Raw genomic sequence first — 115,343 nt, 5'->3', positions numbered from 1 at the left:
GTGTTGAGGCCGATGGTGATCGCCCAGGTCATGCTGACGCCGATCTTGATCAGCGCGACCAGGTAGACGATGTTCTGGAGCGCGCCCGTTGACAGCCCGTCGAAGGCGGCGACCAGCGGGTACGAGACGAAGTACGCCGCGCGGTAGCCGTCGACGTGGTGCAGCGCGCCCTCCAGGCCGCGCAGCAGCAGGATCGCCGCGCCGATGGTGAGGATGACGTACTCGACGAAGTACGCCTGCCAGGAGGTGGAGCCGGTGAACCGGGACTTGCGCCCCGGGCGGCTGGGCAGGCTGAGCAGCCGGATCACGATCAGCGTGCCGATGCCGAGCACCGTCATCAGCGCCATGAACTCGATGTACATCTCGTAGGGCACGAAGGTGCCGAGCACCGGGAGCGTCCAGTCGGCCTGGAAGAGCTGGCCGTACGCCTGGACGATGGTGAGGATCAGGGTGAGGAACCCGATCGCGACGAACCAGTGCGCGACGCCGACGACCGCCCAGCGGTTCATCCTGGTGTGGCCGAGGAACTCCTTGGCCAGGGTGAGGGTGCGGGCCACCGGGTTGTCGGTGCGCAGCCCCTGGGGGACCGGCTGCCCCAGGCGCAGCTGGCGGACGATCTGTGCGATCGCCCGGCTGAACAGCGCGATGGCGACCGCGGTGAGCGTCAACGAGATGACGATCGCGGCGAGTTGCATGGTGGCTCCTCGTACCTGCGGAAGGGCGGGCGGCGAAGGCTAGACGATAGCCCAGGGGCATCCTACTGAGCGGTAACTCAATTGGCTAACGGTCCTGGTGTCGGGCCGGTCCGGCGGGTGATTCGCGGGTTCCCCGGCGCCATGGGTTGACTTCAAGTGTTCTTGAAGTTCCAACCTGGTCTCCGTACCTCACCAGCGGAGCCCAGGAGGCCGACCATGTCCACCGCCCCCACCATCGAAGGCGTCGACGACAGCACGGTTCGCGGCGGTGTCGCGGCCGAAGGGCCCCGGAGCGCGAGCGGGCACGCCGAGGCGTCGGCCGGGGGTGCGGGGCCCGTGCGGGTGGCCGTGATCCTCGGCAGCCTCAGGGAGGGCCGCTTCGGTTCCACCGTCGCCGGCTGGGTGGCCGAGCGGCTGCTGAGCCGGGGCGCCGAACGGGGCGACGTCGCGGTCGACGTGCTGGACGTCGCCGAGGTGCCGCTCGGGCTCGACATGGCCGCGCCGTCCGCCGAGTCCGCTCCCGGGGCCGCCGGGGCCGCCGGGGCGCTGGCGGACGTGGCCGGACGGCTGGCCGCGGCCGACGCGTTCGTGGTGATCACCCCGGAGTACAACCACAGTTTCCCGGCCGCGCTGAAGAACCTCATCGACTGGCACTTCACGGAGTGGCAGGCCAAGCCGGTCTCGTTCGTCTCCTACGGGGGGCTCGGCGGTGGGCTGCGCGCCGTGGAGCAGTTGCGCGGGGTCTTCGCCGAGCTGCACGCGGTGACCATCCGGCGTGGTGTCAGCTTCCACCACCCCTGGAACTGGTTCGACGACGCCGGGCGTCCGGCCGAGGCGGAGAGCAACGAGCGCGCGATGGCGGGGGTCATCGACCAGCTGGTCTGGTGGGCCACCGCGTTGCGCTCGGCGCGCGGCGCGACGCCCTACGAGCCCTGACGCGTGGCGCCGCCACGGCGGCGACGCCCGGCCCCACGCCCACCCCGCAGCGAGCGCCCACCCCACCGAGAGCGCCGAGAGCGCCCACCCCGCCGAGAGAGTCGAGAAGAGTGCGCCATGTCCGTGCCGTCCCGTCCGCCCGCCCCGTCCGCCGAGCCCGGAGGGGCCCCTCGTGCCGCGCCGCGTTCGCCCGTGGCCATAGCCCTGGTGGCCGCGCTCGCCTCGTTCACCATCGTGCTGGACACCACCATCGTCAACGTCGCGCTGACCGCGCTGTCCCGTGAGTTCGACGCGACGCTCGCCACCATCCAGTGGGTGACCTCGGCCTATGTGCTGGCGCTCGCCTCGGTGATCCCGGCCGCGCCGTGGGCGATGGCGCGGTTCGGCGCCAAGCGGGTGTACCTCGGCGCCCTGGGGCTCTTCGCGTTCGGCTCCGGGCTCGCCGGCGCGGCCTGGAGCGCGGAGTCGCTGATCGCGTTCCGCGCCCTCCAGGGTCTTGGCGGCGGCCTGATCACGCCGGTGGGGATGTCGCTCGTCCTGCGGGCCGCCGCCGCGAGCGGGGGTGGACAGGGGAAGCTGATGAGCATCTCGGGGCTGTCCATCCTGGTGGCGCCCGCGCTGGGCCCGGTGCTGGGCGGCTGGCTGGTGGACGATGTGTCGTGGCGGTGGATGTTCCTGGTCAACGTGCCGGTCGTCGCGCTGGCGATGACCCTGGTGCTGTGGATCTTCCCCACCGATCCGCCGAGCAGGGGGAGCCGTCTCGACGTTCCCGGTCTGTTGCTGCTCTCGCCCGGGTTCGCCGTGTTGATCTACGGCCTGACCAGGGCGAGCGAGGGCGAGGGGGGCTTCGCCGCGCCCGGCACCCTGCTGCCGATCGGCGTTGGCGCGGTGCTGGTGCTGGTGTTCGTGCGGCGGGGGCTGACGTCGAGGAGGCCGCTGATCAACCTGCGGCTGCTGACGCACCGGCCGTTGGCGGTGGGGATGTTGACGCTCGTTCCGTTTGTGATGGGTTACTTCGGGGCGATGTTGCTGACGCCGATGTACTTCCAGCTGGTGCGGGGCGCGAGCGTGCTGGAGTCCGGGCTGATGACGATCCAGCTGGGGCTGGCGGCCGGGATCACCATGCAGCTGACCGGGCGGCTGTCCGACCGGGTGGCGCCGCGCTGGATCGTGCTGCCGGGGGTGCTGATCGTGGCCGCGGCGCTGGGCTGGTTCACCGTCCTGGTGGGCGGTCGGCCGTCGGACGGGGAGCTGCGGCTGGCGCTCGGGGTCCTGGGGGTCGGCGTGGGCATGACGATGATGCCGACCATCACGGCGGCCACCCGTTCCGCCAGGGGCCCCGACGTGCCGGCGGCCTCCACGCTGCTGAACATCGGCAACCAGCTGGCGGTGGCCGTGGGCGCGGCGGTGTTCGCCGTGCTGCTGACCAGCAACCTCGCGAGCCGGGAGGGCACGGCTGCGGCCTTCCAGCACACCTATCTCTGGGCGACGGTGATGGTGCTGGCCGCCTCGGTGCCGGCGGCGCTGCTCTCCGGGCGGCCCCCGACCCGACCGGGCGAAGGGCGGCCGGCGGCCGGCCCCGACGACGCCCTCGCCTCGGCTGGGCCGAATGACGTCCTGCCCGCCGCCCGATCGGAGGAAGCCGGCGGGGTCGGGTCCCAAATCCGATAAGTCGCCCGGGGGGACGGACACCATGGGCGGGCGGCCGGCGCTGGACCCCGGCCGCCCGTTCGCCGGAAGGGTGCACCGAGGTGGCTGTCCAGATGACCCCGCAACAGCGTTTCTGGTGGTGGCTCCTGCTGGCCCTCGGCGTGCTGCTGGCGGTCGGCGCCGGCGCCGTCCTCATGACCTCGCCCGGGGTGGGCGGGGCCGCCGGCCAACACGGGGCCGGGTCCTTCGACACGGAGTGGAGGCCGATGTGATTCGACTGCGGCGGGTGTACGAGGAGCCCGAGCGGGACGACGGGGTCCGGGTGCTGGTGGACCGGATCTGGCCGCGGGGGGTGAAGAAGGACGAGCTGCCGCTGGACGAGTGGCCCAAGGAGCTGACGCCATCGCCCGAGCTGCGCCGCTGGTACCACGGCCCGGACGGCGACTTCGACGAGTTCCGCCGCAGATATCTGGCGGAGCTGACGGCCGACGAGCCGAACGCGGCGCTCACCAGGCTGCACGAGCTGGACCGGGCGGGGCGCACCGTCACCCTGCTGACGTCGGCCAAGGACCCGGAGCACGGCCACCCGGCGGTGCTGGCCGAACGGCTCGACGAGATGCGGGACGGCAAGGGGAGTTGACGGCGGGCGGCCCGGGCCCCCGCGGGTCCCGGCCGAGATGCGGGGGTGGGGGTCACGTGCTGGCATGAAGGGGTGATTGTCACCATTGTGGGTGCGGGCGCCATGGCCCGCGGGATAGGGACCAGGGCGCTCGCCGGCGGGCACACCGTTCGGATCGTCGACCACTCGCCGCCGAAGGCCGCCGACCTCGCCGACCAGTTGCGGCGCGGCGTGCCCGAAGGGGATGTGGCGGCGTCCGACGCGATCGCCGTCGAGGACGCCGACCTGGTGGTGCTGGCGGTGCCGTATCCGGCGGGGCTGGCGGTCGCGGCCGAGTACGGCACCGCGCTCACCGGGGCGGTGCTGGTGGACATCAGCAACCCGGTGGACTTCGCCACCTTCGACGGGCTCGTGGTGCCGGCCGGCACCTCGGCCGCCGAGCGGATCGCCGCCGAGGCCGCACCGGGGGTGCCGGTGGTGAAGGCGTTCAACACCACCTTCGCCACCACGCTGCTCAGCGGACAGGTCGCCGGGCTCCCGTTGGACGTGCTGATCGCGGGGGACGACGAGGACGCCAAGGCCCGGGTGGCCGAACTCGCCACGTCCGGCGGGCTGATCCCCAGGGACGTGGGCCCGCTGCGGCGGGCCAGGGAGTTGGAGGCCTTCCAGTTCCTCCATATGGCCGCCCAGGAGCGGCTGGGGCTGAACTGGTCGAGCGCCGTCAAGATCCTCTCCTGAGGCGGGGCGCCATGTCCGCACAGTCCACCCAGCGGTTCGCCCTCCTCGCCGCGGTGCTGCCCATCGCCCTCGTGGTGACCTGGGACGCGCCGCCGCCGCTGCCCCAGGGAGACGCCACCGGGCCCAGACGTCCGCTGCCCGCCGTGGAGCGGCCCGCGCCCGCGCCCGAGGTGGTGACCCGGGCGGAGTGGGGCGCCGACGAGGAGCTGAACACTGAGCCCGTCACCTACACGGGGCCCTCGCGTGCGGTGTTCATCCATCACACCAACCATCCGGACGACTATGACTGCGCCGATGCGCCGGAGATGCTGCGTTCGATGCACACCGACCATGTGAGCGCCCAGGGCTGGGACGACATCGGCTACAACTTCGTGGTGGACAAGTGCGGCACCGTCTACGAGGGGCGGGGCGGGGGCAAGGACCGCTATGTGCTGGGGGCGCACACCACCGGCTTCAACATGGACAGCGTGGGCATCGCCGCGCTCGGCGCCTTCACCGACCCGGCGGCCGTGCCGGGGGAGCTGATCACGGCGATCGCCGAGGTCGCGGCGTGGAAGCTGCGGCCGGGCACCGATCCGCGCGAGCGGGTCCGGATGGTGTCGACCAACGACGACAGCAGGGTGCCGGAGGGCGATCCGGCGGAGTTGGAGGTGGTGTCGGGCCACCGGGACATCGTCCAGACGGACTGTCCAGGCGACGCGCTCTACGCCCAACTGCCCGATATCCGGGAGGAGGCGGCCCGGCTGCGGGTCGCCGGTGGGCGGTGAGCTGGCCGGGGTTCCCGGGCGGGGAGCACCCGACGGTGCCCCGCCAGCTGTGGCTGGTGCCCTGGGGGGTGCTGGTCGTGCTCGCCGTGGTCCAGATGATCGCGCCCGGGTGGGTGCAGCTCGCGTTCGTGTTCGCGGCGCTGCCGCCGTTGACCGGACTGCTCTTCGGCCCCTGGCGGACGGCGGCGCTCTCGGTCGCCGTGCTGGTGCTGCTGATGCTGCCGCCCACCCAGCCCGCGCATATCAACGAGCCGGACGTGGCGGCGATGACGGCCATCGCCGGGTTCAGTGTGCTGGTCTCCTGGGTGCGCAGTCGCTATACCCGTGAGCTGGTTCGGGTGGGCTCGGTGGCCGAGGCGGCACAGCGCGCCGTGCTGCCGCCGGTGGCGCCCCGGGTGGGGGCGGTCAGCTGCGCCGGGCTCTACCGCGCGGCGCAGGTGGCGGCGCAGGTCGGCGGGGACCTCTACGACGTGCGCGAGGGGCCCTACGGGGTGCGGGCGCTGGTCGCGGACGTGCAGGGACACGGCCTGGCGGCGGTGGGCACGGTGGCCGCGTTGCTGGGCACGTTCCGCGAGGCGTTGCTGGACGAGCGCGAGCTGGCCGGGGTGGCGCTGCGCCTCGACCGGCGGTTGCGGATCGAGGCGGGCACGGCCGGGCCCGAGCCGTCGGAACTGTTCGTGACCGCCGTGCTGTTGGAGTTCCCGCCCGACGAGGACGCCGTCCGGCTGACGTCCTGCGGGCATCCGCCGATGCTGCTGCTGCGCGACGGCGGGGTGCGGGAGCTGGCGGCCGTTCCGGCGCCGCCACTGGGGCTCGGCCTGGAGGGGCTGACGCCGCACCCGCTGACCGTCCCGCTCTGCCCCGGCGATGTGCTGCTGGGCTACACGGACGGGGTGACGGAGGCCAGGAACGCGTCGGGGGCGTTCTATCCCCTGGTGGAGCGGGTGTCCGGCTGGTGCGGCGCGAAGGGCGGTCCCTCGCCCGACCCGCAGGCGCTGGTCGACTTCGTGTGGCGGGACATGACCGGGTTCGCCAGCGAGGTGCGGGACGATGTGGCGCTGCTGGCGCTGCGCCCGGCGGCGGAACGGGCCTCGGAACGGGCCTGAACCCCGGTTGGCTCCGCTGGCTCGGCTCGGAACACCGGCCGGGCCCGCCGTTGAGCAGGCCGACTGAACAAGGTTGAGCGCCCTGGGCTCAGGTCATTTGACTGGAGGCGCGCGCTCGGGCAGTCTTGAGCCTGTCACACTCAAGTAAAGCGGCGAGCAGCTGGAGGATCCGAAATGGCACGTGCGGTCGGCATCGACCTGGGCACGACGAACTCCGTCGTCAGTGTTCTCGAAGGCGGTGAGCCCACCGTCATCACCAACGCCGAGGGCGCCAGGACCACGCCGTCCGTTGTGGCCTTCGCGAAGAACGGCGAGGTGCTCGTCGGCGAGGTGGCCAAGCGGCAGGCCGTCACCAACGTGGACCGGACGATCCGCTCGGTCAAGCGCCACATGGGCACCGACTGGAAGATCGGCCTGGACGGCAAGGACTTCAACCCGCAGCAGATGAGCGCGTTCATCCTTCAGAAGCTGAAGCGGGACGCCGAGGCCTACCTGGGCGAGAAGGTCGCCGACGCGGTGATCACCGTCCCGGCGTACTTCAACGACCACGAGCGGCAGGCCACCAAGGAGGCGGGCGAGATCGCCGGCCTCAACGTGCTGCGGATCGTCAACGAGCCGACCGCCGCCGCGCTCGCCTACGGCCTGGAGAAGGACGACCAGACCATCCTGGTCTTCGACCTCGGTGGCGGCACCTTCGACGTCTCGCTGCTGGAGATCGGCGACGGCGTCGTCGAGGTCAAGGCCACCAACGGCGACAACCACCTCGGTGGTGACGACTGGGACCAGCGGATCGTCGACCACCTGGTCAAGCAGTTCGCCGGCGGCCACGGCGTGGACCTCTCCAAGGACAAGATGGCGCTCCAGCGCCTGCGGGAGTCCGCCGAGAAGGCGAAGATCGAGCTGTCCTCGTCCACCGAGACGACGATCAACCTGCCCTATGTCACGGCCTCGGCCGAGGGCCCGCTGCACATGGACGAGAAGCTCACCAGGGCCCAGTTCCAGCAGCTCACCGCCGATCTGCTGGAGCGCTGCAAGGTCCCGTTCCACAACGTGATCAAGGACGCCGGCATCCAGCTGTCCGAGATCGACCACGTCGTGCTGGTCGGTGGCTCCACCCGGATGCCCGCCGTCGCCGACCTGGTGCGCGAGCTGACCGGCGGCAAGGACGCCAACAAGGGCGTCAACCCGGACGAGGTCGTCGCCATCGGCGCCAGCCTCCAGGCCGGTGTGCTCAAGGGCGAGGTCAAGGACGTCCTGCTGCTCGATGTCACCCCGCTGTCGCTGGGCATCGAGACCAAGGGCGGCATCATGACCAAGCTGATCGAGCGCAACACCACGATCCCCACCAAGCGCTCCGAGATCTTCACCACGGCCGAGGACAACCAGCCGTCCGTGCAGATCCAGGTGTACCAGGGCGAGCGCGAGATCGCCGCGTACAACAAGAAGCTGGGCATGTTCGAGCTGACCGGCCTGCCGCCGGCGCCGCGTGGCGTGCCGCAGGTCGAGGTCACCTTCGACATCGACGCCAACGGCATCATGCACGTCTCCGCCAAGGACCTCGGCACCGGCAAGGAGCAGCGGATGACGGTCACCGGCGGCTCCGCGCTGCCGAAGGACGACATCGAGCGCATGATGCGCGACGCCGAGCAGTACGCCGACGAGGACTCCCAGCGCCGCGAGGCCGCCGAGACGCGCAACCAGGCCGAGCAGCTGGTGTACACCACGGAGAACTTCCTCAAGGAGAACGCCGAGAAGGTCCCGGACGACGTCAAGACCGAGGTCGAGACGGCCGTGGCCGATCTCAAGGAGAAGCTGAAGGGCGAGGACACCGCCGCCATTCGCGAGTCCTCCGAGACGGTCGCCGCCACCAGCCAGAAGCTGGGCCAGGCCCTCTACGCGGACGCCCAGTCGGCGCAGGGCGCCCCCGGCACGGAGTCGGCGGCCCCCGGCGGCGCCTCCGGCCAGGGTGCCCAGGGCACTGAGGACGACGTGGTCGACGCCGAGATCGTGGACGACGAGAAGCCGAAGGGCGGTGCGGCGTGACCCAGGAGCCGAAGGGCTTCGACCCGGAGCCTGAGGTCCCCGACGCCGAAGCGGCGCCCCCCGAGCCCGCCGAGCCGACGAAGCCCGAGGGGAGCGGCGAGCCCGCCGCCCCCGAGGGCCAGGCGGACGCCCCGGACGACGCGGAGGCCGCGTCCGCCCAGGCCGCCGAGGTGGCGCTCACCGCTCAGCTGGATCAGGCGCGCACCGCGCTGCACGAGCGCACGCAGGACCTCCAGCGGCTCCAGGCCGAGTTCCAGAACTACCGCCGCAGGGTGGAGCGGGACCGGATCGCGGTCAAGGAGGTGGCGATCGCCAACCTGCTGACGGAGCTGCTGCCGGTGCTCGACGACATCGGGCGGGCGCGGGACCACGGCGAGCTGCTCGGTGGTTTCAAGCAGGTGGCCGAGTCCCTGGAGACGGTCGCGGCCAAGATGGGCCTCGCGCAGTTCGGCAAGGAGGGCGAGCCCTTCGACCCGACGGTGCACGAGGCGCTGATGCACAGCTACTCGCCCGACGTCACCGAGACGACGTGCGTGCAGATCCTCCAGCCCGGGTACCGCATCGGCGAGCGCACCATTCGCCCGGCCCGGGTCGGCGTGGCCGAGCCCCAGCCGGGGAAGCCCGCCGACCAGGAGGAGAGCGCGTCCGAGAAGGACGACGACGGCGGCTCGGACGAGGGCTGACGTGGCCGACGACCGCACGGGATCCGTCGCGCGAAGGGAGGGACGTCGGGGATGAGCACCAAGGACTTCATCGAGAAGGACTACTACAAGGTCCTCGGCGTCCCCCGGGACGCCACCGAGGCGGAGATCAAGAAGGCGTACCGCAAGCTGGCCCGGGAGAACCACCCGGACGCCAACGAGGGGGACGCCAAGGCGGAGGACCGTTTCAAGGACGTCTCCGAGGCCTATGACGTGCTCGGTGACGCCAAGCGGCGCAAGGAGTACGACGAGGCGCGGGCCCTGTTCGGCAACGGCGGGTTCCGCGCCGGCGGGCCCGGCGGGGCCGGCCAGTTCAACTTCGACCTGGGGGACCTCTTCGGCGGTGCCCCGGGCCAGCAGGGGCCTGGCGGTCCCGGCGGTGCTGGCGCTCCCGGTGGGCCTGGCGGCGCGGCCGGCGGCTTCGGCGGCGGGCTCGGGGACGTGTTCGGCGGCCTCTTCAACCGGGGCGGCGCCCCGGGCGCGCGCACCCAGCCGAGGCGTGGCCAGGACATCGAGTCCGAGGTCACGCTCAGCTTCACCGAGGCCGTCTCGGGCGCCACGGTCCCGCTGCGGATGTCGTCGAGTGCCGCCTGCAAGACGTGTTCCGGCACCGGCGACAAGAACGGCACACCTCGGGTGTGCCCGACGTGTGTCGGCACCGGGCAGGTCAGCCGGGGTGGCGGCGGCGGGTTCTCGCTCACCGACCCCTGCGTCGACTGCCGGGGGCGGGGCCTGATCGCTCAGGACCCGTGCCAGGTCTGCCGGGGCAGCGGCCGGGCCACCAGCTCCCGCACCATGCAGGTGCGGATCCCTCCGGGCGTCGACGACGGGCAGCGCATTCGGCTGCGCGGCAAGGGCGCCCCGGGCGAGCGCGGCGGTCCGCACGGTGACCTCTATGTGGTGGTGCACGTGGGCGGCCACTCGGTCTTCGGCCGGCGTGGCGACAATCTGACCATCACGGTGCCGGTGACCTTCCCAGAAGCGGCGCTCGGTGGTGAGATCAAGGTGCCCACGCTCGGTGGCCCACCGGTCACGCTCAAGCTGCCACCCGGCACTCCGGGCGGGCGCACCATGCGCGCCCGGGGCAAGGGCGCGGTCCGCAAGGACGGCACCCGAGGCGACCTCCTGGTCACCATCGAGATCGCCGTGCCGAGCGACATGGGGGAGAAGGCCCGAAAGGCCCTCGGCGAGTATCGCGCGGCGGCCGACGGGGAAGACCCTCGGGCGGGCCTGTTCGAGGCCGCGAAGGGAGAGTAACGAGATGGACGGCCGGTACGGACAGAGCAGTAACCCCTACGAACTCACCGACGACTCGCCGGTCTACGTCATCTCGGTCGCGGCGCAGCTCTCCGGGCTGCATCCGCAGACGCTGCGTCAGTACGACCGGCTCGGCCTGGTCTGCCCCGACCGGGCGGCCGGTCGGGGCCGCCGGTACTCGGCGCGCGATATCCAGCTGTTGCGCCAGGTCCAGCGGCTCTCCCAGGACGAGGGGATCAACCTCGCGGGGATCAAGCGGATCATCGAGCTGGAGACGCAGGTCGCCGCGCTTCAGGCGCGGGTGGTCGAGTTGCAGCAGGCGGTTGAGGGCGCGGCGGTCGCCATGCGGCAGCGGGAGGCGCAGGTGCATGCCTCCTACCGCCGCGATCTGGTGCCGTACCAGGACGTCAGCCAGTCCTCGGCGTTGGTCGTCTGGCGCCCGGACCGCCGTCGCTGAGCCCGAGGCCGGGCTGGCCCGAACGGGCTCTTCCCACCCGCCCGCCCCTCCAACGGACGGGCGGGTGCCGTGCTGCCGGGGGCGGTCCTGTCGGCCTTCCGGCCCCGGCGTTGCCGCTGTGCCGGGCTCCCCGCCGGAGGCCAGGGCGCGCCTCGACTGGTCCGGGGGCCGTGATGCCTCACACCACCGGCGCCGACCCGGGGCCGTTGGAGGCGACCAGCCCAGGACTCCTCCACGGCCCGCCGCGCCGGGTCTGGTCGGGACGGGCCGGGTCGGGAGGCCCTGGCGTCCGGGCATCCGGCCTGCCTCCGTTTCGGCCTGTCGGCCTGCGGGCTGCGGGGCCTGCCACCCACCCTCCCGGCCGCCCGGCCTGCCAGCGTTTCGGCCTGCCGGCCTGCCGGCTGCGGGGCCTGCCACCCACCCTCCCCGCCGCCCGGCCTGCCAGCGTTCTGGCCTCGCCTGCCTCGCCGGTCTCCCGCCCTGCTGCCTTGCCGGCCTCCCGGCGTTCCGGCTTCCCGGCCGTCCGCCCTGCCGGCTTGCCGGGCGTCCGCCCTGCTGGCCTTCCCGGCTTCCCGGTCTCCTTGCTTCCCGGCTTCCCGGCTTCCCGGCTTTCCGGCCGTCCGCCCTGCCGGCCTCCTGGCCCTGCTGACCTTGCCGGTCTCCCGGTTTCCCCGGCCCCTGGCCTGCCAGCGTTCTGGCCTCGCCGGTCTCCCGGCGTTCCGGCTTCCCGGCGTCTCGGCCGGCCGCCCTCCCGCCCTGCCGGGCGTTCCGGCGTCCCGGTCTCCCGGCGTTCCGGCTTCCCGCCCTCCCCGCCCTCCCAGCCGTCCGCCCTCCTGGCCTTGCTGGCCTTGCCGGCTTCCCGGCCTTGCCGGCTTCCCGGCCTTGCCGGCTTCCCCGCCTTGCCGCCTCCCCGCCCTCCCAGCCGTCCGCCCTCCCGGCCTTGCCGCCCTCCCAGCCGTCCGCCCTCCTGGCCTTGCCGGCCTCCCGGCCTTCCCGCCCTGCCGGCCTCGCCCCCCCCGGGGCCCCTCGTCCTGGCGTCCCGTCTGCCCGTTCGTCGTTCGGCCGTTGGGGCGGGAAGGCCGCAGTGTCAGGTGGGGGTGGGGGGTGGGCTGTGGAGGCGGGGGGTGAGGGGGAGGAGGGCGGTGGTCAGGGTGATCGCGAGGAGCCAGCCGGCGAGGACGTCGGTGGGCCAGTGGACGCCGAGGTAGACGCGGCTCAGGCCGATGGCCGTCGCCCAGAGGGCGGGGAGGCCGACCGCCAGGGCGCGCGTCAGGCGGCGTCGGCATCTCGGCCACAGGGCCGCCGCCAGCCCGATGGCGACCAGCGCCGAGGTGGTGGCGTGGCCGGATGGCAGCGCCGGGTTGTTCACCTGCGTCACCCAGTCGGCCTCCGGCGGCCTGGGCCGATCGATCGTCACGACCAGCCCGTAGCGCAGCAGTTGGGCCAGCAGCAGCGCGGCGCCGCCGGCCACGGCGCCGAGCCACCAGTGGCGTCCGGCGGCCAGCGCCCCGGCGATCATCGCGCCGACGGTGGCGGGCAGCCGGGTGCCGGTCTCCGAGACCAGGGTGAACGCGTCGTCCCAGCCCGGGGTCCGGTGCGCCAGGGCCCATTCGTGGAGGGCCGAGTCGATGGCGAGTGGCTCGTTCCCGCCGGCGATCACCACGGCGAGCAGCGCGGCGCAGAGCGCTGCCGCCAGCAGGGAGAGGCCGGGCCAGACGCCGGCCGGCGGACGTGGGGGCATCATCGTTCTCCCTTTCGCTGAGACACTCGATCGGCGGACAGTGGCTGGACTTCACCCCTGAGTGATCACAGGGTGTCGGTATGAACCTACGCCTCCCCATATCCATCGCCGCAATGGCGGCGGCGATGCTCGTCACGGCGCCCCCCTCGGTGGCGGCCGACCCCTGGGCACAGGGCACGGTGAGCACGGTGGGAAAGATCATCTGGGACGCGGGCGACGGCCGTCTCGGGCTCTGCTCGGGCTCCGTGGTCGACGCGCCCAACGGCAGCGTGGTCGCCACGGCCGCGCACTGCGTCAGCGGTGCGGAGAGCCCCGCCGCCCCCGGCGACGTGTACTTCGTCCCGGCCTACGACCACGGCCGGGACCGCTACCGCGAGGACGGCTGGCGGGTGGCCTCGCTGCACACGCCGGAGAAGTGGGACATCAGCCGCGAGACCAACGACATCCTCCCGCACGACTACGCGTTCCTCACCCTGGAGCCCAAGGACGGCAGGACCGTTCAGGAGGCCCAGGGCGCCAACGCGTTGGCGTTCGAGCCGATCAGGGAGAGCGGCGAGGTGGCCGTCCTCGGCTATCCCGCGGCGGATCCCTATGACGGCGAGTCGCTGCGCTACTGCGCGGGCGAGACCGATGTGCTGGCGGAGGGCGAGGCCGAGGCGGTCAACGTCGGCGGGCTGTTGCTCAGCGACTGCGATCTGACGGCCGGATCGAGCGGCGGTCCCTGGTTGCAGGATCTGGACCACGCCACGGGGACCGGCACGGTGGTCGCCGTGATGTCCGTCGGCAGTGGCGACGGGCAGGTCGTCGGCCGGCCCTTCCCCGCCGACGCCAGAAGCCTGTTCGCGGCGGCCGGCGAGGGCTGACCGTCAGGGGCGTGGGGCCTTGTGGCCGTGCCGGTCGGCGTACTCGGCGGCGAGCCAGGGCGCGAGGTCCTCGGTGAGGACCCGGAGGACGGCGGGGTCCGCCGTGGGGTGGCGGGCGGTTTCGGCGGCCAGGCGCATCTGGTCGAGACGCTCCGGGTAGTAGTGGCCGAACAGCCTGGCGGAGCGCTGGAGATCGCTGGTCCAGCCGCCCCAGCGGGGCATCACCAGGGTGAACCCGGTGCGGACCAGCTTGCGGGCGACGGATCGGGCCAGGGCGCGGCGTTCCGCGTCGGTGGCCGTGCCGGCGGCCCGTTCCCGCCAGCGGAGCAGCGCCGGGCCGAGGTCCCCGTTGGTCTCCCTGGCGAGCAGGGAGCCGGGCCGGTGACGGGGAAGCCGTTCGGCGAGGTCGGGGCCGAGCAGCGGGGTGCACAGGCAGGCGACGAAGAAGCCGAGGTCGTGCCGTTCGCGTTCGCTGAGCACCTCGTCGACCGAGTCGATCAGCAGCCCGACCCCGTTCACCTGCGCGAAGGCCGCGTTGATCGCGGCCTCGACGGCATCGGCGGCGGCCCGGTCCGCCTCGGTCGGCCGGTGGCCAAGGACGAGCAGCAGGTCGAGGTCGGAGACGCCGGGGGTGGCCGTGCCCCGGGGGACGCTGCCGTAGAGGTACGCGCTGTGGGCCCGGCCGTCGTCGAGGAACGGCAGCAGCCGGGCCCTGGCCGCCGCCACCACCGGCGCGAAGGCCGCCGGCACGCGCTCCAGCGCGCCCTCGCGCGCGATGGTGCCGTCGGCGGCGAGCCCTCTGCCCAGCATGGGGTTCTCCATGGCGGCCACTCTGCTCCGCCGGCGCGCCCGAGGTCGCGCGGTTTTCCCGGTGGGCGCTTGGCGTTCTTGGCCTTGAGTGGCTTAGACTCAACTTATCGCACGTTGGCTGTGGCAGGGGCGGGGCGCCATGAGGCCCTGCCCCCGCTGTCGGGAGTGGAGGAGTGCCGCGAAGTGAACGCCGAGTTGACCAACCGAAGCCGGGACGCCATCAGCGTGGCCAGCCAGCGCGCGCTCACCGACGGGCACCCGGACATCACCCCGGCCCATCTGCTGCTGGCCCTGCTCACCGGGCAGGACAACGAGAACATCCAGGACCTGCTGGCCTCGGTCGAGGCGGACCAGGCCGCGTTGCGGTCGGGGGCCGAGCGGTTGCTGGCGGCGCTGCCCAGCGTCAAGGGCGCCTCGGTGGCCAGGCCGCAGCCCAACCGCGAGCTGCTCGCCGTGCTGGCGGACGCGGGCGGGCGCGCGGCCCGGCTGGGGGACACCTTCGTCTCCACGGAGCATCTGCTGATCGGTCTCGCCGCGCACGGTGGCCAGGTCGGTGAGCTGCTCTCGGGGCAGGGCGCGGGGGACGGGCGGCTGGCGGACGCGTTCCAGGCGGCGCGCGGCGGCCGTCGGGTCACCTCGGCCGATCCCGAGGGCACCTACAAGGCGCTGGAGAAGTTCGGCACGGACCTGACGGCGGCGGCCAGGGAGGGCCGGCTGGATCCGGTCATCGGCAGGGACCACGAGATCCGCCGGGTGGTGCAGGTGCTCTCCCGCCGCACCAAGAACAACCCGGTGCTGATCGGCGAGCCAGGGGTCGGCAAGACGGCCGTGGTGGAGGGGCTGGCGCAGCGGATCATCAAGGGCGATGTGCCCGAGTCGCTGCGGAACAAGCGGCTGGTCTCGCTCGATCTGGGCGCCATGGTGGCCGGCGCGAAGTACCGGGGCGAGTTCGAGGAACGGCTGAAGACCGTGCTGGGCGAGATCAGGTCGAGCGACGGTCAGATCATCACCTTCATCGACGAGCTGCACACGGTGGTGGGCGCGGGTGCGGGCGCCGACTCGGCGATGGACGCCGGCAACATGCTCAAGCCGATGCTGGCCAGGGGCGAGCTGCGGATGGTCGGCGCCACCACGCTGGACGAGTACCGCGAGCGGATCGAGAAGGACGCGGCGCTGGAGCGCAGGTTCCAGCAGGTGCTGGTGGCCGAGCCGGACGTGGCGGACTCGATCGCCATCCTGCGCGGGCTCAAGGGCCGGTACGAGGCGCATCACAAGGTGCAGATCGCGGACGGCGCGCTGGTCGCCGCCGCCACCCTCTCCGACCGTTACATCACCTCGCGGTTCCTGCCGGACAAGGCGATCGACCTGGTGGACGAGGCGGCGTCCCGGCTGCGGATGGAGATCGACTCGTCGCCCGTGGAGATCGACGAGTTGCAGCGCGCCGTCGACCGGCTGCGCATGGAGGAGCTGGCGCTGGCCAACGAGTCCGATGTCTCGTCCAGGGCGCGGCTGGCCCGGCTGCGCGCCGAGCTGGCGGACCGCGAGGAGGAGTTGCGCGGCCTGACCGCCCGCTGGGAGAAGGAGAAGGAGGGCCTCAACCGCGTCGGTGAGCTGAAGGAACGCCTGGACGAGACGCGGGGCGTGGCCGAACGCGCCCAGCGCGAGGGGGACTTCGAGGCCGCCTCCAAGCTGCTCTACGGGGAGATCCCGGCGCTGGAGCGGGAGTTGGCCGCCGCGTCCGAGGCGGAGCAGGAGGCCAAGCGGGACACCATGGTCAAGGAGGAGGTCGGCCCGGACGAGATCGCCGATGTGGTCTCCTCCTGGACGGGCATCCCCGCCGGCCGGCTGCTTGAGGGCGAGACGGAGAAGCTGCTGCGGATGGAGGAGGAGTTGGGGCGGCGGCTGATCGGCCAGGCCGAGGCGGTGCGCGCGGTGTCGGACGCGGTGCGCCGCAGCCGCGCCGGGGTGGCCGATCCGGACCGGCCTACCGGCTCGTTCCTCTTCCTGGGCCCGACGGGCGTCGGCAAGACGGAGTTGGCCAAGGCCCTGGCGGACTTCCTCTTCGACGACCAGCGCGCCATGGTCCGGGTGGACATGAGCGAGTACAGCGAGAAGCATTCGGTGGCCCGGCTGGTCGGCGCCCCGCCCGGCTATGTCGGGTACGAGGAGGGCGGCCAGCTGACGGAGGCCGTGCGCCGCCGCCCGTACACGGTGGTGCTGCTGGACGAGGTGGAGAAGGCGCATCCCGAGGTCTTCGACATCCTGTTGCAGGTGTTGGACGACGGCCGGTTGACCGACGGCCAGGGCCGCACGGTCGACTTCCGCAACACCATCCTGATCCTCACCTCCAACCTGGGCGGTCAGCATCTGCTCGACGCTCCCTCCTCGCCCGCCCTCGGGCAGGAGGGGCCCGGCAAGCCGGAGCAGCGGCGCGAGCAGGTGCTGGCGGCGGTGCGGGCGACGTTCCGGCCCGAGTTCCTCAACCGGCTGGACGATCTGGTCGTCTTCGACACGCTGAGCGGCGTGGAGTTGAGCCGGATCGCGCGCCTCCAGGTGGACGCGTTGCAGCGGCGGCTGGCCGATCGGCGGCTCACGCTGGACGTCACGGAGCTGGCGCTCGACTGGCTGGCGCTCCAGGGCTACGACCCGGCGTATGGCGCCCGCCCGCTGCGGCGGCTGGTGCAGACGGCGATCGGGGATCCGCTGGCCCGCAGGATCCTCGCCGGCGAGGTGCGGGACGGGGCGACGGTGCGGGTGGACGCGGCGCTGGAAGGCGAGCTGACGGTCGAGGCGGTCGACGGGGGCGACGGCTGATCCGAGTCGCCCGGACATGCCCCGTTCCCGCTGGTTGCCCCCTGGGGGCGGTGGTGGGAGAGGATGGGGTGCCCGCTAATCCGTACGAAGGGACCCCCCGTGTCCGTTGACCCGTCCGCCATCCCGAACTTCGGGGGGCGGCCCGACAAGCCGGAACAGCAGCGAGGCCAGGGCCAGCAGCAGGGCCAGCAGCCGACCAAGCCGACCGGCCCGATCATGCCGAACCAGGATCTGGTCAAGCAGCTGTTGGACCGGATGCAGCTGAAGTACGTGGTGGACAAGCAGGGCGATCTCGTCGCCCCCTGGAAGCAGTTCCGCACCTACTTCATGTTCCGGGGCGAGAAGCAGCAGCGCGTGCTGTCGGTGCGGACGTTCTACGCGCGCCCCTACACGCTGGACGACAAGCCCCGGCTGCTGGAGAGCGTGGACGAGTGGAACCACACCACGCTGTGGCCCAAGGTCTACACGCACACCAATGACGACGGCACGGTCCGGCTGGTCGGCGATGTGCATATGTTGCTGGGCGCCGGCGTCGCGTTCGACCACTTTGTGGCAAGCACGGTCAGTTGGGTGCGTGCCGCGATGGAGTTCGACAAGTGGCTGGTCGAGCGGCTCGGCCTGGCCGAGGACGTCGCGGGCTCGACCGATGCCGACGCCGACGCCGACGCGGACGCCAACGAGGGCGAGCCGAAGGAGCCGTCGGACGGGGACGACACCCCCGGCGGCCCGGGGACCCCGGCGTGATCGTCGCCTTCTCGGTGACCTCGATCGGCGCCGGTGAGGACGTCGGCGAGGAGGTCGCCGAGGCGGTGCGGGTGGTGCGGGCCAGCGGCCTGCCGCACCGCACGGACGCCATGTTCACCTCGATCGAGGGCTCCTGGGACGAGGTGATGGCGGTGGTCAGGGACGCGGTCGCGGCCGTCGAGGCCCGCGCCGGCCGGGTGAGCCTGGTGCTCAAGGCCGATATCAGGCCGGGCGTCACCGACGGCCTGGAGCGCAAGGTCCGCCGCGTCGACGAGTTGCTCGCCGAGGAGCCGGAGCACGGCTGACGCGGGGCCGCCCCCGTGGGGTGACACAGGCGAGGCCGGCCGCCCGACGGGACGTCCCGTCCGGCGGCCGGCCTCGTCGGCCTCGGCCAGCGCTACTCCGCCTCGCTCGCCGTCGGCCCCTTGGCCAGGGCGTCGGCCGCCGCCTCAAGGGGCGCCACCCCCGAATCGGGGACCTCGGCGAAGTGGCAGGCCACCGGGTGCCCGGTGCCCCGGTCGCGCAGCTCGGGCTCCTCGGTGGCGCAGATGTCCTGGGCCTTCCAGCAGCGGGTGCGGAAGCGGCAGCCGCTCGGCGGGTCGAGCGGGCTGGGCACATCGCCCGTCAACACCGTGCGCCGGCGCTGGCGCTCCCGCCTCGGGTCGGCCAGCGGGGCCGCCGACAGCAGCGCCTGGGTGTAGGGGTGCGAGGGGCGCTCGTACACCTGCTCCCGCTCGCCCGTCTCCACCACCTTGCCCAGGTACATCACAGCCACCCGGTCGGAGATGTGCCGCACCACGGACAGGTCGTGGGCGATGAACACATAGGCCACGCCCAGGCGTTCCTGGAGGTCCTCCAGGAGGTTGACCACGCCGGCCTGGACGGAGACGTCGAGCGCCGACACCGGCTCGTCGAGGACCAGCAGCTTCGGTTCGAGCGCCAGCGCCCTGGCGATGCCGATGCGTTGCCGCTGACCGCCGGAGAACTCGTGCGGATAGCGGTTGCCGTGCTCCGGGCTGAGGCCGACCAGCTCCAGCAGTTCGGCCACCCGCGCCTTGCCGGTCCGCCGCCACACGCCCTGCACCTTCAGCGGCTCGGCGATGATGTCGTTCACCGGCAGCTTCGGGTTGAGCGAGGCGTACGGGTCCTGGAAGACCATGCCGGCCTTGCGCTGGACCGGGCGCAGATCGCGCGTGCCGAGCCCGGTGATCTCCTGCCCGTCGAAGACGACGGAGCCCGACGTCGGCTTGATCAGCTGCAACAGCGCCCGCCCGGTGGTGGACTTGCCGCAGCCCGACTCGCCGACCACGCCGAGCGTCTCGCCCTCGCTGACCGAGAACGAGACGCCGCTGACCGCCTGCACCTGGCCGATCGTGCGCCGCACGAGTCCGCCGCCGCGCACGGGGAAGTTGACCACCAGGTCCTTGACCTGGAGCAGTTCACTGGGATCGGTCGCCGTGGCGGTCATCGGCCCTCCTCGGTGGTGCGGAAGAACGTGGTCGCGTCCTCGGCCTCGGCCAGCTGGTCGCTGTGGTGGCAGGCGGCCTCGTGGCCCTCGCCCTGGTCGACCAACCCGGGCTCGTCCTCCCGGCACTCCGCGGTGGCCAGCGGGCAACGCGGCGAGAACGGGCAGCCGATCGGCAGCCGGATCAGCGAGGGCGGGGTGCCGCCGATCGGCCGCAGCCGGTCGGAACGGGCCCCGTCCAGCGCCGGGATGGAGCCCAGCAGGCCCGCGGTGTACGGCATCCGCGGGTCGTAGAAGACCTGGTCGGTGCCGCCGACCTCGACCGGCTTGCCGGCGTACATCACCAGCGTGCGGTGCGCCATGCCGGCGATCACCCCGAGGTCGTGGGTGATCATCAGGATCGCCGCGTTGACCTCGTCCTTGACCTCCAGCAGCTTCTCCAGGATCTGCGCCTGCACGGTGACGTCCAGCGCCGTGGTGGGCTCGTCGGCGATGATCACGTCCGGGTCGTTGATGATCGCCATCGCGATCATCACCCGCTGCCGCATCCCGCCGGAGAACTCGTGCGGATACGCCTTGAGCCGGCGCTCCGGCTGGGGGATGCCGACCAGGCCGAGCATCTCCTTGGCCCTGGCCATCGCCTTCTTGCGCGGCACCAGATGGTGGGCGAGCACCGCCTCGGCGAGCTGGTCGCCGATGGAGCGCACCGGGTTCAGCGAGGTCATCGGGTCCTGGAAGATCATCGCGATCTTCCGGCCGCGCAGCCCCCGTTGCTCCTTGGGCCGCATGGTCAGCAGCTCCTGGCCGCGGTAGCGGATGCTGCCGTGCACCCGGGCGGACTTGGGCAGCAGGCCCAGCACCGCCATCGAGGAGACCGACTTGCCGGAACCCGACTCGCCGACGATGCCCAGCACCTCGCGGGCCCGCAGCGTGTAGTTGAGGCCGCGCACCGCCTTGACGAGCCCGTCGTCGGTGGGGAACTCCACCGTCAGGTTCTCGACGGCGAGGATCTCCTCGTCCGACGGCGGCTTGGCGTCGGCCAACGTGTGGGCGGCGTGCACCTCTTCGGCGGCCTCGGTCACCGCCGCGTCGCCGCCGGGGGTCGAGGCGGTGGGTGTGTTGATGGGAGGAGTCAGGGACATCAGTCACGCACCCGGGTCTGTCGGGGGTCGAAGGCGTCGCGCAGTCCGTCGCCGATGAAGTTCACCGAAAGGGCGATGGCGATGATGAAGCTTCCCGGCCAGTAGAAGAGCCAGGGGCGCACGCTCAACGCCGTGCGGTACTCGGTGATCAGCCGGCCGAGCGAGGTGTCCGGCGGGCGCACACCGAGGCCGAGGAAGGACAGCGCGGACTCCAGCAGCACCGCGCTGGCGATCGTCAGCGTCGCCGACACGATGATGATGCCGATCGTGTTGGGCAGGATGTGCTTGAAGATGATCCGCTTGGCCGAGGTTCCGACCGAACGGGCCGCCTCCACATACTCCTTCTCGCGCAGCGAGAGCACCTCGCCGCGCACCAGCCGGGCGATCTGGGTCCACAGGCAGAGCCCGAGGAAGAGGGCGAAGAGGACCACGCCCCGGCCCGCCACGATCACGCCGATCAGGCCGGCCAGCAGCAGCGTCGGCACGGCGATCACCACATCGGTGACCCGCATCAGCACGGCCTCGGTCCAGCCCCGGAAATAGCCGGCGACGGCGCCGACCACGGTGCCGACCAGGGTGGCGACCAGGCCCACGATCACCGCGATCAGCAGCGAGACCTGGGCGCCGCGCATGGTGAGCGCGAAGTAGTCACGCCCCACGTTGTCCTGGCCGAACGGGTGCTCGCCCAGGTGGACTCCGCCGCCGCCGAGGAAGCCCGGCACCACCGAGAGGGTGGGGCGACCGCCCTCCACGACCGATCCGGTGGTGGAGGGGTCCTTGTCCCACCAGCCGGGTATGAAGCCGGCGCCGATGCTGGTCACGGCGAGCGCCACGACCAGGAAGAACAGCACCATCCCGACGAGCGCGCCCTTGTGCCGCAGGAAGCGGCGGAGCACCAACTGCCCCTGGGAACGGGCGACCACGTTCATGCCCTGGGCGTCGGCGACCTGCGCCGCGCTCGTGCCAGGGTCCTCCGGGTTCTTCTCGGCCCCGGCGCCTTCCGCGTTTCGCGTCATGGCCAGTCTCCTTTACGACAACCGGATGCGAGGGTCGAGGAACGCGTAGACGATGTCGGCGATCATGTTGAAGACCACGATCGCGCCACCGGCCACCAGGAAGAACGCCATGATGGGCATGGGGTCTCCCTCGTCGATCCCGGTGAAGAGCAGCTTCCCCATCGCCGACCAGCCGAAGACCTCCTCGGTCACCACCGCGCCGCCGACGATCGTGCCGATGTCGTAGGCGACCAGCGTGGTGATCGGGATCAGGCCGTTGCGCAGCACGTGCCGGGTGACGACCGCGCGCTCGCTGAGCCCCTTGGCCCGTCCGGTGCGCACATAGTCCTGGTTCATCACCTCCAGCATGCTCGCGCGGGTGTAACGCGTGTAGCTCGCCAGCGAGATCAGCACCAGGGCGAGCGTCGGCAGCGCCAGGTGGCCGGCCGAGTCCAGGCCCGACTCCCAGAAGGTGCCCGAGTAGTTGGGGGTCTCCGCGCCGATGGTGGAGATCGGCCGGCCGCCGACCGAGTCGCTGTAGTCGGCGAACGACTGGAGCATCCGGTCGGTGAAGATGACCGCGCCGGTGAAGACGCCGGTGAGCACCGCGGCGGGGATCGCCGATCTGCGGTACAGATCGCCGCCGAGGAACCAGCCGATCGCGGCGGCGATCACGACGGTGAGCAGCGCCAGCAGCACGATGGTGAGCAGCTCGGGGTCCTTCAACACCGGTCCGAGCGAGAGCGAGGCGACCACGCCGATCCCGGCGGTGGCCATCGCCGCCTGGAGCGGCGGCTTCCATTCGAGCCCGCTGACGAGGGTGGTGAAGCCGAGCGCCGCGCCCACCGCCGTGAGCGCGATGACGATCGGGCCGAGCCCGGGGTCGGTGAACCACTCGGTGGCGGAGAGCAGCGTCAGCAGCACGGCCATGCCGGCGGTCGTCGAGCCGAAGGCGATCAGCCGGGACCTTCGGTCACCCACCACGACCGAGCCGCAGACCAGGCCGAAGATCAGCGAGATGCCACCGACGAAGGTGGGCGAGATGGTGGGCTCGGCCAGCCAGTCGTTGAAGTCCAGGGCGAGGAACTGCTTGAGCAGGGTGCCGACCCAGAAGAGCGGCAGCGAGAAGCAGATGAAGGTGACGAAGGTGACGGCGTGGTCGAGCGCGGTGTACTGGCGCAGCGCGGAGAGCACACCGACGGCGATCCCGATCACGATGGCCAACACCGTGGCGCCGGTGATCAGTTGAATGGTGGCGGTGAACGCGTTCTCCAGCATGGCGTTGACGTCCTGGCCCTGGCGGTTCACGCCCAGGTCACCGGTGAGGACATCGCCCAGCCAGCGGAAGTAACGAACGATGGCGGGATCGCCGAGGTGCATGCGCTCGGTTATCTCGGCCATGGCGGCCTCGCGGGCGCCGTCCGGCAGTTGCCTGGCCTCGGACAGTGGGTCGCGGATGCGGGTGGCCAGCAGGAAGACCACGACCGTGGAGGCGAGGAAGACCCAGATCGAGACGAAGAGCCGCCGCGCGATGAAGACAAGCATGGCGCTGACTCCTGTGGTTGCGGAGGTGGGGAGCTAGGGAGGGGAAGGGGCGCGTGACCGACCGTTCCCCGGCCGTGGCTCGGCGGGTGGCCGAAACCTCGCCCCGGGTACGGGACGCGGGGCCGGGAAGTGATAGTTCCCGGCCCCGCTCAACTCGCTTGACGCGGCCCCGTGGTGGTGCCGTTGACCAAGGCCCGGGGCTCACCGCTCGGCGCGGTGGGCCTCAGGGTCGGTCAGCTCTTGCTCCACGTCTGGGCGTTCCAGATGATGCCGTTCTGGGAGGGGTTGGGGACCACGTTCTCCACCGCGCCGTTCCAGGCGGTGATGCCCGGGTGCTGGTAGAGCGGGATGGTCACCAGGTTCTCCCACAGGTGGGCCTCGATGTCGGCGGTGATGGCGACCGCCTCCTCAAGGACACCGGTGCGCAGTACGTCGTCGAGCAGCTGGTCCAGCTCCTCGTTGCTGTAGCAGCCGTTGTTGTTGCCCTTGCCGTCGACCGAGCACTCACCGACGGTGCGGTAGGTGGAGTTCCAGCCGGAGCGGTCGGGCGAGCCCGACCAGGCGTACATGGCGACGTCGAACCGGCCCTCGGAGAGCGCGCCCGTGGTGTCGAAGAAGTCGGCCGCGGCGGTGAACTCCACGTCGAAGCCGGCCTCCTCACAGGAGGTCTCGATCAGCAGACCGGCGTCGTTGCGGCGCTGGTTGTCCAGGGTGCCGAGGCGCACGGTGAGGCCGACGGCGTCCTGCTCCTCAAGGATCTGGCGGGACCGCTCGATGTCGGTGGTGCCGTAGGACTCGATGTACTCGGCGGAGGCGTCGATGGCCTCCTGGTAACCCGCGTCCCACGGGGCGACGTTGCGGACCTGCTTGACGGTGGCCTCCGGGACGACCGGCTTGATCAGGTTGTCCACGAGGGTCTCGTAGGGCACGCAGAGGGCGAACGCCTCACGCAGCTCGATCGAGTCGGCGAACGGGCCGTTGTCGAAGTTGAAGTCGAGGTGCTCGTAGGTGTACTCCTCGGACACCTCGGACTCCAGGCCCTCGGCGGCGGCGATCTGCTCCGCCATGTCCACCGTGGGCTGCGGCTCGATGATGTCGACTTCGAGGTTCTGAAGGGCCTGGACCTGCTCCGGCTCGGCGACCATCCGGATCACGACGGAGTCGGCCGCGGCTGGCTCGCCCCAGTACGCCTCGTTCCGGACGAGGGTCACCGACTGGTCGGCGACGTAGTCACTGAGCTTGAAGGGCCCCGAGGAGGGGATCAGCTCCTCGGCGGGCAGCTCACCGCTGATCTGCCAGCCCGAGTTGTAGAACTCGGCGGCGGCCTCCAGCGGGGCCGGGTCGTCGCCCTGGAGCGCGGCGAGGAACTCCTCCTCGGTCAGGTCGGACTGCCCGGCGAGGACATGCGCCGGCATCATCGTGGTGTTGCCGTGCCCGGGTCCCGCGGTCAGCCAGTCGGCGTAGGGCTGGTCGTATATGAGGGAGAAGTCCTTGTCGCCGGCGGCGCACTCGGGCCGCGCGGTGTCCTCGATGCCCTGGGTGCCGGGGACGGAGAAGATGCCGTCGAAGGCGCCGCTCTGCGCGGTCCACCACACCAGCACATCGTCACAGTCGATGGGCGTGCCGTCCGACCAGACGGCGTCCGGGTTGATCGAGTAGTCGATCTGGAGCGGGTCCTCCGACACCTGCTCGAAGGTGCCGAACTCCTCGTTCGCGATCGGCTGGCCGTCGCTGTCGCCGAACTTCCAGAAGCCGGACAGGACCTGGCCCATCACCTGTCCGTTGGCCACCGTGTTGGCGCCCGCCGTGGTCTGGTTGTAGTTCTGCCACGGTTGAGCCATCGCGTAGGTCACCGTGCCGCCGGTGCCACCGCTGCCGTTCGCGTCATCGTTGCCGTCGTCGTCGTTGTCGTCGCTGCTACATGCGGAGAGAACGAGCGTCCCTGCCAACATGGCCGTGACGAGTTTCGACGTTCTGCCGAATCGGGTCATCTTGGGCCTTCCACGGTGTCTGGCTTCGGGTGAAGTTGTCGAGAGCCTCCTCACAGTTGGAGGTCCTAACAAGTGCGTCAGAGTGACCGTTGTGCAGCCGAGATGTGAAGAACGCTGAGCTGTGACTATTGATTGGGTGGATTCATGGGCAGAGAAGGGCGATTCGCCCCGGTCTCCGCGCGTTGATCGTGCGCGGCTGTTCGTTATCCGGTCGGGGCATTGGTGAACACCTGACCTAGCCTGCCCCCCTGTAGGGGGAAATCTGGTGGAGTTGGGTAAAACGGCTGTGGGGGCTGGGAGTTCCGTGGTTCGGTGGATTCGTTGCTCTTGGGAGGGTCGGGCGCACCACCCTCAACTGCATGTCATGCGGGGGGCCGATCCATGCTCAAATCCATTAACACCATGTTCACCGACACGCGCGCCGGCGACCTCGCCTGGGCGCTCGATCGAGGTCCGGAGCCGGCCCTGGCCACGCTCGACCTCGAACTGGGGGACGTCTCCGTTCAGTTGCGCGTTCTGGGCGCCTCACACCAGGTCCTGCTCAACAGTAGCCGGGGCTCCTGCTCGGAGACAGTCGCCTGCATCCCCGGCGGCAACACCCCGCTGCCCATGGGGGTCTCCCGCCGCCTGGGGAACTTCGAGTACGAGTTCGCCGCCCGGGTGGAGACGCTGAGCCCGGGGTCGTTCGCCGGCCGGGCCCAGGAGTTGCTGGCGCTGGTCGCCGAACACCCCCAGGGACTGGCCGCGTTGTTCCCCGGCGACCCCAACGCCTTCACCGCGCTGCTGGCGCAACGCCAACAGGGCCAGGTGCACTGGCGCACCTGGCACGCGTACCCGCAGGAGCGGCATCTTGTGGCCACCAGGACAACGGTGTTGGGCGCGCCGCACGCGGTGGAGGCGACACCGAAGTCCACTCCTGTGGGTGACAGGGCGAGTTCGAGGTGTGACGTAACGTTCGGTTCATGATCGAGACGTCCGAGGCCGAGTGCGCGAACGGGCCCGGTGCCCGGGCGGCCCTCCCGGTTTCGCCCGGGGTGGGGCGGAGGCTGGTGCTGCTGGCGGTCTTCGTCTGTGCCGCCTGCGGGCTGGTCTACGAGTTGGAGCTGATCGCGCTCGCCGACTACCTGGTGGGGGACACCGTCACGCTCACGTCCATCGTGCTCTCCTCGATGGTCTTCGCCATGGGCATCGGCTCCCTGGGAGCCAAGCGGCTGCGCGCCCAACCCTCCGTCAACTTCGGCCTGATCGAGGCGATGCTGGCGCTGGTCGGCGGCTGCTCGGCCACCCTGCTGCACCTCTCCTTCCTGTGGTTCGACGAGGTCAGGCCCACGCTGGTGCTGCTGTCGCTGGCCATCGGCCTGTTGATCGGCGCCGAGATGCCGCTGCTGATGACGCTGATCCAGCGCATCAGGCAGCAGGACGCCGGCCGCGCGGTGGCCGATCTCTCCGCCGCCGACTACGTGGGCGCGCTGCTGGGCGGTCTCGCCTTCCCCTTTCTCCTGCTCCCGCTGCTCGGCCATCTCAACGCCGCGCTCTTCACCGGCGTGGTCAACGCGCTGGCCGGCGGCGCCGTGGTGCTCTGGCTCTTCCGCGGCGATCTCAGCCGGGCCAGCCGCGCCCGGCTCACGCTGGTCGTCTCCGGGGTCACGGCGACGCTGGTGGTCTGCGCCCTGACGGTGGATTCGCTGGGGGAGCGGGCCGAGCGGGTCCTGCACCAGCGGGAGGAGGCCCAGCGGGTCGCTTCCGCCTCACCGACGCCGCACGTTGCTTTTGGCCCACCCAGTAACATATGTGCCGCTCAGTGGGTAGGCTCCGCGCCATGGAGCACGAGGTCGACCTCCCGTATTCCGCCGATGTCGTTCTGAGCGCCTTCGCCGAGCCGAGGCGGGTGGCCCGTTGTGTGCCGGGGCTCCAACCGGCCCAGCCGGGGAGTCCGGCCGTGCGGGACACCGCCCCCGGCGAGGTGCGCGGCCGGCTGCGGCTGCGCGCCGGCACCTCCACCATCACCTACCGGGGCTCCCTCACCTTCGCCCTCGCCGACGGCGGCTACACCGTCGCGGCCACCGGCGAGGAGGCCAGGGGGTCGGGGAAGGTCAGCGTGGTGCTGACGGTGCTGGCGCGGGAGCGCCCCGGGGGCGCCGGCTGCACGCTGTCCTTCCAGGGCCGGCTCACCGGCACCGGACGCCTCCTCGAACTCACGGAGGAGCAGCGGCACTCGGTGGGACGGCGGCTGCTGGATCGTTTCGCCGACGCGCTGGGCGATCTGCTCGCCGAGGCGGCGGCCGAGACCGTGGTGGAGGCGGTCGCCGAGGCCGTCGCCGAGCGGGTCGCCGAGGAGGCGGCGACGGAGGGGGCCGTCGACGAGCCCCTGCCGGAGGCCGACGAGGCGCTGACGGAGGCCGTCCCCGAGCTGACGGAGTCCGTCGATGAGCTGGCCGGGGAGGCCGAGCCGCCGCCGACGCCGGGCGGCATCGGCGCGCCGGACGACAACGAACGGGTGATTCCCGGGATTCCCTCGGCGCAGAGCCCCGAGCCCGATGCCGTGCCGGACGCGGGCCCCGACGCGGCGCATGAGCCCAGGGCGAGCGGGGGCGGCGAGTCGAGTCAGGAGCATGTGGCGGAGCCGGGGGCCTCGCAGCCCGCCGTGGAGGCCTCCCAGCCGGCCGCCGGCACGCCGGGCGACGAGCGGGACGCCGAGACGCCGCCGCCCACGGAGGCCGAGCGGGTCCTCGGCCGCGTCGAGGCGGGCCGGGGCGACTTCTCGCTGCCCGCGCCCGAGGCGGATCACGCCCGGCGCAGCATGATCGGGCGGAGCGCGGAGGAAGTGGATCACGCGCCCCCTCGGGGGCGTTACGCACCGGAGGTCGCGCCGGGCGGTGGAGCCGGTCCTTCCCCCGTGCTGCGGTGGGCCGCGCCGGCCGCCGCGCTGGTGGTGGCCTCGGCTGTGGTCATCGGCCGGGCGCTGCGCCGCAGGCGTTAGCGGCCCCGCGACGCGCTGTCCAGCATGAGGTCACCATTAGTCATTTCATAGAGCTGATCGTTATCGTCGTGGGGTGACCATCGATGACACCGAACGTGGGATTCGACTGCGTGCCGGCGACGCCGAGTTGACCGTGCGCCCCGACCAGGGGGCCCGGATCTCCTCGCTGACCGTCGCCGGCCTTGAGCTGCTGCGCCAGGGCGAGCGCTATGGCTCCTTTGTGATGGCCCCCTGGTGCGGTCGGACCCGACAGGGCCGGTTCCGCGACGGCGGCACGGACCACCAGCTGCCGGTCAACGCCGGCGCGCACGCCATCCATGGCACCGTCAGGGGCCGCCCCTGGCGGACCGTGCGGGCGGACGAGCGTTCCGTCGCCCTGGTCTGCGAGCTGACCGATCCCTGGCCCTATGCCGGGATGGTCAGCCAGCTGGTGGAGCTGGCCGAGGACGGCAGCGGGGTCACCCTCACGCTGGGCGTCGAGACGGCCGACAACTCCTTCCCGGCGCAGGTCGGTTGGCATCCCTGGTTCCTGCGCCAGCTCACCCCGGGGGGCCGCGAGGTGGAGATCGACTTCACCCCGGCCTGGCAGGAGGAGCGGGGTGACGACCATCTGCCCACCGGCCATCGCGTCGCGCCCAAGCCGGGGCCCTGGGACGACTGCTTCGGGATGCCGGACGGGGTCGACGTCACCCTGAGCTGGCCCGACCAGCTGGAGTTGACGGTGGGCAGCCGGGCCGAGTGGGTGGTCGTCTACGACGAACTGCCGGAGGCCGTCTGTGTGGAACCGCAGTCGGGCCCGCCCAACGGGCTGAACAGCCACCCCCGTCTTGTCACCCGGCTGGAGCCGCTGGAGGTCTCCACCCGGTGGGACTGGCGGCTGGCATAGGCTCTGGGGTCATGAGCGCGCGTGCACAACTGCTCCAGCAGATCAAGAACAAGGCCGTGGTCCACGGCAAGGTGATCCTCTCCTCGGGGCAGGAGACCGACCGCTACCTGGACCTGCGTCGGGTCGCCCTGGACGGCGAGGCCGCCCCGCTGGTCGGCGAGGCGATGCTGGATCTCACCGGCGACCTCGACTACGAGGCGGTGGGCGGGCTCACCATGGGTGCCGACCCGGTGGCCGCGGCCATGCTGCACGCGGCGGCGGCCAGGGGCGAGCGGCTGGACGCCTTCGTGGTGCGCAAGGTGGGCAAGGCGCATGGCCTCCAGCGGCGGATCGAGGGCCCCGATGTGGCCGGCCGGCGGGTGCTCGCCCTGGAGGACACCTCGACCACCGGCAACTCGGTGCTGACCGCCGTGGAGGCGTTGCGCGAGGCGGGCGCCGAGGTGGTGGCCGTGGCGGTGATCGTGGAGCGCGGCGCGGCTCCCGCCGTCGAGGCGGCCGGACTGCCCTACTACTCCGTCTTCACTCTCGGAGACCTGGACCTGGGCTGACCAGCCTGACCGTCCGAGCCGTCCGAGCCGTCCGACTGGCCTGAGCTGCGTCGATTACGGACCGTCATGGTTTCACGTGAAACTGCGGCAGGCTGTCATGGGCGCCCGCCGTCGTCTGGGAAGATGGGCGCGACGATGATGCCCAGGACGCCAATGAAGACGTCTCCCTGATTTCGAGTAGCAGCCCGACGCACACTCTCCAAGGAGCGGACAGATGCCCATCGCGACCCCTGAGGTCTACAACGAGATGCTCGACCGGGCGAAGGCGGGCAAGTTCGCCTACCCGGCCATCAACGTCACCTCGACGCAGACCCTGCACGCCGCCCTGCGCGGCTTCGCCGAGGCGGAGAGCGACGGCATCGTCCAGATCTCCACCGGTGGCGCCGAGTTCCTCGGCGGCCAGTACAACAAGGACATGGTCACCGGCGCCCGCGCGCTCGCCGAGTTCGCGCATGTGGTGGCCGAGAAGTACCCGGTCAACGTGGCGCTGCACACCGACCACTGTCCCAAGGGCAAGCTGGACGGCTATGTCCGTCCGCTGCTGGCGATCTCCCAGGAGCGGGTGGACCGGGGCCTGAACCCGCTCTTCCAGTCGCATATGTGGGACGGCTCCGCCGAGACCCTCAAGGACAACCTGGACATCGCCGCCGAGCTGCTGGCCCTGGCCGCCGCCGCCAAGATCATCCTGGAGGTGGAGATCACCCCCACCGGCGGTGAGGAGGACGGCGTCTCGCACGAGATCAACGACGAGCTGTACACCACCGTCGACGACGCGCTGCGGACCGCCGAGGCGCTGGGCCTGGGGGAGCGGGGCCGCTATCTGCTGGCCGCGTCCTTCGGCAATGTGCACGGCGTCTACAAGCCGGGCAATGTGGTGCTCCGCCCCGAGCTGCTCAAGGACCTCCAGCAGGGCGTGGCCGAGGTCAGCGGCAAGCAGGACCCGTTCGACTTCGTGTTCCACGGCGGCTCGGGTTCGACGGAGGAGGAGATCGCCACCGCGCTGGAGAACGGCGTGGTGAAGATGAACCTCGACACCGACACCCAGTACGCCTTCACCCGGCCGATCGTCGACCACGCGTTCCGCAACTACGACGGTGTGCTCAAGGTGGACGGCGAGGTCGGCGACAAGAAGGTCTACGACCCGCGCAGCTGGGGCAAGTTGGCCGAGGCCGGCATGGCGGAGCGGGTCACCCTGGCCTGCACCCACCTCCGTTCCGCCGGCACCAGGCTGAAGTAGCCGAGCGGGGCCGGGCCCCGGCCCGTCCCGTCCGGCCCGCCCCTTCCGGCCCGCCTCGAAGGGCCCGCCGGAGGCCGCTTCCGGCCACCGGCGGGGGGACGGCTTGGGCGTGGCCCGGCCGGAGAGGCAGACTGGGCAGCATGGTCACGCACGAGAACCTCCTCGGGGGTCCGCCCCCCACCCACCTTCCCGACGACCCGGAGCCGCGCGAACTGCTGGCCTCGGGCACCTCGCCGGCCGAGGTGGCGGCCAAGTACCCCGCCTCCTCGCTCGCCTGGGCGCAACTGGCGGACGACGCGTTCGGCGACGGCCGCGTCGTCGAGTCCTACGCCTACGCGCGCACCGGCTACCACCGTGGCCTGGACGCGCTGCGCCGTAGCGGCTGGAAGGGGCACGGCCCGATCCCGTTCGAGCACGAGCCCAACCGGGGCTTCCTGCGGGCGCTGCACGCGCTCGCCCGGGCCGCCGGCGCCATCGGCGAGCAGGAGGAGTACGAGCGCTGCTCGCAGTTCCTCAGGGACAGCTCGCCGACCGCCGCCGACACGCTCTCCTGACCGGGGCGCCGGCCGGGCCACCGCCGGGCCGTGCCCTCGTCGCCGGAACCTGGGCGCCCCGAACACCACGGGGCGCCTTCGCCGTTGCTCCGCGACCGACACCACCCACGTCAAGCATGGCAAGGGAGCCCACCGGCGTGACCCCCCAGGACCCCTCGGGACCCCACGCGCTCGCCGCGCTCGTCGCGCGCGCCCGCGCGCTGGACGCGGCCGATCCGCTCCGCGCGGTGCGGGACCGGTTCGTGCTCGACGACGATGTGGTCTATCTGGACGGGAACTCGCTGGGCGCGCTGCCCCGCGCGGTGCCGGGGCGGGTGGCCGAGGTCATCGCCGAGGAGTGGGGCCGGCTGCGGATCAGGGGCTGGACGGAGGCCGGTTGGGACACCGCGCCCGAGCGGATCGGGGACCGTCTGGGGCCGCTGCTCGGCGCCGCCCCCGGACAGCTGGTGGTGGGCGACTCCACCAGCGTCAACCTGTTCAAGGTGCTGGTGGGCGCGGTCCGGCTGGCGGCGCCGGAGCGCGACGAGATCCTTCTCGACGGCTCGACGTTCCCCACCGACCGCTATGTCGCGGCCTCCGCCGCCCGGATGACCGGGCGCGTCCTCCGGGTGCTGCCGCCCGCCGAGATCGCCGGCGCGGCCGGGCCCAGGACCGCCGCCGCGCTGGTCAACCATGTGGACTACCGCACGGGGGCACTGGCCGACCTGCCGGGGATCACCGCCGCCGTGCGGGAGGTGGGCGGCCTCAGCGTCTGGGATCTCTGCCACAGCGCCGGGGCGCTGCCCGTGGAACTCGACCGGAACGGCGTGGACTTCGCGGTCGGCTGCGGCTACAAGTACCTCAACGGCGGCCCGGGGGCGCCCGCGTTCTGCTATCTGCGGGCCGAGCGTCTCGACCGGTTCGACTCGCCGCTGCCCGGCTGGTGGTCGCACCGCGACCCGTTCGCGATGGCGGACGAGCACCTGCCGCATCCGACGGTGCGGCGGGCCCGCGTCGGCACGCCCGACGTGCTGTCGATGCTGGCGTTCGAGGCGGCGCTCGACGTCTGGGACGGCGTGGAGATCGCGGCGGTGCGCGCCAAGAGCCTGGCGCTGACGGACTTCTTCCTCACCTGTGTCGGCGCCCTGGTGCCCGAGGGGGCCCTGTCCTCGCTGACCCCGGTGGAACACGCCAGGCGCGGCAGCCAGATCGCCCTCCGCCACGTGGAGGCGCGGCGGTTGACGGCCGCGCTGGCGGACCGTGGGGTGGTCGGCGACTTCCGGCCGCCCGATGTGCTGCGTCTCGGCTTCACCCCGCTCTACACCGGCTTCGCCGAGGTGGCGCGCGCCGCCGCCGCGCTGGCCGAAGAGGTCGCGCGGTGACGGCCGACGGGTCCCTGACCACGGCTCCCTAGGCCCCGTTCTCGTCGAACTCCGGCAGCGGCTCGCCGAGGTAGTCGGCCGAGACCGTCTCGGTGAGTCGGGCGTAGGCGACGATGTTGGAGTCGTAGCCGCCGTCCTCCGCCCAGCGTCCGCCGCAGGTGATCAGGCGCAGTTGGGGGGAGGTGACGGAGCCGTAGACCCGTTGGTCGGGGAAGTCGGCCTTGGGGTACTGCTCCACCGAGTCCACCGTGAAGACGGCGATGGAGCCGTCCGCCCGGTCGATCTCGATGGTCTCGCCCGGCTGGAGCATGCCGAGCCCCGCGAAGGCCGCCGGGCCTTCGTAGGTGTCCAGATGGCCGACGAGGATGGCCGCGCCGCGCTCGCCAGGGGAGACGCCGCCCGCGTACCAGGCGGCCCGCATGGCGTCCTCCTCCGACGGCGACGGCGGGCCGCCGTCCGGCGCCAGATCGGCGCCGAACACCTCGACATCGGTGGCCAGATACGGAATCCGGACCCGGATCGGCGCCGCGCGCTCCAGCGGCGCCGCCAGCTCCTCGTAGCCGTACTCGCCCAGGACGGCGGCGTCCGGGCCGGTGCCGGGGGCGTCCACCGCCTCGGGGCGGGACACGCCCTCGGCGATATCGCTGGAGGAGCGTGCCTCCCGCACGGCCGTGGCGCCGTCGCCCTGGCCGCCGCCACGCGGCGCGAACACCCCGATCAGCAGCCCGAGCACGACCAACGTGGTGGCGATGGTCGTCTCCAGCCGCCGGCTGCGCAGCGCCAGCCGCTGCTGTCGGGTGCGCGCGCCAGGGGGCGCGGGCGGCGGCCCGGCGGCGCCGCGCACCGCCGTGGCCACCGCGACCCTGGCCTGACGGAGCGTCGCCGGCCGCGCCCGGCCCTTGACCAGCCCCGTCGCCGCCCCACCCACCCGGCCGGCCCGGCCCGCCAGCCGCCGGCCGGCCGCCGCCGACCACGCGGCGGCGAGCCGGTACCAGTGGTGGGCGCGCCGGGTCACGGCGGTCAGGAGCGCCGGGCGTTGCCGGCGCTTCGCCGGCTCGCCGCCCGGGGGCCGCCCGGCGCGGCGTGCCGCGCCGGGCCGGCGGAGGGACCGGAGCGAGGGGAGACGCGGGATGCGCGGCCTGGGCAGCGCACGCGGGATTCTGGGCACGCCGCGCTCGTCAGTAGTAGTAGTGCGAGCCGGAGCGGCGCCGCTTGGCGAGGAACACGTAGCCGACGCCGCCGGCCACCGCGACACCGCCGCCGATCGCCAGCGCGGTGGCCTGCGAACCGCTCTCGCCGCCGCTGCCCGAGCCGCCGAAGCCGGCCTCGGCGCCACCGCTCGGGGTGCCGGCCGTGGCGGTGAAGTTGGCGGAGAGCTGGACGCCGTCCGCGCACTCCACCGTCACCGGGTACTTGCGGCCGATCTTCAGATCGTGCTTGATCTTGCCGGTGCCCACCCACTGGCCCGAGTCGCCCTGCCGCAGGGTGATCGGCTCCTTGAACGCCTCGGACCTGGCGGGCCCGCTGGGGCGGCACTGCGCCCGGACGGTGACCGAGGTGCCGGGAGCGCCCGAGCTGGGCGAGACGGTCAGCGGTGCGACGTTGTCCCAGGCGGGCTTGGCGTCGTCCAGCGCCGCCGGGCCCTCGGGGTTGACCGCCTCGGCCGCCTCGATGACATCGGCGATCTCCTGCGCCGGCGCCTCGTCCTCCTGGGCGAAGGCCGGACCCGCGAGAGCCAGGGTGAGCGCCGCCGTGGTGGCGGCCACGGCCAACGAGCGCGTCGGGGAGACGAACTGGGGGAGCCTGGGGGACTTGGGGGATCTGGTGGATCGCGTGGACTTCATGAACGGGTGACCTCCGTGGCGTCCGCCGCACGCGGAGTGCGTGACGAGCTGTCACCCATGCGAACAGTCCGTGACCGGGTCCGCATCCGGAGCTGGTCCTCGCGGGTGCCCCGCTGCTCCGTTGGGGAACGTCGCGCGAGGGCCGCCGCTGACCGGCTGTCAGCGGCGGCCCGGTGGCGTCCGGCCTCAGGTGAGGTCGAGGTCCCGGCGGCGCAGGCCCAGCATGCCGAGCCAACTCAGCCCGGCCGCAAGGCCGGTGAGCACCAGCAGCGGCACCCAGTCCAGCGCGGCGACCGGCACGCTCGGCACATGGCCGAGCGGCGAGAGGTCGCGGAGCACGTCGGGCAGATCGATCATCTCGCCCAGGAACGTGACCGCCATGGCGTAGCCGGGCAGCGCCCAGGCGGCTGCGACCGCCCGGGGGAACCAGCCGAAGAGCGCCAGCGCGCAGCTCCCGGTGAACCACACCGCGGGGGCGTAGGCCAGCGAGGCGGCCGTCAGCTCGGGCAACAGCGACGCGTCGCCCGTCGAGGCGGCGCCGGCCGCGCCGATGCCGAGCCCTGAGGCCAGCAGCACCAGCGTGGCGCCGCCCAGCGCGACGGCCAACTGGCCACCGGCCCACGCCGTTCGGGAGAGCCCGCTGGCCAGCAGCGGCTCGGCCCGCCCCTCGGTCTCCTCGGCGCGGGGCCGCACCAGGGTGGCCACCGCGGCGGCGGCGGCGACGATCGCCAGGATGCCGAGCGCCACGGAGGCGAACACCTCGGTGGCCGAGGCCCCGTCCAGCAGGAACTCCTTGGCCAGCGTGTCGATCTCGTCCAGCATCTGCTCGGCGTCGGAGAGGATCGACCCCAGCATCACGCCGAACAGCAGCCCGCCGGCGCCGAAGGCGATCAGGGTGCCCCTGGCCAGCCGGGTCGCCAGGCCCACCGGATGGGCCAACGACGGGTGCGCGTCGGGGGGCCCGGGAGGCGGTGGGCGCAGCCCCGCGTTGAGGTCCCGCATGGTGCTCAGCCAGAACGCGAGCGCGCAGAGCACGGCGGTCAGCGCGAGATGGAGCAGCAGCGGCCACCAGCGGTTGTCCAGATACGGGTAGGCGCGCTGCGCCCAGCCGATCGGCGACATCCAGGAGAGCGCGGCCGGTCCCACGTCGCCCACCGAGCGCAGCGCGAAGGCGGCGGCGATCACCGCGAAGCCGAGGCCGCTCGCCCCTCGGGAGAACGCGGTGATCTGCGCGGTCACCCCGGCCACCGCGGTGAACACCAGGCCGATGGCGGCCGTCACCGCGCCGTAGAGCAGCGCGCCCTCCGTGGTGAGCCCGTCCGAGCCGCCCATGGCGGCGAACAGGCCGGCGAGCAGTGCGCCGAGCAGCAGCGAGGCCGCGCCAGCCACCAGCAGCGCGGAGGCCAGTTGGGCGTGCCGGCCCAACACCCCGGAGCGCACCAGCTCGGCGCGTCCGCTCTCCTCCTCGACCCGGGTGTGACGGACCACCGTGAGGACGGTCATCAGCCCGACGGCGAGGGCGAAGATGCCGATCAGCTGGTGCGAGGTCATGGCGCCCAGGTCGTAGCCCTGGTCCAGATAGCGCTCGGGCCCGGTCATGGCGAGCCCGGCCGGGGACCGCATGGTCTCGGCCGCGGCCTCCCGGTCGGCGGGCTCCGGGTAGGTGCTCTGGAAGCTGGCGACGCTGAGCGCCGGGGTCAGCGTCAGCAGGGCCAGCCAGACGGGCAGCCGCACCCGGTCGCGGCGCAGCGCGAAGCGGACCAGGGTGCCGGTGCCGACCAGCGGCCCGCCGGCCGGGGGGCTTTCGGGGGCGGCGGTCGCGGTCATCGGTCGGCCGCCGTACGCGCGTTCTCGTTCTCGTTCTCGTCCCGGCCACGGTCGCCGTAGTGCCGGAGCATCAGCTCCTCCAGCGTCGGCGGATGGCTGACCAGCGCGCGGACGCCGAACTCGGCCAGTCGGCTGAAGACCTGGTCCAGCTGTGGCCCGTCGACGGAGAAACGGATCCGGTTGCCGTCCGTCGCCCCGTCGCCCGGACCGTCCTCGGTGCGCAGATCGTGCACCCCCGGCAGCTCGGCCAGGCCGGTGACCGGCCGGCTGGTGACCGCCTCCACGCTGGTGCGGGTGAGATGCCGCAGGTCATCCAGGCTGCCGGACTGCACCACCCGGCCCTGTCTGACGATGGAGACCCGATCGCAGAGCTTCTCCACCTGGGCCATGATGTGGCTGGAGAGCAGCACCGTCTGCCCGTTCTCCTTGGCCTCGCCGATCAACTCCTGGAAGACGACCTCCATCAGCGGGTCGAGGCCGGCCGTCGGCTCGTCCAGCAGCAGGAGTTCGGCGCGCGAGGCGAGGGCGGCGACCAGCGCGACCTTCTGCCGGTTGCCCTTGGAGTAGGTGCGGCCCTTCTTGGTCGGATCCAGCTCGAAGCGGTCCAGCAGCAGGGCGCGGCGTTCCGGGTCAAGGCCCCCGCGCAGCCGGGCGAGCAGGTCGATCGCCTCGCCGCCCGTGAGGTTCGGCCAGAGTTCGACGTCGCCCGGAACGTAGGCCAACCGCCGATGAAGCGGCACCGCCTGGGCCCAGGGGTCGCCACCCAGGAGCCGCACGGCGCCGGAGTCGGCACGTAGCAGGCCGAGCAGTACACGGATGGTCGTGGACTTCCCGGCCCCGTTCGGCCCAAGGAAGCCGTGAACCTCGCCCGTGCGCACGGTGAGGCCGAGACCGTCCAGAGCCCTGGTGCGGCCGAAGGTCTTGACCAGATCGACGATCTCGATCGCGTTGGATGAGGACTTCATGCCGAGGAACTTACGCTAACTTCAGAAATATGTGAAGCTAGCGAATAGTCAGGATGGGCAGTACGGCTGGCAGGATGTCGGGATGACCATGGAACGGAGTGCGGGGCACGAGAAGCCCGCGGGCGGGGGACCCGCTGGCGAGGAAACCGAGGGGGCCGATCCGGAGTACACGAAGGGCGTGGCCTCCTTCGTCGAGCGCTTCGCCGCCGACCTCAACGCGGCGGGGCTCCAACGGATGCCGTCCCGGGTCTTCGCCTGCCTGCTGGCCTCCGAGGACGGAGCGCTCAGCTCGGCGCAGCTGGCCCAGCGGCTGCGGATCTCGCCGGCCGCCGTCTCCGGCGCGGTGCGCTACCTCAGCCAGGTCCACCTGATCAGCAGGGAACGCCTCCCCGGCTCCCGCCGCGAGCAGTACCGGGTGGATCAGGACGTCTGGTATCGCAGCCTCACCAACCGCGACCAGATGTACCGCCGCTGGGAGCAGACCCTGCAATGCGGGATCGATGCCGTCGGCCCCAGCACCATGGCCGCCGAACGGCTCGCCGAGACCTCCGCGTTCATGGCGTTCCTCGAAGAGCAGATGGCCCGGCTGCTCGACGGCTGGCACGCCCACCGCGCCGTCTCCGGACGCCCGCTCGAAACCGACCTGCCGCGCCGGCGAGGCGACGCCACGACGTAGCCACCGGCGGTGGCGCGGGGCACGACGGCGGGCCTCCGGCGGTGGTGCGGGGGTTGGCGGCGGGCCTCCGGCGGTGGTGCGGGAGTTGGCGTTCCGCCTGCGTTCCACCTGCGTCTGCCCGCATGCCGGGCCGGCGAGGGCCGCCCGGCGCTGCGCGCTCGTGCCTCTCCGCTTCGGTCCCCCACCGCCGCTCAGCGGGCGGCGCCCGGCGCCCCGCGTTCGCTCCGCGCACGGCGCGCTGAGCCCGGCGGCCCGCGCCCTGCCTCCGTCGTTTCTGCCGCCGCTCGCCGCTCGCCGCTCGCCGCTCGCCGCTCGCCGCGCGTTCGTCGTTTCCGCCGCTGGTCAGCGGGCGGCGCCCGGCGTTCGTCGTTTCCGCCGTCGGTCGGCGGGTGGTGTCCGGCGCTCCGCGTTCGCTGTTCCCGCCGCCGGTCGCCGCGCGGTGTTCCGCGCCCCGCGTTCGCTGTTGCCGGTGTCGGTCGGCGGGTGGTGTCCGGCGCTCCGCGTTCGCTGTTCCCGCCGCCGGTCGCCGCGCGGTGTTCCGCGCCCCGCGTTCGCTGTTGCCGGTGTCGGTCGGCGGGTGGTGTCCGGCGCTCCGCGTTCGCTGTTCCCGCCGCCGGTCGCCGCGCGGTGTTCCGCGCCCCGCGTTCGCTGTTGCCGGTGTCGGTCGGCGGGTGGTGTCCGGCGCTCCGCGTTCGCTGTTCCCGCCGCCGGTCGCCGCGCGGTGTTCCGCGCCCCGCGTTCGCTGTTGCCGGTGTCGGTCGGCGGGTGGTGTCCGGCGCTCCGCGTTCGCTGTTCCCGCCGCCGGTCGCCGCGCGGTGTTCCGCGCCCCGCGTTCGCTGTTCCCGCCGCCGGTCGGCGGGTGGTGTCCGGCGCTCCGCGTTCGCCGTTTCCGCCGTCGCTCGGCGCGCGGCGCCCGGCGGCGCGCCTCCGCCGCCCCGCCGCCGCTCAGCGGGCGGCGCCCCGCGCCCCGCCGCCCCCCGCCGCTCAGCGCTCAGCGCGCTGAGCCCCGCGATCCGCCTCCGTCGTTTTCGGTGGCGGGGGGTGGGTTCAGGGGCAGCGTCAGGTGTGGGGGACGGTGAGGCGGAGGGCGTTCGGGCGGACGGTCCAGGTGCGGGTGTGGGTGGGGCCGAGGTCCACCGCGTTGGCGCGGTAGCTGAAGCCGGCCCCCGAGACGGTGATCGACGTGGCTCGGGCGCGGACCAGGCTGTCCTTGCGGCCGGCCCGGACGACCACATCGGCCAGCCCGTTCGCCGGCAGCACGGAGACCTCGGCGACCGGCCGGTCCAGATCGGCCAGCAGCCGGCCGTCGGCCTCCACGCGGAGCCGCTGGCTGGGGCGGGCGCGCTGGCGGGGGAACGGCACCGCGCGCCACCAGGCGCTGGCCGGGCCCTGGCCGCCGGGGGCCGGGATGCCGAGGCCGCCGAGGACCACGCCGCCGGCGTCGTCGGTCAGCACGTCGAGGCGGCGGGTGTGGCCGGCCAGCACCGCGCGGGAGGCCGCGACCGCGTCCGTCGGCACGCCGAGGGCGTGCGCCAGGGAGACCGAGCCGCCGACCGGGACCACCCCCAACGGATGGGCGCCCAGGGCGCCTTCGCCGTGCAGCAGGCGCACCGCGCGCAACAGGGTGCGGTCGTCGCCGACGACCACGACCTGGCGTCCGTTCCTGCGGGCCAGCGCGCGCGGCATGGATCCCGGCTGGTCGAGGACGCAGACCTTGGCCGCGTCGCCGGCCCCCGCGCACAGCACATCCTTGGCGATGCGCACCGATTCCCCGTCCACGCGCCTGGCCGTCGGGTCGATGACGATGAGCACCTGACTGTTCGCCTCCCGGCTGCGTCTCCCGTAAGCTCTCTGTGCAAGAGCCCCTGTCGCGATTGCGCAGGGGTTTCGTCGATCCGGGGCAGCTGAAGCGTAGATGCCCCGCTCGAAAGGGGTGTACGCCTGTGCCCGCACTTGTGCTGCTCGGCGCTCAGTGGGGTGACGAAGGCAAAGGCAAGGCCACCGATCTGCTCGGCGGCTCCGTGGACTATGTTGCGCGCTACCAGGGCGGCAACAACGCTGGTCACACCGTTGTGGTGGGCGACCAGAAGTACGCGCTGCATCTGCTGCCGTCCGGCGTTCTCACGCCCGAGTGCACCCCGGTCATCGGCAATGGCGTGGTCGTCGATCCGCAGCAGCTGCTCGCCGAAGTGCGAGGGCTGAACGAACGGGGCATCGACACCTCCAAGTTGCTGGTCAGTGGCAACGCCCATCTGATCACGTCCTACCACCAGACTCTGGACAAGGTCTCCGAACGCTTCCTCGGCAAGCGCAAGATCGGCACCACCGGGCGCGGTATCGGCCCGGCCTACGCCGACAAGATCAACCGGCAGGGCGTCCGGGTCCAGGACCTGTTCGACGAATCGATTCTTCGGCAGAAGGTCGAGGCCGCTCTCGACCAGAAGAACCAGCTGCTGGCCAAGATCTACAACCGGCGCGGCATCCTCGTCGAGCAGGTGGTCGAGGAGCTGTTGGGGTACGCCGAGCCGCTTCGGCCGTATGTCTGTGACACCACGCTGGTGCTCAACCAGGCGCTGGACGAGGGCAAGGTGGTGCTGTTCGAGGGTGGCCAGGGAACCCTGCTGGACGTCGACCACGGCACCTATCCCTTTGTCACCTCGTCGAACCCGACGGCCGGCGGAGCGTGCACCGGAACGGGTGTCGGGCCGACCAGGATCGACCGGGTGATCGGGATTCTCAAGGCCTACACCACACGTGTGGGTGCCGGGCCCTTCCCCACGGAGCTGATGGACGCGGACGGCGACCGACTCCGTTCGGAGGGTCACGAGTACGGCGTGACCACCGGCAGGGACCGCCGCTGTGGCTGGTTCGACGCGGTGATCGCCCGGTACGCGGTCCGGGTCAACGGGGTCACCGACTTCTTCCTCACCAAGCTGGACGTGCTCAGCGGCTGGGAGCGGATCCCGGTCTGTGTCGGCTATCGGATCGAGGGCCGCGAGGTGAGTGAACTCCCGTACAACCAGAGCGACTTCCACCACGCCGAGCCGATCTACGAGTACCTGCCGGGATGGCAGGAGGAGATCTCGGCGGCGCGGTCGTTCGAGGAGCTGCCGAAGAACGCGCAGGCGTATGTCGCGGCGCTTGAGGAGCTGTCCGGGGCCCGGATCTCCGCGATCGGGGTCGGCCCGGGACGGGACGAGACCATCCAGATCCACCCGCTCCTCTGACCCCACTCGGGCTGACCCCACTCGGGTCGGTTCCGGGGTCGACCCGGGTCAGCGTGCGGAACGGCCCGTGGGCCGGGCGAGGGCCTCGGCCCCGCCCGGCCCACGGGCCGTGTGCTGTGCTCGACGTCAGTCGGTGAGCGTGGCGTCGAAGCTGTCGTCCGGGTCGCCCATCGGGGAGAACGTGATGACCTCGGGGTCGTCCTCCTCCTCGGGCCAGTGCACCCGGTAGCTCGGCAGCGGGTCGCAGCCGTTGGACTGGTCCTCGCCGGGGCCGATGATGATGTGGTCCGTGTAGAGGGCGCCCGAGACCATGACGGACTCCCAGGTGCAGCTGCCGTCCGTGAACGTCAGCGCCAGCTCGCCCGGGTAGCTGGTGGTCTCCATGTCGATGGTGAGGCCGCCGGCGGTCCAGGTCTTGCTGTGGATCGGGTAGGGCATGGAGTCCCGGTCGGGCTCCCGCTGGGCGGGCGCCAGCTCGCTCTCCGCCGAGTAGCCAGCGGCTGTCCAGGTCAGCGAGCCGCCGTTGTAGGCGAGGGTCTGCTCGCCCCACGGGCCGCAGTCCGCGTCGGACGGCCACTGCTGGTCGATGTAGTCACTGGTCAGGACGACATCGGTGCCGGCCGCCTCGACCAGCGACGACTGCTCCACGCAGAGCGAGTTGGCCAGCACCGTGTACTGGGTGGTGACCAGGTCGCCGGCCATGCCCTCGGTGATCTCGACGCGCTGGAACCAGACGGCCCCGTCGTTCCTGACGATCTCGCCCTCCCAGGCGCCGACCATCTCCAGGGGTATCTCGCCCGTGCCGAACTCCGGCGGGTCCTCGGTTGGCGGGTCCTCCGTGGGCGGGTCCTCGGTGGTGGGCGGGTCGGTGGGGGTGGTCTCGCCCGTCGGTGTCGGGGCGGGCGGGTCGGCCTTGTTGTTGTCGTCGTCGCCGCCGGCCAGCGCGAACACCGCGATGCCGGCGATCAGCGCGAGGCCGGCCACCGCGGCGACCACGATCCACAGCGTCCTGTTGTTCCGCCCGCCACCCGGGCCGCCGGGACCACCGGGGCCCATCGGGCCGCCGGGCGGCCCGTAGCCACCGGCGCCGTAGCCGCCGCCGTAGGGGTTGTTGGGGTCGCTCGGATGGCCGTAGCCGGGGACGCCGTGCGCCTGCTGCGGGTAGCCGTAGGCCCCGCCCTGCTGCGGGGGAACGCCCTGCTGGGGCGGCATGCCCTGGCCCTGCGGGCCATAGCCGGCCGGCGGCATCGCCGAGGTCATCGTCGCCATCGCGTCGACCGGCCCGTTCGGATGCGGGCTCGGCGGCGGGGTCGCCGGGACGCTCAGCTGGGTGGGCGTGGGCGGCGCGGCGGGCGGCGGGCCCGGCATCGCGGACGGCGGTGCCGGGGTGGGCGGCGCGCTCGGCATCGCCGGCGGCGGGGAGCCGGCCGGCAGCGGCGGCGCCTGGAGCGGGTCCTCGGAGTCCAGCAGCTCGACGGCGTGCCGGCCGAGCTTGGCGATCAGCGCGCCGGGCAGCCAGGGCTCGTCGTCCGCCTCGTCCGTGGCGGTGGCGTCCAGGAGCTGGTCGAGCGAGGGCCGTTCCGCCGGGTGGCCCGCCAGGCAGGCCTCGATCAGCGGGCGGATGGCCTCGGGGACCTCGGTCAGGTCCTGCTGGTTCTGGACGATCCGCAGCATCAGCGCGGTCATCGCGCTGTTGGCGTCGCCGAACGGGGTGCGTCCCGTGGCGGCGAAGGTGAGCACCGAACCGAGGCAGAAGATGTCGCTCGCGGCCGAGAGGGTCTCGCCGCGGCACTGCTCGGGCGACATGAAGCCGGGGGAGCCCACGGCGGCGCCGGTCCTGGTGAGACCCTCGCTGGTCGCCTCAAGGGCACGGGCGATGCCGAAGTCGATCACCCGGGGACCGTCGATGGTGATCATGACGTTGGACGGCTTGAGGTCGCGGTGGACCAGGCCGGCCGCGTGGATGTCGCGCAGGGCGCGCACCAGACCGTTGGCCAGGATGCGAAGGGTGCGTTCCGGCAGGCGGCCGTAGGTGCTCGCGACCACCTCGTGGAGGGAGGGGCCGGCCACATAGCCGGTCGCCACCCAGGGGGTCGCGGCCTCCGTGTCACCGTCGAGTACCGGAGCCGTCCACTCGCCCCCGACCCGGCGGGCGGCGTCCACCTCGTGCTGGAAGCGCTGCCGGAACTCCGGCTGGCGGGCCAGCTCCGGCTGCACCACCTTCACGGCCACCGTGCGCCCGCGGTCGGAGCGGGCGAGATAGACGCTGCCCATCCCGCCGGCGCCCAATTTCCCCAGCAGCCGGTAGTGGCCGACGCGTTGGGGATCTGTCGGCCCGAGCGGTTTCATGCTGTCTTACTCCTCTTCGGTCCGGTAAGCCTCTTGAGAATACGGTCGCCCCTGCACAGAAAGGAGGACAGAAGCCGAACCGTGATCGGTTCCCCGCAAACCGGTTCGACTCTCGACTGTGCCAATTCGTGACCTGAGGCCGCCCCGTCGCCTGCCCAGCTGCCTACCTGGTTGCCTGCCTAGTCGTCGCGCTCGTGCTCGACCGGGGTCTTGTCCAGGGAGTTCAGCCAGATGATCTGAATCGTGTCATCCTCGTCCTCCTTGAGGTTGACCCTGATCGCGGCGTATATCCCGCAGTCGACATCCGTACCGGACTCCACCAACTCGTCAGGGCCGAAGGTCAGTTGATCTTCCTCCACCCGGACGAGACGGTTCTCCCAGACACAGTGCAGACTGTCGTTGTCCTGCTCGCGCCGTTCGAAGCGCAGCAGCCGGTCACCGACGGCGCCCTGCTGGACGGTGATCACGTCCGACCAGCTGTCTCCGCTGTCGCTCTCGGTGAACTCGTTGGCCCAGTCGTCCACGAGCGCCTCGGGCACATCCTCACCCGAGCTGGCCGGACCGGAGTGCAGGGTGGTCTCCTGCTCCCCGTATGTCCACACCATCTCACCAGGTTCACCTTCGCTCCCCTCGACCAACCGCAGACTCTGCACGGTGCTGTTGTCCCGGCACGCCTCCGTCGTCTGGTCCTCGGGAACGCTCCAGTTCGACTCCTCCGTGAAGTTCAGCTGATCGTCGAAGGAGTCGAGCCGCACATCATAGGCGCAGAGGGTGTCGGGCGTGAGCGTCAGGGCGCTACCGACGAGTTCGCCCTCCTTGCCCTGGTCGATCTCGAAGCGCAGCTCCCGCGCGTCGCCGCTGGCGCTGCTGTACTCGCCCTGCCAGACGCCCAGATACGCCTCGTCGATGGTGGCGCCACCGCCGCCGCCTCCCAGCCTCGTCACCAGCACCACGACCAGCACCACCAGCACGAGTCCGGTGGCGATCAGCGCCGCGATCGGCCCGCGCCGGGAGCGCCAACCGGAGCCTCCCGCGCCCCTGTTCGCGCCGGGGTAGGGCGTGCCGGGGCCGTAGGAGCCGGAGCCCGGCATCGACGGGTGCGGCCGGCCGGCGCCGGTCGACGGATAGCCGAGGCCCGGCTGGGAGTAGGGCGAGGGGATCGGCTGCGGGCGCGAGCCCGGCCAGGACCCGGAAGATGCCTGAGCCGCCTGGGCCGCCTGGGATGGCGCGCCGGGCGGCCCGGGCGGCGGGGGCACGCTGCCGGCGGGGCGCGGGGCACCCGGGGAACCCGGTGAGCTCTGCGGAGACGGGTGGGGCGTGGGGTCGGCGGCGGGGGCTGACTCCGGCAGCGGCGTGGTCGGCCCGGTCCTGGGCTGGCCAGGCAGCACCGGGTTGTCCACCCGGCTGAGCGGGTTCTCCGAGTCCAGCAACCGCACCGCGTGCCGGCCCAGTTGGGCGACGAGCGCGCCGGGGAGCCATGGCTCCCTCGACGAGGTGTCGGGCTGCGTGGCCGCGAGCAGCTGGTCGACGCCGATCCGCCGCTCCGGCTCCTTGGTCAGGCAGCCGCTGATCAGCGGGTGCAGCGACTCGGGCACGCCGGTGAGGTCGGGGCCCTCCTCGGCGATCCGGAACATCAGGATGTGCACGCCCGAGTCCAGCGCGCCGAACGGGGTCCTGCCGGTCGCCGCGTAGGCCAGCAGCGAGCCCAGGCAGAAGATGTCGCTGGCCGGGGTGACCCGCTGGCCGCGCACCTGCTCGGGCGACATGAACCCGGGCGAGCCGACCGTGGCGCCGGTGCGGGTGACGCCGGGGCCCGGGCCCGGCTCCAGGGCGCGGGCGATGCCGAAGTCGATCACCCGGGGGCCGTCGATGGTCATCAGCACGTTGGACGGCTTGAGATCGCGGTGGACCAGGCCGGCGCCGTGGATCGCGCGCAGCGCGTGCCCGAGGCCGTTGGCCAACAGCAGCACGCTGCGGTCGGGGAGCGGCCCGTGGTCCCGGCCGACCACCTCGTGGAGCGACGGGCCGGCTATGTAGCCGGTGGCCACCCATGGCGTGGCCGCGTCCGTGTCGGCGTCGAGCACCGGGGCCGTCCAACGGTCGCCGACGCGGCGCGCGGCGGCGATCTCGTCGGCGAACCGGCGCCGGAAATCGGGCTCCTGGGCCAGTTCACTCTTGATCGTCTTGACCGCGACCGTACGCCCGCGTTCGGAACGGGCCAGATAGACCTGGCCCATGCCACCCTCGCCGAGCCTGCCGAGCAGCCGGTACTCGCCGATGCGGTGCGGGTCCTGCGGCCTCAGGCGATCCATATGGAAACTGACTCCCCCGGTTATGACATTGGTTCCCTTCCCGAGGATAGAGGTGAATGTCGTCCCGGCTCACGTGGGATCAGGCCCCGTTCGACCGCCGTGCGAAGGGGCACGCGGCGTGGGCTCGCTACTGCTCAGGGACGGTGGGGAGTTCGGTCAGCGCCCGCGACAACTCGGTGAGCGCGGCGAGGACGCGCTCGCCCGGTGCGACGCCGCCCAGGGCCTCGACGAGGGCGTGGGCGGCGTCCGCGTGGGCCGGGTTGATCCGGTCGATCGCCGCGCGCCCCGCCGCCGTCGGCGCGAGCAGCTTCGCCCTGCGGTGCGCCGGGTTGGGGCGGTACTCGGCGAGGCCGCGTTCGACCAGCAGATCGGCGACGCGCTGCACGCTCTGCCGGGTGACGCCCATGGCGCGGGCGATGCCGGCGGCCGGCAGCGGCTCGCGCAGCACCGCGCCGAGCACCTGCCACCAGGCGGCGGTCAGCCCGGCCGGGCGGGAGAGCCGCTCGGCCAGCTCCAGGAACTGCCCGTTGAGCCGGAAGACCGTGAGCGCGGTGTCGGAGAGCAGCGTCTGGGCCGCGGCGTCCCCCGAGGTCACCTGGCGGCCTCGGCGGCGGCCAGCACGGGGTAGGCGCTGGCGTCCGAGTGCGCGTAGAGCCGGAACCAGGCGTCCAGCACCTCGGGTTCGAGGACGTCGAGCCGGGCGAGGATCTCCCGGGCGAAGGGCTCGGGGTCGGTCGGCCCGGCCGTGATCACATCGCGGTCGGTCACGGCATCCGCCTCCCGGTAGTGGGCGGCGCCGCCGTATCCGCTGGCGGCCAGCATCCCGGCGGCGCCGCTGGTGTGGGCGCGGTCGTCCAGCAGGCCGGCGCGGGCCAGGCCGAGGGTGGCCCCGCAGATCGCCGCGACCGGCACGCCAGCGGCCACGAACTCTCGCGCGGCCTCGGCGAACGGCGCCAGCGTCTCGCCCGCCGTCCAGGTCTCGGCGCCGGGGAGGATCAGCAGCGCGCTGTCGGCCGGGTCGAGCCGCTCAAGCGGGAGATCCGGCAGGACGCGCAGCCCGCCCAGGGTGGTGACCGGCTCGGGCCCCGGCCCGACGGAGAGCACCCGATAGCCGTGGCCGGCCAGGGTCGCGGTGGCGTGCCCCGTCTCCCAGTCGGCCATCGTGTCGTAGACGGCCAGGTGGACCGTGCCGTTCTGGAGTGTGTCATCGGGGTGTGCGCGCATCAGCGCCTCCTTTGTTGACAGCAGGCTGTCGTATCGACAGCCTGCTGTCAAGTGTGAGTCTGTAGTCTGGGCTGCCGTGATTCAACGCAGCACCCTGCGGGAGCAATTGGCGGACGCCCTGAGGGAAGAAATCCTGGCCGGACGGCTCGCCCCCGACGCCGAGTTCACCGTGCGGGAGATCGCCGAGCAGTACGGAGTCTCGGCGACCCCGGTGCGCGAGGCGCTGGTCGACCTGTCGGCGCAGGGGCTGCTTGAGGTCGAGCAACACCGGGGCTACCGGATCAAGCAGCTCTCCCTCGTCGACTTCGAACAGATGGTCGAAGCCCAGGCGCTGGTCAGCGACGGCTTCCTCTGCCGCAACCCGGCATTATCCCAACACTGGGCCGAGCCCGAGACGTTCACCTCCGTCCGCCGCCGCGCCGTCGCCGCACGTCAGGCCGCCCTCGCCGGCGATCTGGACATACTCATCGGCTACGACCTGCGGTACTGGCGCGAGTTGGACGCGCTCATGGGCAACCCCCACATCGGCGACTTCCTCGACCGCCTCCGGGTGCGCTGCTGGGCGTATCTGGTGCCCGCGCTGCGCCAGCGCGGGCGGCTCGCCGGCCGCCTCTGGGCCGGCCACCTCCCCCTCACCGACGCCGTGGAACACGGGGACACCGCCGAGACCCGACTGTTGCTCGGCGAGTACCGATCCCACATCCTGGCTCTCGCGGCCGAACTCGACACGCCCTGAGCCGCCAGGCCCTACCCTTGGCCTGAAGCAGCCGGACCAGAACGACGCGCCCCGACCCCGAGAACCCCCCGCACCGTCGACCCGCACCGTCTGGACTGAGAGTGAGCTTCCTACGTGGCCTGTGACCTCTGGTTGGTCCCCCTCGTCGATGTGCTGTGCCACAGCCCCGACAACCCGTTCGCCGAGGAGATAGCCGGCTATGACCGGGCCCTCTCCGACGCCGGGCTCCCCCCGGTGCCCGTCTTCGGGTACGTGCCCGGCACGGTCGGCGATGTCGCGCCGGTCGCCGGCTTCGACTACACCGCGCTGCACCTGCTGCGCCGTGCCTATCTGCTCCAGCTCAGCGGGCTGCCGGTGACCCCGGCCGCCGAGCTGGACGGCGACTACCAGCAGCTGCTCGAAATGTTCGAGAGCGGAGCCCAACAGGCCCATCTGGTCTGGCACTCGGACCACGCCGGCGCCTATCTGCCGGTGGACTTCCCGCATCCGCTGGTCAACGACGACCTGCTGGCCGGCGGCGGGCCGCTCGGCTCCAGCCACGGACTCCTTCGCGAACTGGAGCTGGTCGCGCCGGCGCTCGACATCGACCCGGCCAGGCCGCCGGCGCCGCCGAGCCCGCCGAGACGCCCGACCCGACTCGACGAGCCGGCCGAAGGGGCCCCCGTCGACGCCGGTCCGTTCGCCCAGGAACGTCACGTCTGGCTGGGACTGCACGCCGCGGCCACCCGCAGCCTGGCCCAGGGCTCCATGATCGTCTTCAGCTGACCCCTCGCGCCGGGCGGTGCCCTCACGCCGGGCGGGCGCTGGCGGGTTTGCCGCTGCGCGGCGCCCTCGCGCCGGGCGGGCGTTGGCGCCGGGGCGGGTGGTGGTGGGTTTGCCGCTGTGTGGCGCGCCCTCGCGCCGGGGGCGAGCGCCCTTGTGCTGGGGGGACGGTTCGCGTCCGCTGCGCGGCGCCCTGCGCCGGGGCGGGCGTTGGCGGGTCTGCCGTTGGGCGGTGCCCTCACGCCGGGCGGGCGTTGGCGGGTTTGCCGCTGCGCGGTGCCCTGGCGCCGGGCGGGCGTTGGCGCCGGACGGTGCCCTCGCGCCGGGCGGGCGTTGGCGCCGGGCGGTGCCCTCGCGCTGGGCGGGTGGTGGTGGGTTTCCGTTGCGCGGTGCCCTGGCGCCGGGCGGGGGGTGGCCGCGGTGCCCTCGCGCCGGGCCGGCGTCTTTGGGTTTGCCGCTGCGCGGCGGTGCGTTTGCGCCGGGCGGGAGCGCCCCTGCGCGGAGCCGCCGTTGGCGGGTTCTCGGCTGTGCGGTGCCCTTGTGCGGGGTGGGTTGTTGCGTCGGGTTGGTGTTGGGGGGTTCGCGGCCGTGCGGTGGTGTTCTCGTGGCGGGTGTGGGCTGGCGGGTTGGCCGCGTTCGCCGTGCGGTGCCCTCGCGTCGGGTCGCCGTTGGCGGGTTGGCCGGTGCGCGGTGCGCTTGTGCGAGGTGGTTTCTGTCCGGTGTCGGTGCCCGTGTGGGGTCCCCGCGTCGGGGCTGTTCGTCCGTCGGTCTCGTCGGCCCGAGGGGCGGTCCGTTCGGCCTCGGGCATGTGGTGCCCGTCCGCCGTTTGTCTCCGGGGGCCCGGGTGGCCGGGCGGGGTGGCTGTTCGACCGGGTGGTGGACGCCACGGCGGGGCGGGCGGCACGCCGTTAGGCTGCCCGCGTGAGAATCCTCGTCATCGGCGGTGGCGCCCGCGAACACGCGCTGTGCCATGCCCTCTCCCACGACATGGCCGTCTCCGCGCTGCACTGCGCGCCCGGCAACGCCGGCATCGCCGAGCTGGCCGACTGCCACCCGGTCGACCAGCTCGACGGGCAGGCCGTGGCCGCCCTGGCGCTCCGCCTCGGCGCCGACCTGGTCGTCGTCGGCCCCGAGGCGCCGCTGGTCGCCGGCGTCGCCGACGCGGTCCGCGCCGCCGGCATCGCGGCCTTCGGGCCAGGCGCCGAAGCCGCCAGGCTGGAGGGCAGCAAGGCGTTCGCCAAGGAGGTGATGGCAGCCGCCGGGGTGCCGACCGCCCGTGCCCACGCCTGCGCCACCCCGGCGGAGGCGGACGCGGCGCTGGCCGAGTTCGGCCCGCCCTACGTGGTCAAGGACGACGGCCTCGCCGCCGGCAAGGGCGTCGTCGTCACCGAGGACCTGGCCGTCGCCACCGCGCACGCCCGTTCCTGCGAGCGGGTGGTGATCGAGGAGTTCCTGGACGGGCCCGAGGTCTCCCTCTTCGCCGTCACCGACGGCGAGACGGTCGTCCCGCTCACCCCGGCGCAGGACTTCAAGCGCGCGCTCGACGCCGACCGGGGCCCCAACACCGGTGGCATGGGCGCCTATTCGCCGCTGCCCTGGGCCGACCCCGAACTCACCGAAGAGGTGCTCCAGACGGTCCTGCGGCCCACCGTCGACGAGCTCCGCCGCCGGGGCACCCCGTTCTCCGGGCTGCTCTACGCGGGCCTGGCCCTCACCCGGCGCGGGGTGCGCGTGGTGGAGTTCAACGCGCGCTTCGGCGATCCGGAGACCCAGGTGGTGCTCGCCCGCCTCAAGACCCCGCTGGCCGGGCTGCTCAACGCGGCGGCCGTCGGCGAGTTGGCCGGCCATCCGCCGCTGCGCTGGTCGGACGGGGCCGCCGTCACGGTGGTGATCGCCGCCGACGGCTACCCGGCGGCGCCGCGCTCGGGCGATCCGATCGAGGGGCTCGACGCGGTCGCGGCCGAGGACGGGCCGGGCGCCTACGTGCTGCACGCCGGCACCCGCAGGGACGAGGCGGGCCGGGTGGTCAGCGCGGGCGGCCGGGTGCTCTCCGTCACGGCGCTCGGCGCCGACCTGACGGAGGCGCGGGAGCTGGCCTACCGGGCGGTGGGAAGGGTCGAGTTGGCCGGATCACACCATCGAACGGATATCGCCGCGCGGGCAGCCTCTGACCAAAGCCCCACCATCGAGTGACCGAATCCCCGTCCGGCTGACGTGCCCGCCACACCCAACTAGGGTGCGGCGCACACCCAACTAGGGCGCGTCGCAACGTCTTCGGCGCCACTCACCGTGCCCTCAGGCGTTCGGCGCAGCGCGCCTTGCGATGTCTGAGCCCGGTGTCACAGTGGAGACAGATGCGGCGGTAACCGGACAGCGGAGGGCACGGGCATGGTGCAGCGCGAAGCGCGTAACGCCACATACTCCGCGCGGGATCACGCGCTGGCGGTGCTGCGGGTGCGCAACACCGCCCTGGCGCTGGCCCTGACGCCGGCGGCGCTCGCCGTCGTGCTGCTGGTCGCCGGCGCGCCCGCCGCGCTCGGCTGGTCCGTGGCCGCGGTGGCCGCCGGCGTGCTGGTGGTGGCCGCCGTGCTGGGCCTCTCCATCGCCGGGGCGCGCCCGGGGGCGACGCCCACGGTCCCGGTCGCCGATGAGGCGGCGCCGGCGCTGCACCGGCTGATACGGGGGTTGGCGGCCGATCTCGACGTGCCGGTGCCGAGCGGGATCGCGCTCACCCCTGACTGCGACAGCTGGCTCGACGAGCAGGCGGCGCCGCCCGGCGGCGCCCCCGTGCTGGTGATCGGCTCGCCGTTCCTCTGGTGGCTGCGGGTCGACGAGCTGCGGGCGCTGCTCGCGCCCGTGGTCGCCGGCACCGGGCCCGCCGCCCATCCGGACATCGCCTCCGCCCGCAGATGCCTGCGCGCCTGGGACGCCGCGGTCGGCCGCGCCAGGGGCCGAAGCGCGGCGCGGCATCCGCTGTCCGCCGTCGCCGGCCGGCTCGCCCGCGGCCTGCTGCGCGCGGGCGCCGGGCACTCCCTGGAGATGGAGCGCGGGGTGGCCGCAGCCGCCGCGTCCCGCGCCCGGGGCGTCGACCAGGGGCTGCGCACGCTCGCCCAGGAGCAGGTCGGCCTCGCCTACGCCGGCTGGGACCGGCTGCTGACCAGGGTCGCGCTGCCCGCCTGGCGCGCCGGGCGCTGGCCCAGCGGCCTGGACGCCGGGGTGGCGGCGGCGCTCGCCGAGCTGTCCAGCCGGGACCGGCTGGCCGACGGCTTCGCCGCCCGGCTCGACCGGCGGCCCGCCTGCGATCTGCTGGAGCGCCCCGGCGAGTTGGACCAGCAGGTGTCGCTGCTGGCGGCCAGGCTCTTCCACGGCGTCCCCGAGGACCGCTCGGCCGGCTGGACGCCGGTGGAGTGGCCGGCGTATCCGGAGGAGGTCGTCGACCGCATCTGGCGGGACCGCGCCGCCCGCCTCTTCACCGCCCTGGACGCGACGGAGACGCCGACGCTCGCCCGCGCGCTGCACGGCCTCGCCGAGGCGGCGGCCGAGGGCGGCACCGACGAGCTGGCGGCGCGCCTCACCGCCGACGCGGCGCGCGCCGAGGCGGCGCACGCCCCCACGCCCTGGTCCCCACCGGACGGCGGCCCGGGTCCGATGCCGCTGCCGCCCCAACAGCCGCGCGGGCGGCGGGAGTCCCTGGTCGACCATGTGGCCGCCGCGGTCTGCTGCGCGGCGGCGGACACCGCGGGCGCCTCCCCCGGCCTCGACTGGCTGGACGGCCCCGTGCTGCGCACCGTGGCCGGCCGCCCCCAGGACCTCGCCGGCACGGTGCACACCCTCGTCGAGGAGGGCGACGCCGGGCCGCTGCGGGAGTGGCTGGCGATCGCCGGCGTCCGCGCCGACAAACCCGTACGGCTCGTGTGACAACGGGGGTTGGGGGCTCGACAGGGTCGGCCCCCGGCGCCAGTATCTCGCCAACACCTCGCGGTCAATCCCACGACAAACGGTGATCGGACGCTCGCCATATGTGATGTGCTGGTGACGGCACGGCCACCGGAGGTGCAGGGAGGGGAGCTTGAGAGAGACCACCGAGCGTATTCGCCGTTGGGAGGCGGGCACGCTGACACACGCGGTATCCGATCCGTACGGGCAGGGTCCGTTGCCCTGGCTGCGCTCCAGCGAGGGGCACTTCTACGACGCCGGGTACGCGCTGCCGGCCCAGCGCCGCTACCCACCGCCGTCAGGGCCGCGCACCGCGGACGATGTGGCCTGTCAGATCAAGGGGTTCGTCACCGAGGGGGCGGTGGAGCCGGGCCAGGCGCTGGACTTCAGGGTCACGGTCGACCCGCCCCAGGAGTTCACCATCGACATCTACCGCATCGGCCACTTCGCCGGTGACGGCGCCCAGTTACTGTTGCGCAGCCCCAAGCTGATGGGCATCAGACAGCCGACCCCGCTGGTCGCCGGGCGCACCGTCTCCTGCCACAACTGGTGGCTGTCCTGGCGGCTCCAGGTCCCCGAGGACTGGCGGCCCGGCGCCCATGTCGCCGTGCTCACCACGGCCGACGGCGCGTTCCGCTCGCATGTGCCGTTCGCCGTCCGCGACGACAGGGCCGCCGATCTGCTGCTGGTGCTGCCCGACGTGACGTGGCAGGCGTACAACCTCTTCCCCGAGGACGGGCAGGCGGGCGCCAGCCTCTACCACGGCTGGGACGCCGGCGGTCGGCTCCTCGGCGAACAGGACGCCTCGGTCACCGTCTCCTTCGACCGCCCCTACGCCGGCGCCGGGCTGCCGCTGCACGCGGGGCACGCCTACGACTTCATCCGCTGGGCCGAGGGGTACGGCTACGACCTCTCCTACGCCACCGCCCGCGATCTGCACGCGGGGCGGGTGGACGCGGCGCGCTACCGGGGCCTGGTCTTCTCCGGGCACGACGAGTACTGGTCGGTGCCGATGCGCCGCGCCGTCGAGGAGGCCAGGGAGATCGGCACCTCGCTGGTGTTCCTGGCGGCCAACTCCATGTACTGGCAGGTGTCGCTGGGCCCGCTGCCGTCGGGCGACGCGGACCGGCTGCTGCACTGCCGCAAACGGCAGGGCCCCGGGCGGGCCGTGCTCTGGCGCGAGCAGGGCGCCCCCGAACAGCTGCTGCTCGGCATCCAGTACGCGGGCCGGGTGCCGCGCCCGCACCCGCTGGTGGTGCGGAACGCCCACCACTGGCTCTGGGAGGCCACGGGCGCGGCCGAGGGGGAGGAGCTGGCCGGCCTGGTGGCGGGCGAGGCCGACCGCTACTTCCCGAGAACCCCGCTGCCCGCCACGGAGAGCCGGGTGCTGCTGGCGCACTCCCCGTTCCGCGACGAGACGGGCGCCTCCCGGCATCAGCAGACCTCGCTCTACCAGGCGCCGAGCGGCGCCTGGGTCTTCGCCTCCGGCACCTTCGCCTGGTCCCCCGCGCTGGCCAGACCAGGACACACCGACCCGAGGATCCAGCGGGCCACGGCCAATCTGCTCGATCGCATCTGCAAACGAGAGTAGCGGGCGCAGCCGTCAGGGCGGCACACCCGGCCGCCGGCCGCTCACGAACCTGCGGGACAATGGGGCGGCGCGGCCCCACCAACCCCCGAGTCGCCAGGAGACACAGTGCCAGGATTCATCGAGCGACCCGAGCCCGTCCAGGTCCCGGGGCTTACGCATCTGCACACGGGGAAGGTGCGGGACCTCTACCGCGACGAGGCGGGGCAGCTGGTCATGGTCGCCAGCGACCGGGTGTCCGCGTTCGACTGGGTGCTGCGCAGCGAGATCCCCGACAAGGGCCGCATCCTCACCAGGCTCTCGCTCTGGTGGTTCGACCAACTGGCCGATCTGGCCCCGAACCATGTCGTCGGCACCGAGCCGCCCAAGGGCGCGCCCGACGACTGGGCCGGCCGCACCCTGATCTGCCGGCCGCTGGACATGGTCCCCGTCGAGGCGGTCGCCCGCGGCTACCTCACCGGCTCGGGCCTCGTCGAGTACCAGGAACACCGCACGGTCTGCGGCCTCGCCCTCCCCGAGGGCCTGGTGGACGGCTCCGAGCTGCCGGCGCCGATCTTCACCCCGGCCACCAAGGCCGAGATCGGCGACCACGACGAGAACGTCGCCTACGAGGAGGTCGCCCGCCGGGTCGGCGCCGAGACGGCCACCCAACTCCGCCAGACCACCCTGGCGTTGTACCACCGGGCGCGGGACATCGCGCGGGACCGGGGCATCATCCTGGCCGACACCAAGTTCGAACTCGGCCGCCCGATCGGCGCCGGCGCCGACCAGCCGCTGGTCCTCGCCGACGAGGTGCTCACCCCGGACTCCTCCCGCTTCTGGCGCAAGTCCGAATGGCAGCCGGGCCAGCCCCAACGCCCCTACGACAAGCAGCTCATCCGCGACTGGCTGACCTCCCCCGCCGCCCGCTGGGACAACCGGGGCGACATCCCGCCGCCCCCCCTGCCGCCCCATGTGATCGAGCAGAGCCACAGCCGCTACACCGAGGTCTACCGGCTCCTCACCGGCAACGCCTGGGACTGACCCCCTGGCCGCCTCACTCGTACGGGTGACTTCGGCGGCGCCGTGCCCCGCGGGCGCCGCTCAGAGCCAGCCGCGCTCGCGGGCCCGGTGCGCGGCGGTGTGGCGGTTCTCCGCGCCCAGCTTGGCGACGGCCGACGAGAGGTAGTTGCGGACCGTGCCGGGCGCCAGGGCGGCCCGTTCCGCGATCTCGGCGATCGGCGCGCCGTCGGCCGCCAGCTCCAGCAGCTCCGCCTCCCGCGCGGTCAGCGGCGAGTCGCCCGCGCTGATCGCGTCGGCCGCCAACTCGGGATCGACATAGCGGTTGCCGGCACGCACCGTCCTGATGATCTCGGCCAGCCGCTGCGCCGACACCGTCTTCGGCAGAAACCCCCTGGCCCCCGCCGCCAACGCCCGCTTGAGATGGCCGGGACGACCGTGCCCCGTCACGATCATCGTGGCGCAGTCGGGCAGCTCGACGCGGAGCGCGTTCGCCACCGCGACCCCGTCGGACCCCGGCATCTGGAGGTCGAGCACGGCCACATCGGGCCGGTGCGCCCTGGCCATGGCCAGGGCCTCGGGGCCCGAAGCCGCCTCCGCCACCACCCGCAGATCGTCCTCAAGCGCCAGCAGCGCCGCCAGGGCGCCCCTGATCAGATGCTCGTCATCGGCAAGAAGCACCCGGATCACCGACTCGTCCGGTTCCGACGCCCGTTCCCCGCTCACCGTCTCGCCCTCTCCGCCGTCTCGACCGTCCCCGACCCCGCGGCCATCTCGTCCCACTCCACCGGAATCCGCGCGGTCAGCCGGAACATCCCGCCGGTCTGCTCGACCGAGAGCGAGCCGCCCTGCCCGGCCAGCCGCTCCCGCAGCCCGGCGAGCCCGCTCCCCGCCGGCCCGCCGGGCGCGGCCGGCACCCCGTCGTTCTCCATCGTCAACTCCACGACCGCCTCGTCGTCGGGAAGGCGCAGCCGCACCGAGCAGCGCGAGGCCGACGAGTGCCGCAGCACGTTGGTGGCGCCCTCGCGCACCACCCAGCCGAGCGCCGAACGCACCCCGGCCGGCAGCCGCGCGGCGACCGTCTCCTCGCCCACCACCCGGCAACGGATCCCGGCGGCGCTCAACACCCCGCGCGCGCCGGCCAGCTCGGCCGCCAGATCGGCCTCGCGATAGCCGCGCACCATCTCCCGGATCTCCCGCTGCGAGTCCCGGGCGATCCGCTGCACCTCGGCCAGCTGGTCCAGCGCCTGCGGCGAACCCCGCCTGGTCAGCTGGGCCGCCAGCTCGCTCTTCAGCGCGATCACCGACAGGTTGCGGCCCAGCACATCGTGCAGATCCCGTCCGAACCGCAGCCGCTCCTCGGCCACGGCGAGCCGCGCCTCGATCTCCCGCGCCGCGTTCACCTGGTCGAGCACCCGCAGCGTCCACCCCGAGACCCGGAAGATCCCGCCCATGATCGCCCCGGCCGCCGCGGTGGCCGCCGTCACGGCCAGGACCCCGGTCCACGAGGGGCGCTGCGCGCCCAGCGCCACCACCGACGCCACGGCCGGCACCGCGTACAGCTCGGCCGCCCTGGGCAGCGACAGCGCCAGCGAGACGGGACCCGCGTAGAACATGGTGGCGTACATCGCCAGCACCACGGACGTGTCGCCCAGCGCCTCCACCGCCACGGCCCAGCCGACCAGCGCGTTCAGCGCCAGGGTCAGCCCCAGGCCCCAGGCCAGCGGCCGGACCGGCAGCGGCCCGGCGCCGAGATACCGCGCCAGGCTGTGCCGGATGCACACCACCAGCGAACCGGTGTGCAGGCACCCCAGGAGGGCGACGGAGACCACCGCCCAGGCGTCCGCCCCCTCGTGCTCCCGCACCAGCATCGCCACGATCAGCAGCAGCTCCTGAAGGCCGATGAAGTAGAGCGAGAACCGGGTGTAGTGATGGACCCGCTCGCGATGGCTGGAGCGCCGCAGCTCCGCCCACCAGTTCCAGCGTGGCATTCCGCCCGTCCTCTCCTACGCCCCTGGCTCCGCACTCGCCCGCGCTAGCGCCGCCGGGCCCGCCGGCCTCACTGCCGGGGATCCCAACGGAACCGCCGCTTCACAGCAAACACCCCGACCGCCACCCAGACCAGCGCGAGCGCCCAGGCGCGCAGCGCCTCGGAGTCCGAGAGCCCGCCGATCCAACCGTGCCGCACCAGCTCGAACCCGGGGGTCAGCGGCAGCACCCGGCAGATGTTGGCCAGCGTGTCGGGCAGCACGTCGAGCGGCACGAAGATCCCACAGGCCAGCATCGAGATCAGCAACACCGGCGTGGTGGTGATCTGCGCGCTGTCCACCGTCTTGGTCAGCGCCGCCGTCAGCGCGGCCAGCAGCACCAGCGACACCACGGCGAGCGCCACCCCGGCCACCAGGACCAGCGGCGCGCCGGGCGCGGCCACGTCGAACGCCACGCTGCCGGCCACCACCAGCACCACGCACTGCGCCAGCGCCACCGTCACGGTGGGCAGCGCGGCGGCCGTCAGGATCTCCCCGTCCATCAACTCGCCGGTGCGCAGCCGCTTCAGCACCCGCTCCTCCCGCCGGGTCACCAGCGCGGGCACCAGGTTCAGATAGACCACGACCAGCAGCACCATCCCCACGCCACCGGTCAGCACCGCCTCGCCCTGGGTGAGCCCGGCCTCGGCGAGGTTCATCTCCTCGGTCGCCGAATAGGCGCCGCCCACCATGAGCACCGGCATCAGCAGCGCCACCCACAGCGCCGAACGGCTGCGCAGCAGCAGCGTCAACTCGGCCCGCGCCAGCGCCCGCATCCGCCGCATCGCCGCCGCGTCGGGCAGCCCCCACAGCAGCAGCCGCGCCGCCGAACTCTCCCGCGTCGCCCCGGTCGTCCCACTCATGCCGGCTCCTCCGTCCGCTCGCCCCTGGCCGCGATATCGAGAAAGACCTCTTCCAACGACGCCGATCTGGCGTCGAGCCGCTCCAGCTGGTGCCCGCCGTCCTCGGCCCAGCGCAGCAGCTCAAGGAGCGCCTCCTGGAGCTGGGGCGTCCTGATCTCCACCTCGCGCCCTTCCACCGCCGCCGGCAGCGTCAGGGGCAGCTGGGCGGGGACGAGCCCCCGGGGCAGCTGGAACCTGATCCGGGACGGCTGCGCCGCCATCACCTCGGCCGGCGTGCCGGCGACGGTGATCCGCCCCTCCGTCATGATCGCCAGCCGGTCGGCCAGCGCCTCGGCCTCCTCCAGATAGTGCGTGGTCAGCACGATGGTGTTGCCCTCCTCGCGCAGCGAACGCACCAACTCCCAGGTGGTGCGCCTGGCCTGCGGGTCGAGGCCGGTGGTCGGCTCGTCGAGGAACAGCACCTGCGGCCGGCCCATCAGCGCCAACGCCAGGTCGAGACGGCGCCGTTCACCGCCGGAGAGTTGCTTGACCCGCACATCGCCCCGACCGCCGAGGCCGACCAGCTCCAGCGCCTCCTCCTCGGGACGCGCCCCCGTCACCACGCCGGCCCACATCCGCGCGGTCTCCCTGGCGGTCAACTCGCTTGGCAGGCCGCCCTCCTGCAACATGATCCCGATCCGGGGCCGCACCGTGGCCCGTTCCCGGAACGGGTCGTGGCCCAGCAGCCGCACCGAGCCGCCGGTCGGCGGCGCCAGGCCCTCCAACACCTCGACCGTCGAGGTCTTTCCGGCGCCGTTGGTGCCCAACAGCGCGAACACCTCGCCCTGCCGCACGGTGAAATCCAACCCCCGGACGGCCTCGAAACCGCCGTTCGCACCCGGCCCCTCGTACCGTCGGCGCAGTCCGTTCACTTCGATCGCGTCGCTCATGACTCCAGGCTCACCCGCCGAGCGGAGCGAAGGCAGTGCGCGTTGTCATCAACGCGTATGACAGATGTCAACTCTCCGACCCGGCCGGAGACTCCGAGCGCGCATGAAGAAGGCCCCGACACCGGGAAACCGATGTCGGGGCCTTTCCACCGAGCGGACGACGAGATTCGAACTCGCGACCCTCACCTTGGCAAGGTGATGCTCTACCAACTGAGCCACGTCCGCGTGGACCACCCGCGAACGGGTGTTGCAGCGCCTACTGTACCCGATCCGAAGACCGGTCCAGCGGCTGGAGCGGGTGACAGGAATTGCACACTGCGCCTCCCTCTTGGAAAGAGGGTGTTCTACTACTGAACTACACCCGCACGATCCTCGGGGCTTCCGACCTTCCGGCCTTGCCCCTCGGCGTGCTCCAGACTTTAGCGGATCACCCCGGGGGCATGGCAAGTCGGCTCAACGAGAGGTCGCGTGCGCCTGGTTGAACGCGTCGTAGACCTTCCTCGGGATGCGGCCCCTGGCCGGTACGCCGAAGCCGTTGGACTCGGCCCAGGCCCGCACCGCCTTGGGGTCGGGGGCCACGGCCGTGCGGTGGAACGTCCGGCCCGAGCGGGACCGCTTGCGGCCCGCCTCCACATACGGCGCGAGCGCGCTGCGCAGCTGCTCCGCGTTGTTGGAGCTGAGGTCGATCTCGTAGGTCTTGCCATCGAGTCCGAAGGCGACCGTCTCCGCCGCCTCCCCGCCGTCGATGTCGTCGGAGAGAGTGACCACCACACGCTGTGCCACGGATATCGGTCCTTTCGGGAGTCGCCGCCGTTCCCCGGCATCCCGGGGCGGGCTTCGCCGGTTTCCCGGCCGCCACGATCTCGGCGCTCCCCTCGTTTGTGGGCTTCTTCTTTATTTGTACTGTGCTCGACGCACTAATGCGAAGCGGCGAAATTGCCGTCGCGTGTCATCTCGACGCCATCTCATGGGTCTCGCAGGTCTCAGGGGTCTGACCATGAGCCTGTAGGAGTCCTGTAGAGGTCCTGTCATGACTCTCGCGTACCGGGACCCTACTTATTTCCGCGCGTTTCTTGCAGGGGTTTGTGCGCCCGATACCTTAACGTGACCAGCTCCCCCTGATCTACTCGCGTAGATTTCTTCGCCGGGTACGCTGATCCGTGCGGCGTGAAGCATCAGAGCCCCGCATCACCAGCACTCGCAACACCACCGGGAGTAAGCCAGTGGCCCGCGTCGTAGTTGACGTCATGCTCAAGCCCGAGATCCTCGACCCCCAGGGGCAGGCCGTGCAGCGCGCACTGCCCCGTCTCGGGTTTGACGGGATCACCGATGTCCGCCAGGGGAAGCGCTTCGAACTCGACCTGGCAGGGCCGGTTGACGAGGCCGCGCTGGCCCGGATCAGGGAGATCGCCGACACATTTCTCGCCAACACCGTGATCGAGGACTTCACGGTCCGCGTCGAGGAGGTCGACGCGGCCGGGAGCGCCACGGGCAATGGGGCGGAAGAAGAGGTGGCCCGGTGACCACTCGTGTAGGAGTCGTCACATTTCCCGGCTCCCTCGACGATCGGGACGCCGCCCGTGCGGTAAAGCTGGCCGGTGGCGAGCCCGTCGCCCTCTGGCACGGTGACAAAGATCTCCACCAGACGGATGCCGTGATCCTGCCCGGCGGATTCTCCTATGGCGACTATCTTCGTTCCGGCGCCATCGCGCGTTTCTCTCCCGTGATGGAAACGATCATTGCGGGGGCCAAGGACGGGCTCCCCGTTCTGGGGATCTGCAATGGGTTCCAGATGCTCTGCGAATCCCATCTGCTGCCCGGCGCGCTGACCCGCAACGACCATCTGCACTTCGTCTGCCGGGACCAGCGGCTCCGCGTGGAGAACGCCGACACCGCCTGGACGGGGGACTTCGAGGCCGGCGCCGAGATCACCGTTCCGCTGAAGAACGGCGAGGGCGGCTATGTCGCCGACGAGCGCACCCTGGACGAGCTGGAGGCCGAGGGCCGGATCGCCTTCCGCTACCTGGAGCGCAACCCGAACGGCTCCCGCCGGGACATCGCCGGGCTGACCAACGCGGCCGGCAACGTCGTCGGCCTGATGCCCCACCCGGAGCACGCCGTCGAGGCCCTCACCGGGCCCACCACGGACGGCATCCCGTTCTTCACCTCGGTACTCAAGAAGCTGGTCGCCTGATGTCCGCACAGTCCAAGAACGTCCTGGACACCGTCAAGCACGCCACCGACACCCCCGACGTCGCCCAGCCCTGGGCCGAGCTGGGCCTCAAGGAGGACGAGTACCTCCGCGTCCGCGAGATCCTCGGCCGCCGCCCGACCGGCGCCGAGCTGGCGATGTACTCGGTGATGTGGTCGGAGCACTGCAGCTACAAGTCCAGCAAGGTGCACCTGCGCCAGTTCGGCGAGAAGGCGCCGCGCAGCGACGCCCTGCTGGTCGGCATCGGTGAGAACGCCGGCGTGGTCGACATCGGTCAGGGCTATGCCGCCACCTTCAAGGTCGAGTCGCACAACCACCCGTCCTATATCGAGCCCTACCAGGGCGCGGCCACCGGCGTCGGCGGCATCGTCAGGGACATCCTGGCCATGGGCGCCCGGCCCATCGGCGTGATGGACCCGCTGCGCTTCGGCGCCGCCGACCACCCCGACACCCGCCGGGTGCTCCCCGGCGTGGTCGCCGGCATCGGCGGCTACGGCAACTGCCTCGGCCTGCCCAACATCGGCGGCGAGGTCGTCTTCGACCCCTGTTACCAGGGCAACCCGCTGGTCAACGCGCTGTGCGTGGGCGTGATGCGGCACGAGGACATCCACCTCGCCAAGGCCGACGGCGCCGGCAACAAGGTCATCCTCTACGGCGCCCGCACCGGCGGCGACGGCATCGGTGGCGTCTCCGTGCTGGCCTCCGAGACCTTTGAGTCGACGGGTCCGGCCAAGCGGCCCGCCGTCCAGGTCGGGGACCCGTTCCAGGAGAAGCTCCTGATCGAGTGCACGCTGGAGATCTTCGCCGAGCGGCTGGTCACCGGCATCCAGGACCTCGGCGGCGCCGGCCTCTCCTGCGCCACGTCCGAGCTCGCCTCGGCCGGCTCGGGCGGCATGCGCGTCGAGTTGGACACCGTGCCGCTGCGGGACTCCTCGCTCTCGCCCGAGGAGATCCTGATGAGCGAGTCCCAGGAGCGCATGTGCGCGGTGGTCGAGCCGGAGAAGGTCGACCGCTTCCTGGAGATCTGCGCCAAATGGGATGTCATCGCCACCGTGATCGGCGAGGTCACCGAGGGCGAACGCCTTGAGATCTACTGGCACGGCGAGCAGGTGGTGGATGTTCCACCGCGCACCGTCGCGCATGAGGGCCCCGTCTACCAGCGCCCGTTCGCCCGTCCCGACTGGCAGGACGCCCTCCAGGCCGACGACCCGGCCCGGCTGCCCCGCCCGGCCGACGGCGCCGCCCTGCGCGAGCAGGTGCTGCGCGTCGCCGGCTCGCCCAACCAGGCCGCCGTCTCCTGGATCACCGACCAGTACGACCGCTATGTCCTCGGCAACACGGTGCTCGCCCAGCCCGAGGACAGCGGGATGCTGCGGATCGACGAGGAGACCAACCTCGGCGTCGCCCTCGCCACCGACGGCAACGGCCGCTACGCCAAGCTCGACCCGTACACCGGCGCCCAGCTGGCGCTGGCCGAGTCCTACCGCAACGTGGCCGCCGGCGGCGCCAAGCCGCTGGCCGTCACCAACTGCATGAACTTCGGCTCGCCCGAGGACCCGGCGGTGATGTGGCAGTTCGCCGAGGCCACCCGGGGTCTCGCCGACGCCTGCCTCGCCCTGGGCGTCCCGGTGACCGGCGGCAACGTCTCGCTCTACAACCAGACGGGCGACACCGCGATCCACCCGACGCCCGTGGTCGGCGTCCTGGGCGTCATCGACGATGTCACCCGGCGCACCCCGATGGCGTTCCGCACCGAGGGCCAACTCCTCTACCTGCTGGGCGAGACGGCCGACGAGCTCGGCGGCTCGGCGTGGTCCCAGGTCGTCCACGACCACCTCGGCGGGCTGCCCCCCAGGGTCGACCTGGAGCGGGAGCGGCTGCTGGCCGAGATCCTGGTCTCCGCCAGCAGGGACGGCATGATCGACGCCGCGCACGACCTCTCGGACGGCGGCCTGATCCAGGCGGTCATCGAGTCCTGCCTGCGCGGCGGCGTCGGCGCGCGGCTGGTCGTGCCCGAGGAGCTGACCCCGTTCACCTTCCTGTTCTCGGAGTCCACCGCCCGCGCGGTGGTGGCGCTGCCGCGTGGCGAGGAGGTCCGCTTCACCGACATGTGCACGGCGCGGGGCTTGCCGGCGGCGCGCGTCGGCGTCCTCGACGGCGAGTCGGTGGACGTCCAGGGCCAGTTCAGCCTCCCCCTGGCCGAGTTGCGCGAGGCCCACGAACGGCCGCTGCGCGAGCTGTTCGCCTGAGGCACGAGCGATTCGCCCGAGGCACGAGCGATTCACCTGAGGCACGAGCAAGGAGAGCCGATGCCGTCCGCGATACGTCACATCACCTTCGACTGCGCCCCGCCGCACGAGCCCTACGCGCTGGCCGAGTTCTGGAGCGGGGTGCTCGGCCACCCCGTCGACCAGATCGACGAGCCGGGCGACGACGAGGTCGCGCTGGCCGTCCCGGCCGGCCAGCCGACGCTGCTCTTCGTCCGGGTGCCCGAGGGGAAGTCGCTCAAGAACCGCGTCCACCTGGACCTGGAGCCCGAGGTGTCCAGGGACGCGGAGGTCGAGCGCGTCCTCGCGCTGGGCGCGACGCTGGTGGACGACCGCCGCAAGCCGAACGGCCGCGGCTGGGCCGTCCTCGCCGACCCGGCCGGCAACGAGTTCTGCGTCGAAGCGGGCCCCCAGGACCGCGCCACGGCCCCCTGACCTCCGCCCGCCAGCCGGTGCCTTGGTCCCCGGCGCGTGGTGCGCGGTGCGCTTGGGAACTGCCCGAGCCCCTGGCCTTCCCGGCCGGGGGCCGGGCCCACCGCCCACTCCGGCCTTGATGGCGCCGGCGCGGGCCCCCGGCGGCGGGGACGCGGGGCGCCCGGCCGACCCCCCGAGCCGGCGGTCGGACCGCCCCCTGCCGGTCGGTGCCTTCCGGCCGGGGCGGGCCGGAGGCGGAGCCCGGCTGGGCCCGCCGGCCTGCCCCGGTCGGGCATTCGGTCATCCGTTGCCTCGGTTGCCGGCCTTCGGCCGGGCATTCGGGCACCGTGCCTCGGTCTCTCGTCTTCGGCTGGAACCTGCCGGCCCGCGGCCGGCCGCCGGCCCCGGCCCGCGCCCCCAGGGGGCGCGGTGGCCGAAGCCCGGGCGGCGAGCGGTCAGCGGGTCTCGTAGCGGGGGCCCATGTCCGGGGTGTCGGTGTTCTCCAGCTTGGTGACGAGGCGTTGGTCGGTCACCAGATCGTGGAGGAGGACCTTGGTGCGGTCGTGGGGGAGGCCCGCCGTGCGGGCCACCTCGTGGGCGTGGACCGCGTTGCCGCCGTGGCGGCGTTCGGCCGTGGCGACGGCCTGGAAGACTGCCTGGTGCTCCTGGTCGTAGCCGGGGTGGGCCCGGCCGGTGAAGTCGCGGCCCGGGGGCGGGGCGGGCGGGGGCTCCGCCCGTCGGGCCTCCTCCTCGGCCGCCTCCACCCGCTGCTTGCCCCGCTCCAGGGGCTCAGTCCGCTCCTCGTGGCTCCACGAGTTGCGGTCCGGCACATGGGTGCGCTGCTTGGAGCCCCCGGTGGTGACGTTGCGCGCGCTGGGGCTCTCGCCCGCCTCGCGGGCGGATCGGGCCGCCGCGCGCCGCTGTTCCTCGTTGCCCTCTACCTTCTTGCGGACCATCTCGCCCTCACTTCCTCTCCGTGGTGCCGGCGGTCACCGCTGGTGGAGGCCGGTCAGCAGGCCGCTGGCCAGCCCGTGCTGGCTCATGGTGCGGTGCACCTGGGTGGCGCTGGCGCTGTCCGGCAGGGGTACCGGCTCGGGGACCGCGTACAGCCGGAAGCGGTAACGGTGGGCCCGGTCGCCGATCGGCGGTTGGGGGCCGCCCCAGCCGGGTTCGCCGAAGCTGTTGAGGTGTGCGGTGCCACCGTCGGGCAGCTCACCGGCCGCGACGCCGCCGCTGTCCGGATCGATGCCGGTGACCAGCCAGTGCACGAAGGTTCCGGACGGCGCGTCCGGGTCCTCGCAGAGCAGGACCAGCTCCTCCGTGCCGTTGGGGGGCCGCGACCAGGTCAGCGGTGGGGAGATGTTCTCGCCGTCCTTGGCATGGCGGCCGGGGATGGGTGTCCGGTCGTTGAATGCCGTGCTGCGCAGTTCGATACCAGCCATGCCGCCGGGGTACCCGCCATCCGGCGGGACATTCAGGCGATTGGCCCTCTTTGTCGGTTTAGTTCGGCGAGACCGGCCGGAGCGCGGCGGGCCGTCACGCTCCGTAGGGCGGCTGGGCCGGCGGCTCGTCGCGGAGTCCGTCGATCGCCTGGTACACCTGGTTCTTCAGGGCCTCGGGGTTGGGCACATGCCGGAGCGTCATCATGCCCTGCTCGGACGCCGACTGGACGCGGACCGTCCCGTAGCGCATGATCCGCTCCCACAGCGAGGCGGAGAAGGCGACGTCGTTCACCCGCGCCAGCGGAATGCTGCGGCCGGACTTGGAGAGGAAGCCCGACCGCTTGTGGAGGCGCTTGGTGGTGAGGAAGTAGAGGGTGGCGCGCCACTGGAGCAGCGGCACCAGCCAGAGCCAGATCGCCGCCACACCGGCGACGCCCAGCACCACCCAGACGCCGGTCCGGCCCCAGTCCTCGTCGGTCGGCAGCGCCCAGACGAGGCCGCCGGCCACCGCGATGATCACGCACAGCAGCAGGAACTCGCTCACCAGGGTGGTCCAGTGCTGCCGGGTCTCGTAGAGGAGTTCCTCGTCCTCGGCCAGGTACCGGTCCGCATATGCCATGACGCGCATCCTAGGCGGGCGGGCCCCGCACCCGTCCGGCGCCCGGCGACTTGGTATGACCTTGTCACCTTCGCTCCCGTGGGGCCGTCGGTAAGCTCCGTGTCATGTCTGCCATCCGACGCAAGCCCCGCGCCTATCACCCGGATCGGGTCCGCGACGCGCTGCTCGCCCAGGTGGAGTTCGTACGGCTGGCCGCCCATGAGCTGCCCGAGGCGAACCTGACGCGGCCGACGGGGCTCGCCGGCTGGGACGTCGGCCTGCTGCTCGCGCATATCGCGCAGCAGATCGACGCGCTGCCCCGGCTGCTGGCCAGGCCGGCGCCGGAGGCGAGCGGGCCGGCCACGGATCTGGACCGCTGGACGGTCACGGTCGGCGATCTCGCCGAGGCGTCGGACGCGGACACCAGGGAGGCCGCCGCGCGGCAGCCCGACCACCGCGCGGCCATCGACTCGGCCGCCGAGGAGCTGGACGCGGTGGTGGAGACGGGGGTCAGGGACGATCTGCTGATCCCGCACTCCTTCGGCGCGATGCGGGCGCTGGACTTCAGCGTCACCCGGGTGGTCGAGCTGGTGGTGCACAGCGACGACCTGGCCAGGGCGGGGGTGGCCGTGCGGCTGGACCGGCAGGCGCTGGCGATCACGGTGCGGGTGCTGGCCGACGCCCTGGCGGCCAAGGCCCCCGGGGCGTCGACGGAGCTGCGGGTGCCCCCGTTCGTGGCGGTGCAGTGCGTGGCCGGGCCCCGGCACACCAGGGGGACGCCGCCCAATGTGGTGGAGGGCGACCCGATCACCTGGCTGCGGCTGGCGACCGGCCGGATCGGCTGGTCGGAGGCGATGGCGGGCGGCCGGCTGCGGGCCAGCGGCGGCCGGGCCGAGGCGCTCGCGGCGGAACTGCCCGTGCTCGGCTGACCGCCCAGCGTCCCAAAGCGCCCAAAGCCGGCGTCACATGGGGCATGTCTCACAATCCAGGGGTTCTCCCGGTCGGCCACTTCTGGCCTAAACTCAAGGTGTGCCACGTGGTGACGGACGACTCAACCACGACCTCGACCCCGGCGAGAAAGGCCCGAGGGACGCTTGCGGCGTCTTCGGCGTCTGGGCCCCGGGCGAGGAGGTCGCCAAGCTCACCTTCTTTGGGCTCTATGCGCTACAGCACCGCGGACAGGAGTCCGCGGGGATCGCGGTCAGCGATGGAGCCAAGATTCTGGTCTTCAAGGACATGGGGCTGGTGTCCCAGGTCTTCGACGAGACCGCCCTCGGCTCGCTGACGGGACACATAGCGGTCGGGCATACGCGCTACTCGACCACGGGCGCTCCCACCTGGGAGAACGCCCAGCCGACCTTCCGAGCCACCGGACACGGCTCGATCGCGCTCGGCCACAACGGGAACCTGGTCAACACGGCGGAGCTGGCCGAGCTGGTCGCCGAGCTGCCCGTCGGCCGGGGCTCGCGGCAGCGGGTGGCGACCACCAACGACACCGATCTGGTGACGGTGCTGCTGGCCGGGCAGCGCGACGAGCGCGGCGAGCCGCTGACCGTCGAGGAGGCGGCGCCCCTGGTGCTGCCCCGGGTCAAGGGCGCGTTCTCGTTTGTCTTCATGGACGAGAACACCCTCTACGCGGCCCGGGACCCCGAGGGTTTCCGGCCGCTGGTGCTGGGTCGTCTTGAGCGCGGCTGGGTGGTCGCCTCGGAGACGGCGGCGCTGGACATCGTGGGTGCTTCGGTGGTGCGTGAGGTCGAGCCCGGCGAGATGATCGCCGTGGACGAGAAGGGCCTCCGCTCCAGCAGATTCGCAGAAGCGAAGCCTCGGGGCTGTGTGTTCGAGTATGTCTACCTGGCCCGCCCCGACACCGATATCGCGGGCCGCAACGTCTACCTCTCCCGGGTGGAGATGGGGCGGAGGCTGGCGGCGGAGGCCCCGGTGGACGCCGATCTGGTGATATCGACACCCGAGTCGGGCACGCCGGCCGCCGTCGGCTACGCGGAGGCCAGCGGCATCCCCTACGGCTCGGGCCTGGTGAAGAACTCCTATGTGGGGCGCACCTTCATCCAACCGAGTCAGACCATCAGACAGTTGGGTATCCGACTCAAGCTGAACCCGCTCAAAGAGGTCATCCGCGGCAAGCGGCTGGTCGTGGTCGACGACTCCATCGTCCGGGGCAACACCCAACGGGCGCTGGTGCGGATGCTGCGGGAGGCCGGCGCCGCCGAGGTCCATGTCCGGATCAGCTCGCCGCCCATCAAGTGGCCGTGCTTCTTCGGTATCGACTTCGCCACCCGGGCCGAGCTGATCGCCAACGGCCTGTCCGTGGCGGAGATCGGCGCCTCGCTCGGCGCCGACTCGCTCTCCTATATCTCCCTGGACGGCATGGTCGAGGCCACCACCATCGCCAAGCCCAACCTGTGCCGGGCCTGCTTCGACGGCGAGTACCCGATGGAGCTGCCGGACCCCGAGCTGCTGGGCAAGGACGTGCTGGAGCAGCCGGCCGCCCGCGCCGCCGGAGCGTCGGAGGGCACGTCGTTGCCCCTGCTCACCGGCCCCGGTGCGGCCGACGCGCTGCGCCGTCCGTAACGCGCTCCCGGCCGGCGGCCGGGAGTTCACACGAGAGAGACCCTGATGACGACTAACGTGCCCGAAGCCAGCTACGCGGCGGCCGGCGTCGATATCGAGGCCGGAGAGACCGCCGTCGAGCTGATGAAGGAGTGGGTGGCCAAGGCCCAGCGCCCGGAGAGCGTGGGCGCGCTCGGCGGTTTCGCCGGTCTGTTCGACGCCTCGGCGCTCACCAGGTACCGGCGTCCGCTGCTGGCCTCGGCCACCGACGGCGTGGGTACCAAGGTCGCCATCGCCCAGCGCCTGGACATCCACGACACCATCGGCCGGGACCTGGTCGCCATGGTGGTGGACGACCTGGTGGTGTGCGGCGCCGAGCCGCTCTTCATGACCGACTACATCTGCGTCGGCAAGGTCTACCCCGAACGGGTGGCGGCGCTGGTCAAGGGCATCGCCGAGGGATGTGTGCTGGCCGGCTGCGCGCTGGTCGGCGGCGAGACCGCCGAGCACCCCGGGCTCCTCGGCCCGGAGGAGTACGACGTGGCCGGCGCCGGCACCGGCGTGGTGGAGGCGGACGCCCTGCTGGGCGCCGACCGGGTCAGGGCCGGCGACGTGGTGCTGGCGATGGGCGCGAGCGGACTGCACTCCAACGGGTACTCACTGGTTCGCCATGTGCTGCTCAACCGGGCCGGCTGGGGGCTGGAGCGCGAGGTGCCCGAGTTCGGCCGCACCCTCGGCGAGGAGCTGCTGGAGCCGACCAGGATCTACTCGCTCGACTGCCTGGCGCTGATCGAGGCCACCGAGATCCACGCCTTCGCCCATGTCACCGGGGGCGGGTTGGCCAACAACCTGGCCCGGGTGCTGCCCGAGGGGCTCGGTGCCACGGTCGACCGGAGCAGCTGGTCACCCGCCCCCGTCTTCGGGGTGGTCGGCGAGGTGGGCCGGGTCGCCAGGGCGGAGTTGGAACGGACGTTGAACATGGGCGTCGGCATGGTCGCCGTGCTGCCGCCCGAGGCGGTGGACCAGGCGCTGGCCACGCTGGCGGAGCGTGGCGTGCCCGCGTGGGTCGCCGGCGAGATCGGCGCGGCGGACCCCGACGGCGAGTCGGTGAACCTCAGTGGCGACTACGCCCGCTGATCTCCGGCGGAACACGACCGGTCCGCGGCGGAATGCGACGCGGACAACACTGAGACCGGTCCGGGATCGTCCCGGACCGGGCCAGTCTTGTCGCCATGCGAAAACGTGTGACGGGAATGCCTGTCAGACGCCACGGCGTTTCGAGGAGTCGGGGGACGGCTCCTGGTCGTCCTCCTCGTCCTCTGCGTTGTAGACCTCCGCGTACCGTGCGTACAGGTCGTCGTCCAGCTCATCGTCGCTCTCGACCCGTTCGCCGTTGGACGGCTGTTGGTCCGGCGTCGGAGAAGCACCCAGCTCTTCGGCCAGACGCGAAAGGTCCGTCCTGCCGCTGTTGTACTTCAGCTGGCGGGCGACCTTCGTCTGCTTGGCCTTGGCCCGGCCGCGCCCCATTGGCTCGACCCCCTCAACGACGGGGCACGACGGCCCCGGAGTGTTGACATCCGTTCATGATTGAGAGCGGGCCCTTCAGAAGCGCCCAGTCCATCGGTCTTCAACCGTACCTGGTCCGGGGACCCCGCGGTACGCCGTCCGCAGGACCCGAGCCGCCACGTCCGACGCCCGATGAACCCTCTCTGCTGGTCAACGGCGATTTTACCTTCTTTCCCAGTACGACTCGTCCGCGGGGGGTGACATGTCTTACGCAAACGGGCGATCCGTGCCCCTGGCCTGCGCGATTCGGGCCTCGGCGATCCGGTCGGCCGCCACGACCGGAGGAACGCCGTCCGCTTCGGCGCGTTGGAAGATCTCGCGCGCGGTCGAGCGGATGCCAGCGGCCTTTGCCTTCGCACGTGCGAACTCAAATCCGTTGAGCTCGTCGGCGACCTGGATCACCCCGCCCGAGTTCACCACGTAGTCGGGCGCGTAGAGGACGCCGCGCTCCGCCAGGTCCTTCTCGACGCCCGGGTGGGCCAGCTGGTTGTTGGCCGCGCCGCAGACGATGCCGGCCCGCAGCAGCGGGACCGTCCGGTCGTTGAGCACCCCGCCCAGCGCGCAGGGTGCGTAGATGTCGAGAGTGGGGTCGGTGAGCAGCTCGTCCACGGTGTCGACCGCGGTGACCGAGGGGTGCGCGGCCAGCACCCGGCGGACCGCCTCCGGGTTGACGTCGGTGACGACCACCCGGGCGCCCGCCTCGACCAACTGGTCGACCAGCAGATGGCCCACCTTGCCGACGCCGGCGACCCCGACCGCGCGGCCGACCAGCTCGGGGGAGCCGAAGCGGTGCTCGGCCGAGGCCAGCATGGCCTGGAAGACGCCGTAGGAGGTGAGCACCGATGAGTCGCCGGCACCGCCGCTCGAAGGGGAGCGCCCCGTCGTCCAGCGGTTGACGCGGGCGATCACGTCCATGTCCTGGACATAGGTCCCCACATCACAGGCGGTGACGTAGCGCCCGCCGAGGGATGCCACGAAACGACCGTAGGCGAGCAGGAGTTCATCGGTCTTGAGCTTCTCGGGATCGCCGATGATCACGGCTTTTCCGCCGCCGTGTTCCAGACCCGCCAGCGCGTTCTTGTAGGTCATGCCGCGCGCCAGCTTGAGCGCGTCGGCCAGCGCGGCCCGTTCGGGGTCGGCCGCGTCCGGGTAGGCGAAGAACCGGGTGCCGCCGAGGGCCGGGCCCAGTGCCGTGGAGTGGATGGCGATGACGGCGCGGAGTCCGGTGGGGCGGTCCTGGCAGAGCACGACCTGCTCATGGCCCCCGTGCTCCGAGTGGAAGAGGGTGGTGAGCACATCGGCCTCGGTGCCGCTGGCGCCTTCGACAGCGGGACGTACGTCGGTCACGGTGGTGACTCCTGTATGTCGGGAGGGATGCCCTCGGCTTTGGTGAGGGCATGGGTGAGACGAGGGTACGGCGGCTTCGCCCTCGGGGATGCCGCGGGTGCGTCGGAGTGACACGATCGTGGGGTGCGCCCGCCAAACGGGGCGCAGGGGGCGGCTCCGGGCCGTGGACAGAGAGCGGGAGGGTGGCGTGCCGAAGGTTCCCTACGCGGCGTATCTGAGGGTCTACGAGCCGTTGGCGGCCTTTCCCGAGCCGGAGCGGGCGCACTGGGCCGAGTACGCGCGACGGGCCGAGCTGCCGGGGGTCCAGGACGAGTTGCGGCACGCGCTGACCGGGCTGCTCTCCTCGCCGCCCCGGGTGGCGCCGGCGGGGGAGAGTGCGGACGCGTTCGTGTCCTGGTTGGACGGGGTGCTCTGCGTCTGTCCCTGGCGCACCAGGCTGCGGTCCTGGGAGGCGCTGGGGGAGGTGGGGCACTGGCTGATGCCGGACTCGGTGCTGGACGCCGCGCTGCCGCCGGGCGTGCGCCGGCGGGCGGCCGACGAGTACGCGGGGTGGCGGGAGCGCAACCCGGACGCGCGGCCGTGGATCCGCTCGGCGCTCTGGCATGTGCCGGTCCGCTGGTTCACGCTCTTCGCCGACGACGAGCGGGAGTTCCGCGGCGCCGGGGAGCGGACGGTGGGCGAGTCCGCCCGGATGCGCTACCGGACGCCCATGGCCCAGGCGCGACGGAGGGTGGCCAGGGGGCTGCGCGCGGTCCGCGAGGCGCTGCCCGAGGGGCCGCTGGTGGCGGCGCTCACGGATGTGGGCCGTTGGCTGGAGGAGTTCCACCCGCGATCCCTGGTCGAACTGGACTACGGCGGGTTGGTCTATACGATCTCCGATGAGCAGTTGGCGGCCGACCGCTCGGCCGCGCAGGTGGCCGAGGCGCTCGGCGCGCTGGCGGCGGGGGATCTGGAACGCGCGAACCGGCTCTACGAGGAGCTGACCGACCGCTGGATGATCATCCGGGAACGCCAGTTCGCCAACTGACGGAGGGACGTGAGGGGACTAAAGCCCCAAGCGTGATGGAAGGCACTGTACGGACTCTTGCCTTCAAGTACTCCCCTCGTGTCAAAATAGGACAAGGAGTTCGGAGGGGCTTCTTCTGTCCGTCGTGGGACGGATGGCTCGGTATTGCGCTCCTTGGTGGGTCTCATGGTGACTCATCACGATGTGACTGATTGTTACGGGCGGGTGACTGTCCGCTATGGCATGGTCCATCGGCTTCCGCCGAGGTTGAACACCTGAGAGGGCAATTCCATCGGTTTGGCCGACCCGGCTGGACGGATGGTGTAGTTGTAGTGCCGAGGACAAGCCGTTCGTCCTATAACCGACTCGACTCGCGTCTGTCATTTCGGGCAACGTGGGTCAAGGTGCAGAATTTAGAGGAAAGAACCGTGATGGTTCGGTTCTCCCGAGGAGGCCGCTCATGACCGCTCGCACCCCTGATGCCGAGCCGCTGCTGACCCCGGCTGAGGTTGCCACGATGTTCCGCGTTGATCCGAAAACGGTCACACGCTGGGCAAAGGCGGGCAAGCTCACGTCTATCCGCACGCTCGGTGGGCACCGCCGCTATCGCGAAGCGGAGGTGCGCGCCCTCCTGGCGGGCATCCCGCAGCAGCGTGGCGAGGCCTGAGCAACACCGCACGTCCCAGGCCCCGGGGCCCCCACTCCGGACCGCTTGGCTTCGATCGCGCCGGACTCCGCCGGGTCCGGCGCGATCTTTTTGCGTTCTGGGGGCGGTATCTGAGGGTCCGTGAGATCCCTCCGCCACCCGGTGCAATTGCACATATTAAATTGGCGGGTGTCTCTACGGGGTCGAACGAGTCCAGCGCGCAATCAACTTAGGTGACACCCGTCACATGCCTCCTTGCTTGATCGACACGCCCGTCGCGAGGTAGTGCACCCCTCCGCTCGACGCTCACCCGCCCTCCGCAACCCCTACCCACGGCGAAAGCCCGGACCCCTGTGGGGTCCGGGCTTATCGTCAAGAGTTGAACTAATCTGAACTCCAGCGGTCCTGACGGGATTTGAACCCGCGGCCTCCACCTTGACAGGGTGGCGAGCACTCCAAACTGCTCCACAGGACCTCGCTGCGTCGGAGACTTTACCCCAGCCGACCGCCCCTCGGCCAATCGGCTTTCGACCGGCGCCCGCGCTGGTCAGGACGGGTGCGCCGGCGCCAGCGCGTCCACCGCCTTGATGATCCGTTTGTCCGAGATCGGATACGCGGTGCCCAACGCGTGCGCGAAGTAGCTCACCCGCAGCTCCTCGATCATCCAACGGATCTCCCGGGCCCGTTCGGGCACGGGCTGCCCGGGTGGGAACTGCTCAAGCAGCCAGGCGTGTTCGTCCCGCATCTCGCCGACCTTGGCCAACCGCGCCCGATCGCGCTCCGCCTGGTGCGGCAGCTGCTGCAACCTGCGGTCCACCGCCTGGAGATAGCGCAGCAGATCGGGCAGCCGGCGCGCGCCGTGCGCCGTGACGAAGCCGGGGCGGACCAGCCCGTCCAGCTGCTCCCTGACGTCGGCGAGGGAGGGCCCCAACGTGGCGCCGCGCAGCGAGGCCAGCCGCCGTTCGCAGACCTGCCAGGCGGTGAGCACCTCCCGCACCTGCCGGGTGAGCCGCACGGTGAGATCCACGATGTCGGCGCGGACCGCGTCGAAGAGCCGGGTGAAGCCCTGTTCGTCCCAGGCCGGCCCGCCGTGGGCCGCGATCAGCTGGTCGGCCGCGGCCGTCACCAGATCGTCGAAGAGGGCCGGCACGCCGCCGTGCGGATTGCTCGACAGGGCCAGCTTCGCGGTGTTGTCCAGCTGCCGCTGGGCGAACTTCCCAGGATCGGACGGGAGGTTGAGCACCAGCAGCCGGCGGGTGCCGCGGGGCATGGCCTCGGCCTGCGCCGGCTCGTTGTCGAAGAGCCGCACCGCGACCGAGGTGCCCTCGTCCACCAACGCCGGGTATGCCTTCACCGGTTGACCGCCGCGCCTGGTCTCCAGCACGCGCGGCAGGGTGCCGATCGTCCACCGGGTGAGGCCCGTGCGCTGCTCGGGCACCGCGCCGGCGCTGTCGGCGGCCTGCGCGCCCCCCCGCGCGCCCCTGGCGCTCTTGGGAGCCCGGTCGAAGGCGCGGTCCAGGGCGGCCTGGGCGCGTGGCTTGAAGCGCAGCTTGAGTGCCTCCAGATCCTTGTCCTCCGGGTTCGGGCCGCCCGTCACCTTGCGGTGCCGCTCGTCCACCACTCGGAAGGTGATCCGCAGGTGGGCGGGGACCCGATCGGGATCGAAGTCCTCGGGGCTGATCCGGACGCCGGTCAGCCGGGTGAGCCCGGTGGCCAGCGCCACCCGCAGCGGCGCCTCGGTCGGCTCCGGGGTGTGTGACAGGAAGCGCCGCGCGAAGTCGGGCGCCGGGACGCAGTTCCGGCGCAGCGGCTTGGGCAGCGATCTGATCAGCTCCGTCACCAACTGCTCCCGCAGCCCCGGGATCTGCCAGTCGAAGCCGGTCGCGGTGATCTGGTTCAACACCTGAAGGGGCAGATGGACGGTGACCCCGTCCGCGTCGGAGCCGGGCTCGAACTGGTACGTGGTCCGGAGGGAGAGCCGCCCCTGCTGCCAGACGTCCGGATAGTCACTCTGGGTGATCTGCCCGGCCCGCTCGTTGATGAGCATGGACTTCTCGAAGTTGAGCAGATCCGCGTCTTCGTGGCGCTTCTTCTTCCACCAGGAGTCGAAGTGCGCCCCGGAGACGACATCGTCCGGGATTCGCTGGTCGTAGAAGTCGTAGAGGGTGTCGTCGTCCACCAGGATGTCCCGGCGGCGGGCCCGGTGCTCCAGCTCCTCGACCTCGTCCAGCAGCGCCCGGTTGTCGTGGAAGAACTGGTGCTTGGTGCGCCAGTCGCCCTCCACCAGCGCGTGCCGGATGAAGAGGTCCCTGGACATCTCCGGGTCGATCCGGCCGTAGTTGACCTTGCGGCGCGCCACGATCGGCACGCCGTAGAGCGTCACCCGCTCATAGGCCAGCACCGCGGCCTGCTTCTGCTCCCAGTGCGGCTCGCTGTGGGTGCGCTTCACCAGATGGCCGGCGAGCGGCTCGATCCACTCCGGCTCGATCTTCGCGTTGATCCGCGCCCAGAGCCTGGACGTCTCCACCAGCTCGGCCGACATCACCCAGCGCGGCGGCTTCCTGAAGAGCGCCGAACCGGGGAAGATCGCGAACTTGGCGCCCCGCGCGCCCAGGTACTCGTGCTTCTCGGTGTCCTTCAGCCCCAGTTGGGAGAGCAGGCCGGCCAGCAGCGACTGGTGCACCACCTGCGGCGCCGCGGCCGGCGCCTCTTCGCCGGCCGGCTCGACGCCCATCGTCCTGCCGACGGAGCGCAGCTGGCTGAAGATGTCCTGCCATTCGCGTATCCGCAGGTAGTTGAGGAACTCGTTGCGGCACATCCGGCGGAACGCCGAGGAGGAGAGCGTCCGTTGCCGCTCGCGTACGTACTCCCAGAGCGCCAGCAGCGCCAGGAAGTCCGACTCCTCGCCCGGGCCCTCGCGGAACCTGGCGTGCTGGGTGTCCGCCTGCTGCTGCTTGTCGGCCGGCCGTTCGCGCGGGTCCTGGATGGAGAGCGCGGCGACGATCACCATCACCTCCCGCACACAGCCGTTGCGCTCCGCCTCCAGCACCATCCGGGCCAGCCTCGGGTCCACCGGCAGCCGGGAGAGCTTGCGGCCCGTCTCGGTGAGCCGGGAGCCGGCCAACGCGCCCAGCTCCTCAAGGAGTTGAACGCCGGCCTTGATGCTGCGGTGGTCCGGCGGATCGATGAACGGGAAGCGCTCGACCTCGCCGAGCCCCGCGGCGTTCATCTGGAGGATCACCGAGGCCAGGTTGGTGCGGAGAATCTCGGCGTCGGTGAACTCGGGCCGGGAGAGAAAGTCGTCCTCCGAGTACAGCCGGATGCAGATGCCGTCGCTGGTCCGCCCGCAGCGGCCCTTGCGCTGGTTGGCGCTGGCCTGCGACACCGGCTCGATCGGCAGCCGCTGCACCTTGGTGCGATGGCTGTAGCGGGAGATCCGCGCGGTGCCGGGGTCGATCACATAGCGGATGCCGGGCACCGTCAGGGATGTCTCCGCGACGTTGGTGGCCAGCACGATCCGCCGGCCCGGATGGCGTTGGAAGACCCGCTGCTGCTCGCCGTGCGAGAGGCGGGCGTAGAGCGGCAGCACCTCGGTGCCCGGCAGCCGGCGCTTCTCCAGGGCGTCGGCGGTGTCCCGGATCTCGCGCTCCCCGGAGAGGAAGACCAGGATGTCGCCGGGGCCCTCGGCCTGTAGCTCGTCCACCGCGTCGCCGATGGCGGCGATCTGGTCCCGCTCGGCGCCCTCGTCCTCCCCCTCCTCCGCTTCGTCGACCAGCGGGCGGTAGCGCACCTCCACCGGATACGTCCGCCCGGAGACGGAGACGATCGGCGCCGGCCGGCCCTCGGCGTCGCCGAAGTGCCGGGCGAACCGCTCGGGGTCGATGGTCGCCGATGTGATGATCAGCTTGAGGTCGGGGCGGCGGGGCAGGAGCTGCGCGAGATAGCCGAGCAGGAAGTCGATGTTGAGACTGCGCTCGTGCGCCTCGTCGATGATGATCGTGTCGTACTGCCGCAGCTCCCGGTCCTGTTGGATCTCGGCGAGCAGGATGCCGTCGGTCATCAGCTTGACCAGGGTGCGCTCGCTGCCCTGGTCGGTGAACCTGATCTTGAAGCCGACCGTCTCGCCGATCGAGGTGCCCAGCTCGTCGGCCACCCGCTGGGCGACGGTGCGCGCGGCGATCCGGCGCGGCTGGGTGTGGCCGATCAGGCCCCGCACGCCACGCCCCAGCTCCAGGCAGATCTTGGGGATCTGGGTGGTCTTGCCCGAGCCGGTCTCGCCGGCGACGATCACCACCTGGTGGTCGCGGATGGCCGCCAGGATGTCGTCCTTCTTCTGGCTGACCGGCAGCTGCTCGGGATAGCTGATCGTCGGAACGGCGGCGCGGCGCTGCTCGACGCGCTGCTCGGCGGCCTCGATCGACTGGCCGATCTCGGCGAGCACCGCCTGCTGGGCGCTCGGCTTCCGGATGCGCCGCGCACCGTCAAGGCGGCGGCCGAGGCGCCGTTGGTCGCTCAGCGTGAGCGAGGTCAGTCGCTCGGCGAGGGCCGGGACGGAGACGGGGGAGGGGTCGGTAGACATACGGAATCCAGAATCTCACCTTCGCGCGGTGACCGGCGAGCTGTTATCGGAGCGGGCGCGTTCCGGGGGGCGGGCGCACGGGACGTTGTCAACAGGCTGTGGACGGGATCCGTTCCCGACCGGACGCCCGGGGCCCCGGGCGCGGAACGCGGAAAGCCCCAGCGCGAGAACCGGCGCTGGGGCTGTTGCGACAGGGAGACGGGATGTGGCTGGGGCCGGGATCGAACCGGCGACCTTCCGCTTTTCAGGCGGACGCTCGTACCAACTGAGCTACCCAGCCGAAGCGGTCCTGACGGGATTTGAACCCGCGGCCTCCACCTTGACAGGGTGGCGAGCACTCCAAACTGCTCCACAGGACCCGGCTGCCACCAGCGGGGAAAACGGAGAGAAACGTTCGTTGAAACGCTCACTGAGACTCTCAGAGACTCTCACCGTGTGCCACCGGCTGGCATCGCTGGATCAGCGTATCACGGTGCGGGGGTGCCCCCGACCGGTGGCGCCCTGGCCCGCTTCGGGCAGTCAAAAGCCCAGCTCAGCACGGTTGTTGGAGTTCCGGGCAGAGCCGCCTGGCTGAGGTGGGGGCCGGTGCGATCGCGGCTGAGGGCGGTGATCATCGGTGGGATCGCGACGGGCGCTCGGACGGGTGTTCCCCGCGTTGGGTGTCACGCCGAGACGACGGTCGGCGAGGGTGTCCGCGCGGCGGCGGCGGTGCTGGAGCCGTGGCGTCCGGAGACGCCGGACGGTCAGCTGGTGTGAGGTACCCCCGACGGGATTCGAACCCGCGCTACCGCCTTGAAAGGGCGGCGTCCTGGGCCACTAGACGACGGGGGCCTGCGACGGCCCAGCGAACAGCGCCGTGGGCCCGAGCAGCATAGGCGATGGCATGGGTGATCGGCAAAACGCATGTGCTGCTTCCGGCGTTCCCGCCCGGCCGGGCGGGTGGGCCCGATCGGTGCGGTGCCATCCGTTCCCCCGGTTGGCGGGGTGCTGGACAATGGTGGGGTGTTGGAGATGACGCGCGAGGAGTTCGAGGGGCTGGTCAGCGAGGCGCTGGACCGGATTCCGGTGGAGCTGACCCGGCTGATGGACAACGTGGCCGTCTTCGTCGAGGACGAGCCGCCGCCCGAGGACCCCGAGCTGCTGGGCCTCTACGAGGGCACCCCGCTGACCGAGCGCGGCGAGTGGTACGCCGGGGTGCTGCCGGACCGGATCTCCGTCTACATGGGCCCCACCCTCCGGATGTGTGAGCGAGAGGGCGGGGACCGGGAGCTGGTGGTGGCCGAGGTCGAGGTCACCGTGGTGCATGAGATCGCCCACCACTTCGGCATCGACGACGAGCGGCTCCACTCGCTCGGCTACGGCTGAGCGCCGTCGGCCGGGGCCGTCGGCGGCCCGGGCGATGCGTCAACTCCCTTGTGGTCAGGGCCGATACGGACCGCGTTTGCGCGTGGGGCGGCGCCCTGCGTATGCTTGTAGATCGTTTGATCCCACTTGCCCGGCGCCCACCACAGAAGCGCGCCGTGTGGCGCGTTCCTCGTCTAGCCGTGGCTGATCGCATACAGGCGGTCAAGAGCACTTACGGAGCTAAGGCGCGTGCCGACGATTCAGAACTCCGGAAGGTTCTCACCCCGTATGTCTGTCACCACGCCCGAGGCTGTTCTGCCTCTGGACGAGCCCACCATGACCTTCGCCGACCTGGGGCTCCCCCAGGACATCGTCCGCAAGCTCGCGGAGAACGGCGTTACCACTCCCTTCCCCATCCAGGCCGCGACCATTCCTGACGCGCTGGCCGGCCACGACATCCTCGGCAGGGGCCGCACCGGCTCCGGCAAGACGCTCAGCTTCGGCCTCCCGCTGCTGGCCCGGCTGGCCGGCGGGCGCACCCAGCCCAAGCGTCCGCGCGCCGTGATCCTCACCCCGACCCGTGAGCTGGCCATGCAGGTCAGCGACGCGCTGGAGCCCTACGGCCATGTGCTGGGCCTCAAGCTCAAGGTGGTCTGCGGCGGCACCTCGATGGGCAACCAGATCTACGCCCTGGAGCGCGGCGTCGACATCCTGGTGGCCACCCCGGGCCGGCTGCGCGACGTGATCGGCCGGCGGGCCTGCTCGCTGGACGATGTGCAGGTCGCCGTCCTGGACGAGGCCGACCAGATGGCCGACCTGGGCTTCCTGCCCGAGGTCACCGAGCTCCTCGACCTGGTGCCCCCCGGTGGCCAGCGGATGCTGTTCTCCGCCACGCTGGAGAACGAGATCGACACCCTGGTGAAGCGCTACCTGGTGGACCCGGTCAACCACGAGGTGGACGCCGCCCAGGGCGCGGTGACCACCATGAGCCACCATGTGCTGATCGTGAAGCCGCGCGACAAGGCGCCGCTGACGGCCGCCATCGCCGGCGGCGAAGGACGCACCATCGTCTTCGTCCGCACCCAGCTCGGCGCCGACCGGGTCGCCGGTCAGCTGCGGGAGGCCGGCGTGCGCGCCGACGCGCTGCACGGCGGGATGACGCAGGGCGCCAGGACGCGCACCCTGGCCGACTTCAAGGACGGCCGGGCCAGCGTGCTGGTGGCCACCGACGTGGCCGCCCGTGGCATCCATGTGGACGGCATCGACGTCGTCCTCAACGTGGACCCGGCCGCCGACCACAAGGACTACCTGCACCGCTCGGGCCGCACCGCGCGGGCCGGCCGTTCGGGCACCGTGGTCTCGCTGGCGCTGCCGCACCAGCGGCGCACCATCTTCCGGCTGATGGAGGACGCCGGCGTCGACGCCGCGCGGCACACCATCGGCCGGGGCGACCTCTTCGCGCCCGATGTCGCCGACATCGTCGGCGCCCGGTCGCTGACCGAGGTCCAGGCCGAGTCGGCCATGGGCGCCGCCACCCACGCGGAGCGCGAGGTGGCCCGGCTCACCCGGGAGTTGACGCGGGCCAAGGAGCGGTCGACCGAGCTGGTCGAGGAGGCCGAGCGGCTGACGTCGCGGGCCGCCAGGGAGCGCGGCGACGATCCGGCCGAGGCCGTCACCAAGGCCACCGAGGCCAGGGCCGAGGCCCTGGAGCGGGCGGAGCGCGAGGCCGAGCGGGAGGCGATCCGCGAGGCGCGGCGCGCCGAGAAGGCCGCCCGTGCCGAGGGCGCCCGCAACGAGCGCGGTGGCGAGCGCGGCGGCTTCCGTCGCGACGGTCACCGTGGCGGCGGTGGCGGTTTCCGCCGCGACGACCGGCCGCGCGGCGGCGGGGACCGTGGCGGCGAGCGCGGCGGCGGCTTCCGGGACGACCGGCGCCCCTACGGGCGCCGGGAGGAAGGCGGCGGCTTCCGTCGCGAGGAGCGGGGCGACGGCTTCCGCAGGGACGGTCACCGTGGCGGCGGGGGCGGTTTCCGCCGGGACGACCGGCCGCGTGGCGGCGGTGGTGAGCGCAGCGGCGGCTTCCGCTCCGAGCGCCCGGCGTCCTCGTCCTCCTTCGACCGCCGTGCCGAGAAGCCGCGCTGGAAGCGCGACGACTGAACGACGCGCTGACCACTCCGGTCAGTCAGTATGGTGATCAGGTTGATCAAATCCTTCGGCCCCGGTTCGCCCAGCGCGAGCCGGGGCCGAAGGCGTCGCCGGCGCGCTCAGCCGGCCGAGCCGGGCGGCGGACGGGCCGCCGGGGCGGGCCGTGTAGACGATGAGCCGCTGATCGTGCTCGGGGCTGAGCAGCACCTCGCAGTCCAGTTCCAGCAGCCCGACGACCGGGTGCAGCAGCCGCTTCACGCTGCCGCGCCGGACGGCGACCTCGTGCGCCTCCCACAGCGCCCGGAACTCCCCGCTGCCCGCCCGCAGCCGGCGCACCAGCTCGGCCAGCCTGGCGTCGTCGGGGCGCTGGGCGAGCGTGGCGCGCAGATCGGCGACGCCGGCCCTGGCGTGCGCGGCCCGGTCCTCGGCGGGGAACAGCTCACGGGCGCCCGGATCGGTGAACCAGCGCCACAGGATGTTCCGCTCCCAGCCCGGGGCGCCGGCGAAATCGCCGGTGAGCGCCCTGGACAGGGCGTTCTGGGCGAGCACGTCGCCCCGGTCGCTGACCACCTGCGCCGGCACATCGGTCAGCCGGTCGAGCATCAGCAGCAGCGCCGGCCGCACCCGTTCGGTCGGCGTCCGGGGCCGAGGCGGCTCCTTCCCCGTGAGGTGGAACAGATGGTCGCGCTCGTCGTCCGACAGGCGCAGGGCGCCGACCAGGGCGGTGAGCAGTTGGCGCGACGGCCGTGAACCGCGGGCCTGCTCAAGGCGGGTGTAGGAGTCGGCCGACATGCCGGCGAGCAGCGCCACCTCCTCGCGGCGCAGCCCAGGCGTCCGGCGGCGGGCGCCGCCGGGCAGCCCCACGTCGCCCGGCGCGATCGTGGCGCGGCGGCGGCGCAGGAAGTCGGCCAGCTCTCTTCGGTCCACGTCCACCAGCCTGCCGCTCCCGGGACCGGTTATCCAGGGAGAGCCGCTCCCCGGACAAGGTCGTCTCTCCCGCCCGGCGCGCGCCGGGCGCACGCTGGGGGCGGGCGGGACATCTGCTCCCCCGCGGAGACAGGGAGAGAACATGCGTGTGTTGGTGACCGGGGCGACCGGCCAGGTGGGCCGGCGGTTCCTGCCGAGGCTGCTGCGGTGGTCGGGACCTGACCAGGTGCGGGTGCTGGTGCGGGACGCGGGGCGCGCCGGGCCCTTTCCCGGGGGCTTTCCCGGGGGCGGTGTGGAGCCGCATGTCGGGGATCTGCGCGACACGGCGGGGCTGCCGGCGGCGCTCGCCGGGGTCGACGCGGTCGTCCATATCGCCGCCGCCTTCCGGGGGGTGCCGGACGAGGAGGCGCGCGCGGTCAACCTGGACGCCACGCTCGCGCTGGCCGAGGCCGCCCTGGCCGCCGGCGCGCGCCGGTTCGTCTTCGCCAGCACCAACCTCGTCTATGGCGCGGGGCGCGGCCGACCCGCCGTCGAGACGGACGAGGCGACGGCCGACGGCATCCTGCGGGGCGCCTACCCGGACTCCAAGGCCGAGGCGGAACGCGGCCTGCTGCGGCTGCACGCCGAACGCGGGCTCGACGTGCGGATCGCGCGGCTCTCCTTCGTCTACGGCGACGGCGACCCGCATATCGAACAGTCGCTGCACTGGACCCTCGGCTGGGCCGCGCACCAGCGGCTCCAGCTGGTGCACCACGCCGATGTGGCGCAGGCGCTGCGGCTGCTGCTGCGCGCGCCCGGGATCGGCGGCCGGATCTTCAACGTGGCCGACGACGCGCCGGTCAGCGCGGTCGAGGTGCTGGAGCTGACGGGCACCCCGATCCCGGACGGCATGGCGGACCGGCCGCTGGCCGACGCGTGGGACGGCATCGTCTCCAACCGGCGCATCCGCGACGAGCTGGGCTTCCGACCGCTGTACCCGTCGCTGTGGACGGCCCGCGACGCGGGTTCTCTTTGAACGGCGGCCCCGGCCCAGGGGCCGGGGCCAGGGTGGGGCGGGGCGGGCGCTGGACGCGACCGCTTTGCGGGGGCGGGGCCCTTTTGATGGGGCTGGTGGTGGGGTGTCCGGCTGTCCTGGCCTGCGGCGGGTGTTCGGGTGCTGTCAGGGACCGGGCTCTGGGGCGGGGCTGGGGCGCGCGGGGCTGTTTGGTGGGGCTCCGGGGCGGGGCGGGGAAGTGCCGGCGGCCTGGTGGTGGGGGACGGGGGCGTCTCGGGGGATGGGGCTCGGGCGGGGTGTTCGGCCGTCGGCGTCCGGGGTTCGGCGCGCCGGGGTGGGGCGTGCGATGGGGGCCCGGGGGCTGAGGGAGGTGCCGGTGGCCTGGTGGTGGGGGACGGGGGCGTCTCGGGGGATGGGGCTCGCGCGGGGTGTTCGGCCGTCGGCGTCCGGGGTTCGGCGCGCCGGGGTGGGGCGTGCGATGGGGGCCCGGGGGCTGAGGGAGGTGCCGGTGGCCTGGTGGTGGGGGGCCGGCCCGGGGCGTCTCGGGGGATGGGGCTCGGGCGGGGTGTTCGGCCGTCGGCGTCCGGGGTGGGGCGTGCGATGGGGGCCCGGGGGCTGAGGGGGTGTCTGGCTGTCCTGCCGGGCGGTGGTTGTCGGGTGGGGGCCTCAGGGGTGGTGATCGGGGTGGGGTGCTTCGGCCTGGTGTGCTGCCGGGGTGGCTCGGTCGGAGCGGTGGGGGCGCAGGGCGGCCTTGACGCGGGCGCGGTCGTCGCGTTCCGCGGGGGAGGGTGGGGCGTTGGCCGCCGTGCGTGCGGTGGTGGCCTCGCTGAGCAGCGCTTCGGCCCCGGCCGTGTCGCCGGCCAGGGCGCGCGCCCCGGCCAGTCCCTCCAGCGCGGAGCCGATCGCCCGGCCGTCCCGCGCTTCGCGCGCCACCGTCAGGCTGCGTCGGTGCCAGGCGTAGGACTCGTCCGCCTGGCCTCGAAGCTCGGCGAGGAAGCCCAGCTCGGCCAGAATCAACGCTTCCACCGTGCCCGGTATGTCGCCCGCCGGCCAGGCCAACGCGGCGTGGAGATGGGATTCGGCCTGGTCGAGGCGGCCGGTGCGGCGGGCGACCAGGCCGAGCCCCAGATCGGCGAGGAGCCGGCCGCGCGCGGTGCGGTCGTCGTCGAGGAGGGCCAGCCGCCCCACCCCCGACTGCCAGGTGCGGGCACGTTCGCGGTTGGCGGCGGGGGCCGCGCCCGGCAGGGCGACCGCGCTGCCCAGGGCCTCGCGCGCCTCGTCCAGCCGGCCCCGGCGTACCCAGTACCAGGCCAGGGCGCAGACCAGGCGCAGCGCGATGTCCGCCGAGCGGCGTCCCAGCGCGCTGTGCAGCGTGGCCCTGAAGTTGCTCGACTCGTCGTCAAGCGTGCCCGGCCAGCCGGCCTCGTCGTCGAGCCGGCGGTAGGTCTCGGCGCATTCGGCGAGCAGCAGATAGTAGGTGTCGCGCCGCTCAAGGGCCGACTCCCACTCGCCTTCCGCCCGCAGCTGTTCGACGCCGTAGGCGGCCACCGAGCGCAGCAGCCGGTAGCGCGGGCCCTGACCGGTCTCGACCATGGAGACCAGCGAACGGTCCACCAGTTCGGCGAGCAGGTCGAGCACTCGTTCGGGCGCGGGGCCGTCCTGGGCGGCGCCGGTGGCGACGATGGTGCCGTCCGTCTCCTTCTCAAGGCCAGCGGTGCCCGAGCAGGTCGCCTCGGCCGCCTGGAGCGTGCAGCCGCCGGGGTGGACGGCGAGCCGGCGCAGCACGGCGCGTTCGTCCGGGGTCAGCGGCTCCCAGCTCCACTCCAGCGCCGCCCGGAGCGTGCGTTGCCGCGCCGGCGCGTCACGGGCGCCGGTGGTCAGCAACCGGAACCGGTCGTCCAGCAGGCCGGCCAGCCGGCGCACGCCCAGGGACCGCACCCGGGCGGCGGCCAGCTCGATGGCCAGCGGGATGCCGTCAAGCCGCCGGCAGATGGTGCCGACGTCGGCGACGTTGTCGGCGGTGAGCGTGAACCCGGGGGCGCGCGCGGCGGCGCGCAGCGCGAAGAGGCGCACCGCGTCGGGGGGCGCGCCGAGGTCCGTCTCGCCGGCGGCCGGCACCGTCAGCGGCGGCACCTCGCGGAGCACCTCGCCGTGCAGCCTGAGCGGGACCTGGCTGGTGACCAGGACGCGCAACCGGGGATCGGCCACGAGCAGACGTTCCGTCAACTCCGCAGCCTGGTCGACCAGTTGCTCGCAGCCGTCCAGGACGAGCAGCCGGCGGCCGGCGTCCGGGGGGTCTTCGGCGCGGCGGCCGGTCGCCGCGGTCACGGCCTCGGCGACCGCGCCGGGGCGCGCGCCCACGCCGGAGAGGTCGACCAGCCACCGCTCGCCCTCGCCTGGCCCCTCCCACACCGCGTGGGCCAGCCGGGACTTGCCCACCCCGCCCGGCCCGGTCAGCGTGACCAGGCGCGTCGAGCGCAGCAGCTCGCGCACCTCGGCGACGGCCTCGGCCCGGCCGACCAGCTCCGTCAGCGGCGCCCCCGGCGCCCGGGGCGGGGCGACGCGCGCGAACTGCGCCGGCGGGGCTTCGAGGGACGGGTCCCGGCGGAGCATCGCCTGGTGCAGGGCCAGCAGTTCGGGGCCGGGCTCGGTGCCGAGCTCGTCGCGGAGCCGGCGGCGCAGCGCCTCGAAGGCGGCCAGCGCCTCGCTGCCCCGGCCCGCGAGGCAGAGGGCCCTCAGCTGGATGGCCCGCAGCCGCTCACGCAGCGGATAGCGGGCCACCAGATCGGCCAACTCCGGTGCGAGAGCGTGGTGTTCACCCAGGTCGAGGCGGACCTGGGCGCGTTCCTCCAGGACTTGCGCCCGCTCCTCGGCCAGCCGGACGGCCGCCTGCGCGGCGAACCCGGCGACGGCCGGACCGGCGTCGGCGAGGTCGGCGAACGCGGGGCCGCGCCACAGCGCCAGCGCCTCGTCGAGCAGCCCGAGCCGCACCTTGGGGTCCAACCCCCGGCAGGACGTGGCCTGTTCGTACAGCTCGCGGAACCACCGCACATCCGTGTCGGCGCGGGTGACGTCCAGCGCGTAGCCGGCGGGGCCGAAGACCACCAGCTCGCGGGCGCCGGGTTCGGCCTCGTTCAGCGCCCGGCGCAGTTGGGACACCTTCACCTGGAGCGCGGCGGTCGGCCGGCGGGGCGGCCGGTCGTCCCAGACGGCGTCGATCAGCCGGGTGGTGGAGACCGGACGCCCGTCGTGCGCCAGCAACTGCCCCAGCACGGTGCGCACCTTGGTCTCCGGCACGTGGACGGGTCGCCCGTCGGCCGTGGTCACCCGCAGGGGGCCGAGCACCGCGAAACGCATGGAGCCAAGGTAACCGGGCTCCGACCTGGTGCGCCGTGATCGGGGTCGATCGGAAGCGGCCATAAGCGGATCAGAACCAGATCGAAAGCGGTACGGCGCAGGGTGGGCCCCTAGCGCACGCTCGTCGAACACAAGAACAAGGGGAATGTGACGTCATGACCGACAGCTCACCCGCCGAGGCCACCGAGACCACCGAGGCCGCCAGCGCCACCGAGGCCGCCAGGGCCGGCGAGCCCGTGGCCGTGCTCGGCGCCGGCGCCATGGGCAGCGCGCTGGCCGAGGCGCTGCTGGCCGCCGGGCACCCCGTCACGGTCTGGAACCGGACGCCGGCCCGGACCGAACCGCTGGTCGCCAGGGGCGCGCGGGCCGCGCCCGGCGTCGCGGCGGCGAGCGTGGGGGCCGGGATCGTGGTGGTCTGCGTGACGGACCCGGCGGCGGCCCGTTCGGTGCTCGACGAGGTGCCGGTCGACGAGGGGCAGGTGGTGGTCAACCTGACCACCGGCAGCCCCGAGGACGCGCGGGAGGCCGCCGCCCTGGCCGAGCGGCGCGGGATGACCTACCTCGACGGCGCCATCCAGGCCGGCGCCCACCTCATCGGCACCCCCGACGCCCTGCTGATGTACGCGGGGCGGGAACAGGTCTTCCGCGCGCACCGGGAGACGCTGCTCGCCTTCGGCGAGGACACCCGCTATCTCGGCGAGGACCACGGGCTGCCGGCCCTCTTCGACCTGGCGCTGCTCGCCTTCGCCTACGAGCTGTGGATCAGCTATCTGCACACGCTCGCCCTGATCGACACCGAGGGGCTGACCGCCGGATCGTTCGCCGGCGCCGCGCGCAAGATCGCCGACGACATCGTCGGGCACCTGGACTCCATCGCGGCCGAGGTCGACGACGGCGTCTACTCGCCCGACAGCTTCGGCCGGCTCCAGGACCACGAGGCGGTGGCCGACCACCTCGTCGCGATGCGCGCCGCGCGCGGGGTGGACGCGGGTCAACTGCGCCTGGTGCGCGACCTGATCAGGGGCCGGATCGCCGAGGGGCGCGGTGAACAGGGCTTCAGCGGCATCTTCGAGGGCATTCGGGTGCCCCGCACCGGGCGCTGACCGCCGGGCGGCAGCCGGGGCGCGCACGCCCCGGCGCCCGCCCGGCGGCCCGGCCGTCCAGGGGCGGTCCGGTAACGCCTTCGAGACGCGTGGGGACACCGGGCTATGCTGCTCAGTGCGGGCCGTTAGCTCAATTGGCAGAGCAGTGGACTTTTAATCCATTGGTTGTGGGTTCGAGTCCCACACGGCCTACCGAACGGGAGGGCGCCCCCTCGGCCCGGATACGGGCCGTTGGGCGGCGTGCGGTGGAACGTCATGACCGCCGCCCCCGGAACCGGCGTCGAACCGGCCCTGCCGCGCTGCTCCCCGACTCGGAGGCGGCGCGGCGACGGAAACGGCCCGTTCCTCCCCCGTGAACGGTTCGGGCGCCGGTGAGAGGATGCCCGGCATGGAGCAACGCGCGTTTGACAGGTTGGGACGACGGGTCTCCGTCGTGGGGCTCGGTACATGGCAACTCGGCGGCGACTGGGGCGAGGTCGGCGAGGACGCCGCGCGGGAGGTGCTGGACGCCTCGGTCGAGTCGGGGGTCACCTTCTTCGACACCGCCGACGTCTATGGCGACGGCCGCAGCGAGCGGCTGATCGGCGACTACCTGCGGAAGCGGCCGGATCTCGACGTGCTGGTCGCGACCAAGATGGGCCGCCGGGCCGAGCAGCTGCCGGAGCACTACACCCTGGACAACTTCCGTGCCTGGACGGACCGTTCGCGGACCAACTTGGGCGTGGACCGGCTCGACCTGGTGCAACTGCACTGCCCGCCGCCCGCCGTGATCGCCTCCGACCAGGTCTTCGACGCGCTGGACACCCTGGTCGCCGAGGAGCGGGTCGCCGGGTACGGGGTCAGCGTCGAGACCTGCGACGAGGCGCTGGCGGCCATCGCCAGGCCCGGCACGGCGAGCCTACAGATCATCCTCAACCCGTTCCGGCTCAAGCCGCTTGAGCGGGTGCTGCCCGCTGCCGACGAGGCGGGGGTCGGGGTGATCGTCCGGGTACCGCTGGCCTCGGGGCTGCTCTCCGGCCGCTACACCGTGGAGACCGTCTTCGCGGAGAGCGACCACCGCACCTACAACCGGCACGGCGAGGCGTTCGACCAGGGGGAGACGTTCTCCGGCGTGGACTTCGCGACCGGCGTCGCCGCCGCCACCGAGTTCGCCGGGCTCGCGCCCGAGGGGGCGACCCCGGCGGCGACGGCGCTGCGCTGGGCGATCCAGCAGCCCGGGGTGACCTCGGTGATTCCGGGCGCCAGGTCGGCCGAGCAGGCCAGGGCCAACGCGGCGGCGGCCGGGCTCCCCGCGCTGTCCGAGGAAACCCTGGCGGCGGTGCGTGACCTCTATGACCGGCGCGTGCGGGCGCAGGTTCACCACCGCTGGTAACCCGCGCGCCGGTGCCTCGCATCGGGCGCTCGGTTTTCGCGCCCCGGACGGCAGGAAAGGCTGCGATGGGGCAGCGTGGCGCTGCCGTCGCGTGGGAACGCAGGGGGTCCGATGAGGCGGTGCGGGAAGAAGCCGGCGGTGGGTTCTGGGGTGCCCGCTTGGCTCCCTTCGGACGGGCCGTGGCCGATATGCGGCAATCGGCCCGGCCACGTCTGAACAGCGCGTCGGTGCCTCACGGTGCGCCGGCCGCGCCGGCAGAACGCGGGCCCCCCGCCCCAGCCGCCGGCCGGCGCGCCTCCCCCTTCCCGGGGACCAGCGCGCCCCCGCGCCACGCCTCGCCTCGCTGCGCGGCGGGTGTGCGGGCCTGCGTGCGCTTCGCGCGGCGAGCGCGCTGGCCTGCCGGCGTCCCTGTCGTTTCGAGCCCCGTCCCGCGCGGTCGGTGCGGTGCCGCAGCTCACCGCCGTGCCGGCGTGGCGAGCGCTCCGCGCCCGGCCCGTGCGGTCGGCGCTCCTGGCCTTGTTGGCGCGTCGGTGAATCGCCTTGCCGGCGTGGCCGCAGCTCCGCGCCTTGCCCGCGTGGTCGGGGCGGTGCCGCAGCTCACCGCCGTGCCGGCGTGGCGTGCGCGCCGGCTTTGGCGGCTCGGGGTCAGTAGTGGCGCCGCTGCTCCGCGCCTCGCTGCGCGGCGGGTGCGCCGTCTTTGCCCCCGCTCCGCGCGGCGAGCGCGCTGGCCTGCCGGCGTCCCTGTCGGTTCGAGCCTCGGCCCGCGCGGTCGGCGTTTGGTATCGCTGCTCACCGCCGTGCCGGCGTGGCGCGCGCGCCGGGCCCATCCCTCCCCGGTCAGTGCGATGGTGCTGTTCACCGCTTGGCCGGCGAGCCGGCCTTGGCGGCCCCGCTCCGCGCTGCGCCGCGCTGCGCGGTGAGTGCACGGCCTTTCGTGTGCTTTGCGCGTCGGTGGATCCGCCGTGCCGGCGTGGCCGCAGCTCCGCGCCTTGCCCTCGTGGTCGGGGCGGTGCCGTTGTTCGCCGCTTGGCCAGCGTGGCGTGCGCGCCGGCTTTGGCGGCTCGGGGTCAGTAGTGGCGCCGCTGCTCCGCGCCTCGCTGCGCGGCGGGTGCGCCGTCTTTGCCCCCGCTCCGCGCCGCGAGCGCGCTGGCCTGCCGGCGTGCCTGTCGTTTCGAGCCCCGTCCCGCGCGGTCGGTGCGGTGCCGCTGCTCACCGCCGTGCCGGCGTGGCCGCCGCTCCGCGCCCGGCCCGTGCGGTCGGCGCTCCTGGCCTTGTTGGCGCGTCGGTGAATCGCCGTGCCGGCGTGCCTGTCGTTTCGAGCCCCGTCCCGCGCGGTCGGTGCGGTGCCGTTGTTCGCCGCCGTGCCGGCGTGGCGAACGCGCCGGGCCCATCCCTCCCCGGTCGGTGCGATGGTGCTGTTCACCGCCTTGCCCGCGCGGCGAGCGCTGGCCTTGCGGCCCAGGGCCAGCGCGCCCCCGACCCCGCTCCGCCACCGCCCCGCCCCCGCTTCGCGGGGCGCGCGCGCTGGCCTGCCGGCGGGGCCGCCGCTTCGTGCCCGGGTTCGCGTGGTCAGTGCGGCGTCGCCGCGCAGCGTTGCCGCGTCGCCGCCGGTGCGGGGAGAGGGCTCCCTGCCCGCGTGGCGAGCGCTTCGGTCGCGGGGGGTGGGGAATGGTCGCACAGTGGAAGGGTGCGGACGCGAGAGCCGGGTGTCGGCTGGTGGCGGCTGTATCCCTGGCTGCCGGGGATACTGCTGGCTGTCGGCGGTGCTCTCGACTTCCTCACCCCGCCGCATGTGACATTGACGCCGTTCCTTGTCGCGGCGCCCATCGCCGCGGCGCCGTTGCTCTCGTTCTGGCTCACCGCGTTCTATGGCGCGGTGGCCGTCTCCCTCGTGGGAGCCGAGATGCTGCGGATAACCCCCACGGCCCCCGAGGCCGTGATCAAGGTCGGCACGGTCGCGTCCATGGCCGTGTTCGCCCTGCTGCTGAACCGCATGCTCAGTCGGCGCGACGAGCGCATCGCCTCCGCGCGGCGGATCGCCGAGACGGTGCAGCGCGCCGTGGTGCCAGAGCCGCCGGAGCGGGTGGGGCGGTTGCGGGTGGCGGCCCGCTATCAGGCGGCGCAGCGGAACGCGCTGATCGGCGGCGACCTCTACTCGGTGCGGGAGACGCCGTACGGCGTGCGGATGTTGGTGGGGGATGTGCGCGGCAAGGGGCTTGGCGCCACGGAGGTGGTCGCCGTGCTGCTCGGCGCCTTCCGGGAGGCGGCCGAGGACGAGCCCGAGCTGGGCGAGGTGGCCGCCCGGATGGAGGCCACGCTGCTGCGGGAGCGGGGCGACAGCCCGACCCTGGACGCGATGGAGGGCTTCACCACCGCCGTGCTGGTGGAGCTGCCGGACGATCCGCCGACGCGGCTGCGCATGATCAACCGTGGCCATCCGCCCCCGGTCCTGCTGCACGCGAGCGGTGAGGCGCACTATCTGTACGGGGACGCGGCGCTCCCGCTGGGCCTGAGCGAGCTGCACGCGCATCGTGACCAGCCCACCACCGCGACGTTTCCGACCGGCGCCCATCTGCTGCTGTACACGGACGGGCTGAGCGAGGCCAGGGACGCCGACGGTGTCTTCTACGATCCGGCCGCGCGTCTCACCGATCGCCGGGTCGGCGCTCCCCAGGAGCTGTTGGATCTGGTGGTGGACGATGTGGTCGCGCACAGCGGTGGGGGGCTCAAGGACGATCTCGCGCTACTCGCTGTGCGGCATTCGGCTTCCGGTGACTGATTCCTGGTGTTAGGTTGACCCTCTGTGTTCGGGTGAGGACACGGGAGCGGCGCGCTGGAGCCGGGCGCGCGGAGAACGGCGCGTCGGACGCGCCACGGGGAGATGACGCTCGTGTCGGAAACCGCCGACGGGCCGCACGGTACGCCCGTCACCACGTTACGGATCAGCGTTCGGGAGGCCGTGCCGCCCGAGAACGAGGCGGAGTTGCTCAGGCTCTGGCTCGCCGAGGACGACCAGCTGCGGGCCCACGGGTGGGGGCGGCCGGACGACAACATGGGGTCCGGCGAGGACATCCTGATGTTCCTCCTCGACGCCGCGGCCAAGGGCGTCGGCGCGGCGCTGACCCGCAGCCTCTTCAACTTCATCAAGAACCGCCGGAAACGCGTCACCGTCACGGTCGCGCTCCCGGACGGCACCGTGGTTCTCACCATCTCCTCCAACGTCGAGACCGCCGCCGAGTTGGAGGAGCTGAGTCGGCGGATCGCCGAACACATAGAGCAGAGCTCGGACTAGGCGGACCGGCGTCTTCATGGGCGAGTTGCCGTCCGCGCCGGGTTCGCGGATTCTGCTGATCGGCGGGGCGGTCTACCCGCGGCTGGGCGATATCCCGGGGGTCCGCCACAACCTGCTCGGCATGCGCGACGCGCTGTTCGCGCTGGATCAGGACGGCGAGGCGGTCTTCCCCGACGGGCGGGTGGTGGCGGCCGACGACGCGCGGACGGTGCGCGAGGCGGTGCGCGAAGCCGCGTTCAGCGCACGGGAGTTGCTGCTGGTCTATGTCACGGGGCACGGGCAGTCGGAGCCGGGTCCTAAGGGCAGGGGGCGCCGGCTCTATCTGCTGCCCGGGGACGCCTCGCTGCCGTTGGAGCCGTCCGAGGTCGTCAGCTACGCCTGGCTGCGGGACACGCTGCGCACCTCGCCGGCCCGACGCGTCGTGGTGATCCTGGACTGCTGCTACTCGGGTCAGGCCCATCGCGAGGAGGAGCCGTTCGGCCGGCTGTTCGCGCTGCTCACCTCGTGCGGGCCGATGGTCAACCAGTGGAAGGGCGACGGCACGGGGCCGACCCCGTTCACCGCCGCGCTGATCGCCGCGTTACGGGCGGCGCGGGACGCGAACCGGCCGGTCACCGTCGCCGAGTTGGCCCAGCGGCTGCACGACGCGGCCGACGACCACCGGACCACCGCCGGGGGCGGCGCCTACGCCAACTTCTGGGAGCCGCACCTCACCGAGGAGGCGGGCGGCGACCAGACGGTGCTCTCCCACGCCTTCCACGCGCCCGGCCGGCTGCGCGCCTCGCTGACCAGGACGCTCCGCAAGGGGCGCGCCCTGGGCCAACGCCTGCGGGCGACGTTGGCCGGCGTCAGGGGGCGTTCGTCCGCGTATCCGCTGGTGCTCGGCACGCTGCTGGCCCTCGCGCTGACCACGCTCGGGGTGTTGGGGCAGGTCGTCGACGAGGACGGCTATCCGGCGTCGAGCTGCCCGATCCCGTTGCAGCTGCGGGTGTTGACCACGCCGGAGTACGAGCAGCCGCTGCGCCGCGCGCTCGCCGGGTTCCAGCCGGACGCGGCCGAGGCGGATCGGATCGTGCCGGCGGACGACGACTGCCGCCGCGTGGTGGTCGAGGTGTACGGGGCGCCGGGCGCGGCCGTCGTGGACGCGTTCAGCCACTCCGAGCACTGGGCGGATCCCGGGTTGTCCTGCGTCGAGGGGCCCAGCTGGCGCTGTCCCCAACTGCTGCGCGACGTCGGTCCGCTGCCCGACGTCTGGCTGCCGGCCAGCTCGCTCTCGGTGGACCGGGTGCGGCCGGCGACGCTGTCGTCCGCCAGCCGTGTCCATCTCGGCGATCCGGTCGAACTCGCCAGGAGCCCGGCCGTGTTGGCGACCCATGGCGAGCTGCCGGGGGTGCCCCGCGAGGAGGTGGAGCTGGCCGAGCTGCTGGCCGCGCTCGACCGGGATCCGCACCGCGCCGCGCCCGACTCGTCCGACGCCGCGCTGCTGCACGGCATGGCCGCCGGCGCCGCGGGCTACAACGACGGCGATATCGCGGTCGAGGACGACGCCTCGCTGCTGTGCTCCCTGAGGCCGCGGCCGGACGAGGACGAACAGCCGGCCCCGCCGCCGCTGTTGGTCGCCGAGCTGACCATGCTCACGCTGGTGAGCGAGCAGCCGCTGGCCTGTCTCCCCGAGGAGAGCGACTGGCAGGCCGACTACCAGGCGTACTACCCGTCGGACGTGCCGGCGTTGGATCTCAGCTTCGTCCCGGTGCACTGGCGCGCCGCCGACGCGGACGAACGGGGCCGGCGGGCGGCGGTGGTGCTGCTGCGCGACTGGCTGACGTCGGACGCCGGCCGGGCCGCGCTCTCCGCGCAGGGCTTCCGGCACGCGGCGGAGCCCGACCGGGACACCGTCACCTGGCCGGGCGAGGCCGACTCGCGGACGGAGCGGCTCGACAGCGCCTCGCTCCCCGTCCGGCTGCGCACCTCCGCCCAGTTCGAGCGACTGCCCCTGGTGGAGCTGGAGTTGCCGGGGCCTGCGGAGGTCGAGGGCTATCTGGACGAGGCGGCGGAGCCGTCCGTTCCGCTGGATGTGGTCTTCGTCCTCGATGTCTCCGAATCGGTGCTGGGCCCGGAGAGCGGGCGTTCGACCACCGAGGGGAACCACGCGACCGTGCGGGCCACCCTGGAGGCGGCCGTCGACGTCCTGGACGAGGACGACCGGTACGCGGTGCTCGGCACGCCGGGCGCCGGCGACGGGGGCGTGGGCTCCTACGACACGCTGTTGGAGTTCGACCGCCACCCGGCCGGCGATCTGCGCGAGGCGCTGGACGAGTTGGCCGCCGTGCGCGGCGCCGTCTCGCTGGTGGAGCCCGGGCTGGCGGGCATCGACCTGCTGACGGCCTCCAGGGGCAGCGACACCGAGACGGTGCTGGTGCTGGTCACGGACAGCGGCGACCGCACCGATCCGACGGCGGGACGGGATCTGGCGCTCGGGGGGTTGGACCACACCCTGGTGGTGGTCTCGGTCTCGGCCGACGTCTGCCAGGGCTCCGGCGCGCTGGCCTCGCTCACCGCCGCGCACACCTGTGTCGACCTCGGCGGCGACCAACCGGCCGAGCTGGCAGGGCTGTTGCGCACCATCGGGGGGAGAGGCCGCGGATGAGGAGGACCCGGAGGGCGCTGACCGTGCCGGCCCTGCTGCTGGTCCTCGCCGCCGCCTGCACGGCCGGTGGCGAGGCGCCCGACGAGCCGGTGCTGCCGGTCCCACCGGACGACGTTCCGCTGGTGGTGGTCAGCGGCTCCGATCTGACCGGCCCCGAGGGAGGGGTGCGGCGGGCGCTGATCGACCGGTGGAACGAGGTCGCGAGCGTCAAGGCGGAGCTGGTGGAGCTGCCGGCCACCGCCAACGAGCAGCGCGCCGAGCTGATCGGCGGACTCCAGTCGGGGGTGGCGCGGTACGACGTCCTCAACCTGGACGTCACCTGGATCCCCGAGTTCGCCGAGGCCGGCCTGATCGGCGAGTTGGACGAGGAGCTGGCCGCCCCCGCGTTCGTGGCCGACACGGCGGTCGGCGGGTGGTGGCGCGACAGGCTCTACGCCGTCCCCTTCAACACCGATGTGGGCCTGCTCTACTACCGCGACGACCTGATCAGCGGGGCCGATCTGCGGAACGGGCCGCTCTCGGCCGTGTACGGGCGGATGGTCACCCGGGGCGAGGGCGTCTATGTCACCCAACTGCGGCCCTATGAGGGGCTCACCGTCAACACCCTTGAGGCGCTGTGGAGCGTCGTCCCGGAGGCGGAGCTGGTCGACGGGCGGGGGGCCTATGCCGGGAGCGTCGAGGAGTGGGAGCGCGGCCTCACCGAGCTGGCCGCCATCGCGAACGTCACCCCTGGCGGCCCCGAGATCAGCGCCGCCTCCTTCGACGCGGACGAGTCGGCCGCCATCGACGTGTTCGCCGTCCCCGTCCAGGAGCGGACGGACGGCGAGCCGGGCAACGGGCCGGCCCTGATGCGGAACTGGCCGTTCGCGCTCAACCGGGTGGCCGAACGGGCCGATCCCGCGCTCCGGATCGGGGCGACCACCCTGCCGGGCCCCGGCGCCCTGGGCGGGCAGAGCCTGGCCGTCGCGGCCAACAGCCCCAGGGCCGAGATGGCGCAGCGGCTGATCAGCTTTCTGACCGCCGACCCGGACAACCAGGAGAAGCTGCTGGAGGCCGGGTTCGCGCCCGCGCTTGAGGCGGCGTACGGCTTCGACGAGAACGCCACGCCCGACTGCGCCGATCAGCGCCCGGTCGAGCGGGAGAGCGGACGTTCCTCCGACGAGCCGTGGCGGCCCGAGCGTGCGGAGTACGCGGCGCTGCTGTGGTGCGCGCTCGACGGGGCGCGGGCGCGCCCCGCCACGCCCTACTACCAGCAGTTCTCGGCGATCATCCAGGAGGAGGTGACCGCCATGCTGACCCGCGGCTCGGGGCAGAACGCCCGGATGACGGCGGAGAACCTGCACCGCCGGCTGCCGCTCGCGCTGGAGGGCCGGCTGGACGGGGACCAGCTCGGGTGAGGGCCACGCGGGGTTCGCGCGGGGACCACGCTGGGTGAGAGATCACGCAGGGTAAGAGGAACGCCCCGCTCCGCATAACGATTGACGCACCATCAGAATGCGAGACAACCCACATCGGTTTGAAATTATGTCTGTTTTGCTGGAGTTGGTAACCGAAAATCCCCCTAGATCTCGCGGGTTTTTGCCGTAGCCACTTGGAATCCAGTGGTCCCGTCTATTAACGTTCGATAACGCAGCGCGGTAGTCACCGCCGTCGCAGAGGACGGGGCCGTGCCGCATCGCCGAATCTGGCAGGTGTGTCACCAACGCACCAAAGGAACCGGGGAACCACCACTTGGGGTGAATCGGACGGCCGGGGGGACCCCCGCCAGCCGCCCGTAGGAGACCTTCCTGCTCCGAACCCGTCAGCTAACCCGGTAGGCGAGAAGGAAGGAAAGGAGAACGCCCCCGTGGCGTCAAATCGGCACGCCTCCGTGGACTCCCTGGATGCCCCACGCCCCGTGGAGCACACCCCCCAGGACAGCCTCGGCGCCTATGGCACTGCCTACGGCACCCATCCGTCCTACTACGGCCCCAAGGTCGGTGACGACGAGTCCATCGCCGAGTGGAACCCGAGCGAGGAATCGCTCCGTCCGGTCCGCGGCCGGCACCGCGTCGGCCGCCAGCGCGGCGGCACGATCGCCCGTAGCCGTGCCGTGCTCGGCGTCGGCGTGATCGCCGCCGTGGGCGCGGGTGGCATGGCCACCGCGAACGAGGACGGCGCCGGCTCGGTCCCCGGCATGAGCGGCGCGGCCGACAAGGTCAAGCAGATCCCGCTGCTCGGCTCGCTCGTCGACACCGGCAGCTCCGAACAGGCCGCCACCACCGCCGTGTTCACCAGCGCCGGCCTCACCGAGGCCGAGGTCGACTCCGGCCGCGACGCCGGCGAGGCGCTGCGCGCCCGCATCCTCCAGCAGGCCGACCAACAGGAGACCAGCGCCGAGATCCAGGCGCGCACGGCGGCCGTCCAGCAGGTGCAGGTCGCCGCCGTCGAGCAGGCCGCCGCCCTCGCCGAGGCCGAGCGGGTCGCCGAGGAGGAGCGGCTCCGCGCCGAGGAGGAGGAGCGCCAACGCCTGGAGGAAGAGCGGCGGTTGGCCGAGCTGCGCGCCAGCTACACGCTGCCGCTGAGCGACTTCCGCCTCAGCTCGGGCTACGGCGAGAGCGGCTCGATGTGGCAGTCGACGCACACCGGCACGGACTTCGCCGCCTCCACCGGCACCCCGGTCAAGAACGTGCACACCGGCGTCGTCACCGAGGCCGCGTGGGCCGGCTCCTACGGCTACCGCGTCATCGTGGAGCTGGAGGACGGCACGGAGATCTGGTACTGCCACCTCTCCTCGATGAACGTCTCCGCCGGCTCCGAGGTGACCACGGCCGACGTGATCGGTTTCGTCGGCTCGACCGGCAACTCCTCGGGACCGCATCTGCACCTGGAGGTGCGGCCGGGCGGGGACACCGCGATCGACCCGCTGACCTGGCTGCGCGGCAAGGGCCTGTCCATCTGACGGCCCCATGAACGCCGGTGACTCTGGCGGCGCCCCCCGACGCCAGGGTCACCGGTTCAACTTCTGTTAACAACCAGGACCCTAGGCTGGCGCCATGACAGCAACGACGCATGCCGTGGGTTCCCTTCAGGTCTCCCCGCTCTGCCTGGGCGGCAATGTCTTCGGTTGGACGGCGGATGAGCCGACGTCCTTCGCCGTGCTCGACGCCTATGCCGCCGCCGGCGGCAACTTCGTGGACACGGCCGATGTCTACAGCGCCTGGGTCGAGGGCAACGCGGGTGGCGAGTCCGAGACGATCATCGGCCGCTGGCTGGCCCGCAGGGGCCGCCGCGACGATGTCGTGATCGCCACCAAGGCCGGCGGCCACCCCGACGCCAAGGGCCTGGCGCCCGACACCATCAGGCGCGCGGCCGACGCCTCGCTCCGCCGCCTCGGCGTCGACCACATCGATCTCTACTACACGCACTTCGACGACGAGTCGGTGCCGGCCGAGGAGATCATCACCACCCTCGACGAGTTGGTCACCGCCGGCAAGGTCCGGGAGATCGCCGCCTCCAACATCGCGCCCGAACGGCTCGCCCGCTCCCTGGAGTTCGCCGAGCGGGAGAGCCTCGCCCGCTATGTCGCCATCCAGCCGCACTACAACCTGGTCTCCCGCTCCACCTACGAGGGCGAGCTGGCCGAGCTGGCCGCCCGCTGGGGGCTGGCCGCCATGCCGTACTACGCGCTCGCCTCCGGCTTCCTCACCGGCAAGTACCGCCCCGGCACGGAGGTCGCCAGCCGGCGGGCCGACAGCGCCGCCCGCTATCTGGACACCGCCCATGGCCCCCGGGTGCTGGCCGCGCTCCAGGGGATCGCCGAGGAGCGCTCGGTCGAGCCGGCCTCCGTCGCGCTCGCCTGGCTGGCCGCCCGGCCCACCGTGGCGGCGCCCATCGCCAGCGCCCGCACGGTCGACCAGCTGGGCCCGCTGTTCGCCGGCGTCCGGCTGCGCCTCAACGACGCCGAGACAAAGCTCCTGGAGGAGGCCAGCACGGTCTGAGCCGACCCCCCGGCGATCCGTTCGGTCAGGGAACGTTCACCTCGCCGGTGCTTCGGGGCCACGCGGGCGGGGGGCCGGCGCGGGAAGGTCGCGACCATGAAGGCCATCAGAAGGGTCAGGTCCGGCCAGCGCGCGAACCCCTGGCCCGGCAGCGTCGCGCGGGCCGAGGACCTCTTCGCCGGCTGCGTCCGGGAGTGCGCCGGCCACCTGACGGATCCGACGCGCCCCCCTGACCAGCCCGCGCTGATCGCCGCCATCGGCGAGCTGGTCAGGGAGCGGGCGGCCGTCCAGCCGTGCCAGGATCGCTCGTTCACGGCGCTGCTGGCAGCCGCCGACAGCGCCATAGGCGCGGGCCAGGTGCGTCTCGCGCGCCGGCTCGCGGACGCGGCCGTCGCGCTGCGCGCCCGCTCCGACCAGGCATGGCTGCTCCGGGGGCGCGCGCTGGCGGCCGACGGCCGCGCGGTCGAGGCGAGCGACGCCTACCGCCGACACCGTGCCCTGGCGGGCGCCCCTGACTCCGCCCCGGTGCTGGCCACCGCGCCCGAACCGCTGTCGGTCGACGGCCTCCGCGACTGGCTCGCCGACCGCACGGTCTGCGTGGTCGGCGGCGGCGAGGAGGTCGCCGCCAGCGGCCTCGGCAGCCGCATCGACTCCTACGACCTGGTGATGCGGCTCGACTCCGCCACACCCCACCCGTCCGGCACCGGCACCCGCTCCGATCTGCACGCCGTCTCCCACCGGGGCGACGGCCCCGGCTGGCGCCGGCCCACCGAAGTCCGGCTGGTCTTCGGCGAACGCGCCGACGCCTGGGCCGAGGCGGTGAGCCTCCGGCTGGTCCCCGCCGCCCAGACGCACCTCGGCGACCGCTCGTTGAGCCACCCCGTCCGCGATCCGGCGCTGCTCGGCGAGCCCCGCTGGGCGCTCGACCCCAGCACGGGCTTTTCCCTGCTGCGCCTGCTCGACCACCTCGACGTCAACCCCGTGATCGATCTGGTGGGCCTGCTGCTCCCCGGCCGCCTCCGCCCGGAGGAAGCCCAGTGGCTCCACGCCCACGCCCGCCACCACGACGCCCTGACCACCTCCCTCCGCGCGCCCCTGCCGGGGGCCTAGCCACGGCCCCCCTGCGGGGGGCTGGGCCACGGCCTCGCGGCCCGGGGGGCCGCGTCGCCCGTGCCCTGCGGGCGGCTGGCGGTTCGCTGTTGACGGTCGGCGGCGACCGGGCCCGTCCTGCGGGTGGTTGGTCGCTGCGGTGGGTGAGAGGCGGCGCCCCCGCAGGGGCCCTGCGGGCGGCCCGGGGTCAGGCTGTGCCTCGTGGCCCGGGTCTGCTTGCCGCTTGGGCGGTGACCGGGCCCGCCTTGCGGGTGGTGCTATGGCGCCGTTGGCTGGTCGGGTTGCGGTTGATGGTGGGCGGTGCCCCCGCAGGGGCCCTGCGGGGGGCCCGGGGTCAGGCCGTGCTTCGTGGCCCGGGTCTGCTTGCCGCTTGGGGGGCGACCGGGCCCGCCTTGCGGGCGGTGCTATGGCGCCGTTGGGTGGTCGGGTTGCGGTTGATGGTGGGCGGGGGCAGCCGGTCCGTGTGCTTGTCCCTGGGCGGCGACCGGGTGCGTCCTGTGGGTGGTTAGGTCGCTGTGGTGGATGAGGGGGCGGTGCCCCCGCAGGGGCCCTGCGGGCGGCCCGGGCCTGCTTGCCGCTTGGGCGGCGACCGGGCCCGCCTTGCGGGCGGTGCTATGGCGCCGTTGGGTGGTCGGGTTGCGGTTGATGGTGGGCGGGGGCAGCCGGTCCGTGTGCTTGTCCCTGGGCGGCGACCGGGCCCGTCCTGCGGGTGGTTGGTCGCTGTGGTGGACGAGGGGCTCCGCCCCCCCACCAGCCGCCGCCTGGCGGGGGTGGCGGTCCCGTCCCCGCCTGTCGGGGCTGGTGGGGGCGACTGGGCGCCCGACGCCCCGTTGACGGCGCGCTCTCGCCTTATGGATGGCGCTGGTCGGCCCGAGGTCGGTGGTGTTCGCTTCGGCGGGGCCGGTGTCGGCGTTTCCGTTCCGGACACCTGTCCCGGCGCCCTGCCCGTCCCGTCGGCACTCCCTCCGGCGGGGCCGTCTCGGATGCCGTGTCGGCCGGTCTCGTCGGTGTCTCTCCGGCGGGTCCCTCCCTGTCCCTGGCCGGTTCGAGCCGAGGTCCGCGTTCCGCCCCGCCGTGGCAACGGCTCGGCGGCTGGGGCTCAGGGGTCGGGGGTGAGGGTGAGGGGGGCGGCGAGGGGGCGGTGGGTCCAGAGGCGGTGGAGGAGCTCTCGTTCGCGGTCGGCGAAGCCGACGTCCGTCGCGTCGCCCGTCAGGCCGCGGCCGGCGCGATCGCGGAGGAGGGCCAACTCGGTGGCCGCCGCCTGGTAGTCGGCGACCGCGCGGGCGCCCTCCGGGCCGTGGGCGCGGCGGCCAAGGCGCCGCGCCCGGCGCCGGGCGCGCGCGCAGCCGAGCGCCTGCGGCTCCTGCGGCGCGAGCCACCCCGCCGCCGCGTAGTGCGTCAACGTGCGCCGCACCACCCGCAGTTCGCGCCGTCTGGCGGAGACCGCCACCCGGCACAGCAGGATCAGCGTCGGCGCCATCAGCAGGAAGTACACCGCGCCGAACCCCAACAGGCTCAGGGACGTTGACGCGTTCCACAGGGAGTGCATGCCCATCGCCAGGCCGAGCCCGAGCGCCGGCAGGGCCAGGCGCAGCCGTCGCCGCCCGGGGGCGAGCATGGCGGCGAGCCCGAAGCCGAGGCCGGTGAGGGCGGTGAACATGGGGTGGGCGAACGGGGCCACCACCATCCGCACGAAGAACGTCACGGCCATGGCCGAGTCCCAGATGCCCTGTTGGCCCAACTCCTGGTCCTGTGCGAACGCGCTGCCCAGATAGAGCACGTTCTCGGTGAAGGCGAACCCGGCCGCCGAGGCGCCCGCCGTTGCGAGGCCGACGAGGACCCCGTGTCCGAGATGCGTCTGGCGCAGCCAGACCCAGCCGATCACGGCGGCCTTGGCGGTCTCCTCCACCATGGGCGCGATCACCGTGATCTCCAGGGTGTCGGGATGGGCGGGGGAGAGGCGCGCCGGACTGTCCGTCAACAGGCGGACGAGGAGCCCGTTGGCGGTCAGGGCGAGAAGCGTGGCGGCGCAGGCGCCCCAGCCGAAGGCGAAGGCCAACTCCCGCCAGTGCCTGGGGTGGACCGCCTCCAGCCAGCGGTAGGCGGCGAACAGGACGGGCAGCGGCAGCAGGGCGAGGCCGAGCCCGACCAGCAGGCCGGGGACGCCGGTCTCGCGGCCGATGACCACGCCCACCACAAGTCCGCACAGCGCCAACGCACCCCCGATCGCCGGGGTGCGGAACCGGGCGGCGCCGCGAGGTGGGGGGAACGGGAGGCGCACCCTTCGACCTTAAGGCCCCGCCGCGACGGTGGGCCCCCCTGGGCGATGGCGTCAGGCCCGGCGGCGGAAGACCAGGTCCCGGACGCGGTGGCCCTTGGCCAGCCCCTGCCGCTCGAAGCGGGTCAGCGGCCGGTGCGCGGGGCGCGGCGCGAAGCCGCCGTCCGGCGCGGTGTTCTCGAACGCCGCGTCGGCTTCGAGCACTTCGAGCATCGCTTCGGCGTAGGGCTCCCAGTCCGTCGCGCAGTGCAGCGTGGCGCCCGGCGCCAGGCGGGACGCGACGAGTTCGACGAAGGCCGGCTGGATCAGCCGCCGTTTGTGGTGCCGCGTCTTGGGCCAGGGGTCGGGGAAGAAGACCCGCACGCCGGCGAGCGAGCGCGCGGGCAGCATCTCGCGCAGCAGCAGGATCGCGTCCCCGTTGGCCACCCGGACGTTGTCCAGGCCGGCGCGTTCGGCCAGCCGCAGCAGGTTGCCCTGCCCCGGGGTGTGCACATCGGCCGCGAGAACGCCGGTCCCCGGGTCGGCCGCCGCCATCTCGGCGGTCGCCTCGCCCATGCCGAAGCCGATCTCCAGCACCACCGGCCGGCCGTCGAAGAGCGCGGCCGGGTCGAGGCGGGTGTGGCCGTCGATCTCCACGCCCCAGCGCGGCCAGAGCCGCAGCAGCGACTGCCGCTGGCTGGGCGTGACCCGGCTGCGCCGGGGCTGGAAGCTGCGGATGGCACGGTCGGGCGCGGTGCCGGCCGTGGGGTCGGCGGCCGGGCCCGCGCCCGGTGGGAACATACGGGGCGGCTCGGCGGCCACGGCGGTCTCGGCGGCGGGAATCGTGGTGGGAAGCGCCTCGGGAAGCGCGGCGGATGTCTCGGACACAGTGCCATCGATGGTACGGCGCCGCGGAACCACCCACCGTGGCGGTTACGTCCGATGAGATGACCATGGGACGAAAAGGGGGTTGGCTGGACCTCGTCAACGGGTGGTGGCCGGGGCCCTCGGAGCGAGGGCCGCACGATCGGGGGGACGCGTGATGGCGGAGGGTGAGGGCCGGTTCTGGTTGGTGGTGGCGCCGGTGGGCGTGGTGCTGTTGGCGCTGCTCACGGTGTGGGTGGTGGTGTTCAGCCGGGAGGAGGCGGCCGAGCCGGGGGACGTCGCCTCGCCCGGGACCAGCGAGGTGGGCGTGCCGGTGCCGGGCGAGCTGGCGGAGCTGTGGGCCGCGCCCAGGGTGGCGGCCCCGGTCCGTGGCCCCGGCGCCGAGTTGATCAGGCTCTGGCCGCACGATCCGACCGTGGCGCTGGTCACGGCCACCGGGGTGCACGGCTATCAGACGGTCGACGGCGGGCCCGTCTGGGAGCTGGAGCCGCCGCCGACGGCCGGCGCGCCCTGCGCCGCGTCTGAGACGGTCAACTCGTCGGGCCTCGGCGCCGTGCTCCACCGCTCGGCGACGGGCGGATGCACGCTCCTTGTGGTGCTGGAGGTGACCGAGGGGGAGCCGCTCTGGTGGCGCGAGCTGCCCGCCCCCGAGGGCGAACCGGCCGACCCAGCCGAGGCGGCGGGGGCGGTCGTGGCGATGGGGGAGACCACGGTCTCGGTGAGCCTGGAGGCGGAGGGCGAGCCCGCCGCCTTCCACCGGCTGGCCACCGAGACGGGTGAGGAACTACCGCTGCCGTCCCCGCCGGACGGCGCCGAGGGCAGCTGTACGGAGAGCCGGCTGCCGCGCTCGGTGCACCAGGACGGCAACCGGATCGTGGTGCGCAGCCGTTGCCTGGGGGAGCCGCCGCGCGACGAGGTCAGCGTCTACCACGCGGACACCGGCGAGTGGGAGTGGAGCAACCAGGCGACGGAGGCGGAGCGTTTCGAGGTCGAGGGCGTTCTGGCCGGCGATCCCGTGCTGTTGCTGCGCGCCGGCGAGCTGGTGGCGTACGCGGAGACCGGGCAGGTGCTGTGGCGGCATCCGATCGGCGTGGCGGACGGCGACGAGGTGCGGCCCGGGCCGCTGCCGGGGGCGCACTCGGTGGTGACCGGCGATGTGCTCTTCACCCGCTACGTCCCGGTCTCCATGGTCGACCCGGACGAAGCGAACCCCGCCGACGAGGGGGCGGTGCACGTGGCCGGCTACGGCCTGGCCGAGGGCGAGATCCGTTGGACGGCTGAACTCCCCGCGGGAACGCAGCTGCTGGGCGTGGACGAGGCGGGCGGCCCACTGCTCGCCGAGCCGGCCGACGGCGGAGTGCAGCGGGTGTTCGCGCTGGACTGGGCCACGGGCGAACGGTCGGACGTCGGCACCGTCCCGTTCTCGTCCGATCTGGCCGACGACCGGCAGATCGCGGCCTTCGACGAGCATCAGCTCTATCTGCTCACCGCCCTCGCCGCCGAGACGCCGACCGTCCGGCTGCACGCCTACGAGCGCTCGGCCGGGGGCTGAGCCGGAGGTGGCCCCGGCCCGGTGCGCCAGCCGCCTGTGCCGGTGTCATGTGCCTGGTCATGCCGGAGCCGCCAGGAGCGGGCGAGCTTGCTCCTGAAGCTCTTTGACCAGCGGTTCGTCGCCGTAGGGCGCCAGCCGGTGCAGCAGGTTGCGGACATAGTCCGTGGTGCGCGCCGACGATATGCGCCCCGCCACCCGCACCGCTCGGGCGCCGGCCTCGCAGGCCGCGTCGAGGTTCCCCGACTCCAGCTCCGCCACCGCCGCCACCACCAGACGCAGCCCGTGCGAGCGGACGAACTCCTCCGTCGGCTCCGACAGCGCCTGCTCGGTGAATCGCCGCACCTGCCCGGGGACCTTGAGGTCGATATAGCACTCGGCCGCGTCGGCGGCCAGCCGGTCGTGGGCGTAGAAGTCCAACCAGCCGGGATCCCCGTCGCCCTCGCGCGAGCGCTCCAGCCAGCTCTCCGCCGCCGAGAGCGCCGCGCCGCAGCCCGGCGCGTCATGGGCCTTGGCCAACGCCCTGGCCTCCACCAGATGGAAGAAGCTCATGGCGCGCGCGGTGGCAACCGAGCGGTTGCGCTCCAACGCGGCCTGCGCCAGGTCGACACCCTCGTCGGCGAAGCCGCGATAGGTCGCCTGGAGGGACATCGACGCCAGCACATAGCCGCCGAGCGGCACATCGGCCGCCGCGCGGGCCAGGCGCAGGGCCTGTATGTAGTACCGCTGCGCGGCCTCCTGCTGGCCGGTGTCGAAGGCCATCCAGCCGGCCAACCTGGTCAGCTCGGCGGTGGCCCGGAACAGCGAACGGCCCACGTCGTCCGCGTAGGAGCCGAGCAGCAGCGGCACCGCGTCCGTGCGCAGGCACTCGGGGACCATGGAGGAACGCCAGTCCCCGCCACCGTACTTGGAGTCCCACCGCCGGGCCTCGACGGCCGCCTCCCGCAGCTTTGAGACATCCGAGTGCCCCACCCGCCCGGCGGCTGGCGGCCCCTGGGCCGGCGAGGCCCGACCCACATAGGCGTCGGCCGGATTGATAAGCCACCGGGATACCGGCGTGGCATATGCCGTGACAGTGAACGAACCTGCCAGTGACTGCCAAATGCCCTTGCCCGGGGCAACATCGAGGCGATAAAGCTCCGTCGCCGAGTCCACCGCCCCCCGAACGTCACGGGGGAAGGCGAGGCCCACCTCGGGCGCCGGATCCGTGTCGGCCAGCCCGATCTCGTGCAAGGGGACCCGCCGGCCCAACTTGCTGCTGATGGCCGCGGCGATCAGATGGGGCGCCGCACCCTGCGGGATCATCCCCTTGGTCACCCAACGGGCCACCGACGTCTTGTCATATCGCAGCGTCAAACCCCGCTGCGCGCCTAAGTCGTTGACCCGGCGGGCGAGACCGGCGTTACTGATCCCCGCAAGGGCGAGAACCGCGCCCAGCTTCTCGTTCGGCCCGCGTTGCTCCCTGGACATGCGCGCACCCCTGACACACCAACGGCAGCCCCACGACCAGCGCAGGGCTCTTCCGTGCCTCCGCCAACCCAGCGTAGTTCGCCGCCTGCTTACCGTTAAGGGGGTGATAGCCGGATGGCGGGATTATGTCCGTACCCCAGTGCGAGCGCTGCCCGTCCCCGTGATTGTGCTCCCGGCATGTGGCCGTGCGCCCGGGTGTGCGCTCTGGGCAGTCGTCGGGGGGAGCGCTTCGATGTTTGCGCGTGGGTCGGCCCGCTGCCGTGAAGGTCGGCGGGTCGGGGGAAGCCGTCGTCTCATTCCCCGCGGACGGCGGTGTGGTCCGGGAGACAGCCAGCGTCTCCCGGACCACAAGATCTCCGCACCCGCGCGCCGCTCGATCAAGTACCGCACGCCGGCCAGAGTTTGGCCTAAAACAACCGGTTACCTTTGACCGTGATCACAGCTTCTCCGCAACGGCCCTGAGGGACCCGCGCGCATCCGAGGTGGTTCGCCACACCAGGCGAACTACCTCCCCGGTATGCCCCGTTCACCCCCCACCCATGGCAGCATTGCCCTCAACACCTACGTGACGGCACCGGTCCGCGCGGGACCACAAGGCCCGAATCTTCAGTGGGGGAGGCGGCGATGCGGTGGTTGGTCGGGTGGAGCGGTGCCTCCGCCAGCGCTGCCAGGGACATCCAACCGCTGGGCGCCCAACTGCTCTGGGAGGGCCCCGACCCGCTCTGGGCGGTCGGCGACTGGCGTCCGGACGAGATCCGCCTGGTCTACGCGGACGGCGACACCCATCTGGCCGTCTTCGGCTACTGCGGCGCCGACGACGCCACGCTCCGCCGCGCCCTGGTCTCGGCCCGCGCCGGCGCGCTCCGCCAACTCACCACCTGGCCCGGCAGCTACACGGCCGTGGCCCGCTTCGGCAGACGCACCGTGATCCCCGCCGACCTCTCCGGCAGCCGCCCGGTGTTCCACACCGACTGGGCCGGCGGCACCGCCTACTCCACGGCGGCCCTGCCGCTGGCCGACCTCACCGAGGCCCAGCTCGACGTCGGCCATCTCGGCGCCCTGCTCGCCTGCCCCGAATCCCCCGAGGCCGTCGGCGACGGCACCCCCTACGACGGCGTCAGCCGCGTGCCGCCAGGGCACGCCCTGCTGCTGCGCGAGGGCGGCAGCCGCGACATCTCCGACTACGAGCCGGCCACCTCGCTGGTCGTCGCCGCGCCCCCGGTCGAGCGCGAGGCCGCCGTCGCCAGCGTCCGCGAGGCGCTGGTCGAGGCGGTCCGCACCCGGCTCGCCGCCCCCCGGCACGCCCCCGCCAGGGACGCCGGCCCCGTGCCCGGCATGGGCCCGGACGACCGCAGGGCCGCCCGTTCAGGGCCCGACCCGGCGGCGGGCGTCGGCGCCGACCTCTCCGGTGGCAGCGCCTCGGGCACCCTCGCCCTGCTGGCCGCCGGGCTGCCGGGCATGCCTGGCACCGTCTACGGCACCGGCGCCACCCTCGCCGGCGAACGACTCCTCGCCGTCACCTTCAACGACCTCTCCGCCCCCCGCACCGGCGCGGGAGCCGCCGACCGGGCCGCCGAGCTGGAACGCGCCCGCCTGATCGCCGAGAACCCACGCCTCCACCACCTGGTGGTGGCCGGCGGCGAGAGCGCCCTCCCCTACGGGGACCTGGAGTCGGGCCCGCTCACCGACGAGCCGGGCCCGTCCCTCATCGTCGCCGCCCGCCACCGGCACCGCCTCTCCGCCGGCAGCGCCGACCACCTGATCGGCAACGGCGCCCGCGAGGTGCTCGACGCGCACCCGGCCCGGCTGGCCGATCTGGTCCTCGACCGCCGCCGCCGCCATCTGCTGCGCCCCGCCACGGCGTTGGCCAAGGCCAGCGGGGGCGGCGGTCGCTCCATGCTGATCCCCTTCACGGTCTACCGCGCGGCCCGCCGGCTGGCCCGCACCCCCTACAACGAGGGCCTCTCCAGCGCCGCCGGGCTGCTCCGCCAGCCCATCGACGACGCCCTGATCGTCGACGGCGCGCTCGGTGCCTCGCTCTCCGCGCTCGCCTGGTGCCGTCCTGGCCCCGCCGCCCGCTGGCTGACGGGCGAGGCGTTGGCCGAAGTATCGATACGGCTCGACGCGGTCGCCGCCAGCCCGCGCAGCGCCACCATGGCGGGCCGCCCCGGAGTCCGGCGCGCCCGCGCCGTGTTGGCCCGCCAGGCGGCGGACCACCGGGTCTTCGAACAGGCCGCCGAACTGCGCCACCAACGGCTGCACGCCCCGTTCTACGACAACCAGGTGGTGCGCGCCTGCCAGGCGCTGCCGGAGAGCCTCCGCGTGCAACCCGGGGCGCGGGCCGAGGTGTTGCGCGCCGTCCTGACCGGCGCCGGCGTCCGGGGCCTGCCCCCGGGCTGGGGCGCGACCAGCGCGGCGGCCCACACCGAATCCCTCCGCGCGGGCCTACGCGCCCATGTCGGCCAACTCGTCGACCTCTTCGACGCGCCCCTGCTCGCCGACGCCGGCCTCGTCGAGGCCCGCGTGGTCCGCAAGGCCCTCAGGGCGGCGGCCCAGGGCGAGCCCCTCCCCCTCGACGGCCTCGGCGAGCTGGTCTCCACCGAACTGTGGCTGCGCCGCCTCCTGATGCGCCGAGGCTCCTGCTGGACCGCCGAGGGCAACCACGACCCCCGCGCCGTCACCAGCGGCGTCACCCGCTGAGCCCTGCGGGCGGCCAGCAGCCACCCCGGGGCCCGGTGGGCACCGGGGACGGCGGGGCTGGTCGCCCGAGGGGGCTGCTTCTGAGCCGGTCACCGACGCCCGTTCGGACCTCCCCGCCCCCGGGGCACGCTCCGGGCGCCGGCCGCAGAGAGGGCACCGGCTCGGGTGCCCGAGGTTTGCCTCTCGCTCCGGGGTTCCCCGTCCCGGGTGGCACGTCTCGGGGGCTGGCCGCCCGAAGGGCCGCGCGCCTGGTGGGCATCGGCCCCGGCGGGGCTGGTTGCCTGAGGGGTCGTTCCACCGGGATGGCATCGGTCCGGGGTTCACCGTTCCCGGAGGGACGCCTCGGGCGCCGGCCGCCGGGAGGGCGTCGGGCTGGGTGGCCGAGGGATCGTCTCTCGGTCCGGGGTTTCCCGTCCTGGGTGGCGCGCCTCGGGGGTTGGCTGGCTGAAGGGCCGCGTGCCCGGAGGGCGTCGGGCTCGGCGGGGTTGGTTGCCTGAGGGGTCGTCCCGCCGGGAGGGCCCGAGGGATCGTCCCTCGGTCCGGACATCCCCGTTCCCGAGTGGGAGGCCCGGTGCCCGGAGGGGCATCGGGGTGTGTGACCCGTGCGGGGCTGGTTGTCGGTGGATGGCCCCGTCGGGGGAGCGCCTCCAGTCGAGTACCCAAGGGCCGCCCGCGTAGCGGGCCCACCCGTCGCAGGCACTCCAACGGGTAACTCGCCCTCTGGGGAGGCCCGCCCGGAGGGCCGGTCACCCCCGGGCCGCCTGCCCGGGGGCCTGCCGCCCGCCCCAACGGCCTGGCCTAGCCGCAGGCGATCTCGCTGGTGGCCCAGTTGGCCAGGGCCAACTCGCCGAGGCGGCCCCGTGGTTCGACGTCCAGGCGGAGTTCGCGTACGCCGTTCAGGTCGACGGAGAGCGGTGTCGCCGGGTCGCCGCCGGTGATCTCGGCGGAGCGCCACAGCTGTGCGCCGTCCCCGTAGACGGTGAAGACCACCGGGCCGAACGCCCGGGTCAGATCGTCGACGCCGACCAGGGCGCGGTAGTTCAGACAGTCGCGGTTGAGGTCGATCAGCACCGAGGACCTCGCGGGAACGGTGATCCCGTGGGAGTGCTCCTCGCCGCCGATGCTCAGGCTGTCGCGCTGCCAGGGCGGGGTGCTCGACCCGAGCCGCACCGTCGGCTCGTCCGTCCCGCCCAGCACGTCGAACGCCAACTCCCGCAGCTGGTAGGGCGCGGCGGGCGGCGGCGCCGGCGGTGTGGGCTCGGGCTCGGGTGCCGGCTCCGTCGGCGGCTCGGGAGCGGGCTCGGGGTCGGGCGAAGGCGTGGGCGACGGCTCGGGCTCGGGCGTCGGCTCCACCGGCGGCTCGGGCACCGGCTCGGGAACCGGCTCCGGCTCGGGCTCCGACTCGGGTTCCGGTTCGGGTGAAGGGGTGGGCGGCACCTCGGGCGGAGCCGGCTCGGGGTCGGCCGGTGGTTTGTGGTCCGCGGCCTCCGGCGGAGCCGCCGGCGTCTCGGTGGCCGGGTCGCCGCCCATCATGGCCAGGGCCAGGACGGTGGCCACCGCGGTCGCCAGCACACCGGAGGCGATCCCGGCCTTGACCGGCCCGCCGAGCCCCTCGCCCACCGCGGCCCCGCCGCCGCCCGTGGCGGCACCCGCGCCGCCCACCGCGGCCCCGCCGCTGGCGGCGGCACCCGCGCCGCCCGCGGCAGCCGCCCCGCTGGAGCCGCCCCAGAGCAGAACGCCCTTGCCGCCCGCCTCGGCCGCGAACCAGCCGATGAAGGCCACCGGGAGCACCGCTCCGATGTTCTCGTTGATCGCCCGCACCTCGGACGCCGCGCTGGAACATCGGGCGCACTCCGCCAGATGGCGCCGGAGCCCGCGCTCGGCGCGGGTGCGCAGCCCGCCGCGCGCGAAGGCGCCCAACCGGTCGGCGTAGCCGGCGCATTCGCCGCCCTCGGTGAGGGTGCGGCTCACATGTTCCTGGAGGAACGCCTGCTTGAGCCCCTCCCTGGCCCGGTGCGCCAGCACCGCCGTCGCGTTGGGGGTGAGCCCGAGCAGCGGCGCCACCTCCCTGGGCGTCGCCTCCTCGACGGTGGTGTGCCAGAGGACGGTCTGCCACCGCTCCGGAAGGCTGCGGAACGCCCTTACCGCCATGGAGCGTTCGGCCTCCCGCATGGCCCGGACCTCGGCGGCCAGTTCGTCGGGGTTGGCACGGCCGGCGCGGGCCGCCGCGTCGGAGAGCGCGAACGCCGCGAAGTCCTCGACGAGTTGCTCGCGCTTGGCGGTCCGCGCCCAGTCGGCGGCGACCCGGCGCACCGAGGTGAGCAGGTAGGCGCGCACCGCCGTGCGGGGGCCCGCGCCGCCGCGCACGGCCTGGAGCGTCGCGGCGAACACCTCGTTGGTCAGGTCGTCCGCCGTGTCCGCGTCCCGGCAGCAGGTCCGCGCGTAGCGGCGCACGGAGTCCGCGTGGCGCCGGTACAGCTCGTCGTACGCCCCTCGTTCGCCCCGGCGCATGCGGTCGACCAACTCCAGGTCGGCCGTTCCCTCGCCACCGCCGCCACCGCTGCCGCTACCGCTCCCGCCGCCTTCGCGCTGTCGGGGCACGGTGGTCTCGCCGGAAAGATCGTCGCGCCCGTCAAGGTCCATCAGGCCAGCCCCTATTGCCATGTGCCACGGTCGGCAGCGGTTTCAACATCGGCAGCGGTCATCGTCAGCAGCAGTTATTTACAAGGTGTCAGCACCGACGTCAGGCTGCCACGCCAGGGGCTCGGGAACGGAGCAGCGCCCGGCAAACCACCCTTTCGGGCGGTGTGCCGGGCGCAATCCCAACTTCCCGCGCGCTTCCCCGGCGCGCGTGCGTTACCGTCCGCCGGCGCGTAGCCCCTGGAGCAGTATCTCCAACAGCCGTGCCTCGGCGGCCGTTTGTCGCGCCGGATCGTCGAGCCGCGGGGGCGTGGTCGCTATCACCAACAGCAGGTCGGCAACGGTGACATCCGCCCGCAACTGGCCGGCGGCCCTGGTCCGTTCCACCAACTGTTCGACGGCGGAAAGCAGTTCACCCGAGTCCACGAGCGGGCTCGGCTCGTCGTCCCGAGCGGGACCCGCCGGCCGCGCGCCGTCGGCGGCGCCGTTCGAGCCGCCGCCAGAGGTACCGGCAGAAGCGCCGTCGGCGGCGCCGTTCGAGCCGCCGTCCGAAGGACCGACTCCCGCAGCCGGCAGACCCGTCGCCCCCCGGCCGGCCACGGAGGGATCGGGGCCGCCCCGTTCGCCGCCCATGGCCCGCTGCGGCGGCACCCGTTCGCCGCGCGCACCGCCGACCGTCAGCAGCTCCGGCGGCAGCAGCCGCCCCGCGCCCGCCGCCGCCGACCGCTGCACAAAGCCGGCGAGCGCGCGCCAGGGCTCGTCCTCGATGGCCAGCGCCTCCCGCGCCCGTTCGGTGAGCCGCTGCGTCTCCTCGGCCGCGATGAAGCGGACCAGCGCCTCCTTGTTGGGGAAGCGCCGGTACACCGTGCCCACCCCGACCCGCGCCCGGCGGGCCACCTCCTCCATCGGCGCCCCGTACCCCTGCTCGCCGAAGACGGCCCGCGCCGCGCTCAGCACATGCCGCAGATTGCGTTGCGCGTCCACCCGCAGCGGCGCCGAACGCGGCCCGCCGCCCTGCCACGGGGCACCCGGCGCCGTGCTCGACGCCGCGGTGTCCGAACCGTCGACTGATTCCCTGATACGCATGTTGACCCCCCGAGACCCGCACCCCGCGCCGGCTGGCGCGGAACGGGCCCGTTCATCGAAGAAGCGGTTGGCGCGCTTCCACTACGAGTACGAACATAGTTGAGGAACCCGACGCCACAGAGCGCGTCAAATCCCTCGAATCCACCAGAACACCGCACCACCTGCACCAGGTGCGGACGTAGCGAGATGTATCACCTCGGCAGTCGCCACGGACTCGCCCGGAACGGAGCGGCGCCCCGCCCGAGCTGTGGACAAAACATCGCTTCCCGGTGCCTCATGGTCGGGTGACCAAGCACACCGCGCACATCGTCGTGGCCGGCGGCGGCTATGTCGGGCTCTACACCGCGCGCCGCCTCCAGCGCCGGCTGCGGCGCGAGCTGCGGAGCGGCGACGTCCGGATCACCGTGGTCAGCCCGGATCCCTATATGACCTACCAGCCCTTCCTTCCCGAGGCCGCCGCCGGCTCCCTCTCCCCTCGCCATGTCGTCGTCCCCCTGCGCCGCGTGCTTCCGCACTGCCGAATCCTCCCCGGCGAGATCGTCGGTGCCGATCCCGAGAGCCGCACGGCCATGGTCCGTACGGCCGCGGGCGCGGAGGCGGGAAGCGAGCCCCTCCGGCTGGATTACGACGAACTGGTGCTGGCCCCCGGTTCCCTCGCGCGGACACTCCCTGTGCCGGGGCTCGCGGAGGGCGGCATCGGCTTCAAGAACATCGAGGAGGCCATCGGACTGCGCAACCACGTGCTTGAGCAGCTCGACATCGCCTCCTCCACCCGCGACTCCGACGTGCGGGACGCCGCCCTCACCTTCGTCTTCGTGGGCGGTGGCTACGCGGGCGTGGAGGCGCTGGCCGAGCTGGAGGACATGGCGCGCTACGCCTGCCGCCACTACCCCAACATCCGGCCCGAGGAGCAGAAGTGGCTGCTGGTGGAGGCCACCGACCGCATCCTGCCCGAAGTCGGCAGCGAGATGGGCGGCTACGCGGTGCGCGAACTCCGTGGGCGCAATATCGACGTTCGCCTCACCACCCGCCTGGTCAGCTATGAGCGGGGCACCGTTGCCCTGGACGACGGCTCCCGCTATCCGGCCCGCACCCTGGTCTGGACCGCCGGCGTGAAACCTCATCCGGTGCTCGCCGAATGCGGCGTGCCCCTGGACGAACGGGGGCGCGTCCGCTGCGACGCCGATCTCCGCGTCACCGGGGTCGCCCACGTCTGGGCCGCGGGCGACGCCGCCGCCGTGCCCGACCTCGCCGCCGCCCGCAACACCCTTGACCAGCCCGGCGAAACCGCCCCAGGACGCACGGGAACGCCGCCGCCCACCGCGGTCGAGGAACGGGCCGGCACGGCGGGCCGCACCATAGAACGCGCCCCCCGGGAGACCACCTCGGGAGCCAACGCGCCCGGCGCCCACACCCCTCACACCGGCGCCCGTTCCCCCATGTGCGCCCCCAACGCCCAACATGCCGTCCGGCAGGCCCGGCGGCTCGCGGACAACCTTGCCGCCACCCTCAGCGACAAGCCCACCACCGACTACCGCCACCGGCACGCGGGCTCCGTCGCCTCGCTCGGCCTGCACAAAGGCGTCGCCCGCGTCTACGGCCGGCGTCTCAAGGGGTTTCCGGCCTGGTTGGTGCACCGCGTCTACCACCTGAGCCGCGTGCCCACCGGCAACCGCAAGGCGCGCGTTCTCGCCGAATGGGCCCTTGCGGGATTGTTCAAACGTGAGATCGTCTCACTCGGCTCCCTGGAACACCCACGGGCCGAGTTCGAGCTGGCGGCCGACCCGGGCCGCCGCCGAAAGCGCCCCTGACCGGTTCCCTCCCAGGGCCGGGGCCGACCCCGGTCGTGTGACCATGGGTCGGACGCCACGCAGCGAAGAGCACGCAGACAGCACACCCCCGAGCACACCTCCCGAGAACGTCTCCCGAGCACAACCTCCCGAGCACACACACCCCTGGAACGAAGCAGATCGGAACGCTGTGAATTTGACGCGCTGGGGAATCCGGCTGCCCGGAGCACAGCGGCGGCACGGCGCCACCGAGAGCCGCGCGAAGGGCCAGACCGGCACCGGCCAGGAGCCGGGCGGCGGGGTGCCGGCGGCCCGTGGCGAGCCCAGGGAGTCGGGCAAGGCCCAGTCGGCGGGCCCAGGTGTCGACGCGCTCGCCGTCCACGAACTGCTCGGCCAGGTCCCGGCCCCGGTCGCCGTGGTCCACGGCCCCGAGCACCGCGTCGCCTATGTGAACGAGGCATACGCCAACCTCTTCGGCTCCCGCCAGCCCGGCGCCCCCGCCCGCGAGGCGCTCACCGAGCTGGTCGAGCTCGGCCTGCTCCCCCTGATGGAGCAGGTCCAGCGCAGCGGCACCCCGCGCACCATGAAGTCCCGCAGCGTGCCGGGCGAGCACCGCGACAGCTACTTCACCTTCACCTGCACCCCGATCAGGCTCACGGGGCCCGGCACCGACTGCGCCCAGCGCGGCGTCCTGGTCTTCGCCGCCGACATCACCGACCAGGTGGTCTCCGCCGAACGCCTCAGGGAGAGCGAGAGCCAGCAGCGCGCCGCCGCCGTCACCCTCCAACACAGCCTGCTGCCCCAGAAGTTGGAGCAGCCGGACGATCTGCGGGTGGCCGCCACCTACCAGCCGGGCGGCCTGGAGGCCGCGGTCGGCGGGGACTGGTACGACGTGATCACCCTCGGCGCCGGCCGCACCGCCGTGGTCATCGGCGACGTGATGGGCCGCGGCGTCCGCGCGGCGGCCGTCATGGGACAGCTGCGCACCGCCGTGCGCGCCTACGCGCGCCTCGACCTTCCCCCGCACGAGGTACTCGGACTGCTCGACGGGCTGGCCGCCGAGATCGACGCCAGCCAGATCGCGACCTGCGTGTACGCCGTCTACGACCCCAACGAGGCCACCCTCACCTACGCGTCGGCTGGC

The 115,343-nt window shown here is 72.9% G+C and carries 91 protein-coding genes, 7 tRNA genes, 1 pseudogene and 1 riboswitch (2 of these 100 running past the window's edge); of the genes and pseudogenes, 58 read left to right on the top strand and 41 right to left on the bottom strand.

Features of this window, described 5'->3' with window-relative positions; translation table 11 throughout:
- On the bottom strand, positions 1–695 hold the start of the coding sequence (locus K4G22_RS13265; RefSeq protein WP_228080421.1) for a (Fe-S)-binding protein. The gene continues 1,573 nt to the left of window position 1, outside the view; only the first 695 of its 2,268 coding nucleotides appear in the window; the start codon lies at positions 693–695; the stop codon falls past the left edge of the window.
- A gap of 216 nt (positions 696–911) precedes the next feature.
- Here K4G22_RS13265 and K4G22_RS13260 point away from each other — a divergent pair, with 216 nt between their 5' ends.
- The 11 genes from K4G22_RS13260 to K4G22_RS13210 all read left to right on the top strand — a co-directional run bounded on the left by K4G22_RS13260 (position 912) and on the right by K4G22_RS13210 (position 10,969).
- The gene (locus tag K4G22_RS13260) at positions 912–1,631 is read left to right on the top strand and encodes an NADPH-dependent FMN reductase (protein WP_228080419.1); all 720 of its coding nucleotides are present in this window, start codon (positions 912–914) and stop codon (positions 1,629–1,631) included.
- A gap of 117 nt (positions 1,632–1,748) precedes the next feature.
- Positions 1,749–3,302 carry a DHA2 family efflux MFS transporter permease subunit gene (locus K4G22_RS13255; protein ID WP_228080417.1) on the top strand — a complete coding sequence of 518 codons (1,554 nt, stop codon included), beginning with the start codon at positions 1,749–1,751 and terminating at the stop codon, positions 3,300–3,302.
- A 92-nt stretch (positions 3,303–3,394) separates the two neighbouring features.
- Positions 3,395–3,553, top strand: coding sequence for a hypothetical protein (locus K4G22_RS13250; protein WP_228080415.1), 159 nt, complete (start codon positions 3,395–3,397; stop codon positions 3,551–3,553).
- On the top strand, positions 3,550–3,921 hold the full coding sequence (locus K4G22_RS13245) for a DUF488 domain-containing protein (RefSeq protein WP_228080413.1): 372 nt from the start codon (positions 3,550–3,552) through the stop codon (positions 3,919–3,921). Before K4G22_RS13250 ends, K4G22_RS13245 begins: the two co-directional genes overlap by 4 nt.
- A gap of 72 nt (positions 3,922–3,993) precedes the next feature.
- Positions 3,994–4,638 (top strand): NADPH-dependent F420 reductase, encoded by a 645-nt coding sequence (locus K4G22_RS13240; RefSeq protein ID WP_228080411.1) that lies wholly within the window; start codon positions 3,994–3,996, stop codon positions 4,636–4,638.
- Between the two features lie 11 nt (positions 4,639–4,649).
- Positions 4,650–5,405: a peptidoglycan recognition protein family protein gene (locus tag K4G22_RS13235; protein ID WP_228080409.1), complete on the top strand. Its 756-nt coding sequence runs from the start codon at positions 4,650–4,652 to the stop codon at positions 5,403–5,405.
- A gap of 35 nt (positions 5,406–5,440) precedes the next feature.
- A complete protein-coding gene (locus tag K4G22_RS13230; protein ID WP_228080407.1) occupies positions 5,441–6,511 on the top strand; it encodes a PP2C family protein-serine/threonine phosphatase in 1,071 nt (356 codons plus the stop codon).
- Positions 6,512–6,685: 174 nt separating this feature from the next.
- Positions 6,686–8,554: a molecular chaperone DnaK gene (gene dnaK / locus K4G22_RS13225; RefSeq protein WP_228080406.1), complete on the top strand. Its 1,869-nt coding sequence runs from the start codon at positions 6,686–6,688 to the stop codon at positions 8,552–8,554.
- A complete protein-coding gene (gene grpE / locus K4G22_RS13220) occupies positions 8,551–9,237 on the top strand; it encodes a nucleotide exchange factor GrpE (protein ID WP_228080404.1) in 687 nt (228 codons plus the stop codon). The genes dnaK and grpE overlap by 4 nt, the downstream gene beginning before the upstream one ends.
- A 51-nt stretch (positions 9,238–9,288) precedes the next feature.
- On the top strand, positions 9,289–10,512 hold the full coding sequence (gene dnaJ, locus K4G22_RS13215; RefSeq protein WP_228080402.1) for a molecular chaperone DnaJ: 1,224 nt from the start codon (positions 9,289–9,291) through the stop codon (positions 10,510–10,512).
- A gap of 4 nt (positions 10,513–10,516) precedes the next feature.
- Positions 10,517–10,969 (top strand): heat shock protein transcriptional repressor HspR, encoded by a 453-nt coding sequence (locus K4G22_RS13210; RefSeq protein ID WP_228080400.1) that lies wholly within the window; start codon positions 10,517–10,519, stop codon positions 10,967–10,969.
- Positions 10,970–12,056: 1,087 nt separating this feature from the next.
- On the opposite strand, the gene K4G22_RS13205 is transcribed toward K4G22_RS13210, so the two are convergent.
- A complete protein-coding gene (locus K4G22_RS13205; RefSeq protein WP_228080399.1) occupies positions 12,057–12,713 on the bottom strand; it encodes a phosphatase PAP2 family protein in 657 nt (218 codons plus the stop codon).
- Positions 12,714–12,790: 77 nt separating this feature from the next.
- Between K4G22_RS13205 and K4G22_RS13200 the strand changes: the two genes are divergently transcribed.
- Positions 12,791–13,573, top strand: coding sequence for a trypsin-like serine peptidase (locus tag K4G22_RS13200; RefSeq protein ID WP_228080398.1), 783 nt, complete (start codon positions 12,791–12,793; stop codon positions 13,571–13,573).
- Between the two features lie 3 nt (positions 13,574–13,576).
- Here K4G22_RS13200 and K4G22_RS13195 read toward each other — a convergent pair whose 3' ends face one another.
- The gene (locus K4G22_RS13195) at positions 13,577–14,395 is read right to left on the bottom strand and encodes a nucleotidyltransferase domain-containing protein (RefSeq protein WP_228080396.1); all 819 of its coding nucleotides are present in this window, start codon (positions 14,393–14,395) and stop codon (positions 13,577–13,579) included.
- A gap of 171 nt (positions 14,396–14,566) precedes the next feature.
- Here K4G22_RS13195 and clpB point away from each other — a divergent pair, with 171 nt between their 5' ends.
- The 3 genes from clpB (at position 14,567) to K4G22_RS13180 (ending at position 18,246) form a co-directional block, all read left to right on the top strand.
- A complete protein-coding gene (gene clpB / locus K4G22_RS13190; protein WP_228080393.1) occupies positions 14,567–17,197 on the top strand; it encodes an ATP-dependent chaperone ClpB in 2,631 nt (876 codons plus the stop codon).
- 99 nt (positions 17,198–17,296) lie between these two features.
- The gene (locus K4G22_RS13185) at positions 17,297–17,941 is read left to right on the top strand and encodes a YbjN domain-containing protein (protein ID WP_228080391.1); all 645 of its coding nucleotides are present in this window, start codon (positions 17,297–17,299) and stop codon (positions 17,939–17,941) included.
- Entirely contained in the window at positions 17,938–18,246 is a 309-nt protein-coding gene (locus tag K4G22_RS13180) for a thiamine-binding protein (protein ID WP_228080390.1), read from the top strand. The genes K4G22_RS13185 and K4G22_RS13180 overlap by 4 nt, the downstream gene beginning before the upstream one ends.
- Positions 18,247–18,338: 92 nt before the next feature.
- On the opposite strand, the gene K4G22_RS13175 is transcribed toward K4G22_RS13180, so the two are convergent.
- From K4G22_RS13175 to K4G22_RS13155, 5 genes are all read right to left on the bottom strand, one after another.
- Entirely contained in the window at positions 18,339–19,409 is a 1,071-nt protein-coding gene (locus tag K4G22_RS13175; RefSeq protein WP_228080388.1) for an ABC transporter ATP-binding protein, read from the bottom strand.
- Positions 19,406–20,548, bottom strand: coding sequence for an ABC transporter ATP-binding protein (locus K4G22_RS13170; RefSeq protein ID WP_228080386.1), 1,143 nt, complete (start codon positions 20,546–20,548; stop codon positions 19,406–19,408). Before K4G22_RS13170 ends, K4G22_RS13175 begins: the two co-directional genes overlap by 4 nt.
- The gene (locus tag K4G22_RS13165) at positions 20,548–21,564 is read right to left on the bottom strand and encodes an ABC transporter permease (protein ID WP_228080384.1); all 1,017 of its coding nucleotides are present in this window, start codon (positions 21,562–21,564) and stop codon (positions 20,548–20,550) included. The genes K4G22_RS13170 and K4G22_RS13165 overlap by 1 nt, the downstream gene beginning before the upstream one ends.
- Before the next feature lie 12 nt (positions 21,565–21,576).
- The gene (locus K4G22_RS13160) at positions 21,577–23,088 is read right to left on the bottom strand and encodes an ABC transporter permease (protein ID WP_228080382.1); all 1,512 of its coding nucleotides are present in this window, start codon (positions 23,086–23,088) and stop codon (positions 21,577–21,579) included.
- Positions 23,089–23,321: 233 nt separating this feature from the next.
- Positions 23,322–25,040 (bottom strand): ABC transporter substrate-binding protein, encoded by a 1,719-nt coding sequence (locus K4G22_RS13155; RefSeq protein ID WP_228080380.1) that lies wholly within the window; start codon positions 25,038–25,040, stop codon positions 23,322–23,324.
- Between the two features lie 420 nt (positions 25,041–25,460).
- On the opposite strand from K4G22_RS13155, the gene K4G22_RS13150 reads away from it, so the two are divergent.
- The 8 genes and pseudogenes from K4G22_RS13150 to kynU all read left to right on the top strand — a co-directional run bounded on the left by K4G22_RS13150 (position 25,461) and on the right by kynU (position 32,645).
- Positions 25,461–26,045, top strand: coding sequence for a DUF2617 family protein (locus K4G22_RS13150; protein WP_228080378.1), 585 nt, complete (start codon positions 25,461–25,463; stop codon positions 26,043–26,045).
- Positions 26,042–26,794, top strand: a pseudogene (locus K4G22_RS13145) (spermidine synthase); the annotation flags it as partial. The gene K4G22_RS13150 and the pseudogene K4G22_RS13145, both read left to right, overlap by 4 nt.
- A 104-nt stretch (positions 26,795–26,898) precedes the next feature.
- Complete coding sequence (locus K4G22_RS13140; RefSeq protein WP_228080377.1) at positions 26,899–28,059, top strand: hypothetical protein; 1,161 nt, start codon at positions 26,899–26,901, stop codon at positions 28,057–28,059.
- 73 nt (positions 28,060–28,132) lie between these two features.
- Positions 28,133–28,945, top strand: a complete 813-nt coding sequence (locus K4G22_RS13135; RefSeq protein ID WP_425336672.1) for an aldose epimerase family protein — start codon at positions 28,133–28,135, stop codon at positions 28,943–28,945.
- 11 nt (positions 28,946–28,956) lie between these two features.
- Positions 28,957–29,493 (top strand): orotate phosphoribosyltransferase, encoded by a 537-nt coding sequence (gene pyrE, locus K4G22_RS13130; RefSeq protein ID WP_228080376.1) that lies wholly within the window; start codon positions 28,957–28,959, stop codon positions 29,491–29,493.
- 214 nt (positions 29,494–29,707) lie between these two features.
- On the top strand, positions 29,708–30,730 hold the full coding sequence (fbaA, locus tag K4G22_RS13125) for a class II fructose-bisphosphate aldolase (protein WP_228080374.1): 1,023 nt from the start codon (positions 29,708–29,710) through the stop codon (positions 30,728–30,730).
- A gap of 140 nt (positions 30,731–30,870) precedes the next feature.
- Positions 30,871–31,284 carry a DUF3151 domain-containing protein gene (locus K4G22_RS13120; RefSeq protein ID WP_228080372.1) on the top strand — a complete coding sequence of 138 codons (414 nt, stop codon included), beginning with the start codon at positions 30,871–30,873 and terminating at the stop codon, positions 31,282–31,284.
- 116 nt (positions 31,285–31,400) lie between these two features.
- Entirely contained in the window at positions 31,401–32,645 is a 1,245-nt protein-coding gene (gene kynU / locus K4G22_RS13115) for a kynureninase (RefSeq protein ID WP_425336670.1), read from the top strand.
- Between the two features lie 28 nt (positions 32,646–32,673).
- Here kynU and K4G22_RS13110 read toward each other — a convergent pair whose 3' ends face one another.
- The 4 genes from K4G22_RS13110 to K4G22_RS13095 form a co-directional block, all read right to left on the bottom strand.
- Positions 32,674–33,660 (bottom strand): class F sortase, encoded by a 987-nt coding sequence (locus K4G22_RS13110; protein ID WP_228080368.1) that lies wholly within the window; start codon positions 33,658–33,660, stop codon positions 32,674–32,676.
- A gap of 163 nt (positions 33,661–33,823) precedes the next feature.
- Entirely contained in the window at positions 33,824–34,489 is a 666-nt protein-coding gene (locus tag K4G22_RS13105) for a hypothetical protein (RefSeq protein WP_228080366.1), read from the bottom strand.
- Between the two features lie 186 nt (positions 34,490–34,675).
- Positions 34,676–36,316 (bottom strand): ABC transporter permease, encoded by a 1,641-nt coding sequence (locus K4G22_RS13100; protein WP_228080363.1) that lies wholly within the window; start codon positions 36,314–36,316, stop codon positions 34,676–34,678.
- A complete protein-coding gene (locus K4G22_RS13095; RefSeq protein WP_228080361.1) occupies positions 36,313–37,281 on the bottom strand; it encodes an ABC transporter ATP-binding protein in 969 nt (322 codons plus the stop codon). The genes K4G22_RS13100 and K4G22_RS13095 overlap by 4 nt, the downstream gene beginning before the upstream one ends.
- An 82-nt stretch (positions 37,282–37,363) precedes the next feature.
- Between K4G22_RS13095 and K4G22_RS13090 the strand changes: the two genes are divergently transcribed.
- The gene (locus K4G22_RS13090) at positions 37,364–37,957 is read left to right on the top strand and encodes a GbsR/MarR family transcriptional regulator (RefSeq protein ID WP_228080359.1); all 594 of its coding nucleotides are present in this window, start codon (positions 37,364–37,366) and stop codon (positions 37,955–37,957) included.
- 1,059 nt (positions 37,958–39,016) lie between these two features.
- On the opposite strand, the gene K4G22_RS13085 is transcribed toward K4G22_RS13090, so the two are convergent.
- Positions 39,017–39,769, bottom strand: coding sequence for a diacylglycerol kinase family protein (locus K4G22_RS13085; protein WP_322785093.1), 753 nt, complete (start codon positions 39,767–39,769; stop codon positions 39,017–39,019).
- Positions 39,770–39,900: 131 nt separating this feature from the next.
- Between K4G22_RS13085 and K4G22_RS13080 the strand changes: the two genes are divergently transcribed.
- Positions 39,901–41,184 (top strand): adenylosuccinate synthase, encoded by a 1,284-nt coding sequence (locus tag K4G22_RS13080; protein WP_228080357.1) that lies wholly within the window; start codon positions 39,901–39,903, stop codon positions 41,182–41,184.
- A 126-nt stretch (positions 41,185–41,310) separates the two neighbouring features.
- On the opposite strand, the gene K4G22_RS13075 is transcribed toward K4G22_RS13080, so the two are convergent.
- From K4G22_RS13075 to K4G22_RS13060, 4 genes are all read right to left on the bottom strand, one after another.
- Entirely contained in the window at positions 41,311–43,533 is a 2,223-nt protein-coding gene (locus tag K4G22_RS13075) for a serine/threonine-protein kinase (RefSeq protein WP_228080355.1), read from the bottom strand.
- 179 nt (positions 43,534–43,712) lie between these two features.
- On the bottom strand, positions 43,713–45,845 hold the full coding sequence (locus tag K4G22_RS31810) for a serine/threonine protein kinase (protein ID WP_322785092.1): 2,133 nt from the start codon (positions 45,843–45,845) through the stop codon (positions 43,713–43,715).
- A gap of 127 nt (positions 45,846–45,972) precedes the next feature.
- Positions 45,973–46,440, bottom strand: coding sequence for a MarR family winged helix-turn-helix transcriptional regulator (locus K4G22_RS13065; RefSeq protein WP_228080353.1), 468 nt, complete (start codon positions 46,438–46,440; stop codon positions 45,973–45,975).
- A complete protein-coding gene (locus K4G22_RS13060) occupies positions 46,437–47,069 on the bottom strand; it encodes a DJ-1/PfpI family protein (protein ID WP_228080351.1) in 633 nt (210 codons plus the stop codon). Before K4G22_RS13060 ends, K4G22_RS13065 begins: the two co-directional genes overlap by 4 nt.
- 79 nt (positions 47,070–47,148) lie before the next feature.
- Between K4G22_RS13060 and K4G22_RS13055 the strand changes: the two genes are divergently transcribed.
- From K4G22_RS13055 to K4G22_RS13030, 6 genes are all read left to right on the top strand, one after another.
- Complete coding sequence (locus K4G22_RS13055) at positions 47,149–47,805, top strand: GntR family transcriptional regulator (protein WP_228084071.1); 657 nt, start codon at positions 47,149–47,151, stop codon at positions 47,803–47,805.
- Between the two features lie 114 nt (positions 47,806–47,919).
- On the top strand, positions 47,920–48,570 hold the full coding sequence (locus tag K4G22_RS13050) for a hypothetical protein (RefSeq protein WP_228080348.1): 651 nt from the start codon (positions 47,920–47,922) through the stop codon (positions 48,568–48,570).
- Positions 48,571–49,488: 918 nt separating this feature from the next.
- Positions 49,489–50,760, top strand: coding sequence for a phosphoribosylamine--glycine ligase (purD, locus tag K4G22_RS13045; protein ID WP_228080346.1), 1,272 nt, complete (start codon positions 49,489–49,491; stop codon positions 50,758–50,760).
- 195 nt (positions 50,761–50,955) lie between these two features.
- The gene (locus K4G22_RS13040) at positions 50,956–52,485 is read left to right on the top strand and encodes a hypothetical protein (RefSeq protein WP_228080339.1); all 1,530 of its coding nucleotides are present in this window, start codon (positions 50,956–50,958) and stop codon (positions 52,483–52,485) included.
- 151 nt (positions 52,486–52,636) lie between these two features.
- The gene (locus K4G22_RS13035) at positions 52,637–54,094 is read left to right on the top strand and encodes a N,N-dimethylformamidase beta subunit family domain-containing protein (protein ID WP_228080330.1); all 1,458 of its coding nucleotides are present in this window, start codon (positions 52,637–52,639) and stop codon (positions 54,092–54,094) included.
- Positions 54,095–54,199: 105 nt separating this feature from the next.
- Positions 54,200–55,114, top strand: a complete 915-nt coding sequence (locus K4G22_RS13030) for a phosphoribosylaminoimidazolesuccinocarboxamide synthase (protein WP_228080329.1) — start codon at positions 54,200–54,202, stop codon at positions 55,112–55,114.
- 60 nt (positions 55,115–55,174) lie between these two features.
- Here K4G22_RS13030 and K4G22_RS13025 read toward each other — a convergent pair whose 3' ends face one another.
- The 7 genes from K4G22_RS13025 to K4G22_RS12995 all read right to left on the bottom strand — a co-directional run bounded on the left by K4G22_RS13025 (position 55,175) and on the right by K4G22_RS12995 (position 59,692).
- Positions 55,175–55,780, bottom strand: a complete 606-nt coding sequence (locus K4G22_RS13025; RefSeq protein WP_483414804.1) for a response regulator transcription factor — start codon at positions 55,778–55,780, stop codon at positions 55,175–55,177.
- A 32-nt stretch (positions 55,781–55,812) separates the two neighbouring features.
- Positions 55,813–57,081, bottom strand: a complete 1,269-nt coding sequence (locus K4G22_RS13020; protein ID WP_228080327.1) for a sensor histidine kinase — start codon at positions 57,079–57,081, stop codon at positions 55,813–55,815.
- Between the two features lie 68 nt (positions 57,082–57,149).
- Complete coding sequence (locus tag K4G22_RS13015) at positions 57,150–57,980, bottom strand: ABC transporter permease (RefSeq protein ID WP_228080325.1); 831 nt, start codon at positions 57,978–57,980, stop codon at positions 57,150–57,152.
- The gene (locus tag K4G22_RS13010) at positions 57,977–58,909 is read right to left on the bottom strand and encodes an ABC transporter ATP-binding protein (protein WP_228080323.1); all 933 of its coding nucleotides are present in this window, start codon (positions 58,907–58,909) and stop codon (positions 57,977–57,979) included. The genes K4G22_RS13015 and K4G22_RS13010 overlap by 4 nt, the downstream gene beginning before the upstream one ends.
- Before the next feature lie 152 nt (positions 58,910–59,061).
- Positions 59,062–59,134, bottom strand: a tRNA-Gly gene (locus tag K4G22_RS13005).
- 65 nt (positions 59,135–59,199) lie between these two features.
- Positions 59,200–59,274 (bottom strand) — tRNA-Gly (locus K4G22_RS13000).
- Positions 59,275–59,362: 88 nt separating this feature from the next.
- Positions 59,363–59,692, bottom strand: coding sequence for a histone-like nucleoid-structuring protein Lsr2 (locus K4G22_RS12995; protein ID WP_228080321.1), 330 nt, complete (start codon positions 59,690–59,692; stop codon positions 59,363–59,365).
- A 440-nt stretch (positions 59,693–60,132) separates the two neighbouring features.
- On the opposite strand from K4G22_RS12995, the gene purS reads away from it, so the two are divergent.
- From purS to K4G22_RS12975, 4 genes are read left to right on the top strand one after another with little or no spacing between them, the layout of a single operon-like run.
- The gene (gene purS / locus K4G22_RS12990) at positions 60,133–60,432 is read left to right on the top strand and encodes a phosphoribosylformylglycinamidine synthase subunit PurS (protein ID WP_228080319.1); all 300 of its coding nucleotides are present in this window, start codon (positions 60,133–60,135) and stop codon (positions 60,430–60,432) included.
- Entirely contained in the window at positions 60,429–61,103 is a 675-nt protein-coding gene (purQ, locus tag K4G22_RS12985; RefSeq protein ID WP_228080317.1) for a phosphoribosylformylglycinamidine synthase subunit PurQ, read from the top strand. The genes purS and purQ overlap by 4 nt, the downstream gene beginning before the upstream one ends.
- Positions 61,103–63,370: a phosphoribosylformylglycinamidine synthase subunit PurL gene (gene purL / locus K4G22_RS12980; RefSeq protein WP_228080315.1), complete on the top strand. Its 2,268-nt coding sequence runs from the start codon at positions 61,103–61,105 to the stop codon at positions 63,368–63,370. The genes purQ and purL overlap by 1 nt, the downstream gene beginning before the upstream one ends.
- Positions 63,371–63,430: 60 nt before the next feature.
- Positions 63,431–63,823, top strand: a complete 393-nt coding sequence (locus K4G22_RS12975) for a VOC family protein (protein ID WP_228080314.1) — start codon at positions 63,431–63,433, stop codon at positions 63,821–63,823.
- 434 nt (positions 63,824–64,257) lie between these two features.
- On the opposite strand, the gene K4G22_RS12970 is transcribed toward K4G22_RS12975, so the two are convergent.
- The 3 genes from K4G22_RS12970 to K4G22_RS12960 form a co-directional block, all read right to left on the bottom strand.
- Complete coding sequence (locus K4G22_RS12970; RefSeq protein WP_228080312.1) at positions 64,258–64,758, bottom strand: hypothetical protein; 501 nt, start codon at positions 64,756–64,758, stop codon at positions 64,258–64,260.
- Between the two features lie 33 nt (positions 64,759–64,791).
- A complete protein-coding gene (locus K4G22_RS12965; protein WP_228080311.1) occupies positions 64,792–65,244 on the bottom strand; it encodes a YbhB/YbcL family Raf kinase inhibitor-like protein in 453 nt (150 codons plus the stop codon).
- 94 nt (positions 65,245–65,338) lie between these two features.
- Entirely contained in the window at positions 65,339–65,863 is a 525-nt protein-coding gene (locus tag K4G22_RS12960) for a PH domain-containing protein (protein WP_228080310.1), read from the bottom strand.
- Between the two features lie 104 nt (positions 65,864–65,967).
- Between K4G22_RS12960 and K4G22_RS12955 the strand changes: the two genes are divergently transcribed.
- From K4G22_RS12955 to purM, 3 genes are all read left to right on the top strand, one after another.
- Positions 65,968–66,771: a sterol carrier family protein gene (locus K4G22_RS12955; RefSeq protein ID WP_228080309.1), complete on the top strand. Its 804-nt coding sequence runs from the start codon at positions 65,968–65,970 to the stop codon at positions 66,769–66,771.
- Between the two features lie 100 nt (positions 66,772–66,871).
- A complete protein-coding gene (gene purF, locus K4G22_RS12950) occupies positions 66,872–68,431 on the top strand; it encodes an amidophosphoribosyltransferase (protein ID WP_228080308.1) in 1,560 nt (519 codons plus the stop codon).
- Positions 68,432–68,476: 45 nt separating this feature from the next.
- The gene (purM, locus tag K4G22_RS12945) at positions 68,477–69,547 is read left to right on the top strand and encodes a phosphoribosylformylglycinamidine cyclo-ligase (protein ID WP_228080306.1); all 1,071 of its coding nucleotides are present in this window, start codon (positions 68,477–68,479) and stop codon (positions 69,545–69,547) included.
- A 123-nt stretch (positions 69,548–69,670) separates the two neighbouring features.
- Here purM and K4G22_RS12940 read toward each other — a convergent pair whose 3' ends face one another.
- Together K4G22_RS12940 and K4G22_RS12935 are read right to left on the bottom strand one after the other, a co-directional pair.
- The gene (locus tag K4G22_RS12940) at positions 69,671–69,937 is read right to left on the bottom strand and encodes a DUF3073 domain-containing protein (RefSeq protein WP_228080304.1); all 267 of its coding nucleotides are present in this window, start codon (positions 69,935–69,937) and stop codon (positions 69,671–69,673) included.
- Positions 69,938–70,183: 246 nt separating this feature from the next.
- Positions 70,184–71,323 (bottom strand): Leu/Phe/Val dehydrogenase, encoded by a 1,140-nt coding sequence (locus K4G22_RS12935; RefSeq protein ID WP_322785091.1) that lies wholly within the window; start codon positions 71,321–71,323, stop codon positions 70,184–70,186.
- A gap of 187 nt (positions 71,324–71,510) precedes the next feature.
- Here K4G22_RS12935 and K4G22_RS12930 point away from each other — a divergent pair, with 187 nt between their 5' ends.
- Positions 71,511–72,350 carry a DUF8083 family protein gene (locus K4G22_RS12930; RefSeq protein ID WP_228080302.1) on the top strand — a complete coding sequence of 280 codons (840 nt, stop codon included), beginning with the start codon at positions 71,511–71,513 and terminating at the stop codon, positions 72,348–72,350.
- Between the two features lie 439 nt (positions 72,351–72,789).
- Positions 72,790–72,996: a developmental transcriptional regulator BldC gene (gene bldC, locus K4G22_RS12925; RefSeq protein ID WP_019431930.1), complete on the top strand. Its 207-nt coding sequence runs from the start codon at positions 72,790–72,792 to the stop codon at positions 72,994–72,996.
- A 379-nt stretch (positions 72,997–73,375) separates the two neighbouring features.
- Here bldC and K4G22_RS12920 read toward each other — a convergent pair.
- From K4G22_RS12920 to K4G22_RS12905, 4 genes are all read right to left on the bottom strand, one after another.
- Positions 73,376–73,450: transfer RNA gene (locus K4G22_RS12920), tRNA-Asp, on the bottom strand.
- A gap of 72 nt (positions 73,451–73,522) precedes the next feature.
- The gene (gene hrpA / locus K4G22_RS12915) at positions 73,523–77,554 is read right to left on the bottom strand and encodes an ATP-dependent RNA helicase HrpA (RefSeq protein ID WP_228080300.1); all 4,032 of its coding nucleotides are present in this window, start codon (positions 77,552–77,554) and stop codon (positions 73,523–73,525) included.
- Positions 77,555–77,760: 206 nt separating this feature from the next.
- Positions 77,761–77,834, bottom strand: a tRNA-Phe gene (locus K4G22_RS12910).
- Positions 77,835–77,838: 4 nt separating this feature from the next.
- Positions 77,839–77,913: transfer RNA gene (locus K4G22_RS12905), tRNA-Asp, on the bottom strand.
- Positions 77,914–78,139: 226 nt separating this feature from the next.
- Between K4G22_RS12905 and K4G22_RS12900 the strand changes: the two genes are divergently transcribed.
- Positions 78,140–78,310, top strand: coding sequence for a hypothetical protein (locus K4G22_RS12900; protein ID WP_228080298.1), 171 nt, complete (start codon positions 78,140–78,142; stop codon positions 78,308–78,310).
- 2 nt (positions 78,311–78,312) lie between these two features.
- Here K4G22_RS12900 and K4G22_RS12895 read toward each other — a convergent pair.
- Positions 78,313–78,385: transfer RNA gene (locus K4G22_RS12895), tRNA-Glu, on the bottom strand.
- 171 nt (positions 78,386–78,556) lie between these two features.
- On the opposite strand from K4G22_RS12895, the gene K4G22_RS12890 reads away from it, so the two are divergent.
- Both K4G22_RS12890 and K4G22_RS12885 read left to right on the top strand, forming a co-directional pair.
- Positions 78,557–78,919 carry a metallopeptidase family protein gene (locus tag K4G22_RS12890; RefSeq protein ID WP_228080296.1) on the top strand — a complete coding sequence of 121 codons (363 nt, stop codon included), beginning with the start codon at positions 78,557–78,559 and terminating at the stop codon, positions 78,917–78,919.
- A 267-nt stretch (positions 78,920–79,186) separates the two neighbouring features.
- Positions 79,187–81,052 carry a DEAD/DEAH box helicase gene (locus K4G22_RS12885; RefSeq protein WP_228080294.1) on the top strand — a complete coding sequence of 622 codons (1,866 nt, stop codon included), beginning with the start codon at positions 79,187–79,189 and terminating at the stop codon, positions 81,050–81,052.
- Positions 81,053–81,073: 21 nt separating this feature from the next.
- Here the strand turns inward: K4G22_RS12885 and K4G22_RS12880 are convergent, their stop codons facing one another.
- Positions 81,074–81,967: a helix-turn-helix transcriptional regulator gene (locus tag K4G22_RS12880; protein WP_228080292.1), complete on the bottom strand. Its 894-nt coding sequence runs from the start codon at positions 81,965–81,967 to the stop codon at positions 81,074–81,076.
- Between the two features lie 142 nt (positions 81,968–82,109).
- Here K4G22_RS12880 and K4G22_RS12875 point away from each other — a divergent pair, with 142 nt between their 5' ends.
- The gene (locus K4G22_RS12875; RefSeq protein WP_228080290.1) at positions 82,110–82,982 is read left to right on the top strand and encodes an NAD-dependent epimerase/dehydratase family protein; all 873 of its coding nucleotides are present in this window, start codon (positions 82,110–82,112) and stop codon (positions 82,980–82,982) included.
- A 645-nt stretch (positions 82,983–83,627) separates the two neighbouring features.
- Here K4G22_RS12875 and K4G22_RS12870 read toward each other — a convergent pair.
- Positions 83,628–86,318 (bottom strand): AfsR/SARP family transcriptional regulator, encoded by a 2,691-nt coding sequence (locus K4G22_RS12870; RefSeq protein ID WP_228080288.1) that lies wholly within the window; start codon positions 86,316–86,318, stop codon positions 83,628–83,630.
- A 155-nt stretch (positions 86,319–86,473) separates the two neighbouring features.
- Here K4G22_RS12870 and K4G22_RS12865 point away from each other — a divergent pair, with 155 nt between their 5' ends.
- From K4G22_RS12865 to K4G22_RS12820, 10 genes are all read left to right on the top strand, one after another.
- Complete coding sequence (locus K4G22_RS12865) at positions 86,474–87,421, top strand: NAD(P)-dependent oxidoreductase (protein WP_228080286.1); 948 nt, start codon at positions 86,474–86,476, stop codon at positions 87,419–87,421.
- Positions 87,422–87,540: 119 nt separating this feature from the next.
- A tRNA-Lys gene (locus tag K4G22_RS12860) sits at positions 87,541–87,613 on the top strand.
- A gap of 196 nt (positions 87,614–87,809) precedes the next feature.
- Entirely contained in the window at positions 87,810–88,793 is a 984-nt protein-coding gene (locus K4G22_RS12855) for an aldo/keto reductase (protein ID WP_228080284.1), read from the top strand.
- A gap of 1,687 nt (positions 88,794–90,480) precedes the next feature.
- On the top strand, positions 90,481–91,572 hold the full coding sequence (locus tag K4G22_RS31640) for a PP2C family protein-serine/threonine phosphatase (protein ID WP_265590225.1): 1,092 nt from the start codon (positions 90,481–90,483) through the stop codon (positions 91,570–91,572).
- A 111-nt stretch (positions 91,573–91,683) separates the two neighbouring features.
- Positions 91,684–92,085: an effector-associated constant component EACC1 gene (locus K4G22_RS12845; RefSeq protein WP_228080282.1), complete on the top strand. Its 402-nt coding sequence runs from the start codon at positions 91,684–91,686 to the stop codon at positions 92,083–92,085.
- Between the two features lie 16 nt (positions 92,086–92,101).
- Positions 92,102–94,732, top strand: a complete 2,631-nt coding sequence (locus tag K4G22_RS12840) for a caspase family protein (protein ID WP_228080280.1) — start codon at positions 92,102–92,104, stop codon at positions 94,730–94,732.
- Positions 94,729–96,129: an extracellular solute-binding protein gene (locus tag K4G22_RS12835; protein WP_228080278.1), complete on the top strand. Its 1,401-nt coding sequence runs from the start codon at positions 94,729–94,731 to the stop codon at positions 96,127–96,129. The genes K4G22_RS12840 and K4G22_RS12835 overlap by 4 nt, the downstream gene beginning before the upstream one ends.
- Before the next feature lie 269 nt (positions 96,130–96,398).
- Positions 96,399–96,566, top strand: a riboswitch (cyclic di-AMP (ydaO/yuaA leader).
- Positions 96,567–96,578: 12 nt separating this feature from the next.
- Complete coding sequence (locus K4G22_RS12830; RefSeq protein ID WP_228080276.1) at positions 96,579–97,673, top strand: M23 family metallopeptidase; 1,095 nt, start codon at positions 96,579–96,581, stop codon at positions 97,671–97,673.
- Positions 97,674–97,767: 94 nt separating this feature from the next.
- Complete coding sequence (locus K4G22_RS12825; protein WP_228080274.1) at positions 97,768–98,712, top strand: aldo/keto reductase; 945 nt, start codon at positions 97,768–97,770, stop codon at positions 98,710–98,712.
- Between the two features lie 96 nt (positions 98,713–98,808).
- Entirely contained in the window at positions 98,809–99,822 is a 1,014-nt protein-coding gene (locus K4G22_RS12820) for a glycosyltransferase family 29 protein (protein ID WP_228080272.1), read from the top strand.
- Between the two features lie 1,099 nt (positions 99,823–100,921).
- On the opposite strand, the gene K4G22_RS12815 is transcribed toward K4G22_RS12820, so the two are convergent.
- Positions 100,922–102,103: a PrsW family intramembrane metalloprotease gene (locus K4G22_RS12815; RefSeq protein ID WP_228080270.1), complete on the bottom strand. Its 1,182-nt coding sequence runs from the start codon at positions 102,101–102,103 to the stop codon at positions 100,922–100,924.
- A gap of 51 nt (positions 102,104–102,154) precedes the next feature.
- Positions 102,155–102,880 carry a tRNA (guanosine(46)-N7)-methyltransferase TrmB gene (trmB, locus tag K4G22_RS12810; protein WP_228084068.1) on the bottom strand — a complete coding sequence of 242 codons (726 nt, stop codon included), beginning with the start codon at positions 102,878–102,880 and terminating at the stop codon, positions 102,155–102,157.
- A gap of 241 nt (positions 102,881–103,121) precedes the next feature.
- On the opposite strand from trmB, the gene K4G22_RS12805 reads away from it, so the two are divergent.
- Positions 103,122–104,516, top strand: a complete 1,395-nt coding sequence (locus tag K4G22_RS12805) for an outer membrane protein assembly factor BamB family protein (protein WP_228080268.1) — start codon at positions 103,122–103,124, stop codon at positions 104,514–104,516.
- Between the two features lie 57 nt (positions 104,517–104,573).
- Here K4G22_RS12805 and K4G22_RS12800 read toward each other — a convergent pair whose 3' ends face one another.
- A complete protein-coding gene (locus K4G22_RS12800) occupies positions 104,574–105,983 on the bottom strand; it encodes an NsdA family TPR-like regulatory protein (RefSeq protein WP_228080267.1) in 1,410 nt (469 codons plus the stop codon).
- Between the two features lie 624 nt (positions 105,984–106,607).
- On the opposite strand from K4G22_RS12800, the gene K4G22_RS12795 reads away from it, so the two are divergent.
- Positions 106,608–108,683 (top strand): asparagine synthase-related protein, encoded by a 2,076-nt coding sequence (locus tag K4G22_RS12795; protein WP_228080266.1) that lies wholly within the window; start codon positions 106,608–106,610, stop codon positions 108,681–108,683.
- A gap of 798 nt (positions 108,684–109,481) precedes the next feature.
- On the opposite strand, the gene K4G22_RS12790 is transcribed toward K4G22_RS12795, so the two are convergent.
- Together K4G22_RS12790 and K4G22_RS12785 are read right to left on the bottom strand one after the other, a co-directional pair.
- Positions 109,482–111,326 (bottom strand): sigma-70 family RNA polymerase sigma factor, encoded by a 1,845-nt coding sequence (locus tag K4G22_RS12790; RefSeq protein WP_228080265.1) that lies wholly within the window; start codon positions 111,324–111,326, stop codon positions 109,482–109,484.
- A 213-nt stretch (positions 111,327–111,539) separates the two neighbouring features.
- A complete protein-coding gene (locus tag K4G22_RS12785) occupies positions 111,540–112,409 on the bottom strand; it encodes a TetR/AcrR family transcriptional regulator (RefSeq protein ID WP_228080264.1) in 870 nt (289 codons plus the stop codon).
- A 284-nt stretch (positions 112,410–112,693) separates the two neighbouring features.
- Between K4G22_RS12785 and K4G22_RS12780 the strand changes: the two genes are divergently transcribed.
- Together K4G22_RS12780 and K4G22_RS12775 are read left to right on the top strand one after the other, a co-directional pair.
- Positions 112,694–114,220 (top strand): NAD(P)/FAD-dependent oxidoreductase, encoded by a 1,527-nt coding sequence (locus tag K4G22_RS12780; RefSeq protein ID WP_322785090.1) that lies wholly within the window; start codon positions 112,694–112,696, stop codon positions 114,218–114,220.
- A gap of 169 nt (positions 114,221–114,389) precedes the next feature.
- Positions 114,390–115,343, top strand: the 5' portion of a protein-coding gene (locus K4G22_RS12775) for an ATP-binding SpoIIE family protein phosphatase (protein WP_228080260.1). 732 nt of this gene lie beyond the right edge of the window; only the first 954 of its 1,686 coding nucleotides appear in the window; it begins with the start codon at positions 114,390–114,392; the stop codon falls past the right edge of the window.

The sequence above is a fragment of the Streptomyces profundus genome (assembly GCF_020740535.1).
GTDB lineage: Bacteria > Actinomycetota > Actinomycetes > Streptomycetales > Streptomycetaceae > Streptomyces > Streptomyces profundus.
Note: the sequence above shows the minus strand (reverse complement) of the source record. Positions and strands in the feature narration are given on the sequence as shown.

What these genes read in the sequence shown, in the direction of transcription:
- K4G22_RS13010 (WP_228080323.1), bottom strand. Translation starts at nt 58,909, where the DNA reads ATGAGCGACGCGATCGAAGTGAACGGACTGCGCCGACGGTACGAGGGG.
- K4G22_RS31810 (WP_322785092.1), bottom strand. Translation starts at nt 45,845, where the DNA reads ATGGATCGCCTGAGGCCGCAGGACCCGCACCGCATCGGCGAGTACCGG.
- trmB (WP_228084068.1), bottom strand. Translation starts at nt 102,880, where the DNA reads ATGTTCCCACCGGGCGCGGGCCCGGCCGCCGACCCCACGGCCGGCACC.
- dnaK (WP_228080406.1), top strand. Translation starts at nt 6,686, where the DNA reads ATGGCACGTGCGGTCGGCATCGACCTGGGCACGACGAACTCCGTCGTC.
- K4G22_RS12970 (WP_228080312.1), bottom strand. Translation starts at nt 64,758, where the DNA reads ATGGTCCGCAAGAAGGTAGAGGGCAACGAGGAACAGCGGCGCGCGGCG.
- dnaJ (WP_228080402.1), top strand. Translation starts at nt 9,289, where the DNA reads ATGAGCACCAAGGACTTCATCGAGAAGGACTACTACAAGGTCCTCGGC.
- K4G22_RS13090 (WP_228080359.1), top strand. Translation starts at nt 37,364, where the DNA reads ATGACCATGGAACGGAGTGCGGGGCACGAGAAGCCCGCGGGCGGGGGA.
- K4G22_RS13205 (WP_228080399.1), bottom strand. Translation starts at nt 12,713, where the DNA reads ATGATGCCCCCACGTCCGCCGGCCGGCGTCTGGCCCGGCCTCTCCCTG.
- K4G22_RS13165 (WP_228080384.1), bottom strand. Translation starts at nt 21,564, where the DNA reads ATGACGCGAAACGCGGAAGGCGCCGGGGCCGAGAAGAACCCGGAGGAC.
- K4G22_RS13015 (WP_228080325.1), bottom strand. Translation starts at nt 57,980, where the DNA reads ATGAGTGGGACGACCGGGGCGACGCGGGAGAGTTCGGCGGCGCGGCTG.
- K4G22_RS12865 (WP_228080286.1), top strand. Translation starts at nt 86,474, where the DNA reads ATGACCGACAGCTCACCCGCCGAGGCCACCGAGACCACCGAGGCCGCC.
- bldC (WP_019431930.1), top strand. Translation starts at nt 72,790, where the DNA reads ATGACCGCTCGCACCCCTGATGCCGAGCCGCTGCTGACCCCGGCTGAG.
- K4G22_RS12835 (WP_228080278.1), top strand. Translation starts at nt 94,729, where the DNA reads ATGAGGAGGACCCGGAGGGCGCTGACCGTGCCGGCCCTGCTGCTGGTC.
- K4G22_RS13250 (WP_228080415.1), top strand. Translation starts at nt 3,395, where the DNA reads ATGACCCCGCAACAGCGTTTCTGGTGGTGGCTCCTGCTGGCCCTCGGC.
- K4G22_RS13095 (WP_228080361.1), bottom strand. Translation starts at nt 37,281, where the DNA reads ATGAAGTCCTCATCCAACGCGATCGAGATCGTCGATCTGGTCAAGACC.
- K4G22_RS12795 (WP_228080266.1), top strand. Translation starts at nt 106,608, where the DNA reads ATGCGGTGGTTGGTCGGGTGGAGCGGTGCCTCCGCCAGCGCTGCCAGG.
- K4G22_RS12975 (WP_228080314.1), top strand. Translation starts at nt 63,431, where the DNA reads ATGCCGTCCGCGATACGTCACATCACCTTCGACTGCGCCCCGCCGCAC.
- K4G22_RS13060 (WP_228080351.1), bottom strand. Translation starts at nt 47,069, where the DNA reads ATGCGCGCACACCCCGATGACACACTCCAGAACGGCACGGTCCACCTG.
- K4G22_RS13020 (WP_228080327.1), bottom strand. Translation starts at nt 57,081, where the DNA reads ATGCCACGCTGGAACTGGTGGGCGGAGCTGCGGCGCTCCAGCCATCGC.
- purL (WP_228080315.1), top strand. Translation starts at nt 61,103, where the DNA reads ATGTCCGCACAGTCCAAGAACGTCCTGGACACCGTCAAGCACGCCACC.
- pyrE (WP_228080376.1), top strand. Translation starts at nt 28,957, where the DNA reads ATGAGCGCGCGTGCACAACTGCTCCAGCAGATCAAGAACAAGGCCGTG.
- K4G22_RS12825 (WP_228080274.1), top strand. Translation starts at nt 97,768, where the DNA reads ATGACAGCAACGACGCATGCCGTGGGTTCCCTTCAGGTCTCCCCGCTC.
- K4G22_RS13200 (WP_228080398.1), top strand. Translation starts at nt 12,791, where the DNA reads ATGAACCTACGCCTCCCCATATCCATCGCCGCAATGGCGGCGGCGATG.
- K4G22_RS13235 (WP_228080409.1), top strand. Translation starts at nt 4,650, where the DNA reads ATGTCCGCACAGTCCACCCAGCGGTTCGCCCTCCTCGCCGCGGTGCTG.
- K4G22_RS12790 (WP_228080265.1), bottom strand. Translation starts at nt 111,326, where the DNA reads ATGGACCTTGACGGGCGCGACGATCTTTCCGGCGAGACCACCGTGCCC.
- K4G22_RS13120 (WP_228080372.1), top strand. Translation starts at nt 30,871, where the DNA reads ATGGTCACGCACGAGAACCTCCTCGGGGGTCCGCCCCCCACCCACCTT.
- K4G22_RS13100 (WP_228080363.1), bottom strand. Translation starts at nt 36,316, where the DNA reads ATGACCGCGACCGCCGCCCCCGAAAGCCCCCCGGCCGGCGGGCCGCTG.
- K4G22_RS12965 (WP_228080311.1), bottom strand. Translation starts at nt 65,244, where the DNA reads ATGGCTGGTATCGAACTGCGCAGCACGGCATTCAACGACCGGACACCC.
- K4G22_RS13105 (WP_228080366.1), bottom strand. Translation starts at nt 34,489, where the DNA reads ATGAAGTCCACGCGATCCACCAGATCCCCCAAGTCCCCCAGGCTCCCC.
- K4G22_RS12840 (WP_228080280.1), top strand. Translation starts at nt 92,102, where the DNA reads ATGGGCGAGTTGCCGTCCGCGCCGGGTTCGCGGATTCTGCTGATCGGC.
- hrpA (WP_228080300.1), bottom strand. Translation starts at nt 77,554, where the DNA reads ATGTCTACCGACCCCTCCCCCGTCTCCGTCCCGGCCCTCGCCGAGCGA.
- K4G22_RS13195 (WP_228080396.1), bottom strand. Translation starts at nt 14,395, where the DNA reads ATGGAGAACCCCATGCTGGGCAGAGGGCTCGCCGCCGACGGCACCATC.
- K4G22_RS13155 (WP_228080380.1), bottom strand. Translation starts at nt 25,040, where the DNA reads ATGTTGGCAGGGACGCTCGTTCTCTCCGCATGTAGCAGCGACGACAAC.
- purM (WP_228080306.1), top strand. Translation starts at nt 68,477, where the DNA reads ATGACGACTAACGTGCCCGAAGCCAGCTACGCGGCGGCCGGCGTCGAT.
- K4G22_RS12960 (WP_228080310.1), bottom strand. Translation starts at nt 65,863, where the DNA reads ATGGCATATGCGGACCGGTACCTGGCCGAGGACGAGGAACTCCTCTAC.
- K4G22_RS12855 (WP_228080284.1), top strand. Translation starts at nt 87,810, where the DNA reads ATGGAGCAACGCGCGTTTGACAGGTTGGGACGACGGGTCTCCGTCGTG.
- K4G22_RS13150 (WP_228080378.1), top strand. Translation starts at nt 25,461, where the DNA reads ATGCTCAAATCCATTAACACCATGTTCACCGACACGCGCGCCGGCGAC.
- K4G22_RS12940 (WP_228080304.1), bottom strand. Translation starts at nt 69,937, where the DNA reads ATGGGGCGCGGCCGGGCCAAGGCCAAGCAGACGAAGGTCGCCCGCCAG.
- K4G22_RS13040 (WP_228080339.1), top strand. Translation starts at nt 50,956, where the DNA reads ATGGTGCAGCGCGAAGCGCGTAACGCCACATACTCCGCGCGGGATCAC.
- K4G22_RS13175 (WP_228080388.1), bottom strand. Translation starts at nt 19,409, where the DNA reads ATGACCGCCACGGCGACCGATCCCAGTGAACTGCTCCAGGTCAAGGAC.
- K4G22_RS12870 (WP_228080288.1), bottom strand. Translation starts at nt 86,318, where the DNA reads ATGCGTTTCGCGGTGCTCGGCCCCCTGCGGGTGACCACGGCCGACGGG.
- K4G22_RS12955 (WP_228080309.1), top strand. Translation starts at nt 65,968, where the DNA reads ATGTCTGCCATCCGACGCAAGCCCCGCGCCTATCACCCGGATCGGGTC.
- K4G22_RS13140 (WP_228080377.1), top strand. Translation starts at nt 26,899, where the DNA reads ATGGAGCACGAGGTCGACCTCCCGTATTCCGCCGATGTCGTTCTGAGC.
- K4G22_RS13255 (WP_228080417.1), top strand. Translation starts at nt 1,749, where the DNA reads ATGTCCGTGCCGTCCCGTCCGCCCGCCCCGTCCGCCGAGCCCGGAGGG.
- K4G22_RS12885 (WP_228080294.1), top strand. Translation starts at nt 79,187, where the DNA reads ATGTCTGTCACCACGCCCGAGGCTGTTCTGCCTCTGGACGAGCCCACC.
- K4G22_RS13160 (WP_228080382.1), bottom strand. Translation starts at nt 23,088, where the DNA reads ATGCTTGTCTTCATCGCGCGGCGGCTCTTCGTCTCGATCTGGGTCTTC.
- kynU (WP_425336670.1), top strand. Translation starts at nt 31,401, where the DNA reads ATGGCAAGGGAGCCCACCGGCGTGACCCCCCAGGACCCCTCGGGACCC.
- fbaA (WP_228080374.1), top strand. Translation starts at nt 29,708, where the DNA reads ATGCCCATCGCGACCCCTGAGGTCTACAACGAGATGCTCGACCGGGCG.
- K4G22_RS12800 (WP_228080267.1), bottom strand. Translation starts at nt 105,983, where the DNA reads ATGTCCAGGGAGCAACGCGGGCCGAACGAGAAGCTGGGCGCGGTTCTC.
- K4G22_RS12820 (WP_228080272.1), top strand. Translation starts at nt 98,809, where the DNA reads ATGAAGGCCATCAGAAGGGTCAGGTCCGGCCAGCGCGCGAACCCCTGG.
- K4G22_RS12785 (WP_228080264.1), bottom strand. Translation starts at nt 112,409, where the DNA reads ATGCGTATCAGGGAATCAGTCGACGGTTCGGACACCGCGGCGTCGAGC.
- K4G22_RS13260 (WP_228080419.1), top strand. Translation starts at nt 912, where the DNA reads ATGTCCACCGCCCCCACCATCGAAGGCGTCGACGACAGCACGGTTCGC.
- K4G22_RS13170 (WP_228080386.1), bottom strand. Translation starts at nt 20,548, where the DNA reads ATGTCCCTGACTCCTCCCATCAACACACCCACCGCCTCGACCCCCGGC.
- K4G22_RS13075 (WP_228080355.1), bottom strand. Translation starts at nt 43,533, where the DNA reads ATGAAACCGCTCGGGCCGACAGATCCCCAACGCGTCGGCCACTACCGG.
- K4G22_RS13210 (WP_228080400.1), top strand. Translation starts at nt 10,517, where the DNA reads ATGGACGGCCGGTACGGACAGAGCAGTAACCCCTACGAACTCACCGAC.
- K4G22_RS12805 (WP_228080268.1), top strand. Translation starts at nt 103,122, where the DNA reads ATGGCGGAGGGTGAGGGCCGGTTCTGGTTGGTGGTGGCGCCGGTGGGC.
- K4G22_RS12875 (WP_228080290.1), top strand. Translation starts at nt 82,110, where the DNA reads ATGCGTGTGTTGGTGACCGGGGCGACCGGCCAGGTGGGCCGGCGGTTC.